A 114,256-nucleotide genomic window follows, 5' to 3' on the forward strand; every position below is an offset into this window, starting at 1 on the left:
ACGCCCCCATGGAGGGGGACGGAGATGAACATGCACCGCGCCTCGCATTGGGCCTGCTTGCTCGCGCTGCTCTGCGCGGCACCTTCCGCCGAGGGCCGGGCCCCGCCCCAGGACGACGCCCCGGCCGCCACCGCCGAGCTGCTGCCCGACGGCACGGAGCTCGTGGTGGTGCCCCAGACAGGGGTGGCCACCGCGTCCCTGCGCCTCGTGGTGCGCTCGGGCGCATCGCGCGACCCGATTGGGAAGGAGGGGCTCGCGCACCTGCTGGAGCACCTGGTGTTCCATGGCAGCCACGACCTCGTCGGCAGCGAGCTGCGTGGCCGCGTCGAGGCGGTGGGCGGCACGCTCAACGCCTTCACCTCGGCGCAGTCCACCGTCTACGCGCTCGACGCGCCCGCCAAGGACTTCCCCGCGCTCGCGCGGGACGTGCTGCGCATGGTGACCAGCCCCGAGATTCCTGGAGGCAAGCGCCTGGAACGCGAGCTGGGCATCATCCAGACGGAGAGCGTCTACCACTTCTCCCGAGCGAGCCTGTCCTCGCACGTGGAGGAAGCGCTGTTCCAGAGCGTGTCGCTGGAGAACGCCATCATCGGGACCGTCGAGTCACGGGCGCGCATCACCCGTGACGACCTCCTCGCGTTCTACACCCGGCATTACGTCACCTCGAACATCTCGCTCGTCCTCACGGGCGCGACGAACGTCGAGGAGGCGCGCCGGCTGGTGGACACGGCCTACCGCCTGCCCCCGGCCCTGCCCGAGGAAGCCGTGTCCGCCGCGACCGAGATGGCCCTCTACCCCGTCGAGCAGCACACCCGCGCGCCGAGCACCTTCATCGCGCAGGGCTACCCGATTTCCCACGAGGACCGGGGCACCTGCCGCGCGGTGGCCGACCTGATTCAGCTCCGGTTGGTGCGTGAGGTCCACCTGAAGGAGCCCATCGTCTCCAGCATGCGGGTGCTCTGCATCAACCTGAGAGGCAACGACCTGCTGCTCGCGTTCGCCTATACACGCTCCCTCGACGGTGCCCGGCTGCCCTACCTCATGCAGGAGACGTTCGACACGCTGGCTCGCCGCCCGCCGAGCGCGCCCGAGCGGAAGCTGCTGGAGCAGCGGAGCCAGCGGCTGTCGGAGCTGCTGCTGGCCGAGGGGCCGGCGCTGGCGGATACCGTGGCGGCGCTCGCGTCGGAGCCCCGCCAGGGAGGGCTCGTGGACCTGGGTGCCCTTCAGCCCACTCGCGTGCCGACGCCCGCCGTGCTGAAGAGCTTCGTGCGTCGCAACTTCCGTGAGGACCGCGCAGTCAGAATCACCAGCTCCCCCCTGGAGGGCTGACGTCCGCCGGCGCTCCCGGGCACCCCGAGGCATTCATGCGGAGACTCATCCCCCTGCTGTGTCTCGCCACCGCCTGCGCCGGACCGTCCGTGACGACGGTCCGGCCAGAGCCACCCGCGCCGGAAACGCCCACCGCGCCCGAGCCCCCGCCGGCGCCACCCGGCCCCTTCGCGCGTGAGCTGGCCCCGCTGCCCAAGCAACGGGTGAGGTCCACGGAAGGCCTCTTCACGGCCGAGGTCGAAGCCGTGGCCGCCCCCAGGCTGACGCGGCACGAAGGCTCCACGCGGCTGGAGATTCCCCTGGGCACCGAGGCGCCACTGAGCTGCTTCGTGTACGAGCGCCCCATCGACGCGGCGGGCGCGGTGCTCGCGGTGGCGAAGGCGGCGCAGGGCCACCCGGGTGTCACCGTGCGGAGCCTGGCGCCCACGGACGTCTCCGTCGTCGCGGGTGCGCCGGTGATGTTCGTGGACGTGGACTATGAGGTGGCCGCGTCCGGCGACAGCGTGAGCGCGGGCAGGCTGAAGCTGATGGTGAGCGCGAGCCCCGAGCTGCCGCTCCTGTGCGCCCATGACGAGCCCGGCTATGCGCGCACCTTCCACCGCGTCACCACCGGACTGGCGTCCTCGCTCCAGGTGCCCGGCCGAGCCCGGACACCCGCGCCCCAGGAGGCGCTCCGGGTGCTGAAGCTGGATGGACGGCTCGCGGGCTTCGACTGGCGCACCGAGCGGAGCCTGGACGGAGGTGCGCGACGCTCGGAAGTCACCACCAGCCTGCTGCTGCCAGGGGCTGCCCACGGCCCGCGCGCGGAGGACCGCACCGTGACCACGGTCACGGATGGCACCGGGCAGTTGCAGGAGCAGCGTCACGCCCATGCCGAGAACGGCCAGCTCACGCTCCAGGTGACGCTCCGGCGCGAGCCACCCCCCAAGGCCGCACCGGGTGCGAAGGCAGGCGCACCCGCCCCACCCGGTACGACGACGTACCGCGCCGAGGGGCGCCTGGGCTCCCGCCGCGTGAAGGGCACCTTCACGTCGAAGCGAGGGATTGCCACGGAGGAGACCCTCCGCGCCGCCGTGCGCGACGAACTGCTCGCGAAGAAAGGGACGGCAGAGGTGGTGCTCGACGTCTACCGCCCGGAGCAAGAGTCCCTGGCTCCCGTGGAGCTGGTGCTGCGTCGGACGCCCTCGGCCGGCCCGAGCGCCCTGACGCTCACCGTTGGAGCGACGACCGAGGAAGCACGCGCGAGCCCGAACGGCGCGCTGGAGTGGACCTCACGCGCACTTCCCGAGGGTCAGCTCACCTCCGAGCTCGCCGACACCGAGCCGCCGTCCTGACAATGCAACTGGAGAGAACTGCTCAGCCCTTGCGCGAGGGCCGCCTCACAGCCGAGGTCGTCCACGGCGTGCCTCCGCTCTGACGGTACGCCGATGGGGTCGGCGCAGCCCTTGCGCGAGGGCCGCCTCACAGCCGAGGTCATCCACGCTGCCCCACAACCCGCGCGATGCGCTGGGTCGAACGGAGCAATGGACGGCGCTCACTCCCGGATTCATCCACCCCGCCCTCTGGGGCCAGCGCAGGCGCGGGCCTCGCCTCGGCGCCCGCGTGACGCCAGCGGGCCCTCACCTCACCACAGCATGTCCTGGTCCTCGGTGACGCCGGGCACGTTGGACAGCTCCAGCGTGCGGCTGCCCACGCGCACCGTGCCGTTGAAGAAGCCCACCGGCTGCGCGAAGTGGCTCACCACGAGGCGCAGGTTGCGCTCCTCGCGGTGCACGTGGAAGGGCTGGAAGCGCAGGTCCACCGCGCCATCCACCGTCACCAGCCGCCACGGCGCCATCAGCTCCTTCGCGTCGTACTCGAAGCGCGCGCGCTCCAGCGGATACAGCTTGTCCCCCAGCCACAGCGCGTTCTCGTTGGCGTCCGCGTTGCCCTCGTTGAAGCCTTCCACGAGGTTGATGCCCACCGGCGTGCCATCCGCGAGCCGTCCCGCCGCGAAGGCCCAGCGCCACGCGGTGTGCCGCGCCAGGTAGCCTTGCGTGTAGTCCATGCCGCCCACGCCCCCGTCCAACCGGAAGCGCTTCCCACCCGCCTCCAGGCTGCCGAAGGTGAGCAGGCCATTGCTCTTCATGGTGACGTTCACCAGCCCGTCACCTTCGACCGGCGCCACCACCGTGAGCGCGGGCGGCCCGCCGGCCACCAGCAGGTCGCCCTCCCACTGGAAGGACTGGAGGCTCCCGGTGCGCAGCCGGCTGACGTCCACCGACACCCGGTAGCGCTCGTCGTCCACGCCGCGCTGCACCGCCAGCCGTCCGCCCAGGGTCCGGAACGAGGCCTTGAGACCCTGTCCCGGCTTGTCGCCCAGCTCCACCATGGGGCCGGGCGTCCCCAGGAAGCTCACGTCACACAGCGGCCGGCGCTCGCGCAGGTCCAGGGCCACCGCGAAGGCGCTCGACGTGTAGCCCAGGTCCACCACCGCGAAGAGAGCGGCGACCTCTGGCGTAGCCGCGAAGGTGTAGTGCCAGCGCTTGCGCTTCAGCAGGCGCGTGGCGCGGCCTGGAGCCCACTGCCCCTGCAGGCGAGGCAGGTCCACCTCGGGCAGCTCACCCTGGTAGGTACCGAATCGGGGCTCCCCCCCGGAGGTGGCCACGGAGGCTGGCGCGGGAGGGAACAAGGCGTCTCGCTCTGGCTTCATCTGGCCCCATTGGAAGGCAAAGGCGCGTGGCTGTCATGTCAGGCCACCGCCCAAGTGCCACCCGCCGACAGTGGCACCTGGGAGGTTGTGTGGAGCGTAACGCAACGGCGGCGCGCCGGGGGCCCCGTCAGCCCCGGCCGAAGACGATGCGCTCCTGGGTCAACAAACGGCTGGTGATGGCCAGCGACAGCACCGTGAGCAGGAGGCTGGACGCCGCGGCGATGAGGAAGGGCAGCGCCCCCAGCGGCTCTCCGCGCATCACCTCGCCCGCGAGCACCTCCTGGCCCAGCACCGGCACCGCGAACATCCACAGCTTCGGCTGGAGCGGCGACAGGGCCAGCACCATGCCCGGCATCATGGGCACCACCATCAGGAGGGACAGGTACGTCTGCGCCTCCTTGAAGGAGCGTGCATAGGTGGACACCCACAGCTGCACGGCCGAGACGGCCAGGGCCAGCGGCAGCACCGCGACGGCCATGCCCAGGGCGGCGGGCGCGTCGAAGCGGGCCTTCACGCCCAGGTCCTCCAGCGGCACGCGCCGCACCACCAGCAGGTAGGCCACCAGGGTAATCAACACCGCCGCGACGGCCATGACCACCGTGGCCAGCCACTTGCCCGTCACCACCGCGCCGCGAGGGGCCGGGTTGAGGAGCAGGGGCTCCAGCGAGCCGCGCTCGCGCTCACCGGCCATGGCGTCGCTGGCCACCTGCATGCCGCCCGCGAAGGCGGCGATGACGAGGAAGAGCGGCACCATGTTGAGCAGGCCCGCCGCGGTGCGCTCCGGCGTGGACAGGTCCGCCTCCTGCACCCGCACGGGCGTGGCCAGCTCCGGCGCGATGCCGCGCGCGTAGAGGCGCTGGTTGCCCAGGAGCTCCGCGTAGGCCTCCAGCAGCCGCCGCGCGCGCAGCACCGACTGGCGCGCGGACTGGCGCGAGGTGTCCACCACGAGCTGCACCTCGGCGGTGCGCCCGGCGGAGTACGCTTCGGCGTAGTCGTCCGGCACCACCAGCACCGCGTCCAGCGAGCCCGCCCGGATGCGCGCCTCGTAGTCCTCCGGCGCCTCTTCCAGCTGCGCCCCGTAGCGCTCCAGGAAGGCCATCAGGCTGGGGGCATGCTCGCGCCCCACCACCGGCAGCGCCAACGGCCGGTCCTGCCGGTACCAGGAGGCCAGCATGTTGAACATCACCATGAACACGACGGGGCCAATCAGCGGCCACGCCAGCGAAGTGAGCACCGAGCGCCGGTCGCGCAGGTGGTCCTTCAGCTCCTTGCGGAAGACGGAGAAGGACAGCCCCTTCATTGCATCAGCCCCTGGTCCGTGCCGATGGTGGCCACGAAGGCCTCCTCCAGGCTGTCCTTGCCGGTGCTCGCGCGCAGCGCGTCCGGCGTGCCGTCCGCCACCACCCGCCCGTTCGCCACCACGACGATGCGGTCACACAGCGCCGCCACCTCCTGCATGACGTGGCTGGAGAACACCACGCACCGGCCTTCGTCCTTCAGCCGCCGCAGCAGGGTGCGCACCGCGCGCGTGCTCATGACATCCAGCCCGTTGGTGGGCTCGTCCAGCAGCACATTGCGAGGCCCGTGCACCAGCGCCCGCGCCATGGCCACCTTCACGCGCTGGCCCTGGCTGAAGCCCTCCGTGCGGCGGTCGGCGATGTCCCGCATGTCCAGCAGGTCCAGCAGCTCGTCCACGCGCTTGTCCAGCGCGGCGCCGGACAGGCCGTGCAGCTCGCCGAAGTAGCGCGCGTGCTCGCGGGCGGTGAGGCGCGGGTAGAGGCCGCGCGCGTCCGGCAGCACGCCCAGCGCCCGCCGGGCCTCCTCGGGCCGCTGCACCACGTCCACGCCGTCCACCAGCGCGGTGCCGCGGTCCGGCTTCACCAGCGTGTAGAGCATGCGCATCGTCGTCGTCTTGCCCGCGCCATTGGGCCCCAGCAGGCCGGTGATGACGCCGTCCTCCGCGGTGAATGACACGTCCTCCACGGCCGTCACCGTCTTGCCGAAGCGCTTGTGCAGGTTCCTGGCTTCAATCATGTCGCGCGTGTCCTCAGGGAACAGGGCCAGCGAAGGAGGTGAAGAAGGGAGGACGGGTGAGCTTGCTGCCGCACGCGGGCGACAATCCCTCCACGCGCCCCTGGGTCAGCAGGTCCAGCATCAGCGTGCGCGCGCAGTCCGCGCCAATCGTGTTGTGGCCCACGCCGGGCACCACCACGTGCAGGCTGTTGGAGAGCGTGCGCTTCGCCTCCTCGGCCCAGGCCGGAGGCGTCACCGGGTCCAGCTCTCCCGAGAGCAGCAGCGTGGGCACCGACGACACCACCGGCTCCCGGTAGTCCCGAGGCAGCGTCGCGCGCGGCCAGTCCGAGCAGATGGAGAGCACTTCCTTGCCCAGGGTCGGACCGAACCAGGTGCCCTGCGACTCGCGCACCACCGCGGCCTCGTCGAAGAAGGGCGCGTCCTCCGCGCACACGACGGCGAAGTACAGCCCCTGGCTCACCGTGCGCCCCATGTTCTCCGACAGGCCCACGCTGAGCGCGACGAAGGGGGCCCAGTCTCCCTGCGTGGCCCGGTCCAGCATCAACGGCACCAGGGAGGACACCTCCGGGCTGTAGAGCTGGGCGAAGAGCTGCGCCAGGAAGACGCGGCGCGAGAGGGCGACCTCCTCCATCACCCCGGTGCGTGGGTGCGCCACCTTCGTGCGCGCGGGCTCGGCCTCCAGCGCCTTCAGCAACGCCTCCGTCCGGGCGCGCAGGTCCGGGTACGCCTTGGCGCACGCCGCGTCCGCCGCGCAGTTCGCCAGCAGCCGGTCCAGCGCCTGCTGCGCGTCGCGGGGCGCGTACAGCGGCAGGTACAGCCCCATGGGCGCCACGCCGTCCAGGATGGCGGTCCGCACGCGCTCCGGGTACTGCCGCATGTACACCAGCGCCGCGCGCGTGCCGTAGGACACGCCCCAGAGGTTGAGCTTCTCGTAGCCCAGCGCCTCGCGGACCTCGTCCAGGTCATCCATGGCGATGGGCGTGGTGTAGTGGCGCACGTCCGCGTCCCAGCCCTCGCGGCACTTGCGCAGCTCCGCCGCCGCGTCGCCTTCATCGAGGCGCGCCGACAGGCGCTCTTCCGGCGAGTCCGTCTTGCAGTTCAGCGGGTTCGAGTCCCCCGTGCCCCGCTGGTCCACCAGCACGATGTCGCGCTTGCGGCGGATGCGCTCCACCGCCATCAGCACCTGCGTCGAGCGCGACGCCGCCTGGCCCGGCCCTCCCGCCAGCAGCACCAGCGGGTCCGGCTGCGGCTGCGCCGCCAGCGCCGGCACCACCACCACGCGCAGGGGAATCTTGCGGCCCGTGCGAGCGGCCCGGTCCTCGAAGACCTCGTAGGTGCCGCACTGGGCCTGCGTGGCCAGCCCTTCGAGCCGGCAGGGCTTCAGCGACAGCGTCCGCCGCTCCGCGGGGTCCTGCCCTCCTTTCGAGCAGGACACGGACGCCGCGGCCAGGAGGGCCAGCACCAGGGCACGCCAGGGAGGAAGATGGGAGGAGATGTGTGCACGAGCCCCAGACACGGGTGCCTCCAGCCAGGTACGAGAGGCCTGCCACATACCACCCACATCCTGCCCGGGTATATCCGCCCCCCTCGGCGGAGGCGGCGGATTGAATCCCACGCCGGAAGGGGTCGTCCGGTGATACGCCCATGCCCACCATGAAACGCGCCCTTCTCGTCCTGGCCGTCCTTGGACTCTCCACCCTCAGTGGCTGCGCCACCCTTCAGAACATGCTGAAGGGGGCGTTCAAGAAGCCCACCCTCTCCTTCAAGACGGCGCGGCTCTCGGACGCCTCGCTGTCCGACGCCACCATCGACCTGGTCTACGAGCTGAACAACCCCAACGGCTTCGGGCTCAACCTGGCCGAGGTGGACTACGCCTTCTTCGTGGAGGGCAAGCAGGTGGTGGCCGGCAAGCCGCGCTCGGGCCTGTCGCTCAAGGCCAACGGCAAGAGCGAGCTCGTCTTCCCCGCCAACGTGAAGTTCGCGGACATCGTCCCCGTGCTGGAGACGTTCCTCAACAAGGACAAGGCCGCCTTCAAGGCCCAGGGCACCCTGGGCGTGAAGACGCCCATCGGCGTGCTGAGCTTCCCGCTGGAGAAGGAAGGCACCTTCGAGGTCCCCAAGATTCCGAAGGTCTCCTTCCAGGCGCCTCGCATCAAGAACATCAGCCTCTCCGGCGCCACCGTGGAGTTCCCCCTGTCGATTACGAACCGCAACAGCTTCCCGCTGCCGGTGTCAGGCATCACCGGCGCGCTCAAGGTGGCGGGCGCGGATGTGGGCACGCTGTCCACTGGCAACCTGGGCAAGCTGGACGGCAGCGGGACGAAGGAGGTCACCCTGCCGCTCACCATCAACTTCGCCCGCGCGGCGAACGCGGCCCTCGCCCTGCGCTCGGGCGGCAATGCGCAGGTTCGCCTGGATGGCAAGCTGACCTCGGAATCCCAGAGTGTTCCCCTGAGCCTCAATCAGCTCCTCAATTTCGTTAAGTGACGCCTGCCTGCACTGCGGGCGGGGGGAACTGAACACAGGGTTGTCCCAGGGCGCCCCAGACGTTACGGTGGGGCGTCCTTGCCGCTTTTCCAAGGTCCAGACACCCATGCGTCGCATCCTCTTCAAGTCCAAAATCCACCGTGCCACCGTGACCCAGGCAGACCTGGACTACGAGGGGTCCGTCACCATCGACCGCGACCTGCTGCGCGCCGCGGACATCGTGGAGAACGAGAAGGTCGCGATCTGGAACGTCACCCAGGGCACGCGCCTGGAGACCTACGCGCTGGAGGGTGAGGCCGGCAGCGGCGTCATCTGCATCAACGGCGCGGCGGCGCACCTGAACAAGCCGGGCGACCTGGTCATCCTGGCCACCTTCGCGGAAGTGGAGGAGGCGGAGGTCGCGAGCTGGAAGCCCACCGTGGTGTTCGTGGACAAGGACAACCGCATCGTCCCCGGGCAGACGACGGAGATTCCGGGCCCGCAGCGCCGTTCGGCCTGAGGCCCTGAGCGGCCGTCCCTGCGGCTGCTTTGCCCCATCGAGCGCCTTTTGCCATGCTCCCCCCTTCCTTAAAGGTTGGGGCTGTGAGCTCCGGAGGAGTCGAAACGATGAGGCAGTCGTGGTTGGGCGCCTGCGCGCTCTCGCTGGTGCTTTCGGGGTGTACGGGCACGGGGGCCTTCCGACCGGACCCGAACAACGACGACCCGCTCTACGGGGTCATCCCCGTGGTGAAGGCGCCTCCGAAGAACCGGTGCGAGGAGCTGCCCGCCTCCGTGCGCACCTCCTGCGACGAAGCCCTGTACCTGGCCACCGAGTACACCCGCCGGCTGTCGGTGGGTGACGAGGTCTGCCTCGAGGGCGGGTACGGCGAGGAGCCCGGCGCCGCGTGCAAGGCGCGCGCGGCCATCATCGACACGTCGCCCAACCAGGTGAAGCTGGAGGTGCGCGGGCCCAAGCCGGACTCGCGCTGGTTCAACGTGGAGATGCGGCACGCCTGGTACGAGGAGGGCGCGCTGGTGGACCTCTACCTGGCCGAGCGGGGTTATTGAGGAATGGGGCTCTACGACAGCGTGGCCGAGCGGCTGGCCTTCATGAAGAAGATGACTCCGGCGGAGCTGAAGAAGCTCGGCTCGGCGCGGCTGTCGGACATCGTGCTGCAGGAGGTGGCGCGCTCGCGCGTGCGCATCGCCGCCCTGGAGAAGCGCTACCCGCAGGCGCCGCCGCGGGAGCTGGCCCAGCGCATCGTCGACGAGAAGAAGAACCTCGCCAGCATGGTGGGCGGGGTCAGCGGGGTGTTCGGCCTGGTGGCGCTGCCGGCGGACCTGCTCTTCATGGCGTACCTGCAAATCATCCTGCTCACGGACGTGGCCACCCTCTACAAGGTGAACCTCAAGACAGAGCGGGCCCGCGGGGAGATGCTGGACCTGTTCGGCTATGCCAACGGCCTGGGGCCCCTGCACCGCGCGGGCCCCAAGGTGCTGGGGAAGCTGGCCGCCATGCTGCTGGAGAAGGGCGGCATGCACACGCTGGGGCGGGCCATGCCGCTGGTGGCCGCGCCCGTCACCGCCTACTTCAACAACCAGCACATCCAGATGGTGGGCGAGCAGGCCGTGCGCTTCTACGAGGGCTTCGACAAGGCACACGCCAAGGCGAAGGCCCAGCGCAAGAAGGCCAGCGGCGCCTGACGGCCGCCCGCGGCCAGGGGGTGATCCACCGCCCCCCGCGATTTCGTTCGGTGGGTCCGATATGCCTTCCGTGCCTCGACGTTGATGCTCCCAGGCGGGCGAGAGCGCCCCCTGTGATGACGGGCTGTCAGGGTTTCCTCGAGCCGGAGGAGCCGTGACGCCCGAGAGACGGAGGCAACGAGGATGTCCGAGCTCTCGGCGGAAGTGCGGGTGCAGGTGGCACGGCTGAAGAACCTGCTCATCGACGTAGCGCGCTGCGGCGCATTGAACAGCCCCCTTGGCGCGCTACCTCACTCCCATTTGGACCCGATGGAGGTCCAGGCCATCTGGTGGCTGAAGGCCGAGAGCCTCCTGCCCGTGAACATCCTGGCCGAGCGGCTCGGGGGCATCGCGCCGCCCCGGCTCAGCCGGCTGCTGGACCGGCTGGAGCATGCGCAGCTCGTCCAGCGCGAGCGCTCCGTGCGGCATGACCGGCGGCGCGTGCGGGTGCGACTCACCGAGCAGGGACGCGCGCTGGCGGAGCAGGCGGATGCCGTCGTCCAGGAGCGCATGGCGCGACTGCTGATGCCGCTGGAGGGGGAGCAGCGCAGCGCGCTGATGGACCTGCTGGAGGGCTGGGTGGAGGCGCTGGGTGGCAAGGGCCGCGCGGAGGAAGCGGCCACGTCCGAGGCGGCGGGGGACTCGGATGCCACGGATGCGAATGATGACGCGCCAGCGCCTCACCCGGCTCGCTCCAGGCCCGCTCACGCGCAGCTCGCGGCCATCACCGCCAACGCGGCGTGAGCTGAGGTCTGCGCTACGTGTTTCCAGTACGTCGCGCAGCCTGAACTGCGCCCACGCTCCGTACGTACCAGCACGGCAGGCGCAGCTGCAGCTGCGCCCTTGCACCGCACGGGGTAAGCAAGGCGGAGCGCAGCGCAGGAGTTGAGGTCCAAGCCCCCTCAGCGGCCCTGACCGCTTCGCCCCCCAAGGGTCGCTGTTTCCGTCGCGCTCCGTCCAAACACCCAAGCACCGCCTCCTGCCCCATCCATCCTGCTCCTGGGCTCCACGGGGGCGACCGTGTCTGCCGTATCCGGGCACATCGGACGGTGCGTTCCGTGGACGCCCGCGGGACGTCCGCCGTCCGAGGCCGTCTGCTCGCCTTCCGGGAAGACAGCATGGGCTCGCGCGTGCGCCTTCCACTCTGGGACCTGCGCTTTGCGCTGCGAAGCCAGAAGTCTCAAGATATATCGTAGATATGCGAGATAAATTCGGGACACATCGAGGCGGCGGACGCGGATTCGGAGGGGGCGGCGGTCGACACCACGGCCCGTTCGCCCACGAAGACGGGGGTGAGGAGCGCGGCCGAGGACGGCGAGGGCGCATGTTCGAGCCCGGTGAGCTGAGGAGCGTCCTGCTCCACCTGCTCGAGCAGAAGCCAAGGCACGGATACGAGTTCATCCGGGAGCTCGAGACGCTCACCCGAGGTGCATACGCGCCGAGCCCCGGGGTCATCTACCCCCTGCTGACGATGCTGGAGGACCTGGGACAGGTCGAGGCAAGCAGCACTGGGAGCGCGCGCAAGGTCTTCGCGCTGACCGAGGAAGGACGGACTGCGGCCAGCGAGACCAGGAAGGAAGCGGAGGCCTCGCTGAAGCGGCTGCAGCTGCTCGGAGACGAGAACGCGTGGAACGAGTCCGGGCCGGTATGGCGGGCCATGCACAACTTGAAGGCCGTCCTGCGCCAGTCGCTCTCCGCCGGACGGGACAAGGACACGTTGCTCCAGGTCGCCGACATCATCGACGAGGCAGCGAAGAAGATTGAGAGGCTGTGAGATGAACCGACACGAGTTCCAGCGGGTGAGGCATGAGCTGCGGCGACGCACCCTGACCGTCACGCAGGTGGAAGCGCTGTCTCCGCGCATGACGCGCGTGGAGTTCGCGGGCGAGGACCTGAAGGGCTTCGCGAGTCCCGCCTTCGATGACCACATCAAGCTGTTCTTCGGAGATGCGATGCGCGACTTCACGCCGCGCCGGTTCGATGCGTCGAAGGGGACGCTGACCATCGACTTCGCGATGCACGCGGACGGGCCCGCGATGCGCTGGGTCCGGAACGCGAAGCCCGGGACGCAGCTGGAGGTTGGCGGGCCGCGCGGTTCCATTGTCGTCCCAGACGACTTCGACTGGTACCTGCTCATCTGCGACGAGGCCGGGCTCCCCGCCCTGGGTCGCAAGCTCGAGGAACTGCGGGCAGGCGTCCCTGTGACGGGGCTCATCAGCGTGGCCTCAGCGGCCGAGGAGCAGGCGCTTGAGACGCAGGCGCGGTGGAGCCCTCACTGGCTCGCGCGAGATACCAAGGGTGAAGACGTGGCCGGAACGCTGCGCCAGGCCCTGCGTGACTTCGCATGGCCGAAGGGCGAGGGCTTCGTCTGGATTGCCGCGGAGAGCAGCGTGGCTCGCGCGGTCCGCGATAAAGTCGTCAGCGTGCACAAGCACCCCGCCGCGTGGGTGAAGGCCGCGTCCTACTGGAAGCGGGGCGAAGCCGATTCGCACGACCGGCTCGACTGAGCAATTCGCGGCGCCTCGACGGGTCAGCAGGGCTAGGTGAGCGTCACCCACTTCGGTGGCTCTCCCGCACTTTGTGTGGTGCCCGTCGGAGGAATGGGCAGACACGGCAAGCCGCCAATCGAGCCACGAACGCAGGGAAATCCGGATTCGGACCCTCCTTTCGCTGACTTGGGCATCAGCACTCCCTCGGAGGGGAAGCGGAAGAGCAGCCATCTCCGTGGTCCTCTATCCACGACGTGCTCCACACAAAGTGCGGGAGAGCCACGGAAGCGGGGGACGCTCACCAGCTTCTGGCCGGTGAACGCGATGTCGTTGGCGAAGGCCGTTGTCTGCGTACCCGGCACGGGTGTCGCTGCGGCCACGTTGGACTCCACCAGCGCCACCAAGCCTACCTTGCGCTGGCGCTGCATGGCGCCCAGCCGACGCGCGGCTCCTGCGCCGCCCAGAACCTGGACGCGGAGCTGGCGTAGCCGCTGGATGCCGTGCTGGCGAGTCCAGCCCTGCTTCCCGGGAAATGGGAAGCAGGGCGATGGGCTTGGCCCGATGACGTGGGGCCGGTTCACCTTACGGCATGCTGTCTTCTCCGGATTCGCAGTGGCACCAGAGATCGTTGCAGATCATGATTCCACCGCTCTCGCACGTGCCCGGCACGCCACAAATCTGAGAGGGCATGGCGCACGCCTCTCCGGCGGGGCAGGTCCCGCAGCTGTAGCTGCCCTCACATCCATCGGAGACAGTTCCGCACTCCCTACCCGCGCAGGCGGTGCTCTGGGGTGTCTTGGTGCAAACGCACACGTTGGCGGCTCCCTCACCACCACACGTCTGCCCGCTCGGACAGGTGCCACAGTCCAACGTTCCCCCGCAGCCATCGGAGACGGAGCCGCAGTTCTTGCCCAGGGAGGCGCACGTGTTGGGCGCGCAGCAGGCCCCCGCGCTCGTGCAGACCTGCCCGGCAGCGCATGTGCCGCACTCCAGACTGTTGCCACAGGTATCGGAGGTGGTGCCGCAACTGCGGCCCTGGGCCTCGCAGGTGCTGGGCGTGCAGCACTGGTTCTCGCTGGTGCACACCTTTCCTGTCTCGCAGGCGCCACAGTCGATCATGCCGAACTGGGTGCGCGGCGCCACTCCGCACTCCTTGCTCACCAGCGCACATACCTCCCGGGGCATCATGAGGTTCAGCACCGTGAGCCGCAGGGCCGGGAGCGAGGGATAGACCGTCCGTGGGACGCTGGCCGGAGGCGTCTGGATGTTGAGCCCACTGGTGGCGGTGGCGGCCAGGGCTGATTGCTGCGCCGACACCAGCGCGGTCCCCTGCAGCCGGTGGGGTAACACGTCCGAGTTCGTCATCCAGAGGGGGGCCTCCGTGTCGGCGGGGGGGGAGTGCATCAGGAGGATGGCCTTGCCGTCTACCAGGGGCTGCGCCAGGGTCACGCCAATGGTATCACCCAGGACGAACATGGGAGGGTTGCCGGCCTGGGCGAGGAAGTCACTTCCGTTCAGGCCATCCAGGCGGATCAGCAGACCGTCCTGGACGGTGAGCTGCGTCCCCTGACGCCAGACCTGGAACCCCTCCTCGATGCGCACGGGCTCGACGGAGATGAGTGTTCCGAGCCCCGAGTTGAGGGATCGGAGCGGATGGGCCGTTGCCGGGACCGTGGACGCACTATTGGAACAGGCTCCTGCGAGCAGGAGGAGGAAGAGCAGCAGCGAGCGCACCATCAGAATTCAATCTCCAAGTCGTCCACGGCCACACGGCCCTGGCTGGTTTCAGCATCCCCCAACTGGAAGCGCACCTTCGCGATCTGCGATAGATCGAGGTTGGCGGCCGTCATGCCGAAGCCCGCGAGCGGCAGCCGGTAAGTCTGGAAGGCCGCCGCCGTGGCCGTGAAAGGCCTCACCTTGGGGTTCTCCTGGCCGTTGTCCAGGTAGCGCCCGCCCGCCCCTATCCAGACTGTCGAGGGATAGATGGGAGCGATGGGCGTGAAGGCCTGGAGGGACACTGTCTCCGCTCGACCGGCGGCATCCACCAGCTGCACCCGGAAGCTCACGCCCCCCGTGCCGGTGAGGGCATGCATCGGCTGTTGAGCCACCCGGAAGTTGAGGCTGCTGGCGCTCCGCAGGTCCCTCTGGGCGGCCGCCAGGTGCTGCTCGTAGAATGAGCTCCCCGTCCAGGAGACGAGCACGCCCCGGGTGGCCTGGAAGAAGCGGTTATTCTCCTCGCCCTCACTCTCGCCCAGGGGATTTTGGATGTCGATCTCGTCATAGAGTGCCTCCTCGTTCACGTCCTCGAGCTCGAAGGCCACCAGCTGACCCGAGCTGGATTCGTCCTCGTCGGTGGCTGTCTCGAAGTCATCAAGGGTGAACCGGTTGACGCCCAGCCGCAGCTGGGCTTGCGCATACATGCGCACCCGGGCCGGAACCCCCAGCGGCGCGAGCCGCGTGGGCGGTTGGAGGAAGTACTCGCGCGCGCCGCGATCGCCGCGCTCCACCACCTCCAGGAAGGCCGTCACGTAGGCCATAGCCACGCTCCGCTGCTCGTCTCCCGTCAGCAGGGTGCTGGCGGCGCCCATGGGAACATCCAGCGCCTTGTTCTCATAGATGAACGACGTGGAGTCCACGCCCTTGAAGAGCGGCTGCTGGCTCGCATCGCTGTAGCCCCAGCTCGTGTTGAAATAGTTGTGGTTGGCCCCCTCGATGCGGATGGCGAACCGGTCGCTTAGGGCCCGGTCATAGTGGATGAACGGCTGGAGTCCGGGGAACACGCCCTTCACGTCGGCGTCCGCAGAACCATAGAGTAGAAGCAGGGGCGTCTGGGTGGGCAGAATGGCGTCTTTGTATGTGTCGAATGCCAGTGACACGGGGGCTAGGCTGATGATGCCCTTGATGCCCTCCACCGAGATACCGGACAGCGTCTCGCCCGGCGGAATCGCCCCGGGCGGCCGCGTTGGCAGCGACAGCTGCTTGAGGTGGTTCCATGCCACTACCATGGCCTCACCACCCCGCGAGTGGCCCACTAGGTAGATGCGGGAGGTGTCGATCCGGCCCGCGAGCGCCGAGGCCTGGGCGTTTTGTACCAGCAGCTCGATGTTCTTCAGGATGATCCACGCACGGGCCTGGATGGCGAAAGCGTTCTCCTTCACGCCCGGGTAGCCAAGCTGGGGACTGCCGTGCATGGAATCCAGATCGACGCTAGCCGTGATGTAGCCCCGTGAGGCAAGGTGCTGCTGTAGGTATGTATACCCCCGGTAGTTCTCATCCGAGGTCATGTCATCGCCCATCTGGAAGCGTTTGGGCGGCAAGGACCCGTCGCCCCTGGAGATGATCTGCCGGGGCATGTGCTTGCCGTGCGCGAAGACGACCAGCGGTCTCGGCACGGAAAGGTCCGTGGGATAGACGAGCCGGCCATGCAGGGTGAAGTCAAAGCCGCCCGCCTGCACGCCATCCCAGTCCCCAGGCAGGTGCGCCGAGAATCGGGGCGTCCCCAGGCCGGTCCCATACTCGATGGTCGTGGTGGGAAGCCCGCCAGCAGCCAGATAGGTCGCCTCGACCTCGACGGCGGCGCGCCCGTCGGGGCTGTCGAGGATGTCGCCCGGATCCAGCCGGCCGTTCCCCACGAACGCGTCGGCGGAGTCCGCGAAGTTTCCAAAGTCGTAGACGACGTCGTACCTGCCGTGCTCGCCCCGGGACGCGCTGGCCCAGAGCGTCAGTACATCGAGCGCAGCGCTCGCCGCCCCCACGGTGAGCTCCTTGGGCGCCCCCGTCACGTCTGTGAGGGCGGGATTCGCCGCCCACTCCGCCGCGCTCCGGTGCGCGACGAGGTAGACTTGGGCACGGCGGCCCGCGCGCTCACGGTGGCGCGTGCGGTCGAGCGCGGCCTGGATGGGACTGCCCTCATTCACGGTGCGAACGGTCCGGAAGCCGGATGTATACAGCGGCTCGGCCATGCCCACCGCCGCGGGGGACATGCCCAGGCGGTAGCGAACCCGAGCCACGCCCACCTTCGTCGAGCCCTGCATGTACGTCAGCGTGAAGACCGCGTCTCCCACGGTGCCCCGGCCATAGGCCAGCAGGCGCGCCTCCACGGAGCCCTGGTTCGCCGCCGCCCACTGCCGGGGCAGGGTAACGGGCGCGTAGGTGGAGCCGTTCTCGTAGAACTCCACCAGTCCCGCGGGACCGCTCTCCTGGGCCAGAATCACGCTTGCGCCCTCAGCCAGCGGGGTGACGCGCAGCTCCAGCGGGCTCATCTTCAGGCGCCGCTCGCCGAAGTTCGAGGCGTTGACGTCCGACGGAGGAAGGGTGCGCTCCAGATGCACCCACTCCGGGAGCGCATCCGGAGCCGCAGGGGCGGTCACGATGGGGTCCGCGCGCAAGCTGAAGACAGTGAAGGCATGCGCCGGGCTCCAGCCGAGCGAGCCCCCATTACGGATGGCCTGCGCCTCGAAGGTGTACTCTCCTGCGGGGACGACCTGGCCCTCAGAGCGTCCATCCCAGGCCACGGTCTGGCTCGCCCCCCCACTCCCGGAGAGCGTCCCCGAGGCCCGGACGGTGGCCGCCTCGTCCTTCACCCTCCACGATATGGAGTCCACCGGCGTGGAGGGCAGCAGGCCCGACAGCCGAACCTGGAAGTTCGCGCTGCCTCCCGGCTGCTCGAGGCGCTCATACTGAACGCGCCGGTCGCTCAAGGCGAGAACCTGCGTCTTGACGTCCTCCAGGACGAGCGCGCCCGAGCCCACGGCCACGCGGGGTTGGTCTCCGCTGGCGGTCTGGAGGGAGAGTACGACGTCGAACGTCCCCGCCGCGCGGCTCCCATCGGAGGTTGATCCATTCCACAAGGCGTAGAGCACCTGGCCGCGGCTCGTCTGGTCGAGCGTTGGGGTGGTCGTGCTGAAGACCGGGGTCGACGTGCCGGTCGGGATGAAGTCCACCCGCACGGACATGCCCATCGAGAAGAGCAGCGAATCATAGAACGCCGAGTCCACGTGCATCGCGACGAGCACGCCCGACGGCGCATCCTCGCGGATGCGCCTCGGGCTCGACGCGGTGGGGGTATCGAGACAGGCCAGGTCGGCGCAGTTGCCGATGGCGAAGCTGGTCGTCGCGATGCTCTGCTGGGCGGCCGGATCGTCGTCCGTGACGGTCAGCCGGACGGTCCACGTGCCCTGGCAAACCGGCGGGACGATGGAGCCCGCGGGGAAGAGGAGCACGGCGGAAACGCCCGGGCCGCTCGGCAGGGTCGGCGGAGGGCAGCCCGGCGGGCCGATGGCGAGCCATTGGTAGTTGCTGATGCCCAGGCCTGGGGAGGGGGGCTGCTCCTCAAAGGTGTTATCCAGGTCAAAACTCTGGGAGCCATCCACTCCGATGTGGACGGGCGTCACGCCCGCGAGGGAGACGGTGGGCCGTACCAGGGGGCCGGCCACGCTCGGCGAGGGGGGAGTGTCCGGGGAGACTGCACTAACGGTGAGCTGGGAGGAGGCTGGATTGCCCTCTCCATCCAAGATGCGCAACTCGAAGAGCCAGGTCCCACGCCCCAAGTCATTGGCCCCCAGGGTCACCACCGGACCGCTGTCGTTGATGTGGGGCCACAGCGTGTGAATGGGCAGGAGCGGCTGTCCCCCCACGCTCGCGTACCACGCGTAGCTCGTGATGCCTTGCGACACGGTCGCGAACCCGCCATCCCTCAGATGGCAGCGGTTCACATCCTCGGGACACGGAGAATCGGGGTCCTCGGACAGGCTCGCGTTCAGCACCAGGGGACCGGAGCCGATGACATGCTGGCTCGGCGGGTTGAAGAACGCCACGTGGGGCAGCCCATCCACCAGGACGGTGAACTCTTCCGACACGGACTCCTGCTCGTCATCCGTGGCTGTGACGCGGAAGATCCACGTCCCGGCCGGGACGGTGTAGTCGAGCGTCGCCTGGGTGGAGAGCACCGTCCCCAACGGCACGCCCGCCGCCGTCGGTGCCTGGACTACCTCCCACGTGAAGGTCAGCCACCCGCCGTCGTCATCCTCGAGGACCGACGTCTCGACATGGAGCGGACTGCCCTCGGCGACGCGCGGCGTCCCCGAGAGGGCAATCCGAGGCTTGCGATTGACCACCTCGACGGTGACCTCCTCCGAGGCCGATGCGGGCTCATCCTCGTCATCCGTGGCCGTCACTCTGAAGCGCCATGTGCCCACCTCGGCACCCGTGGTATGGATGGAGAGGCTGGGCTCGGTGGAGTAGCCCGACTGGGGCGTCCGGTTGGGCGCCTCCAGGATGTCCCAGACGAACTCAAGCTCGCCTCCATCCGGATCCGTGGTCGTCGTGACCCCGAGGGTGATGGGATTGCCCACCACGACCTGGGAGAAGCTCGTGACCTCGAAGCTGGGAGGGACGTTGGGAACGGAGAAGTTGTACGAGAACGTCTTCATCTCCCCTTCGTCGTCATCGACCTCAAGCTCCACGGACCAGTTGCCAATGTCATTGCCACTGCTCAGCTGCAGCGTCGGGTTGGCGGTCTCCTTGTTTTGCAGGTCAGTGGTGGACCTGGGCGGCCGGGTCCTGACCTTCCAGCGATGCTTTAGGGCCTTGCCAATATCTGGGTCATTGGAGTTGGCTTGAAACTGGATCAGCGACGACCAGGAAGGTTGGTTGGGGCTCGCGGAGGGGCTGGCCGTAGGCGGCAGGTTGTAGATGGTGTCGAATAAGTCAAGGACCTCCCGGCCTTCGGGAGACGCACAGACGATTCCGCATTGTCCCGCCGGGTCAGCAAAGCAGTCGTCGCCCACTTCGGAGGTGCGGACCACATCGACAACGCATTGAGTCCAGATTGTTCCGAGATCCTTCAACGATTTCGCTTCTAGGTAGCTGGTGAAATCAATCCTCCCGTCGCCGTCCGAGTCATAGAAAGGACAGTAGTCCATCGTGTAGATCTGGGGGGTCGCCGGAGGATCATAGCTATACGGCGAAATCACGACGCCCGAGGGCGGATTGGTCAGAGCCCTGCGAGTGCAGACAGCCCTAACTGGTGTCCAACCCAAGGGGTACTGAAAGCGGTTAACATAGCGCACCTTGACTTGAGCTGAGTCAGTGTAGGTTGCGGCTGGAACGCTGGGCTCCCTGGCTGCGCCATCGCCAAGCTCAAGGCGGAAAGCCCAATCCACGTCCCGGGTTCTTTCCACTCGCGTGCTGGAGCCGGGGAGGACCGGTTGCTCGGAAGCACTGACAGTCAGATAGACAATGAGCAGCGAGGCGATGTTCTTCACTGTTGGATTCCAAGCATGGCACGTCGATGACGGACGAAAGACTTCAGGCAGGGGAGCCCGGCCAGTGAAGACAGCGCTGGAGGGAGTCGAAGAGCCGCAAGAGGCTAGCGGGCGGGCACTCCGAGGCGCTTGCTCAGACGCTCTGCGAGCTCGTTCTTGATGAGAGAGCGCGCGCGAAGCTCCTTCTGGAACTCCATGCGCGATGCGCCCCGCAGCATCTGCTCCAGCTCCGCCGCCACGCGTCCCTTCATCACCTCGAAGGACTGGCGCACGACGGGGCCTCTCTCCACGAGCTTGAAGACGTGGAAGCCCTGCTGCGTCTGGACAACGGGAGAGACGCTCTGGGGCTCAAGGTCGACGAGCGCGGACCACACCTCGCCCGGGGCGCTGGTGGCCGTCAGCCGGGTGGTTCCAGGCCCCGGAGGCCGGTGAGCCTCGGAGGACGTCCTCTGCAAGGCGGCGAATTCCACGCCGGGAACCAACGCCTGCTCACGAAGGTACTGGGCCCGGACCCGCATCGCCTGGCTCTCCTCGTCCGGCATCGTGGGCGTCACCCGCAGCAACAACTCCTCGACGACGAGGAAGCCGGGCGCGCGGAAGTGCGACTCGTGGCGCTCGTAGGTCTGCCGGAGCACCTCCTCCGGAAGTGCCTTGGTGGCCCGGCGCTCCATCAGCCGCTCAAGCAACCGCTCCACGCGCCACTGCTGGCGAAGTTCGGCCAAGCCGCGTGATCGGGTGGCCACGTGCTCGTTGAACGCCTCGGGACTGGGAAAGCGCCGCCGCATGACGTCGAGGGCCTCGTCCACTTCGCGCTCCTCGACGACGAGTTGCTCCTGCTCCGCGGCACGCTCGATCAGCAATTCCTCGATGAGCTGCTCGGCGATCTGCGCCTTCTGGGCTTGCGCAATGGGCTCGGGAACACGCCCATCAACCAGGACGAGGTTCTTGCGGCTCGCCGCCCACAGCGCATTGAACCGCGACAGCGAGATCTCCTCACCGTTCACGGTGGCAATTGTCCCGGTCTCCGGGCCGTCCACGTTCCCCGGCAAGAGGGCGGGTGGACTCCCCCCTGCGTCAGCGCCCGTGGCCAGCAGAACCAGAGGGAAGAGTGCGCTCCGCAGCCACCGCGCAGTGACTCGAATCAAGGATTCAAAGCTATTCCGCACATGGTCCAGACTAACAATTAACCCGTGAACTGTCTATGGGTCATGAGAACCCTCCCGGAAAGGACGAGACATGTGAGGAGTTCATATCCCGAGGCCACCGTGCCCATGTGACGCAGAGTGGAATCGAAGCGGGCGGCAAGCCGCGGATATGACGGGAGGCCCACCGAGCTTTGGATTGCCGCGGCGCGAACAAGACCGCCGAGGTGGAGGGGGATTGGTCCATGGAGTTCATCGGCATCGACGTGCTCGAGCGGTACAGCCAAGTGCGCATCCCGGTATCGGGAGTCGAGGAGAGCCCGAGCCGGCTGTTCCAGCGCCACCAGCGGCCCGGCGCCAAGCCCTTGGCGCCCCTGGCAGTGGCCCTTCTTGGCGGGCGCATGGGCCACGGTGAGCAACCCACGGGCACTCCGCCCTCCCTCACTCCAGCGCCGGGAATAGACAGACGCCTAGCCCGTTCGGCTCGGGGGCGGGGCCGCTGGAAATCACGTGCCCGGAGGCGGCCATCCATGGCCGGAGGAGGGGCAAAGGCAATGGCATCCCAACGCGAGCGGACCGGCCCCCGGAAGACGGAGGCCGGTCCGAGACTTCCCATCAAGCTGGACCCCGTCTCTAACGGAGAATTCTTCCAGGCAGAGAAGTCACCCCAGACACGTGAAGCGATGAGTCTCGGTGAGCGGTCGGGTAGACCAGGGAGATCACCCTCCCTGGCCCCCCACAGATCCGGACGTGCGGGACTACCGCATCCGGCTCTTCAGTTCATGGTTTTGCAGCGAGCGTGCGGTAGCGGTGGAGGATGCGCACGGGCGGCAACGGGTAGCGATGCAGCAGCCGCGCGAATCCCTCCCATGACAGCGTGGCGCGCTGCGAGCGGCGTCCCAGCCACTTGCGCCATGCTTGCGCTACCCAGTACAGAAAGCGAGTGAGGCTCCGCGTGTTTCCGCTGATCTCGCCAGCGTTGCTATCCGTTGAAGTCGCGTTGAGATGGGAATGGGACTCGGTGTTCCCGCCATCTTTCCCTCCTTCGGGTCCATGTTCCGGTGCTCCCTTCCCTTCGCAGGGTCCAACCCCGGGCAGCAGCCGTTCCCCTGCCTCTGCGGTACTACGGAGCACTCCGACGCCCTGCCGCTCCTCCCGCTATCGGCTTCGTCTCCTTCGCCCTCGCGGTACCACCCTCGTCCGTCATTCGCTCCTCCGGGAGGCGGACGCATCGCCCGGAGGCCGGGGTTGTTCTGACGGGTTCCCCAACCGTGTCGTAGAGGTGGAAGAGACAGAGCCTCTCAGGTTCCTGGGGAGCCCTCATGCGTACGTGCCCCGCTCTGGCGACCCCGGTGAGGCTGAGAGTGCCTGGCCATCCTCGCGGCGCTCCCAGTGCAGCCTTCCGTCTCTTGAACGACGTCGGCCCTCACGAGACCAACTCTTTCGAGGCTCAATGACGCGGCCCGCACGCTCGCTGTCTACGCTTCGCAGTCCGGGTTACCCCGGCGCCACGCAAGACTCGCTTCCCGCTGGTGGCCAACCTTTGCCGGGCAGGGATTTCACCTGCTGGGCTCCATGTGAGGTTTCGGTTCCTGCTAAGCCATCACGTCCTCCTCACCCAGGCTTGGCCTGGCGCACACAAGGTAGTTGTCGCGTGAGAGGGTTCAGCCGCTACGCTTCATCTCCTGCACTGCCGGGGTGAGATTCGGAGAGGGGCCTGGAGTTGCCCCCGTCAAATCGGACAGCTCAAGGTTGGGAGTTAGCAGTACGGAACTCGCGGGGTGACTTCATCTTGAGGCCCTGGTGCGGGTGGCAGCGGTTGTAGTCGTCGAACCAGGCGGGCTCAGCGCTCCCACGGACGCTTCGAGCCGACGGCGAGACGGCCTTGTGGGTGGCCTCACTGCGCTCAGCGCGCTTCACTGCGCGACCCGTCGCAGAGAGACTCGTGCGGCAGGGGCTGTCACATGCCGAGAGCACTGTGCGATGCGCGGCCCTGGAGACGGGCCTCATCCTGGGGCTGCGCGAAGCGTGGCATGCGTGCCGGCGGCTGGTGCGGGAGCCTGGCGAGGATGGCCGCCTGGCGAGACTGGCACTTGCGCTCAGCGGGGAGCCCGCGGACGTGAAACTGCTTCTACACGCAACGGAGGAGTGGCGACTCCGTAAGGACGTGCTTTGGGCCCTGGGCTTCAGCGGGCAAAAGGCCGCGGCGGAAGCGCTGGTGGACGTGCTGCAGCGGGAGGAAGAAGTCTCCCGGTTGGCGGCCAAATCGCTCGCCATCATCACCGGACTCAATCTCACGGAGCACCTGCTCAGGGAAGACTCGGGCGACGAGGCCCCTTCATCAGCGGGAGAGGGCACCGACGACACTGAAGACACGGGAGCAACGGGCGCATGGCAGATTTCGTCACCGCCGGGTCGGGTGCGGGCGGCCTCGGTGTGGGACTGGTGGCAGGAGGCAAAGACATGCTTCGACGAGCGGGGGCGCTTCGTCCGGGGTGTGCCCTGGAGCCCCGTAGTCGTGGTCTCTGAGTTGACGCGGGCCCCCACGTGCCTGAGCCCGGTCTGGGCGCTGGAGCTGGCCATCCGCACCCGGGGGGCCATCCAGGTGGCGACCTCGGCGCGAGCGGCCCTCCAGTTACGGCAACTCCAGGGCTCGGCGGCGCTGCGCCTGGATTCGATTCCCCGTGGTTTCGACAGCCTGATGACCGCCTGATGGCGGAGGCGTTCTTTCCGAGAGAGGTCCCTTGGGTCCGTTGCTGATAGCGACCGGTGCGGTAACGAGCGTCGGGCACTCCGTGGATGCCGCCTGCGCGGCGATTCGCGCCGGCATTTCGCGGCCCCGGAAGCTTCGGGAGTTCCGGGTGGTGGAAGAGGAATCGCAGGAAGACATCCCAGTGTCGGGCCACCCCATCCGGGGCTACACGGATGGCTTCCAGCTCATCGGCCGGTGGTTGCGGCTGGCGCAAGGCGCCGTGGAGGACGGGCTCTCTCATCCTGGAATGTCGGGCATGCCCACTTCCTTCTGGCGGAAGACGGGGCTCATTGTCGTGACACCCCCTGCGGACGACGAGGTCTTCCTGTCGGAGCAGGGCGGAGCGCTGGAGCAGATTCGCGAGAGCTACCTCCAGCCGCTTCATCGCTCGCTCGGACTGGCCATCGCCGAACCGAACGTGGAGCTCATCGCCATCGGGCATGCAGGCACCGCCGCAGGCCTCCAGCATGGCCTGCAATGGATGGCCTCACGAGGCCTGGAGCGCGTGCTCCTGATCGCGGTGGATTCGTACATCGACGAGGTCCTTCTCCAGCAGCTCGCCAGTCACCGCCGGCTGAAGACCGAGGACCATCCGGTCGGGTTGATGCCCGGGGAGGCCGGCATGTGCCTGCTGGTGGAGTCGCAAGCAAGCGCGCGTCGCCGGGGCGTAGCGCCCGCCATCCTCATCGACACGATTGCGACGGGCCGGGAGCCCGACCACTTCGGCTCAGGGCGGCAGAACATGGGCCGCGGGCTCACCGCGTGCATCCAGGAAGTCCTATCGGGCCTGCCGTCTCCCTTCGCGGGGGATATCTACTCCGACCTCAATGGAGAGCAGTGGCGGGCTCACGAGTGGGGTTGCGTGCGCGTTCACCTCGACACGCGGCTCGGTGCGGTTCAATTGCACCTGCCCGGCACCTACGTGGGAGACGTAGGGGCGGCCAGTGGCGCGCTGGGCGTATGCCTGGCCGCGCACGACCTCTCCCGGGGCCATGGCCGGCAGGATTGCTCGCTCGTGATTTCGAGCTCCGAGCACGGTGAGGTGGGCTGCGTGTCACTTCGGAGGTGCAACGCATGAGCGCTGTCTATCTGCCCGTCTAAGTCCAGAATGCGCTCGAGGACAACCTGGAGCTCCTGCCACGCATCCGCGCTGGCACTCCCCAGCGCAAGGCTCTCGAGTTCTGCTCGAACTTCCGCATCGCGGGTATCGGGAAGCTCTTCCTGGCTGGCTCGCCCGACGCGTTCCGCTTCCACCTGCACCAGAGTGGTCGCGCTTTCGCCTTCTTCTTGGCGCACGCAGAAGTGTGGGGCCCGAGGCCCTCGTCACGGAGGGACGCTTTTGCGTCGAGGGACTCAGCTTGGTTTACATGGCCGAGCACCAGGGGCTGACGACCGAGCCGGACTACCTTCACATTCCATCGCTCGCGAGAAAGGGACATCCTCCGGCGTTTGATGCCCGCTCTTGGGAGCGCATCGACGTGGTGACCGACTGAGAGGGTATTGACTCGTTTCACCTGCTCTCAGCGGCAGTGCAGGTTGCCTGGGTTGCATGGCAGCGACATCAGAGCTGCACGTGCACTACGCCTGAGCGCCGACAAGACTCCGCAGCCTCACCGGACCATGACGTGTGGCCGGCTGCCTCGACTTCGACATGCAGCGACTGGCTCCGAACCCTCCCCAGCCGCCATCGGCCTTCCGCGTCCGTGAGCCCGCGCGCGGGCGGCAGGGAGACCACCTCGCTCCCAGCGATGACGCGCGCGCCGTACACAGGGGCACCTGCGGCCGTGACGAGCACCTCACAGGCCGGCCCCGCCGTGTCTACCTGAACAGAGACAGCGTGCTCCGCGCCGTCCTCCCCTACCTCCGCGACGGTGCTGACGTAGTGCTCGTGAGCTGAAAGAGCCACCAGCACGCGATACCTCCCGGGCGCCAGGAGAGACACCGCCACCCCGCCCTCCTCCTGAAGGAAGGCATCCGCGGCGTGCGTCCGCCATACGTCACCATCGCTCCAGCGCTGGAGCACGAACACCGGATAGGGCCTTCGCGTCCCCGCCCCCAGTTGCCCGCGCAGGAAGCCATCCACGCGGAGGACCAGCCATCGGTACGCCGTCACGCGCCATGACACCTGGGCCTCGGCCACGCCGGGCTCGGGCATGAAGTCGAATGTCTGCCGCGCCGCCGCCACCGGCCGGCCAGAAGCGGGTGCCACCACTTCGGCAATGAACTGGGACGGTGCCCACGACGGCAGTCCCGGCGCTACGAAGCTTCCATCCTGCGCGAGCGCTAGCACCCGGCCATCCGGTCCCAGCAAGGTCACGCCCTCCGGCGGCGCGGAGGTCCCCTCCAGCACAAGCCGCCCGCGCAGCGTCACCGCTCCACCCACGCCGCCGGGAAAGAGTCGGTCCACATCGAGCACCACCGACTCCACGCGGCCATCGCGAAGCGGCACCTCCACCGGACCGCCCTCCTGCCCCGCCGCGCTCCGCAGCCACAATCGCACCTGCGGGTCCGAGGGCAGCGGCAGCAGCGAGAGCGGCTCGCCCACAGGCAGCGGCAACGGCGTCCCGTCCGCCAGCGCCGAGGCGATGGCCGGCGCCACGTGCCGCACCACTGGCAGCAGCTCGCTCGCGTGCTCGGCGTCTCGTGGATCCAACGAAGCAGCGCGCTCCATCCGCACGGAGAATGGGCCATGCTCGGGCCGAGCCCCCGCCAGAGTCACGCGCACACCAGTGGGCCGTCGCGCGAACAACACGCCCCCATCCAGGAGACCCGCGATGGGCACGTCGTCCGGCGCGATGTCTCCCCACCAGAAGGTGCCATCCGGCGCCCAAGCCACGACCTGATACCGGGGCGCCGGGGGCACGGGTATCGGCCCCAGCACTCCTCCCGTCGCGGAGGGCGTCACGTCCACTGACCGCCACTCCGAGACGTTGGCCAGGTCCTCCAGCCGCCCGGGCCCAGCGCCCTCACCTCCCACGCGCTTCGATTCCTCCCAGAGGTGCCGGTCCCTCTCGGAGATGAAGGCCGCGCCCACGCGCGCCTCGCCCAGGAACGGTTGCCCCCCCTCGAGCACCACGCGCAACTGCAAGCCCTCCAGCTTCGTAGGCTCGGGAGGAGGCGCCACTCGCGCAGGCACCGTGCCCTCGGCGCGTACGACGGGCGCAGGCAAAGCGCCGGGCACGCCAGCGGGCACGGGCCACAGCCACCACGCCACCAGCCCGGCCAGCAGCAACATCAGCGCGGCGGCCCATGGCCACCGCGCGCGCTGTCCCGTGGGCCTCAATCCGTGTCGCTGTTGGAATACAGGGTCAGGTAGATGGGCGCGTGGTCCGACAGCCGGGTGACGAAGTCCCGCGTGTTCGCGATGTAGTCGCGGCCCGCCGACGAGAACTCCGTCACGTAGGTCGGCTGCATCCAGAAGTGGTCATACGCATTCACGTAGCCGCCACTGAGGTTGATGGTGGTGGCCACGTCCAGCTTGCACGCCACCGTTGGGGACAGCGACACCAGGTTCGACCAGGATGCCGAGGCACACGACATGTTGTGGTCCCCCACCAGGATGGCGTCCTGGTCGGTGCTGCTGGCGTCCTGCACCGACTTGAACACCGCTGCGAAGCGCTTCACCTCCGCGTCGCGGTCGGGAAGGTTGCCCCAGACGGTGTGCCAGTTGAGGAACGTGTAGTCCGCGCCCGTGGGCGTGTGCCGGACCCGGACGACCTGCGGCTCGCGCTCGAACACGTCTCCCGTGTCCGAGTACACGCTGGACGACAGCAGCGACACCGTGTCCGTCCGGTACAGCACCGCGTAGATTTCCTTGTACGACGAGCGCCCGATGAGCGGCGTCTGCGCGTAGTTCCACCTCACGCCGGAGACGGCGTTGAGCTCCGCCACGATGGCCGGCACCACGTTGGCGTTCATCACCTCCTGCAGGAACACCAGGTCACAGCCGTTGTTGGAGTTGCTGTTCGCCCCGTACTGCCGCCAGATCTGCTCCGCGTCCTCGCGGTACGTCTGCTCCGCGGTCCACCCCTCGTGGCGCAGGTTCCAGCTCACCACGCGGAGATACGAGCCCGCCTGAGCCAGCGTGGGAACAGCCAGGACGACCAGCACCACCGCGCGCAACCAGCAGGACGACAATCCCATCGAGTGACCTCGCCGTGAGAGAGGCGGCCATGCGGCGCGGCCGCACGCGCGAACGCAGCGCGCGCAAGTGTCCTAGTGGATGAGCTCCGCGACGGGCAACGAACTTTCCTGAAACACAAGAAATACAGAGTCAATAGAGACCCACGAGGCGGCGGGATTCGCCTCGTCCGGGTCGAACCGCGACACGCACAACAAACGCAACTTGATTGCATTTGAATCAAGATGGCAGATTATCGCGGGCGTTCCCGGAATGGGGACCTGGCGGGGACGGCGGAGCTCTGCCCAACCGCGAAGGAGGGCGCGTCATCGTGAACCGTCTCGTCTGGAGCATTGGATTCGGAGGGCTGGTGCTGGCCTGCGCCCTGGCGCTCTGGCTTCGTCGGCCCCTGGAGCGCGCGCCCCTCCTCGAGCCCGAGCCCCTCGCCGCGCGTGTCGTCCAGCCGCCGCTGCCGCCGGCGTTACCCGCCGAGCCAACGCCTCGTCCCAGGCGTCAGGCGGTCACCACGCCCCAGACGCCGCCGAAGGCGCTGCCCACCGAGGAGCCCGCTCGGGAACGTCCCACCCGTTCCCGGCGCACGCCTCCCCTCCAGCGCCTCCGCCTGGCGAACGCGCTGCGCGGCGCGCACCCCAGCCCCGACGCCCGCCGCGAAGCCGTGCTGGCGGAGCTGACGGCCTCCGGCGAGAGCCAGGCCCCGTGGACGGACCTGGCCCGCGCGGCCCTGGGGCAGTGGCGGGCCCAGGTGGAAGCCGACGTGCTGCCCGTCACGGCCGAACCGGCGCGCTGCTTCGAGGCGGGCTGTGTCGCACGCATCACCTTCCCGGACGCCGACTCGTTTCAGGAGTCCTTCCGTCGCACGCCGGACCTGCGGCTCGGCGAAGACACCGCGCACATGCAGCTCCCACCCGAGCGCCTCGCGTCGGGCGAGGTCGTGGCCTCGTGGCTCGTCCTCCCGCCCGCGGCGCCCTGAGCCCTCCCTTTCACCCCGCAGTACCCCTCCAAGGAGTCATCACCATGAAGCTGGAGTTCCCCTTCAAGCAGTCCCTGCTCGCCACCAGCGTGGCCGTCCTGCTCGCCGGCTGCGGCACCCCCGTCGAGGAGGAAGCCCCCGCGGCTCCCGAGGCCGCCGCGCTGGAGACCAGCGAGGACGCCCTGTTCAGCATGCTCCCCGCCTGCGAGGAGCCCGAGGAGCTGGAGCACGTCGTGGAGCACGCGTGCTACCACGCCGAATACGGCCCCTTCGAGCCCGTCACCGCCGCCGCCCTGGGCGCGCCCGTGCTCGTGGACGTCAGCCAGGCCCACACCGCCTACCAGGTCAGCCTGCCGCAGCGCTCGCCCTACAACTACGCTGGCCGCGTCTCGTTCCTCCCGGACGCCTCGGGTGAGTTCGCCTTCATCCTGTCGCGTCACCGCGGCCTGCGCATCTTCGAGGCCGCCACCGGCACCGAGGTGGCCCGCGAGTGCCGCTACACCGTCCCCACCGAGGTCTGCTCCAGCCTGAAGGCGACCTACATCGCCGACCTCGAGGCCGACACCGAGTACTACCTGGAGTTCCGCTCCATCCTCCCCTCCAACGCCGCGTTCACCCTCATCATCGAGGAGGCCGGTCACCACCACTGACCTGACGGCGGAGCGTTTTCCGGGCCCACGGCGGGAGCCTCCTCCTCCCACCGTGGGCCTTCTCCTGTGCGCACCAGGACATCAAATGCACTTGAGTTGCATTTGAATCCCTGAAGCATGTAGGAAGCACCTCATGCGCCCGACCTTCCGAGTCCTCCTGCTGGCCGCATGCGCCACGCTGACCGTCGCCTGTGGTGGTGGAGGCGACGATTCCAACCCCGATGGTGGACCGCCCACCGAAGGCGACCCTTGCGAGCCCAATGGCCACATCCACCGGGAGCCCACCGGTGACTGGTGCCACTGCAACAAGGGCTACATCGCCGCCGAGGATGGCCTGGCCTGCGTGCCGGACCCGAACCACGTCCCCAGCGAGGGCTTCGACTTCGGTGACGACGGCGAGCACGCTTGCTGGCACGTGACGAACGGTCCCTTCGTCACCGTCACCGCCACCGAGGCCCGCCATCCCCGCGTGGATGACTTCCACACCTACTACACGGTGAAGCTCCGTCCGGAGAACGGTCAGTACGTGGGGACGTTCAGCTACAAGTCCTTCGCCACCGGGAACTTCGTCGTCTACCTGAGCAACGCGGAGGTGCCCGTCACCCTCATCGAGACGGCCATCGAGTCGACGGTGCCCCAGGCCGGCACCCGCCCCACCGGAGGCTTCTGCGACAGCCTCACGCACATGGTCGGCTACGAGCTGACCGACCGCGTCCAGTACACCCTCCAGCTCGGGCCCACGTCCCTGCCGGAGCTCAACATGGTCATCGAGCACGTGCAGTAGCTCGCGCCGGAGGTTCCGACCTCGCGCGTTATTGCAACTAAGTTGCATATACGTCATGAGTGACGACTGCCGGTGCTTGCGGCTTTCGGCCCGGCTCACGAAAGGAAACCTCACCATGAAGCGGATGAAGCGGACTCTCTGCGGTGCGTTCCTCGGCCTCTCGCTGGCCGCCTGCGGCCCTCTCGACGAGACGGGCCAGGACTTCACCTCGGAGCAGGAGCAGCCCCTGGAGGCCACCTGCACCAGCGTGGCCGACACGAGCATGACGACGCATGCGTGCAGCCACGCGTCCAACCCCGGCGACAATGTGAACGTGAACGGCGTCACCGGCGCGCCCGACATCAGCATCCAGCACAAGCACTACACCGTGACGCTGTCCGGCAGCGGGACGGGCAAGGTGACCTACGTCCCCGTGGCGCGGAGCTCGGCGGGCTCCACCGTGGAGTCCGTCGCGTTCTACGCCACGCAGAACGTCACCATCACCGCGGTGGACAAGAGCGTCACGCCGAACGTCACGCTGACCGCGCTGGTCAGCACCGACGGCATCTCCTCGGGCAGCTGCACGCTGCACCACGCGCGGGTGTTCGACCTGCAGGTCGGCCACACCTACGAGCTGAACATCAGCGCGCCCACCAGCTCCGTCGGGGTCGTCCCCGAGTACCTGTTCGACAACCGGGGCCGCTACTACCGGGACGCGGACGGTGACGGCTACGGCGCCAACAGCCCGCTCTACCGCTTCGCGTGTGAGCCGCCCGCGGGCTACGTCACCCAGCGCTTCGACTGCGACGACACCAACCCCGCCATCTTCAACTGCTAGCCCTTCACCCCTCGGGTGAACCGGGCAACACCGCAGCCCCTCCACCGGGGTGCCCCGCTCGCACCAGGGGGCACCCCGGTTCTCCTCTCCTGCTTCCTCGCCAAGGCCCTCCGATGCGAACCGTCACCACCGCTACCCTGCTCGCCACCTGTGCCCTGCTGTCCCTGGCCGGCTGCGACAATGACGACCCCACGCCCCCCTCGCCGACGCCGGACGCGGGCACCCAGCCGGACGCGGGGACGGAACCCGATGCAGGCACTCAGCCCGATGCCGGCTCGGTCCAGGGGCCCATCGTCACCGGCTCCACGCCTGGCGAGGGCGAGCAGGACGTCGTGCCCGTGGAGATGTTCGTGGCCGATACGGCGACCATGGCGGTGCGCAAGCGCGTCAGCCTCACCTTCGACACGCCCATGGACACCACCGCGTCGCAGGTCACCCTCATCGACCAGACGACGCCGGCCAATGCTCCCCGCGCGCTGACGGGCACCTGGTCCGAGGATGGACTGACGCTTTCAGTCGACATCCCCCGGCCCGAGGCCGACCTGCCGCCGCTCGAGGAGGAGACCCGGTACACCCTGGACCTCGAGGGACTGCGAAGCAGCGAGGGCCGCCCGGTGGATGCCACGCACGCGGGGCTCGGCGATGGCCGGCTGGACTTCACCACCGGCCGGCGGGACGCGGCCATGGAGCACGCCTGTGGCCACTCGCTGCTGGAGAGCCCTCGCCCCGTCACCGCGAGCGCGTCCCCCACCATCTATCCGGCGACGGACGCGCCCCACGCCTTCTATGCGCTGACGCTCCCCGCCAGCGGCTCGTCCTTCCTGGGGTATACGGAAGTCGTGTCCGGCGAGGGCCGGGACGAGCCCGTGGTCCTGTACCTCAACCACGCCGTCCCGGTCGCGGTGCACGACATGACCGAGGGCGAGGACGCCATCGCCTCCGCGCTGGAGCCTGCCCGGCCCGTCTGCCTGCCCGCCATCACCCACACCCTGAAGTTCACCGCGCCCGGCGGCGACCGCTTCCTCCGGCTCACCTTCGGACCCACGCAGCAGGAGACGTTCAACTTCGTCTTCGAACGCTACTGAGTCAGGCCTCGGGTGCGGGGTGCGGCTCCACGCCCCGCCCCGACCGAGGCAGGAGCAACGCGAAGCCCATACCCACGACAATCACCGCGGCCACGTAGTGCGCGGGCGCCAGAGGAGACGCCTTCAGCATCAAGGTGACCACCAGTGGGGTGATGCCTCCGAAGAGGGCGTAGGCCATGTTGTACGAGAAGGAGAGCCCCGAGAAGCGCACCGCCGCCGGGAAGGCGCGCACCATGCCGGTGGGGACCACTCCCGTCACGCCCACGCTGAAGCCCGCCAGGGCGGACAGCGGCACCAGCATCCCCGGAGACACCGCCACCCCCAGGTAGAGCGCATACGTGGCCGCCAGCATCATCAGGCCGCCCAGGGCCAGGGTCTGCCTCACGCCCAGCCGGTCCGCGAGCATCCCGAACGCGACGCATCCGAACGCCAGGCTCAACGTGGCCACGCTGCTGGCCACCAGCGCCTGTGTCGCGGTGAAGCGGTGGAGGCTTTGCATCAGCGTGGGCGTCATCAGGATGACCACCACGACGCCCGCGGTGAGCACCCACGTGAGCAGCATGGACATCACCACGGCGCCGCCGTGGCCCCGCAGCACGGCCTTGAGCGGCAGCTCCCGCACCAGCGCCTTGCGCCGGCGAAGCTCCTCGAAGACGGGCGTCTCCGCCAGCCAGCGGCGGAGGAACACCGCCAGGAAGCCAAATACGCCTCCGATGACGAAGGGCACCCGCCAGCCGATGGCGTGGACCTGCTCGGGGCTCAGCAACGTGTTGACGGCCGTCGCCACCAGCGAGCCCAGCAGGATGCCGAGCGTGAGGCCCATGGTGAGAATTCCACAGGCCAACCCCACCCTTCGCGAAGGGACATGCTCCGAGACGAACACCCAGGCCCCAGGGACCTCACCGCCCACCGCCGCGCCCTGCACCATGCGCAGCAGGAGCAGCGCCAGGGCCGCCACGTGGCCCGCGGTGGCGTAGGTGGGGAGCAGGCCAATCAACAGCGTGGGCACCGACATCATGAACACGCTCAACGTGAACATGCGTTTGCGACCCGCGCGGTCTCCGAAGTGGGCCATCACGATGCCGCCCAGCGGGCGCACCAGGTAGCCCGCCGCGAACAGACCGAAGGCCTGCATCTGCCGCAGCCACTCCGGCGTGTCGGGCGGGAAGAAGAGCTCGCCGATGACCTTGGTGAAGAAGACGAAGATGATGAAGTCGTAGAACTCCAACGCGCCGCCCAGCGCCGCCAGCGCGAGCGTCCGGGCATCGTCACGAGTCAACGGCCGCTGCGGAAGGTCCTGCGAGGAGGAGGTGGCGAACATGGCGTGTGGAGCACGATGAAACCACGGTCCGGAACGCGCCGCTCACTCCGCCCGCTTGCGCCGGCGTGACACGATGCGGCTCAAGGCCACCTCGGTGATGCCCAGGTAGGCGGCGACGTCCCGCTGCGGTATCCGCCCTTGCAGGTGGGCATGCTCCTGCCAGAAGCGCTCCAGCCGCTCCTCGGCGGACAGGTCGAGGAACTCCTGCTCCCGGCGCTCCTTCAGGAGGTAGTGCCACTCCGCCACCCGCCGGGCGAGCCGGGCCCAGCAGGCATGTCCGGCCTCCAACGTCTCGAGGTCCCGGGCATGGAACACCAGCACCCGGCTCGGCTCCAGCGCTTCGATGGCCGTCATGGATGGCTGGCGCTGCAACATCTCCGCGTAGGCCCCGATGAGCTCGCCCTCGGCGCGGAAGGCCTTGATGGACTCCTCGCCCCGCGCCGACACGCGCACCGCGCGGAAGATGCCCTGGAGCACCAGCCCGAAGCGGTCCGCCGGGTCTCCGGGCCGCAGGAAGAGCGCTCGCTTCTCCAGCGGCTGCTCCCGCGCCAGCGCTTCGGCCTTGAGCCACTCGCTTTCGGGCAGCGGGGCCAGCGCGGCGATGTGCTCGAAGAGCTTCGGGTATCTCAAGCGGAGGCGCCTCGGGGCTTAACCCAGGTTAAGGCGGGCCTCGTCCAGGCGCCATACACCGGCGGCATGAGCATCAACGTCTACGCCGTGGCCACGCCCTTCGTCATCGTCCTGGCGCTGGGGGAATTCGCCTACTGCGTCATCCGGCGCAACGGGTACTACGCCTTCCAGGACTCCATCGCCAGCATGGGGACGGCGGTGCTCAACCAGTGCGTCAACGTAGCGGTGGCGCTGCTGGTGCTCCCGCTCTTCAGCCAGCTCGGGCAGTTCGCGCCCTGGAAGCTCGACGCCACCTCGCCGCTGGCGCTGGTGGCCCTCTTCCTGGGTGTGGACTTCCTCTTCTACTGGTTCCACCGCTTCGGACACCGCACCAACATCGGCTGGGCCGCGCACTCGCCCCACCACTCCACCGAGGAGCTCAACTACGCGGTCGCCCTGCGCGCCAGCGTGACGCAGCGGCTCTTCTCGTTCCTCTTCTACTGGCCACTGGTGCTGGTGGGCTTCCCACCCGAGGCCGTGCTGGCCATGGTCGCCTTCCACCTGGTGCTCCAGTTCATCCCCCACACGCGCGTCATCCCCAAGCTGCCGCGCTGGATTGAGTCCTGGCTCAACACGCCCTCGCACCACCGCGTGCACCACGCGCGCAACGACGTGTACATCGACAAGAACTACGCGGGCTTCCTCATCATCTGGGACAAGCTGTTCGGCACCTTCGAGGAGGAGAAGGAAGCCTGCTCCTACGGCCTCACCTCCCCGCCCAACACCTGGGACCCGACCGTCATCAACTTCCAGGCGTGGGGGAAGCTCATCCACGACGCGGTGGCCACGAAGAGCCACTGGGACCGGCTGCGCATCTGGGTGATGCCCACCGGCTGGCGGCCCGCGGACCTGCCGCCCCGCGTGTCACCGGGCTGGAAGAAGGACGGCGTGGAGCTGAAGTTCCAGTCCACCGAGCTGCCCGGCGTCCGCGGCTACCTCGTGTTCCAGCTCCTGGCGGCCATGCCGCTCATGCTGCTGGTGAGCCACCATGCCTCGCCGCTGTCCGGCTGGCAGAAGCTGGTGCTCAGCCTCCTCTTCTGGGCCATGGCCACCGCGTGGAGCGGCATGCTGGAGTCGCGGCGCTGGAGCCTGCCGCTGGAGCTCGCGCGGGTGCTCGCCATGGGAGGGTTGGTGACGTGGTGGCTCGCTCAGGCCACCGCGCCGCAGAGCTGGAGCGCGCTCTGCGGGGCATGGCTCGCGGTGTCCCTCGTCTGGCTGGCGGTGGTGCGCGCCGCGGGTCAGGGCGCTGCGCCCGTACCGCAGGGCTCGCGCTGAGCGCGTGGGGCGTCAGGCGGGCTCCCACGTCCCGGAGAAGGCGGTGTAGCGGCGCACATTGAGCATCAGGGCCCGGTACACCTGCGTCTCCGACGTGAGCTCCACCACGCCGCCTTCCGGGGGCACGGTCAGGCGGTCGAAGTGCGCGCCTTCGAACCAGTGATGCGGCTGCACCTCCACGACGAAGCGCCCGCCGTCGTCGAGCTCCACCGCGATGGGCACGAAGTCCACGCGCTGCAGCTCGACGGGGGGCGGGAAGTCCAGGGCCACCCGAAACGGGACCTCGGCTTCCGCGCGGGACGCGGTGCCTTCCAGGATCATCGAGCGACCGCCCAGCACCGCGCCCTCGGCGCCCAGGGCGCGGGACGGCGGCTGGAGCAGCAGCGAGAAGGAGCGCGCCAGCCCGGCGATTCCGGGAGAGCGCCCCAGCTCCCGCACCTCCCCCGCCTCCGCCAGCAGGTCGAACACCACCTCGCGGTCCCACTCGCCCAGCACGGTGCCCCCGGAGAAGAAGTGCCCGTCGTGGGCATGCGCGGTGGGCAGCAGCCACTGGCCCAGCCGCCGCAGCGCGGTGGGCTCCAGGGGGGAGGCATTCTCGAACAGGTAGATGGGCCCCAGCACCATCAACCCCGACGACAGGCGGACGCGCCAGCCGGTGTCGGTGGTGAACTCGCCGGGCGCCGCCTCACCCGGCGCCCTCGCGGTGCGCAGGCCCATGCGGAAGGTGACGCTGCGCCCGCCCGTCCCGGAGAGGCCACAGGCGGAGGCACCTGCGACGAGCGCGGTGCCCAGCATCCAGGTGAAGGCGCGGCGGGTGGGGTGCAGCGGCGAGGTCATGGCGAGTCCTCCTGAAGGTCCAGGTACAGGGTGAGCGTGCCCATGAAGGTGCGCGGCGCGCCCGCGGTGAAGTGGCGCGTCGCCATCAACGACGCGGGCGCATCCGGACCGCGGAAGTTGGAGACGTAGTTGAACTCCGACTCGCGCCAGCGCGTGTCGAGCAGGTTCTCCACCGACAGGCCCACCTCCACCGCCTTCCAGCGGGCCCGCGTGCCCACGTCGAACAGGAAGACGGGGGCGCTGTAGCGGTCCAGCGGAAGCGGCCGGGGACCGATGGCGCTGTGGCCCAGGGCCACGTTCCAGTCCAGGCGCTGTCCCGCGATGGTGGCGGCGCCCCTCACCGAGGCGTCCACCCGCCCCAGGAGCTGGGGGATGTACGGCATCACCGTCCCGTCCCACAGCTTCCACGCCGAGGCCCCCGGCACGGGCAACGTGGCGCGCGCCCACGCGAGTGAGGCCTGCACGTCCACGCGCTCCTGCCACGTACCGCGCGCGCTGACGAAGGCGCCCAGTCGCTGCGAGGCCCCAATGGGCTGGTTGCGGCCCACCGTCTCATCGAAGACGAAGTCCTGCGACACGCGCGTGGCGAAGAAGGCGCCACGGGCCTCCAGCGCGACAGGGCCCTCCAGACGCCAGCCGAGGCCCGTCTCGCCCGAGGTTACGCGGGCGTAGGGCGCCAGCTCCGCGTCGGACAGCGCGGCGGCGTCACTGGAGCGCGCGCCCAGGCCCGCGCTGGTGAGCCAGGTGAGCCGGGGCGTCAGCCGGACCTCGACGGAGGCGCGAGGACTGGCGAAGAAGCCATACGCCTCCACGGACTCGTCGGTCAGCCGGGGGCCGTCGCGGTCCTCGGCGGGCCGGTTGTGGTCGTCCACGCCGAAGAGGAAGGTGTCCAGCCGCACGCCGCCCCGGAGGGTGAGCCACGACAGCGGGGCGACGCGCAGCGACGCGTAGGCGCCCACGTTCGTCGTGCGCACCTGGTTGTCGAAGACGGTGCTGTACGGCACGCCGCCGCTGGCCCGCAGCCGGCGCGAGCGCGTGCGCACGTCGTCGTAGCGCGCGACGTAGCCCAGCTCCAGCGGCTGCGGCTGGCCCAGCAGCGTGAGCCCGGGCGTGTAACGGCCTCGCAGGCCCACCGTGGAGCCGCGGTAGTAGCCCTCGGTGTTGTCACCGCGCTGGCTCTCCCCTTCCGGCGGCGTGTCCAGTAGGAAGCCCGTGAAGTTGTCGCGGATGCGGGTCTGCCGCAGCACCACGTAGCCCTGCTGCACGAAGCGCCCGCCGCGCTTCAGCCGCGATTGGAGCTCGGCGGAGAGGATGTGGCGCTGGCCCGCGCCGCCCTGGTTGGGGTCGTAGGAGCAGAAGAACTGCGAGTCCGGGTCCGTGGCGCACGGCAGTCGGGCGTCCACCACGTCCGTCTCCCGCACCACGCCCGCCGAGGAGAACCGCGAGGCATAGCTGGTGCCGAACAGGCGCAGCCGCGACGTGTCGCCCACGCGCAGCTCCGCCTGCGCCATGACGCCCGCGTTGGCGTACGCGCGGTTGGGGCCGAAGCCATGCCCCTGGCGCAGCAGCAGCCCCACGAAGGTGGACTCGCTGGACTCGGGCGGGCCCCAGAGCAGCGACAGCCGGCGCGAGGCGTAGCTGCCGGTGGACACGGACGCGGTGAGGCCGCGCCGCGCCAGCCCGAGCTGGTACTCCACGGTGCCCGCGACGCCGAAGTCGCCCTGGGAGGGGTCATAGGGCCCTTCGGTGACGCGGAGGGATTCCACCAGCTCCGGGATGATGAAGTACGTGTCCGCGTAGCCGTGGCCGTGCGCGTGCGACACCTCGTTGAGCGGCACGCCGTTGAGGCGCAGCTCCACGTCCTTGCCCTCGCCCGCGTCGAAGCCTCGGATGTAGATGCTCTCCGCGTGGCCTTCCCCACCGTGGTTGGCCAGCATGACGCCGGGTGCCAGCAGCATCAGGTCCGACGCAGAGCGGCGCGGGACGTCCGCGAGCTGCCCCACCGGGATGTGGAAGTCCCCCACCGCCACTGGCGGGGGCGCATAGGAAGCGCTGCGCACCGTGGTGGAGAAGGAGGGCGGCTGTGGGGCCACGGGCGCATCGCCCGCGGGCAGCGAGCCCGCTCCTGATTGCGTCAGCGCGTCCGACTGGGTTGCGCCTTCCTCCGCACCCGTACCAGCAACGGCTGGCGCTCGGCTCCCGAGTGGCTGAGCCCCGTCGCCGCCGGGCTCTGGCCTCGCGGCACTCGCGTGTCCGTGCCGGACCTCCGCCTCGCCGTGCTCCGGCCCGGCGGTACTGCCCTGCCCGGACGCCACCGCCTCCAGGTGGTGGCCGTGCACCGGGGGCACGAAGGTGACGGGCACGTCCACCCGCACGGCGATGGCCTCCCCTCCCTGCCGCGCGGGCTGGAACCGCCAGCGCACCGCCGCGTTCATCGCCGCCCTGTCGAACGCGACACCGGCGGACTGCCGGACCTCCACCTGCGACACCTCGCCCGTGCGGTCGATGGTGAGCCGCAACAAGACGGTGGCCGGCACCTCGGGAGGCGGCACCTCCGCCGGCAACACGGGTCCTGGCGCCTCCAGCGGCACGGGTGGCGTCACAGGCAACTCGCCCGTGGCGCTCAGCACGCAGAGCACCAGCGTCGGAATCCACACGGGTGATGACCTCTCTTGATTCCGGAGCGCCCCACGACGAAGCGGGGGTCATGCATCCGGGTTGCATCCACACACCAGATACACCACACCTCGGATTGACTCGCAACCAGGTTGCAATTAACTACTTATTGCATGAATGCGCGACAGCGGCAGTCCCGGAAGTGGTGGTGCGTGGCCCTCGCGGCCTGGAGCCTGGCGGGCACGGCCTGCGACAACGTGGCCCCGGGGGACGTGCAGGTGACCATGAGCGGGGGGGATGGCACCCAGCGTGGACTCCCGGACACACTCTTCCAGGATGGCTGGTCCGTGCAGTTCACCCGCTACCTGGTGTCCCTGGGAGACGTCACCCTCACCTCGGCGTCCGGCGAGGTCCGCGCCAGCGACCGCCACGTCCTGGTGGACATCCAGAAGGGCGACATCCCCCTGGTGGACCTGAGCGGGGTCCCCGCGGGCCGCTGGGACGTGGGCTTCCGGGTGAGCCCGCCGGAGGCGCGCACCGAGCTGGCGGATGGGCAGGTGAGCGCCGAAGACCTCGCGATGATGCGCGAGGCCGGCTTCAGCTACTTCGTGGAGGGCCACGCGACGAAGCAGAACGAGCCCGTCCTGCGCTTCCGCATGGGCTTCCCCGTCAACGCGCTCATGCAGAACTGCATCAATGGCGCGGATGGCACCCAGGGCATCGTCGTGCCGGAAGGCTCGGTGGCCCGGCCGGAGATCACCATCCATGCCGAGCACATGTTCTACGACCGGCTGGGCACGCATCAGGGCGTGCAGCTGCGCTTCGAGGCCATCGCGGCCACCGCGAACGCCGACAACGTCATCACCCCGGAGGGCCTCGCGACGCAGCAGCTCACCGACCTGAGGGACCGCGACGGCAACGAGCTGCGTGACTCGCAGGGCCAGCCCGTCGTCTATCTGCCCGGCGCGTTCGACGTGCGAACGCTCCAGGAGTTCATCACCCAGAGCGTCGTCGACCAGGCGCACCTCAACGGCGGCGGCGTCTGCACCGTGGTGAAGTGACGCGCCGTCAGGCGGACACCGGGGCCGGGGCCGCCACCTCGGCGCCCTCTGGACAGCCCGCGGACGCCCGGGCGTCCGCGCAGCGCGGCAGGCAGATGCGGAAGGTGGTGCCATCCGCCTCCGACGAGCGCACACTCAAGCGTCCGCGGTGCGCCTCGACCACGGCCCGGGCGATGTAGAGCCCCAGCCCCAGGCTCACCTTGGCCTGCTCGTGCGAGGCCTCGCCCCGGCGGAAGGGCTCGAACAGGTGGGGCAGCAGCGACGGAGCAATGGGCGGGCCCTCGTTGTGGACCTCCAGGAAGACGGCGTCCGGCCGCTCCCAGGTGACGAGGCGGACGGCCGACTGCTCGGGGCTGTACTTCAAGGCGTTGTCCAGCAGGTTGGCCACCACCTGGGCCATGCGCTCCAGGTCCCAGACGCCGTGCAAGCTATCACGCGAGAAGTCGCACCGGATGACGCGGCCCGGCCGGGCCACGTGCAGCTCGTCCGCCACCTCGCGGCACAGTGCATTGAGGTCACCGGCCCGAGGCACGACGGGGATGCCTCCGCCCAGACGCGAGCGGGTGAAGTCCATGAGCAGGTCCACGATGTGCTGGATGCGCTCGCCGCTGCGTGCCACGCGCTCGAAGGCCCGCTGCTGCTCGGGTGCCAGTGACTGGCTGGCGAGCTGGGACTTCGCCGTGGCCATGACCACGGACAAGGGCGTGCGGATGTCATGGCCGACAATGCCAATGAGCTGCTGCTCCAGCTCCGACGCTCGCTGCGCCTCTTCTTCCGCCCGCCGCCGCTCCGCGAGCTCCACCGCCTGCCGCTTCACCAGCTCGCCGCGCCGGTGCAGGTCCACGAAGACCTGCACCTTGGTACGCAGGATGTCCGGGTCCACCGGCTTGAGCAGGTAGTCCACCGCGCCCTGCTCGTACCCGCGGGTGACGAAGGTCGCCTCGCGGCTGAGCGCGGTGATGAACAGGATGGGCAGGTAGCGCGTCCGCTCGCGCGCCCGGATGAGGCGCGCGGTCTCCAGGCCGTCCAGCCCTGGCATCTGCACATCCATGAGGATGCAGGCGAAGTCGGCGCGCAGCAGCTCGCGCAGCGCTTCCTCGCCAGACCGGGCCAGCACCAGCTCCTGGCCGAGCGGATCCAGGATGGCCTCCATGGACAGCAGATTGGCGGGCGTGTCATCCACGAGGAGGATGCGCACGCGCGGCAGGTCCTCACCCGGGGGGTCTCGAAAAGCAGAAGGCAGCATCGAATCCAGCTCTGAGGTGGACAGGAGCGACTTCGCGGGCAGACCGCTCCGGGCCTGACCCATGCGAGCCACGTCCGCTCAACACACCCCAGCGCCATCCCGTTCCGGCGTCAGCGGCGCGCCAGCCACGGGACACGGGAGGCAGCCGACAGCGGACATGCCGCCGGCCCCCCTCCCTGGCATCTGGAAGCCTCAGGCCTGCGGCGTCTCGTTCCGCCGGGCAGCGACTTCCTTGCGCACCTGCTCCATGTCCAGGGCCTTCACCTGCTTGAGAAGGTCCTCCAGCGCGGCGGCCGGCAGCGCCCCAGGCTGCTCGAACAAGAGAATCCCGTCACGGAACACCATCAGCGTGGGAATGGAGCGAATCTCGAATGCCCCGGACAGCTCCTGCTGGGCATCCGTGTCGATCTTCCCGAAGACGATGTCCGGGTGCTTGTTCGAGGTCTGCTCGAAGATGGGCGCGAAGGCACGGCACGGGCCGCACCATGATGCCCACCAGTCCAGGATGACGATGCCCTCCTTGGACACCGTTTCCTTGAAGTTGTCCTTGGTGATTTCCACCGCCGCCATGAAGGGCCTCGCTTTTAACGGACGTCCAGGAGTTCCACCTCGAACAGCAGGGTGGAGTTCGGAGGAATAACGGGGGGGAAGCCCCGCGCGCCATATCCCATCTCCGGAGGGATGGTGAGCTTGCGCACGCCGCCCACCTTCATGCCGGCCACGCCCTTGTCCCAGCCCTCGATGACCTGCCCGGCGCCCAGCCGGAAGGTGAAGCCCTGGCCCCGGTCCCGGCTGCTGTCGAACTTGGAGCCGCTGGTCAGCGTCCCCACGTAGTGCACGGTGACCGACTTGCCGGCCGTTGCCTCGGCGCCGGTGCCAACCTTCACGTCTTCCACATTCAAGCCCATCCAACGCTCCTCTGACCGCGTGAAAGGCGGCACCTTAACCCGGCCGCAGCGCAGGTGCCGCACCTGAAAACACGGCGGCGCGGGCCCGTCCGCTACCGGGCACCGCGCCACCGCTCGAGCCCGCCCGAGGGCAGGCGTCATCCGTCAGAAGGTACCGCCGATGCTGACGGTGCCCTGGTAGCTGCCGCCTCCCTGGAAGTCATCGCCAGCAGGGTCGATTCCGGGGGCGAAGTCCTTGTCGAAGAGGAAGTTGTAGTTGGCGCGCGCGTCCACGGTGAAGTGACCGACATGGCCGCGCAGGCCCACGCCCGCGGGCACGTTGCCCACGGTGTCGTCGCGGTAGCCCAGGGACTCGCCTCCCCGGAAGTTGTAGTCGTTGATGCCGATGCCGCCCAGCAGGTACGGCTGCCACGCGGTGGGAACGATGCCCAGCGTGAGGACGGCCTGACCACCGTTACGGACGAGGTCCGGTCCGCTCGTGCCCGTCTCCCTGTGACGGATGTTGTTCAGCGCGCCCGTGTAGCCCAGCTCCAGGCCCAGCACGCTCGTCGGCTTGATGGCCGCGCGCACACCCGCGGTACCACCCGGGCTGAGCTGCGGGGCCAGCGCGCCGGTGTAGCCCTCCACACCGCCGCCAATCAGCACCGAGAGGCCCTTGATCTTGTTCTTGTCCTTCTTCTTCTCCGCCCGCATCGGCTCGGCGCGCTCGGCCGAGGGCTGGAAGTCGGAGGGCGGCGGCGTGGTGGCGATGCCGCTGCCTCCGGTGGCGTCGTCAGGCGCGTAGTGGGACTCCGGCTCCGGGTACACCGGCGCCGACGGCTGCCCGCTGCCGCCCGTGCCCAGTGGAGGCGCTGGCGGAACCACGAGCTGCTCGCTGTCCTGCGTGCCCTGAGGCGCCGCGGGAGGCACGGCGGGAGCCGGCGTCATGGCCCCCTGTCCGCTGCCGCCCGTGCCCTGCTGCGACTGCCCCACCGGCTCGCAGCGGACGGGCACGTTCATGTAGACCTCGCCCTGGGCGGACGAGCCCTGCTGGCCGCTGCCGCCCATGGCCGGGTCATCCATGCCCTGCTGGCCACTGCCTCCGGTGCCCATGCTGTCCGGGAGCTGCTGGCCGGAGACGTCGGGGACGGGCTCCGTCTCCAGGATGATGGTGTCATCCTCCTGGAGGGTGTCGTCCCCCATCAGGTCATCCTCCTGCTGAGCCTGCGCCACCATCGTGCCCTGTTGGTTTTGGCTGGCGCTGGCCTGCGGGGGCGGGCAGTCGCCTTCGTCGGCAACGGCAACGCCTCCGTACATGAGCGCCGCCACGGCGCCCGCCAGAATCTTCGCTTTCATCCATGCCTCCATCGTCGAGTGGCAGACATGAAGGTTGTTTCCCGAGCGACATCCGGCAAGGCGCGGCAACGGCGCTCGTACCCGGGGGTAATTGCCCGGGGAGCGGCCCACCGGGCGTGGAGGGCAGTCCACACCCCTGCGATGCGGTCAGCGGACGGCGGCGTGCTACCCCTGGCGCATCCACTCCGTGCCCGTGACGACCGGCAGCTGCAGCGCGCGCTCGCGGTCCAGGTCCAGGTTGCCGATGTGCAGCGACAGCGGTGACTGCACCCACTTGTAGATGGACTGCTGGAAGAGGCGGACGAACTTCTCCACGTAGCCGCCCAGCCGCGCGGCCTCCACCTCCGGGAACATGGCGGTGAGCGCCTGGAGGATTTCCGCGGGCGTCAGCTTCTCGCTGCCGTACAGGTAGAAGCAGGCATCCAGGATGGGGAACGGCATCAGCTCGTCCTCGCCCACCTGGTCATGCGCCAGCTCCGGCCCCGCGGGCTTGGCGAGCACCTTGCGGATGCCCTCGTAGCCGGTGGTGTCCTGGAGGTAGTCGAGCAGGTACATCACCACCGTCTTCGGGACGTTGGCGATGACGGCGAGCGCGCCCATGAGGTCGCCACCGATGGTGGTGTAGCCCACGGACTTCTCGCTCATGTTGCCCGTCTGGAGGAACAGGCCGCCGCAGGAGTTGCTCCAGTTCCACATGCGCTGGGCGCGCAGGCGGGCCTGGATGTTCTGCTCGGTAATCGGCGTGACGTCCTTGCCGCCCAGCATCGTCTGGGCGACGGCGCGCTCGCGCTCGAAGGCCTCGTCGATGGACACCACCTGGAAGGCCACGCCGAGCTCACGCGCAATCGTCTCCGCCGCGTCGCGGGTGGCGTCGCTGGAGAAGCGGCTGGGCATGTAGAAGGCCTGGATGAGCGAGCCGGGGTTCTCCGGCCGCACCCGCTTCGCGTAGCGGTGCGCGATGAGCAGCGTCAGCAGCGAGTCGCGCCCGCCGGACAGCGCGATGCCCAGCACCTTGAAGGCGCGCGTCTTCTCGAAGTAGTCGCCCACGCCCAGCGACAGCGCGTCCAGGATGTCCTCGCACAGCGCCTCACGCGCGGTGCGCCGCTTGTCCGGGGCCGGCAGGAAGAAGCTGCGGTGGGGAGGCACCGGGTACGTCAGCGACTCGCGCCGCGTCTGTACCGCCTGGGTGCAGTCCAGCACCGGCACGGTGCGGCCACCGCCCGCCAGCCAGGACTCGCGGTCCACGCGCCACGTGGTCGCCTCGGCGCGCAGGCGCAGGGTGCGGTCCAGGTCCACCACCGCCGCCGCGTAGCCCTCCTGGAAGCGCGGCGTCTCCATGACGTGGCGGCCGTTCTGGTTGAGGAACCCGCCGCCGTCGAAGATGAGGCCGTCGTTGCTGCCCACCGCGTTGCAGTAGGCGATGGTGCACTGGTGGTCCGCCGCGCGGGTGGCGATGAGCTCGCGCCGCGTCTCCACGAAGCCCAGCCGGAAGGGCGACGCGGACAGGTTCACCACCAGCTCCGCGCCGGAGTACGTGCGCCGCCGCATGGGGCCGTCCGCGCTCCAGATGTCCTCGCACACCTCGGGCGCCACCACGCCGAAGTCGAAGCGGAACAGGTAGTCCCCCAGCGGCACGCCCCGGTGGACCTCCGCCATGCCCGGCTGGCCCCGGCCGAAGGTGCGCGCCTCGTAGAAGACGCTGTAGGTGGGCAGCTTCTCCTTGGGAACGAGCCCCAGGATGCGCCCGCCGGCGACCACGGCCGCGCAGTTGAGGCGCAGGCCCTGGTGCGCGACGCCCACGCCCACCACGAAGACGGTGGGCAAGGACGCCGTCTCCCGCGCGAAGCGCTCCAGCTCCGGCCACTGGCGGTCCATGAAGCCCTGCCACTGCACCATGTCCTCGGCGGGATAGCCGGCGATGAGCTGCTCCTGGAAGACGCCCACCGTGACGCCGTCCGCCGCCATCTTCCCCGCCAGCGCCAGCGCCTTGTCCGTGTTGCGCGTGAAGGCCCCCACGGTGGTGTTCACACTGGCAAGCCCGAGCTTCACGAGCCGCATGGTTGCTCCCATCCCTTTCGATGACGCGTCCGGGCGCAACAATGCGCGGCCCGCCGCACAAGGCAAGCGCAACTGGCGTCAGTTCAGCGGTCCCGTGGGCCGCAGGGGCTGGAGCCTGCCGATGAGCGCCCCTACGTCCTCCAGGACACCCTCCAGGCGCCGCCGCACGTCCAGCTCCGCCAGCAGCGCCTGGCGCCGCTCCGGCTCGGGAATGATGGCGGAGGCGACGACGTCCGCGAGCATGCCGCCCTGCGCCCGCGCGGCCACCGGCAGCAGGTTCTCCGCGAAGGACGGCGGCACGCGGCCGGCCAGCTCGAAGACGGCCTGCCGAAGCTGCTCCTCCTCCGGGCCCTCGTAGGGCAGGTCCGGCAGCACCTCCGCCCGCACCTCACGGTAGGACTTGTCCGCCCCCAGCTCGGACGTCATGCGGACGCGGCACACGCCCTGGAGCAGGATGTTGTAGCGCCCCTCCTCCACCTGCTCGTCCCAGACGATGACGCCCGCGCACATCAGGGGCACCATGGGCGGCCGCCCTCCGTAGTTGCCCTCCCAGCCCGGCTCGAGCTGGGACAGCGCCAGGACGCGGTCGCCCGCCAGCGCATCCTGGACGAGCGCCCGGTAGCGCGGCTCGAAGATGTGCAACGGAATGACGGTGTGCGGGAACAGCACCGCCGACGGGAGGGGGAAGACCTTCAGCGCGCTGGCGGCACGCTCGACGCGTTCTTGAGCGTTCATGGGGGGCACCTTGAAGTGATAAGCCCGGCGCCCCCCGCCTGCATTCCTAACGGGCCCTGGGATGATACGCCCGGTCCCACCGCAAATGGGGCACGTGCCTCTCCAGCCACTGGAGAGCGACGTGCGAGGACTCGTTCTCCACGGCCCCCTGCCGGATGGACGCGGCGGACAAGGCGAGCACATGCCCCGCCCGCGCGATGTCCTCCGCGCGACAGCCCTGCGCGCGCAGCCGCGAGGCCAGACGCCAGGGAGAGGGCGTGGTGCCATGGCGCCAGAAATGCAATTCGATGTCGCACCGGAGCGCGTCCACCTCGTTCCGCGCCCGGGCGGAGGATGCCGTCAGGTACGCCGCCGCGGCCGGACCGTCCTCGTCGTACTGGAGGACATGCTGATGCGCGTGCACGCACGCAACCACCTGACGCCACAGGCCCCACCCGGCGCGGCGTACCCCGACCTCGAACGGAAGGTGGAGGCAGTGCCCCACCACCGCCACATGGCGATGGGAGGCCCCCACCGGGCACGCGCCACGGAACCCTCCGTCCGGAGCGAGGGCGCGTGGCCAGTCTCCTCGCGGCGCCGAGAAATGGACGGCGTCCGTCTGGAAGCACCGCTGCATGTGCCGCCAGAAGGCCCGCACGTCCTCGGGCTGGATGTCCCCCTGCTGGAACCAACGCCCCACCCGAGGCAACGCCTGGAACAGCCCCTTGAACGAATCCATTGATTTAATCATTTGATTAAATTCTCCATGGAGTCAAGGTCTGGGCCGTAGGATGCGTGGGTGCCTCGTACCCACCTGGTGGACTTCCTCTTCGCGGGTCTGTCCCGCCGCGCCCGGCTCTTCTCGGAGGGCTGGGGCGACGAGCAATTCCTCGAGGACGTGGCGGCGGCCGCGCCCTTCCAGCATCCTCCCGCGCCCATCACGCCCGACTGGGGCGAGCCCCGGCTCCAGCGGGGCCTCCAGGTGCGGGATGGCACCTTCCCTTCCCCGCTGGCCGGGCTCGACGAGGCGGCGCGCACGGCCCACGTCCGGTGGCTGAGTGCCGGGCTCCAGCGCCCTCGCGGCGCCTGTGTCGTCCTCGCGGCGTCTCGCGAGGAGGGCTTCTCCCTGCGGGAGCGCATGTACGCGCCGCTGGCCCGGGAAGGCATCGACCTGTTCCTGCTGGAGAACCCCTATTACGGGCTGCGGCGCCCCCTGGGGCAGAAGGGCGGCGCGCTGCGCACCGTCAGCGACCACGTGTTGATGAACCTGGGCATGGTGGACGAGGCCCGCGCCCTGCTCGCGTGGCTGCGCGGCGCGGGCCACGCGCGCCTGGGCGTGGCGGGCTACAGCATGGGGGGCTACATGGCGGCGCTCACGGCGGCGGTCGTCCCCGAGCCACTCGCGGTGGCGGCGCTGGCGGCCGGCGCGTCCCCCGTCCCCGTCTTCACGCAGGGGCTGCTGTCCTGGTCCATCGCCTTCGCCCTGCTGGATGGTCCCCGGCGCGACGCGGAGCAGGCCCGGCTGCGGCTGGGGCGCATCTTCGACCTGGCGAACCTCACGCGCTTCCCGCCTCCGCGGCAGCCCGAAGCGGCCGTCCTGCTCGCGTGCAGGCGCGACGGCTTCGTTCCCGGTGAGGAGACGCTGGCGCTCCATGCGCACTGGCCCCGGAGCGAGCTGCGCTGGGTGGATGCCGGGCACGTCTCCGCCCTCTTCACCGAGCGGGCCGCGCTGTGCGCCGCCATCCGGGACGCGCTGACGCGCGTGGACGAGGCAGCGTGAGCGCTGGCGGGGCGAACGGCGCCGGGCTGAGCCCCGCGGCATGAGCGGGAGGCTTGCTCCGGCGCGGCGAGCGGCGCCGGCATGAGCGGCTTGCTCCGACGCAGCGAGCGGCGCCGGGCGCGCCGGGACGTTCCCGCGTGGCCCCTCACACCCGGGACAGGTGCTCAGTGCCGCGTGCCGCTGGCCGCCGCCACGTCCGCCGTGGGCGGCTCGGACGCCAGTGCCTCCGCGGCCGCCATCGCCGCCTTCACCGTGGCCATCAGCACCTCCGGGCGCACGGGCTTCTCCAGCACGCGCGCGGGCACGGTGTCGATGAACGCGCGTGACTCCGGCGTATAGGCCCCGCCGGAGATGAACACCACGCGCGCGGCCTGGTCCGGTGCATGGACGCACAGGTGCTGATAGACGGCGGCGCCGTCCGTCTCCGGCATCTGCAAGTCACAGAGGATGACGTCGAAGCGGTGCCCCGCGTCCACCAGCGCCAGGGCCTCGCCGCCGCGCGTGGCGGTGACGACGTCGTGAAACGGCTCCAGCAGCAGCCGCATGGACTGCGCCAGGCGTGGCTCGTCGTCCACCACCAGCACCCGGCCGCGCCGGGCCTGGGGCGCCTGGGGAATGCTGGCGTGTGGCACCGGTCGGGGCGGCGTGGGCACCTGCACGCGCGCGGGCGGCAGCAGCACGCTGAACACGGAGCCCCGGCCCGGCTCGCTGCGGACCTCCAGCTCGCCCCCGTGCGCACGGACAATCTGCTGACAGATGGCGAGCCCCAGGCCCGTGCCCTCACCGCTGGCCTTGGTGGTGTAGAAGGCCTCGAAGATGCGCGGCAGCACGTGGGCGGGAATGCCCGCGCCGCTGTCCACCACGTCCACCCGGGCCCACCCGGTGGCATCCGTGCTGGTGCGCACCCGCACCTCGTTCAGCGACGGGTTCCCTTCCGGGATGGCCTGCATCGCGTTCACCAGCAGGTTGAGCAGCACCTGCCCCAGGCGGGCCTCGTTGCCCGTCACGCGAGGCACCGGGCCGAACTCCTCCACCAGCCGGGCGCGGTGGCGCAGCGCGTGGCTGATGATGCGCACCGCGGGCGGCACCAGCGCGTTGAGGTCCACCAGCCCCTTGTCCTGGTTCCCCTGGCGGCTGAACACCTGCAGGTCCCGGACGATGAGGCGGATGCGCTCGGCGCCCTCCAGCGCGCTCCGCACGCCGGACATGGCCTCCCGCAGTCCCGTCATGCCGCCCTGGACGAGGTTGCGCTCGGCGGACTCCAGGTTCAGCACCAGGTAGGCCAGCGGGTTGTTGATTTCGTGGCCCACGCCGGCCGCGAGCGTGCCCACCGCGGCCACGCGCTCGGCCGCCACCAGCCGGGCCTGGAGCTCCTTGGTGGCGGAGATGTCGCGGTGGGTCGCCACGAAGTGGGTGACGTCCTCGCCCGTGGCTCGCACCGGGGACAGCAGCACCTCGCTGGAGACGAGCCCCCCGTCCTTGCGCAGCAACTGCACCTCCGCGAACACGGGCTCCCCGGCGAGCAGCGACTGCCGCGTGCGCTGGCGGAACTCCAGCTCCTGGGCGCCGTAGAGCGCGCACGGGTCCTCGCCCAGCAGGTCCTCCAGTGGATACCCCAGCAGGGTGCACAGGGCCTGGTTGGCGAACACGGTGCGCAGCGCGCCGCCGCCGCGCACCTCCGCGATGAGGACGCCCTCGTGCACGCCACGCACCGTGGTGCCCAGCAACTGGAGCTGCCCCACCGCGCGCTGGCGCTCGGTGCTCACCGCCGCCAGCAGCAGCCCGGTGACGGCGTTGGCGGCGACGAAGAGCTGCAGCACCAGCAGGTCCTGCGTCAGGTCCCCCGTGGAGAAGGGCCCCTGTCCCCGCGCCGTGCCCACGATGGACGCGGCGGCGATGCACAGCGTGGCCGCCGCCGCGCCCCGAGGGCCGAAGCGCAGCGCCGCCCAGGCGGACATGGGGAAGAGGAGGAACGTCGCGGCGTGCTCCGCGCTGTGCGGCAAGCCGGGGACGAAGAAGATGGTACCGCCCAGCACCGTGGTGAGGCCCGCCAGCACCAGCGCCTCGCCCCAGCGCCGCGGTCGCTCCCACCGCCGGAACAGCATCAGCGTCGGCGCCACCACCAGCACGCCCATCAGGTCTCCCACCCACCACACGCGCAGGCCACCGGCCAGCAGCTCCCAGCGGAGCTGCCCGCCCAGCACGAGGCTCGCGGCACCCACCGCGGCGCTCACGCCCAGGCACAGGGCCCCGGCGCCCGCGCAGAGCGCGACGACGTCGCGAATCCGCTCCAGCGCCTTGTCGAAGGACACCCGCCGCAGCAGCCACGCCCCGAGCACCGCCGCCAGGGTGTTCCCTGTGCCCACGCCGAGCGCGGCCGTGAGCGGCGCTTCGGCCACGAGCGCCACGCCCGTCGCGCCCACGAAGACGCCGGGCCAGCGCGACAGGCCCAGCACCACCAGCGCCGCCAGGGCCACGCCCGCGGGCGGCCAGGCCGGGCTGATGTTGCCCACCGTGGTCACCTTCAATCCCAGGCCCCCCGCCGCGAGATACACGACGGCCACGCCCAGCATCTCCAGCAGATGCCGGCCCTGGACTCCATGCGCGCTGGCTCGGAGCAGCCTGAAGATGACCCATCCCCCCGATACCCACCCGCCGACCCGGCAGGTATCCATGGCAACCATGCTACCCGGGCCCCCCCTGGTTATGCACCTGCCCCACGGTTGGCTGCCTGGCAACCGTCCAGGAACCGATAGGCGAAGTGCAATGACTCCGGAACTGGCGCGTAGGGGAAGACAAGGAGGTCACCCGAACGATGTCGCGTCCCGCAATCGCAGCCCTGCTGTCTTTTCTCATCCCCGGCGTGGGGCAGATCTACAACGGCGACCTTCTCCGGGGCCTGTTCTGGCTCATCATCACCCCCGGCTTCTGGCTTGGCACCGGAGGCTGCCTCGGCTGGGTGTGTCACATCATCGCCGCCGTCACGGCCCACAACCGGGCGGAGAACAAAGAGAAGTACCGCATCACCGTCGTGTAGGCCCGGCGCGGAGGCGTTCGCGCCTCACGCGCTCGCCAGCCACACCAGCCCGGGTCCTCGCAGGCCGAGGCCCGCGGAAGTGCCCCCACCCGGGCACGTCCGGTGGGCGTCATCCGCCGGAGACGGCGACACGCTCCCAGCCGGGCGGGTAGTTCGTCACCAGCCCGTGCTCGTCGATGTCCACCTCGGCCGTGAAACGCCCTCCGCCGCTCTCGTAGCGGTAGCGCGTGGGGGCGAGGCGCGTGTACCGCTGGGGCAGGACTTCCAGCGAGAGGTCCGGCATGCGAATCCACGCGGCGCGCACATCGGCGCTCTGCCCCACCTCCAGCGAGAGCCGGCGGATGGGCAGTGTGTTCGTGGAGGGCGTGCACGCCAGGTCGATGTCGGGGCAGCCCTGAAGGTGGGGGAGCTCGGTGTCGCCCTTCCACCAGCGGCGCTCCGAATCCACGCGCAGGTGGAGCAGCTCCTCGCCTCCCGTGCCTCGCCGCAGGACGCGCACGTCCCGGGTCCCCCAGGCCGCGTCCGCCGTGACGGTGTAGTCCACGAAGTACGGCTGGCCGTCGATGGCCAGCACCACCGAGCCCGCCAGCGTCCAGCCGTCGGCCTGCTGCCGCAGCTCGAAGTACTCACTGCCCGGAGATATCAACCGCCGCCAGACGAGCGCGCGCAGGCACCGCGAAGAGGGAGAGGAGGTCATGGACTCCCATCGTAGTCACGGACGCGCGTCGCGGAGTGCCGCCAGCAGCGCCTCCGCGGTATCCGCCACCGCACGCGCTCCGTGGGCCTTCAGCTCCTCCACGTCCCGGAAGCCCCACGCGACGCCCACGCCGTACATGCCCGCGGCGCGCGCCGTGTCCATGTCGATGGAGGTGTCGCCCACGAAGGCACACGCGGCGGGCGGCACGTGCAGTTCGCCCGCCAGCGCCAGCGCCGCCGTCGGGTCCGGCTTGCGAGGCAGCCCGGGGCGCTCCCCGTACACCGCGGCGAAGGGCACCCCTGGCAACAGCCGCGCCACCAGGCGCTTCACGAAGTCGTCCGACTTGTTGCTCAGCACCGCCAGCCGCGTGCCCTCCGAGGCCAGCGCCGTCAGCATCTCCGGGATGCCCGGGTAGTGGACGGTGCGGTCGAAGAGGTGGTCGTCATAGTAGGCCTTGTATGCGGCCAGCACCGGCTCGTGCAGCGCGTCTTCGCCAGCGGGCACGGCCCGGCGAATCAGCTCCCGGACGCCGCTGCCCACGAAGCGCAGGTAGGCGGACTCCGGATGGGTGGGCAGGCCGTGGAGGCGCAGCGCGTGGTTCGTCGCATCGGCGATGTCGCCCAGCGAGTCCACCAGCGTTCCATCGAGGTCGAAGATGACGGCGCGAAGCAGCATGAGCACGAGTCCTTCGAAAAACGAAAACGCCCTGGCCTCGAGGACCAGGGCGTCGCGGGGCCAGGGGCCCAATCACCTGGAAGCTACGGGGTGGCCTTCGCGCTGGCGTCCTTCTCCGCGTCAGCGCCACCGGCCGTCATCACCGCGAAGTTGATGTTGTTGTAGCCCGCCGTGGCGCAGCTGAACATCACCCGCTTGATGATGGAGTACTCCACGTCCTTGTGGGCCTGGATGTTGATGTCGCCCTTGAAGGTGTTGGTCGTGTCCTGCGCCATGGAGTGGAGGTCCTCGTACTGCTTCTTCATGTCCCGCAGCTTCTCCTCCAGCGCGGGGATGTTGAGGTACTCGTCCTTGGTGAAGTCCTCCACGCGGCCGATGATGGTGCCGGAGACGCTGATCTGCTCGCCGGAGACCATCACCACCGGATGCATCTCCACTTCCTGGACGTTGACCGCCTCGGGAAGCTCGATGTCCTTGGTCATCATCAGCACCTCACCCGTCGCGGAGAAGTTCGCGATGAGGAAGAGCACGATGATGATGAACATGTCGACCAGCGGGGTGATGAGCAGGTCGGAGTAGCCGCTCTTCTTCGCGTGCCCGCCGTGCCCGAACACCTTGGAGTGCTGGAGCCGCTTGCCGTACCGCTTGCCTGGAACCTGGATGGCCATGACGTGTCGTGTGCTCCGTGAGCGGCTAGCCCATCGCCGCGGCGACCGACACCTGGGGCAGCCCGGCGCCAATGCACTCGTCGATGATGCGGACCAGGTCCTCGTAGCGGACCTTGTCCTCCGGCTGGAGGGTGATGGCGGACTGGTCCGGCAGCTGCGCCTTCAGCTCCTTGAAGCGCGCCACCAGCTTGGACAGGTCCGTCTTGCCCTTCGCGTCCTTCACGAGGGGAATCGGGTCGAAGGCGCTCTGGTCCGCCGTCAGCCGCAGCTCCGTGGGGGTGATGAGCAGGTTCAGCTGGACCGTCTTGGTCTGCTCCTCCTGCTGCTGCTCCTCCTCGGTGGAGGGACCACCCGCCTGGGAGACCTGGAGCCGGCCAATCTGGGTCCAGACCGCCGTCATGATGAGGAAGCTGATGGTCACCGCCATCAGGTCGATGAAAGCCGTGAGGTTGATCGAGGTGTCGAGCGACTTCTTGCCGCCCTTCCCCGATTGACCTGTGTCCATTCCGCCGGCCATGGCGTTCTTCTCCTTCGGCCGCGCTCACTGAGCGCCGGTGAGACTGATGAGGGCGCGCCGCGCGGCCCCACGCAGGGGGCCAGGACAGCGCGCCTGGACTCCGGGTTCCCGAAGGACGTCCTACTCCTCGTCGCGGGCCGACGTGGGGACGTTCAGGTTCTTGAACTTGTCCTTGTTGGCCACGATGAGGTTGAGGACGGAGACGCTGGTCTCGTTGATGTCGTTGATGAGGCTCTGCGTGCGGCCCGTCAGCACGGAGAAGGCGATCAGCGCGGGAATGGCCGTGAGCAGACCGAAGCCGGTGCAGTTCATGGCTTCGGAGATACCGTTGGCGAGAATGGTCGCCTTGTCGGCCGGGTTCACGTTGGCCACGGCCTCGAAGCAGGCGATGAGACCGGACACCGTTCCGAGCAGACCGGCGAGCATCGCCGCGTTGCCGAGCATGGCGAGGTAGCCGGTGCGCGCTTCAATCTTCGGCGTCTCGCGGAGGCTGGCCTCGTCGAGCGCGGCCTGGACCTCGTCGTTGCCCTTCGGGACGTTCATCAGGCCGGCCTTGATGACGTTGGTCAGCGGCGTGGACTTCTGGCCGGCCACGTAGTTGATGGCCTTGTCGAGGTCACCGGCGTAGATGTGCTTCTTGAGGCCGCGCAGGAAGGCTTCCTTGTTGATGGAGGCCTTGCCGAAAAGGATGATGCTGCGCTCGACCATGATGGCGAGTGCCACGATGAGGCAGGCGGCGATGGGGTACATACCCCACTGGCCGGCCTCCCAGCGCATGGCGACTTCTTCGAAGAAGCCCCGCTGAGGGCCGCCGACATTCGCCAGCACGGTCAGGTTCGTCACAGACGCCAGGTTCATCGAGTGTTGCCTCCACAGGCAGCTTGGCCCGCTCCGGCGGACCTTCCAGACCTGACGTCCCCCCGAGCGGACGGTCCACCCGGTTGGGCGGCAGGAATGGATGTTGAAAACGGTGTGCCGACTTTAGGAATGGCCGTCAGGGGTGTCAAGGTAGGGGCAGCGGCGTTAAGTGCTGAAATCTCACAGGAATTTTGCGCTGAGCCCCCTCTTGCCAGCCCGTCTGGCAAGCAGCATTGCGGGCCCTTTTGGGGGGTATTCCCAACCGCCTCCGGATGTGACACCGCGCTTGCTTCCTGGGTTTCAGCGCGCGTGCTAAGGCCGGGCTCATGGCGAGGAAGCGCATTGGCGAGCTCCTGTTGGAGCAGCGGGCGATCAGCGTCGCCCAGCTCGAGGCGGGGCTCGCGGCTCACCGGAAATCAGGACAGCGGCTGGGGGCCACCCTCATCGCGCAGGGGGCGATCACCGAAGCGACGCTCGCGGGCGCCCTGAGCCAGGCTTTGGGCCTGCCGATGGTGGACATCGCGAGCACCACGCCCGAATGGGCCGCGGTGCACATGCTGCGCGCGCGCTTCTGCGAGCAGCACGACCTGTTCCCCATCGCGCTGGAGAGCACGGGCGGACGCAAGCAGCTCGTGGTGGCGATGAGTGATCCGCTCAACGTGACCGCGGTGGAGGAGATTGAGTTCACCACCGGCCTCAAGGTCAGCCCGCGCGTGGCGCCGTTGTCCACGGTGCGCAGCGCCATCCTGCGCTACTACCACAAGGTGCCGGTGGCGGCGCCCTCGCCGGCCCGCGCCACTCCGCCCGCGAGGCCCGCGGCGAAGCCGGTGAAGGCCGCGCCTCCCGTGGCGCCCCGTCCCGCGGCGCCACCGCCCGCCGGGGACGATGACGAGGAGGTCATCATCGGCGAGGAGCTCCCGCCCGGGGAGCTGACGCAGCGCACGTCCCTGGCAGAGCTGATTCGCGCGCGCGAGGAGCAGCGCAAGCAGCAGCGCGGACAGGCTGGCGGCGCGAAGCCCAAGGCCCCGGCGGCGGGCGCCAGCGACGTGCTGGAGGACCTGGACTATCTCTTCGGTCAGGCGCGCGAGGACCCGGACCGCGTCGAGGAGCTGGAGCGCAAGTTCTGGGCGCTGATGCGAATCATGGCGCGCAAGGGCCTGCTGACGAACGAGGAGTTCACCCGCGAGCTGGACGACGAGGACAAGGCCAGCGGGTCGTGAGGAGCCAGTCGCGCCGGGACCGCCCGCCTGCACGACTGGCGGGCCATGCGCGAAACGCGGCGAAAGTGGAAACGACCTCGAGGCCTCGCGCGTATCCACAGGAGCACCCGCCCGCGCGGGCGTTTCCGGAGACTGCGTCGATGCCCACCACCCCCGTCGCATCATCCCTGGCCCGGCGGCTCATGCCCCTGGCCCTGCTGGCCCTCGCGGTGCTGTCCGCGTGCTCCGAGGCCCGGGGCGCCGCCCCCGGCGCGCCTGCCACCAGCGCCCAGGCTCGGCCCGCCCTCCAGGACACCCGGCGCTACGAGAAGCCCTCGGACGCGGAGCTGCGCCGCAGGCTCTCGCCGCTGGCCTGGCAGGTGACGCAGGAGGGGGCCACGGAGCCCGCCTTCCGCAATCCCCTGTGGAACCACCACGCCGAGGGCCTCTACGTCGACGTGGTGAGCGGAGAGCCCCTCTTCTCCTCCCGCGACAAGTTCGACTCCGGCACCGGCTGGCCCAGCTTCACCCGCCCCGTGGACGACGCCCGCATCGTCGAGAAGCGGGACACGGCGCAGGGCATGGAGCGCGTCGAGGTCCGCTCGAAGGCCGCGGGCTCCCACCTCGGCCACGTCTTCGGTGACGGGCCCGGGCCCACGAAGCTGCGCTACTGCATCAACTCCGCGGCCCTGCGCTTCGTCCCCGTGGAGGACCTGGCCAGGGAAGGCTACGGAGCCTGGCTGCCGCTCTTCGGACGGCCCGCGCCGGCCGCCGCGTCGAAGAAAGGGGACGCGTCGCCCTTCACGGAGACAGCGCTGCTGGCGGGTGGATGCTTCTGGGGCATGGAGGACCTGCTGCGCAAGATTCCCGGCGTCCTCGAAACAGAGGTGGGCTACACGGGCGGCTCCAGCGCCTTCGCGAGCCCCACCTATCGCGACGTGAGCTCCGGCAGGACGGGCCACGCCGAGTCCGTGCGCGTCGTGTTCGACCCCACCCGGCTGACGTACGAGACGCTGCTGGAGAAGTGGTTCTTCCGCATGCATGACCCGACGACGCTCAACCGCCAGGGCAACGACGTGGGCACGCAGTACCGCTCCGCCATCTTCTACCTGTCCGATGACCAGAAGCGCGTGGCCGAGGCGGTGAAGGCCCGGGTGGATGCCTCCGGCAAGTGGCCCCGCCCCGTCGTCACCCAGATTGCGCCCGCGGGCCCCTTCACGCCCGCCGAGGACTCCCACCAGGACTACCTGGTGAAGAACCCGGGCGGCTACACCTGCCACTACCTGCGGGACTGACGGCGCCGCTCAGCCCTGCTGGAGCGGCAGCCGCACGATGAAGGTGGTGCCCACGCCCACGGTGCTCTCCACCGTGAGCCGGCCACCGTGGTTCTCCACGATGCCCTGGCAGATGGACAACCCCAGGCCGGTGCCCTTTCCTTCCGGCTTGGTGGTGAAGAAGGGCTCGAAGATGCGCTGCAGGTGCTTGGGCTCGATGCCCGTCCCGGTGTCGCGCACCTTCACCACCGCGTCCTGCCCGTCGCGGCCGGTGGCCAGGTAGACGGCGCCGCCCGGCGGCATCGCGTGGCAGGCGTTGGTGATGAGGTTGACGAAGACCTGCACCAGGTTCGCGCGCACGGCGGACAGGGGCGGCAGCTCCGAGTACTCGCGGTGCACGCTGACGCGCGCCTGCGACACCACGTGCTCGCAGAAGCCCACCGCCATGTCCACGACGGCGTTGAGCTGCACCCGCTCCGGCCGGTCCTGCGCCGGGCGCGCGTAGCTCACCAGGTCCCGCGTGAAGCGCAGGATGCGGTGGCTACTCTCCAGGATTTTGCGCAGCTTCTCCTGGTCCGCGGGATTGGCCCCGGGCGTCATGCGCGAGCGCTGGAGCAGCGCGTCCGCGTAGGTGGCCACCGCCGTCATCGGGTTGTTGATTTCGTGCACCACGCTGGCGGCGAGCTGGCCGATGGAGGCCAGCTTCTCCGCGTGGATGATGCGCTTCTCCAGCTCCTTCACCACCGTGATGTCCTGCCCGATGGCGATGACGCCCTCCACCTCTCCGTGCTGGGAGAGCTTGGACGACGTGGCGAAGGAGACGCGCACCTCCGCGCCGCTGCGAGTCAAGAGCCGCGTCTCGAAGCTGTTCACCGGCTCGCCGCGAATCGCCGCGGCGATGAGCTGGTTCAGCCGCAGGTGCTCGCTCTCCGGGATGAGCCAGAAGAAGTCCCGGCCCAGCACCTCTTCCTTCCCGAAGCCGGTGAGCGCGCTCAGCGCCTGGTTGAAGACGACGACCTGCTTGTCCCGGTTCGCCACCAGGATGAGGGCGTTGGCCTTCTCCAGCAGGTCCTCCAGGTACTTGCGGACGAACGTCAGCTCGTCGATGAGCTTCGCGTTCTTCACCGCCACCGCCACCTGGTTGGCGAGCTGGAGCAGGACGCGCTCGTCGTGCGACACCTCCGAGGCGAAGCCCTCCGGGTACTCCATGTTGATGGCGCCGAAGAGCTGCCCGCTGGCCACCAGCGGCGCGCTCACGCCGTGGGTGCTGTCCTGGAACAGCAGGGGCACCTCGTCGCGGACGACCACGCGGTCCACCGGCAGGGAGGCGCGGTCCAGGCTCGTCTTCTCCACCGCGCGCCCCATCAGCACCAGCGGCTCGTGCGCGCCTTCCTTCAGCCGGCCCTCGGCGTAGAGCGAGGTGAGGCCCCCCGTCCTCGCATCGATGATGCGGATGCAGAACGAGCGTCCGGGGAACAGCTCCTTCACGCCGCGCGCCACCGCGGCGACCAGCTCCTCCTCGCCGCCGGCCTCGGCCACGCTGCGGCCCAGGTCCAGCAGCACGCCCTCCGTGCGCGCCTGCTCCAGCAGCGCCCGCTCCGCCACCACCAGCCGGTTGCGCGACAGCTCCGGCTCGTTGCGCGCGCGCACGGCCACCACGTCGCCGCGCCGCGACAGCGTCAGCACCACGCCCGGCAGGTCCGGCAGCAGCTCCACGTCGCAGCTCGCGCCGTCCGCCGGCACGCTGGCGCCGGACAGGGTATGCGCCACCTGCTCCACGGAGGCGTGCTGCTCCACGCAGAAGCGGCGGAAGGCGTCGTTGACGGCCACCAGCCGCAGGGACGGGTCACACAGGGCCGCGGGGGCGTCGAGCGCCTCGAAGAGGACCTGGAAGGACTCGGGGGCTGGTCCGCCGGCGATTCGCACGGCTCGGGTCTCAGTCTTCATGGGAGGTGGCCTTGTCCAGGTCGAGAATCTGTTGCGCCCCCATGTAGGACTTCGTCTCGTAGCGGGTAATCTTGCCAATCTTCCGCACGATTTCCGCCATGCGCTCCGCCTCGCGGTAGATGATGTCCACCGGCTTCCACGCGAAGTCGTCTTCCTTCAGCTTGCGCTTCAGCAGCTCGGCGTAGCCCATCACCGAGGTGAGCGGCTGGTTCAGCTCGTGCGCCGCGGTGCCGGCGAGCGCGACGATGACCGCGCTCTTCTCGCTCTCCTCCAGCCGCGTCTCCACGTCGGACAGCTTGCGCTCCAGCTGCATGCGCGCGCGCATGTCCGTGAAGATGCCCACGCTGAACACCTCGCGGCCGCCCTCGTAGACGATGGAGGCCGTCATGTTCACCGGCACCCGCTCGCCGGAGCGGTGCACCAGCTCCTCCCGGATGAGGGACAGCCGGCCCTTGCCGCCGTGCTCGGGGGCGCGAATCATCGCCATCACCCGCTTCGCCACGCCCGGCGGGTAGAGCTGGTGGACGGTGAGGCCGTTCAGCGCCTCCTGCGCGGTGTAGCCGCACAGCGCCTCCGCGCCCTTGTTGAAGAGGATGATGCGCCCCTTCAGGTCGGCCGCGATGATGGCGTCCACCGACGAGTCGATGAGCCGCTCCAGGAAGTCCTTCGTCTGGAGCAGCTCGTCCTCCAGCTTCCGGGCGTCCGTGACGTCGCGGAAGGAGAGGATGGTGGCCGCCTCCTCGTCGCGCAGCGGCGCGGCGGACATGGACAGCGTCAGCCGGCGGCCCTTGCTCGTGCACACTTCCACGTCCGTGCCGGAGCGCGCCTCGCCCCGCGCGGCGGTGGTCACCAGCTCCATCAGCACGCTCTCATCCACGGGCTGGGTGACCTGGTGCAGGTGGCGGCCCCGCGCGTCCTCGGCGCTCACATCCAGCATGGCCGCGCCGGATGGGTTCAGCGACAGCACGCAGGCCTTGTCGTCCAGGATGGCCACGCCCTCGCTGACGTGCGCGAAGAAGAGCTGGTAGGGCTTGAAGGACGCCGCCTGCTCCTCCGCCGCCAGGCGGGCCGTCTTCTCCGCCTCCGTCTGCCCGCGGACGGACTCGAGCACGGACGCGTTGCGCAGGGCCACCGCGGTGGCGTGCGCCACGGTGGTGAGGAAGTCGATTTCCCGAGGCGTGAAGGTGCGCCGCCGCCCGGTGGCGCGCAGCAGCAGCACGCCGCGCACCTGCCCGCGGATGGGCAGCGGCAGCGCGGCGATGGCGTGGATGCCCCGGGCCGCCACCGCGCGGCGCTCCACGTCGCCCAGCAGCGGGTGGGTGGAGGCCTCCTGCATCACCACCGGCCTGCCCGTGCGCGTCACCTCGCGAATCTCGGGATAGCGCGACAGGTCGATGCGCAGGTTCTTCAGCGTGGGGTCGTCGCTGGTGGCGACGATGAGGCCCTCGTCCGCGCTGCGCCCGAGCATCACCAGCGTGGCGCGCGCGATGTCCAGCTTCTCCGCCAGGCGCCGGGTGACGCCGTGCAGCAGCGCCTCCACGTCCGACGTCTCCGCGTAGTCCGCCGTCAGCTCCAGCAGGAGCGCCAGGTCCTCCTGGCTGCGCGCCTGCTCCTCGCGCTCCACGTGGCGCTCGACGGCGCCCTGGAGCCGCCAGGCCAGCTCGTGCAGGGCCACCGGCGCGGTGAGGACGTCGGCGGGCTTGAGGGCCTGCGCCGCGGCGAAGGAGTCCTCGCCCTGGCCGGCCAGCGCCACCAGCGTGAGGTGGGGCGCGGCGCCGAGCAGCGCCTGCCCCGCGGCGAGGCCCCCGGGCGCGGTGAGGTCCACCAGCGCCAGCGAGGCCTCTTCGACCCCGGCCACCACGCGAAGACCCGCACGCGTGGCCGCCGCGGCCAGCGACTCCCGCGCGGGTGAGTCCGGAGGCACCAGGGTGATGCCCGATACGAATTCCAGCGAGGACGGCACGTGAGAAGTGGGGTCCAGGGCAGAAGGGGCCCCCACTCTACACGCCCTGGCGGCTCAGGGGCAGTCCGACTCGAAAGCCCCCTGGTCCGGCCCTTCCCCGCACCAGGTCAGCCCCAGCGACAGCCCCGCGTTGATGGCGGGCGACCCCGCGCCCAGGCGGAAGTCGCCGGTGTCGATATTGAGGAAGCCGGGCGACTTCTCCTGGGAGCGGTCATCGAGCCCGCTCTGCGAGCGCCACTGGGTGAAGCCCATGTCCACGCCGTTGAGCCGGAAGACGGCCGCGCCCGTCCCGCGGAAGTAGAGGTTGGCGTCCACCACCGCCCCCGAGCGCCCGGGGCCGCCGCGCACCGCCACGCCGCAGCCGGAGAAGACGTTGTTGCGCACGTCCAGGTTCGCGCTGGCGCCGGTATCCCCATGGCCGAACGTGAGACAGGGCCCGGGCATGTTCCAGACGGTGTTGTGCTGCACCTTCACGTTCGACGTCGTGTCCACGCGGATGCCGCTGCCCTCCTCGCCACCGCCCAGCCCGTCCCGCACGAGGTTGCGGCGGATGACGATGTGGGTGGGCGGGTCGCCCTGCCGTACCCCGCCGATGCTGATGGCGCGGCCATTGTTGTAGAAGACGTTGTCCTCCAGCGTGACGTCCCTGGCGGACAGGTGCACCACCACGCCCTCGCCGCGCGAGGTGGACGACGTCCTGTGTCCCCAGATGATGTTGCCGCGCAGCGTGACGCGGGTGCATGTCTTCACGTCGACGCCGTTCTCCCGGTTCTCGTGCAGCTCGTTGTCCTCCACCAGCAGGTTGTCGAACGGCGTGCCGGACACGGTGGCGCCGCCCTCGGGGCCAATGCACTGCACACCGTCGCCGGAGTTGTGGTGGATGTCGTTGCCACGCACCACCACGTTGCGCGCCGTCGTCTGGACGATGACGCCGTGGCTGTCATCCCCGTTGCGGTTGAAGTGGGAGATGGTGTTGCCCTCGATGAGGACGTCGCTGGCCTTCTCGCACACGTTGACGCCCGCGCCCGCGGTGCCGTTCTTCAGCGTGGAGCCGCGCAGCACGCCGTGGTGCGAGCCCACGCCGCGGAAGAGCACCGCGAAGGAGGCGCTGCCCGCCGCGTCGATGGTGAGCCCTTCGATGCTCCAGTACGCGCCGCGCACGTCCACCATGGCCGTGCCACTACCGGATGGCTTCAGCACTGGCGTGGCGCCTGGAGCGGCCCGGAGCGTGAGCAGCGCGGACTCGGAGCCGCCCTTCTCCTCCAGCTTGAGGCGCTCGGCGTAGTTGCCGGACTTCAGGTAGATGGCCTCGCCCGGGCGCACCAACTCCAGCGCGCGCGCCACCGTGCGCAGCGGCGCCGTCTCCGTGGCGGACGCGCTGTCACTGCCATTGGGCGCCACCCAGAGGATGCGCGAATAGCGCGGCGGCTCCGGCGTGGGTTCGGGCTCGGGAGTGGGCGCTGGCTCGGGGGACGGCTCCGGGATGTCGACGATGACGGGCGGGGGCTCCGACGTTCCAGGCGAGGGCGTGTCTTCGGATGGGGTGCCTGGAACCGTGGGGGGCTCGATGAAACCGGGGGGCGAACCCTCCTCCTGGGCGAACTCCGACTTTCCGTTGCAGGCCACGAAGGACAGCAAGGCAGCGGAGCAGAGGGCCGTGGTCCACGGCGAACGATGGCGCATCCTGGCGGACTCCTGGTGTGGGTCGCGGCGCGGGGGGCGCTCGCGAGGACGGCCGCCAATCCGGGCCCGCGCGCTGTTCATTCCCTCCGACCGCGGCAACCCCCGCCTGCCGGGACGCAGAGGGAGGAGACAGGAAACGTGGTTTCGCGGGGTTGTGGAGGATGCGCCACTTCACCGACAGGTGGGCCTTCGCGGGGAGGTGGCGTGGGATGTGCGGAACCGGGCCGCGTCGATTCCCCGGGGTGTTTTCACACGCAGCGAAGCGAGCTGTCAGGCGCCCGCGGCGCCTCGGGCGCACGGAACGAGCGCCCGCATCGGACGGGGGCCGTGTCCGGCCGTACCTTGACGTCAGGAGGAGCGCGCGAGATATGAGCCGCCTTCCACCCGCCGTCAGGAGACGCCTTGGACATCTTCAAGGAATTCACCTTCGAGGCCGCGCACCGGCTTCCCAACGTGCCGCCCGGGCACAAGTGCAGCCGGCTCCACGGCCACAGCTACCGGGTGGAAATCCACGTGCGAGGCCCCGTGGGCGCGCAGTCTGGGTGGGTGATGGACTTCTCGGACATCCGGGAGGCCTTCGAGCCTTTGCGGCTGAAGCTGGACCACTACTACCTCAACGAGGTGGAGGGCCTGGAGAACCCCACCAGCGAGAACCTGTCGCGGTGGATCTGGAAGCGCCTGCGTCCGAGCCTTCCCCTGCTCAGCCGGGTGGTCGTCCGCGAGACGTGCACCAGCGGCTGCATCTATCAGGGTGAGGATGACTGAGCCGGCCCCTCGCGGTGCTGGCTCCACGAGGGGATTGTCATGAACGTGCTGATTACCGGGGCCACGGCCGGATTCGGGCTGGCCATCGCCCGCCGCTTCATCCAGGACGGCGCCCGCGTCATCGCCACCGGGCGCCGCACCGAGCGCCTGGAGGCCCTGCGCGCGGAGCTGGGCGAGCGGCTGCTGCCGCTCACGCTCGACATCACGGACCGTGAGGCCGTGGAGCGGACCGTCCGCTCGTTGCCGGCGGGCTTCGCGGAGGTGGACGTGCTGGTCAACAACGCGGGCCTGGCGCTGGGGTTGGACCCGGCGCAGTCGGCGCGCGTGGAGGACTGGGACACGATGGTGGACACCAACGTGAAGGGGCTCCTGTACTGCACGCACGCGGTGCTGCCCGGCATGGTGGCGCGCAACCGCGGGCACGTCATCAACATGGGCTCGGTGGCGGCGGAGTGGCCCTACCCGGGTGGCAACGTGTACGGCGCCACCAAGGCCTTCGTGCACCAGTTCAGCCTCAACCTGCGCGCGGACCTGCATGGCACCGCCGTGCGCGTGACGGACATCGAGCCGGGGCTGGTGGGCGGCACGGAGTTCTCCAACGTCCGCTTCAGGGGCGACGACGCGCGCGCCGCGTCCGTCTACGCCAACACCCAGGCGCTGACGCCCGAGGACATCGCGGACGCGGTGCACTGGGTGGCCACGCGGCCCGCGCACGTGAACATCAATGTCATGTCCCTGATGCCCGTGTCGCAGTCCTTCGGGCCCCTGCCGGTGAAGCGACAGGGCTGAGCGGGCGTCCCACATCGCCCCAGGACCTCCAGGATTCTCCAGGCCGAGCCCTTCGAGGCCCGCAAGTTGAAGCTCGGTTCACTTTGGGAGCGATGAGACCGGCGCCGGTTGGGATAACCTGCGCCCATGAGTCATCCGGAACGACCGCCGCCGTCCCAGGGGCTCCTCGCCCGCGGCCTGAAGCTGCTGGGCCACCTCACCCACCCGGACACGCGCACCGGCAAGGTGTTCACCCGCGCCGAGCAGGGGCTCACCCGCGCGGCCGCGAAGGTCACCGAGAGCCCCGCCTACCTGCGCGTCAGCGGCTCGCTCATGCGCCAGGGCTTCAACGCCCGCATCCGGCGCAATGGCCTGGTGGAGGGCGCGCTGCGCACCCTGCGCCTGCCCACCACCTCCGAGGTGGAGAACCTGCGCGACCAGCTCCGCCGCATGAATGACCAGGTCGAGGCGCTCGGCACCCAGCTGGAGCTGGTGGTGGACCTGCTCCAGCGCCAGGAAGCCGCCGCGGAAGCCGAAGCCCAAGAGCCCCCTGCCCAGGAACGCGCGCCCTCCAAGCGCCGCCGCTGACATGAACGCGTCCACCCAGCGCTTCCGCTCCTTCGTCACCGGCCAGGTCGAGCTGACCCGCGCCGTCGCGCACGCGCTCAAGTCGCGGCCCTTCAACCCGTACCCGTACCTCAAGCCCTTCATCGAGCGGGCCTCCGGCGTCCGCGAGCCGCCCATCAGCGCCACGCCGCACACCGTCGTGTACACGCGCGGCAGCATGCGCCTCCTGCGCTACGCGGCCCCCCGGCGGCGCTACCGCACGCCCATCCTCTTCGTCTATTCGCTCATCAACCGCTGGTACATCCTCGACTTCCTGCCGGGGCGCAGCCTCATCGAGCACCTCACCCGCGAGGGCTACGACGTCTACGCCATCGACTGGGGCGTGCCGGGGCAGGACGAGGAGCGGCTCACCTGGGACGACCTGCTCGGCGGGCTCATCCAGACGGCGGTGCGGTGGACGCTGCGCGTGAGCAAGAGCCGGGAGCTGACGCTCTATGGCTATTGCATGGGCGGCACCATGGCGCTGGCGTACACGTCGCTGTACCCGGAGGGCGTCCGCAACCTGGTGGCCCAGGCCACGCCGGTGGACTTCAGCAAGGGGGGCCTCTACACGCTGTGGACGTCCGCCAACCACTTCGACGTGGACTCGCTGGTGGATGCCTACGGCAACGTGCCCACGCCGGTGCTGGAGAGCGGCTTCCTCATGGCCGCGCCGGTGCAGCGCCTCACCCGCTGGCTGGAGGTGTGCCGCCGCATCGACGACCCGGACTTCGTCACCACCTTCCTCGCCATGGAGCGCTGGGGCGCCGACCCCGTGCCCTTCCCGGGTGAGGTCTACCGGCAGTACATCAAGGACTGCTACCAGCAGAACCTCTTCCCCAAGGGCCTCATGGAAGTGGGCGGCGAGCGCGTGGACCTGGGCCGCATCCAGTGCGCCATCCTCAACGTCATCGCCGAGCACGACACCATCGCGCTGCCGGCCATGAGCGAGCCGCTGCCGGAGCTGGTGGGCTCGAAGGACTGTGAGACGCGGCGCTACCCCGTGGGCCACATCGGCCTGTCCGCCTCCAGCAAGGGCGCGACGCAGGTGTGGCCCTCGATTGCCGCGTGGATTGCCGCGCGCTCGAAGCCGATGGAGCCATGAACGTCTCGTCCGACACCGAAGCCAGGGGCGTGCAGGTCCGCGAGGGGAGCATCCACCTGCGGGACGGCCGGAGGCTCGCCTACGTCGAGTCCGGCGACCTCGACGGCCTGCCCGTGTTCTTCATCCACGGCAACCCGGGCTCGCGGCACATGCGCCACCCGGATGACCGCCTCACGCATGCGCTGGGCGTGCGCCTCATCGCGCCGGACAGGCCGGGCTATGGGCTGTCGGATTACCAGCCCGGACGCACGCTGCTCGACTTCCCCGATGACCTGGAGCAGCTCGCCAACGCGCTGAAGATTGGCCGCTTCGCCCTCTTCGGCGTGTCCGCGGGCGGGCCCTACGTCGCCGCCTCCGCCTGGCGGCTGGGCGAGCGCATCACCCGCGCGGCGCTCGTCTCCGGCGCGGCGCCGCTGCGTCGGCCGGGCGCCATGGAGGGCGTGAACCGCGACTACCGCACCGCGTACACCATGGCCGCCTGGCCGGAGTGGCTGCTGCATCCGCTGATGGCCATGCATGACCGGCAGGTGCGCGCCAATCCCGCGCGAGCGCTGGCCGGCCTGCGCTCCCAGGCGTCCAAGGATGACCGGGAGGTGCTCGCGGATCCGCGCATCGCCGCGCAGGTGCAGGGCTGGCGCTACGAGGCCACGCGCAAGGGCGTGGCGGGCATGCGGCGCGAGGCCCACATCCTCGCCGCGCCGTGGAACGTCCCGCTGGAGGAGATTCGGACCGAGGTGGACCTCTGGTACTGGGAGGGCGACAGCATTGTCCCGCCGCAGATGGGGCAGTACCTCGCCTCCCGGATTCCTCGGGCCGTGCCGCACTTCCTCCCGGGTGGCGGGCACTTCTCCATCTACTCGCACTGGACGGACATCCTCACGCCGCTGGTGCGGCAGGGCGGCTGAGGCGCAGGTCCGTGCGGCGGGCGGTATGCGAGGACGGCGTGGGCGCGGCGTCCGGCTGAAGCTGAGGCGAACATCCCGCGCGTCAGGCGGCGTGCGGGTGCGCCACAGGACAACCGAGGCGCCCCTGCCGCGCCCTCAAGCCGCGCGTGCAGGAGCTTCCGGCGCGACGGGCGGAGCAATGGGCTCGCCATTCTCGCCGAGCACCACCGGGGAGATGCCCAGCTTGCGCTCCACGAAGGCGTGGCCCAGGTAGATGAAGGGCGTCAGGCCCACCGCGACCAGCAGCTTCACCACGTAGGACGTGGAGATGATGTTCACGATGGTGGAGCTGGGCAGCACGTTCGTCCACGCCACGGACTGCATCACCACCGTGTCGATGAGCTGCGACACCAGTGTAGAGCCCGTCGCCCGCACCCACAGCAGCCGGTTGCGCGTCACGCGCTTGAGCCCGTTGAAGATGGCGATGTCGCAGAACTGGCCCACCAGGTACGCCAGCATCGACGCGACGAGGATGCGCTGCGAGCCGCCGAAGACGTTGTTGAACGAATCCTCCACCGTGCCCGTGTAGCCCTCCGCGCGCGTCAGCGGCGCCCACGGCACCTGCACGGCAATGGCAATCACCACGAAGGCGAAGATGGCCATGAAGAAGCCCACCCACGTCACGAAGCGGGCCGCCTTCTTCCCGTAGAACTCGTTGAGGATGTCGGTGAGGAGGAACGTCACCGGAAAGGGCACGATGCCAATGGACATCGTCGCCACCACCGGCCCCACGTGCGCCTCGAACAGCTTCACGCCGATGATGTCGCCCACCACCAGGGACGTGACGAACACCGCCGCCAACACCACGAAGAGCTGAAGCCGTTTGTCGAGGAGCATCCCGTCGCCCTTGTGAACCGAGGCCGCGACATACCGCGCCTTACTCCCGCAGCAGGAGCCCCCCATCCAGCACCAGCTCGGAACCCGAAATCCAGGAGGCGCCCAGCAGGTAGCGCACTGCCTCGGCCACGTCCTCGGGGCGCCCCAGCCGCCCGAGCGGGTGCAGCGCCCGCAGGCCCGCCAGCTGCGCCTCCTGGCGCCGCGCATGCTCCGTCCCGGACAAGGGGCCTTCCCCTGGCGCCAGGCGCACCTCGCGCACCATGTCCGTCTCCACCACGCCCGGGAGGACGGCGCTCGCCCGCACGCCACGCGCCGCGCCGGCCAGCGCGAGCACCTTCATGACCTGGAGCAGCCCCGCCTTCGCCGCGCTGTACACGGCGCTGGTGAGGACGGGCCGCGTGGCCAGCGTGGAGGCGATGAACACCTGCGCGCCACCCGGCTCCAGCACCTCCAGGGCCTGCTCGCCCAGCCGCAGCGGCGCGACGAGGTTGACCTCGAGCTGCGCTCGCAGCGCGTCCTCCCCGATGTGCCCTGGCGGCTGGTGCACCACCTGCCCCGCGCTGTGGACGAACCCGTCCAGGCCCCCCAGCAGCTCGGCGGCGCGGCGCAGCAGACCCTCCCGGGCTTCCGGTGCGGTCAGGTCGCACGGCAGCGCGAAGGCCCGTCCCGGCCACGCGCTCACCAGCGACGCCAGCACCTCCGCGCGGCGGCCCGCCACCACCACCTGCCCCCCTGCACGCAGCAGGGCCTCCGCCACCGCCCGGCCAATGCCCGTCCCACCACCGGTGACGAGCACCTTTCGTGTGCCCACCTCGTTCACGGGTGGTGCTCCGCCAGGGAGCCCGGTGCGGCGGGCTCATCATGCGGGTAGTAGGAACGGCCGGTGATGGGCATCAGCCCCGCGGCCGGCGGCTCCGTCTCCACCTCATCCGACGGAATGAAGCTGGGCCGGTTCACGCACAGCACCGTCTGCTCCGTGGCCGAAGGGTTGTCGTAGCGGTGCACGAAGCCATGCGGCCACTCGAAGGCCATGCCCCGGGCCACCGGCTGGCCCTGGAGCAGCATCCCCGAGCCCAGCACCAGCTCGCTCTCCTCCATCCGCTGATGCACGTGTGACGGGATGCAGTGACCCGGCTTCACCCGCAGCCGGTAGACGCCGTAACCCGTCCCCTCGTGGATGATGTCCACGCGGCCGAAGGGCTTCTCCTCGCGGCCGTACACCATCTCCTCCGCGGTCCGGTGAATCTGGAGCGACGGCACCGCGAGCCCGCCGATTGCCAGCGGCTTGGTGACCCGCACCGTGGCCGCGTGGACCTGCGCGCGCGGGACGTCGTCGGTGGGCGGCGCCAGCACGTAGCGGCACACCGTCTCCACGGCGGACTCCAGGAGCTCGAAGCGACACGCCTCCAGCAGGAAGCGCAGCTCGCCCGCCAGCCGGCCATAGTTCACCGTGTGCGCCAGCCTGCCGCCCACCGCGGCGGCGCGGGTGTCCAGGAACAGGGCCACGTCCAGCCGCAGCGGCTGCGCCGCGATGCGCTCCCGGTTGAAGATGCCCACGATGCAGTCCACCGTGAGGCCGCGCAGCTCGATGACGTCCAGCGGCCGGCCCTCCGGCGTGGTGACGACGGGGGGATGAAAAGCGTGCTCCGCGCTCATAGCAGTGCGCTCCTGCCGCCATCGACGGCGATGACCTGCCCGGTGATGTACGGCGCCTCGCGGGCGAGGAACACGACGGTGCGGGCGACGTCCTCGACGCTGCCCTCGCGCCCCATGGGGATGCGGCGCAGCACCGCCTCGCGGGCCTCCGCGTCGAAGTCCTCGGGGAAGGCCACCGTGCCGGGCGACACGGCGTTGACGCGGATGTGCGGGGCCAGCTCCACCGCCAGCGCGCGGGTGAGCATGATGAGCCCCGCCTTGCTCACCGAGTAGTGCGCGTAGTGGCGCTCCGGCCGCTCACCGCCGATGTCGGTGAGGTGCACCACCAGCGGGGCCGTGCCGGCGCGCAGCGCGGGGAGCAAGGCCTGGGTGAGGAAGAAGGGCGCGTCCAGGTTCACCGCGAGCATGGCGCGGTACTGGTCGCGGGAGATGGCGGCGAAGTCGGAGCGCTCGTAGAGGCCCGCGTTGTGGACCACCACGTCCAGCGCGGGCCAGGCCTCACGCACCTGCGCGGCCAGGGCATCCACCGCGTCCGGGCGGCTCAGGTCGGCGGCGTGGAGGGTGACGCGACGGCCCAGCGCTCGGAGCTCCTCCGCCAGGGAGGCCAGCGGCTCGAGCGAGCGGTTCGCGTGGAGCGCCAGGTCATAACCCGCGCGGCCAAGCGCCCGGGCCACCGCGCCGCCAATGCGGATGCCAGCCCCGGTGATGAATGCGGTCGCCATGCGGCGCATTCACTAACAGGCCCGGCGGGGAAAGGCACTGCGGACCTGCTGCCGCGGAGCGCACCGGGTTACCCCCGTAGCCCGGCGCGCCCCACGGCGCGGTCCCCCTCTAAGTCGAAGCGTTACCGGCGGCCGGCGCTGGCGACGTGATAGCGGCCCGGCGAGAAGGGCACCCAGACCCACTCCTGGACCGGCTCGTAGCGGGCCGGCACCCAGCGTTGCTCGTAGAAGCCTCCCGTGCACCGGGTCACCCGCGCGCGGCGGTTGTTGCGCTCGCGGCAGACCTCGGGGACCCACACGCGCTCGTAGCGGCCCTCCACCCAGCGGTTCACCGTCTGCAGCTCGTAGCGGCCCCGGGCGTGGGGCGGCGGCAGCGGCGCCGGCCCCGGGTGGCGGCGGAAGCCGACGTCGACGTGGACACCGAAGTTGCCACCGCGGCCGTCATGCCGGTGCTGCTGGGAGAACCGCGACTTCTCGTGGTCGTCCTTCGCGTGCGCGGCCGTGGAGCCGAGGAACAGCATTCCGAAAGCCAGCACCGCGATACCCGTCTTGAGCGCCATGTCGTCCTCCTCCGTCGTCCTGCTTGAACCTTCTGACGGGGCACCCGCCGGAACATTCAATGGCCGATACCCGGCGCATTTCCGAGGGAGGGGCCGGTGTGGGTGCGATACACCCGGGGACACCATGTTCCACTGCAAGGGCCCCACCCTCCTGGAGCTGGCCACGCAGGCCCTCTCCTCCGTCGAGCACGGCTACGACCTGCTCGCGCCCAAGTTCGAGTACACGCCCTTCCGCACGCCGGACCCGGTGCTGAAGGCCGCCATCGCGCAGGTGGGCGCCCCGGGCTCCATCGGGAGCGCGCTCGATTTGTGCTGCGGCACGGGCGCGGCGATGCGCCTGCTCCGGCCGCTCGCGAGAGAGCGCGTGGTGGGCTTCGACCTCAGCCAGGGCATGCTCGACGAGGCCCGGCAGCGGCTCGCGGACGCGCCCGGCACCGCGGCCCTGGAGTTCATCCAGGGCGACGCCCTGGCGCTCCCCTTCGACGCGGCGTTCGACGTCGTCACCAGCTTCGGCGCCTTCGGCCACATCCTCGAGGAGGACGAGCCCCGGCTGGTGCGCGGCATCGCCCGGGCGCTGCGCCCCGGGGGCCGCTTCGTCTTCGTCACCGCGCACGCGCCGTCGAAGCTCCACCCGGGCTACTGGGTGGCCAAGGGCTTCAACGCGGCCATGCGCGTGCGCAACGCGCTGTGGAAGCCGCCCTTCGTCATGTACTACCTGACGTTCCTGGTGCCCCGCGCCCGCGCGCTGCTCGAAGCGGAGGGCTTCCACGTCGAGGTGCGTGACGGGCTCATGCCCGAGCCCTTCTCCGCGTTGAGCACCGTCATCGCCACCCGGCGCTGAGCGCGCGTCACCGCGCCGCGTAATCCACCGACGTCACCGTGTACTCCACGGTGCCGCGCGGGCGCTCCACCACCACGGACTCGCCCACTTCCTTTCCCAGCAGGGCCCGGGCCAGCGGCGACTCCACGCTCAGCCGTCCCGCCTTCACGTCCGACTCGTCCGGCCCGACGATGCGGTAGCGCACCTGGCCGCCGTCCTCGTCCTCCAGCTCCACCCAGGCGCCGAAGAAGACACGCCCCGCCTGCGAGGCCTCGGGCGCCACCACGCGCACCTCCTCCAGCACCGCGGCGAGCTCCTGCGCGCGCCGCTCACGCTCCTTGCGGCGCACGCCCACCTCCAGCTCCGAGAGCCCGCCCGCCAGGGGGTCCGGCCCCTGCGTCGCCGCCAGCTCCTCCTGGAGCGCCCGGTAGCCCTCGGGGGTGATGTAGCGCTTCTCGCCCGAGAACGCGCGCGGACGGACGGGCAGCACGCCCTCGTCTCCCGCGTCCTCCTTGGTGAATGCCTTCGACATGCCGGTCCTCTGTCTCCAAGCGGGCACGGCGGCGGGTTCGTGTGCGCGTCCGCGGAGTCCGCCGTTAAGCTGCGCCCCCTTCCATTTCCTCGCAAGGGTGAAGCCATGACAGGACAGACGCAGCTCATCGGCACGCAGGGTCAGGCACTGGCGGGTTATCTGAGCGAAGCCCCCAAGGGCGATGCGCCCGGGGCGGTGGTGCTCATCCACGAGTACTGGGGCCTCAACGCGCACACGCGCGACGTCGCGGACCGGCTGGCGCGAGAGGGCTTCACCGTCTTCGCGGTGGACCTCTATGACGGCCGCGTGACGAAGGACGCCACCGAGGCCAACGCGATGCTGAAGGCCATGGACTGGGGCAAGGCCGCGGCGGACCTGCGCGCCGCCGTCGAGGCGCTGCGCGCGCGCAAGCCCGGCACGAAGGTGGCCATCATGGGCTTCTGCATGGGTGGCGCGCTCACGCTGCTGGGCGCCGCGAACGACCCGGGGCTCGACGCCGCCGTGCCCTTCTACGGCATCCCGCCGGAGCAGGCCGCGGACGTGTCGCGCATCCGCGCGCCGGTGCTCGGCCACTACGCCCAGAACGACGAGTGGTGCTCGCCGGACCGGGTGGATGCGCTGGAGAAGAAGATGAAGGCGGGCGGCGTCCCGGTGGAGATTCACCGCTACGACGCCCAGCACGCCTTCTTCAACGACACGCGCCCGGAGGTGTACTCGCCGGACAACGCCTCGAAGGCGTGGCAGCGCACCATCGACTTCCTCCACGCGAAGCTCGGCTGAGCCTCGCGCGGACGGCGCCGGCTCAGTTGCCGGTCGAGGTCTCCGGCGCCTGGGCCGGGGCCTCCGTCGCCGGCGTCTCGGGCGCGGCGGGGGCCTCGGGGGCAGCGGGCGCCTCCGAAGCCTCGGGCGCCATCTCGGACGCGGCGGCCTCGCCCGCCGGCACCAACTGCAGGCGGTAGCCGCGCACGCCGGCGGGCAGCACGACCTCCACCAGCGGGTTCTCCTTCAGCAGCTCCGGCGTCACCGCGAAGGCCACCCGGCCGTCGTCGCCCGTCACGTAGGACTCGCGCCACCGGTAGTCCTCGCCCCAGAGGACCCGGGCGCCCTTCACGGGCTGGTTCGTCTCCGCGTCCAGCACCACCAGCTCCACCGGGGAGCCTGCGGCGACCGACGAGCCCGCGGGCTGCACGACGTCACGGTAGAACGGGCGCTGCTGCACACAGGCGGCCAGCAGGGAAGAGGTGGCGAGGACGACGGTCAGCAGTTTGCGGCGAAAGCTCATGGAAGATTCCGTACGGGCAGGGATGGGGGTGCAGCCGGGCGCGGCAGCATAGCCGGAGCCCACCAGCCGCCAAGTCCGGGGCGCATCTTCGGGGCGTCCCACGCCGGTATCCAGGGACTCCGCGAGTATTCCGGGCGGGGAAATCCAGGGCCCGACAGGTGGCCCGCCCCCCGGTGCGCCCGGCGGCCCTTCCGCACACCCGCTGGCGTCACAAAGTCATGACCATCAGGCACCCGTTGACTTGCCCTCGTGGGAGGTATCCAGACATGTCCGAACACATCCTGACGCAGGACCCGCAGAAGGCCCTCGCCGGCCCCAAGCTGCGCTACGAGTACGTCCGCAGGGAGATTCCAGCAGGCCTGACCTTCAAGCCGGACCGCATCAACCCCGTCCACAACCGCCTCATCGTGAGCACGCTGGTGATGGCCATCACCAGCCTGGTCCTCGCCTTCGTGCCCATGTTCAACGGGCTGCTGGCGGGCACCTTCGGCGGCTTCCACGCCCGGGAACCGAAACGCGCGTTCGCCGCAGCCGCCCTCTCCGCCGTGGCGGTGCCCACGTTCATCGCCTTCTTGCTCTTCATCGGCTCGGCCACCCAGTCGCACCTCTTCTGGGGCCTGGGCTTCTGGGGGTACACGGCCCTCTACGTCATCGGCCTCTTCATCGGCGCGGCCACGGGCGCCATCAGCCACCCGTTCTGGCACACGCGCGTCCTTGGCGAGCCCACCCCTGTCAGCGCACCTCGAGTCCGAGGGCCAGACGCCGCTCCGCCGAGCCGTCCAGCCACGCCGTAGAGGAAGCGGGTGCCACCCACCCTTCCCAGCGGACCTGGGCGCGCGGCGTGAGCAGGATGCCGAATGGCCCCGCGCGCCCCAGCCACACCTCCACCTGGAGCGTGGCGCCCGCTTCGTGGGTGAGGTGTGAATCTCCCACGCGCCACGTGGGCGCATAGGCCGCCTCCAGGCGCACGGCATTGGCTCCCGAGCCAGGGAGCCCCGTGCGGTGGGCCACGGAGAGGCGCGGCCCCGCGGCCGGCGTGAGCATGTCCCGGTTCCAATGCACCAGGGCCAGGCCCCCCAGCCCCACGGCGGTGTAGCGGGAGAAGCGCGCGTTCTCATCCAGCACCACCAGCGCCTCCGCCTGGACGGACGCCCGGTAGGGCAACACGCGCGCGTCGCTCGAGGCCACGCGCGCCTCCGCCCCCCAGCCCAGCGAGTCCCAGGCGGAGTCCCGGAACTGTGGAAGCTCCCGCAGCAGGGTGCGGTAGCCCACCAGCGTGAACTCCGACGCCACCACCTTCGGCACACCCCAGCGAGGCGCCAGCAGCAGCTCGCCATCGAGCACCCTCAGCTCGCTGCTCGGCCTGAAGCCGTGAAGCCGCGCGTCGCCCAGTGCCTCCGCGAGCCCCGCGGTGCGCAGGCCGACCAGGGGTCTGGCGTCTCCCACTTCGGGGAAGTCCACCCCCATGGTCAGCACCAGGCGCCCCGCCCCGGAGTCCCGCAGCGCCCCTTCGGCCCACGCGGCCTCCGCGGCCACCTTGCGGCGGCGGTCCTCGCCCAGGAAGGCCACCGGGTCCACGTCCGCCAGCGGCCCCTCGTTGAGCGCGCCCTGCACCTCCGTGGCCCGCGTGAAGGCGGCCTCGGTACGCTGGGCCCACACGAGCGTCCGCAGCTCCTCCGGCGTGGGCGGGCGCCGGGGCGCGGAGGCCAGCGCGTCCTTCAGCATCGTGGCGCGGTCCAGCACCGCGAGCCGCCGCTGGAGGGCATCCTCGGACTCGAAGATGCGCTGGCGCTCGCGCGTGCCGGCCTTCGCCGAGCCCGTCATGGGCACCTTCACCGCGAGCAGCCGCTCGCGCTCGATTCGCAGGCGCTCCCCTTCCGCCCGGTCCACCGCCGCACGCTCCACCCGCACCGCATGCGCCACGTAGGCGTGCAGATACTGGCGGACCGTGTCTCGCGAGATCGTGGGCGCCGAGTGCAGCAGCGCCGTCACCACGTCAGGCAGGTCGTCGTAGGCCCGCTGGCGCGTCTGCGGCTCCGGCGACTGCAACCGGGCGTGCACGTCCCGCAGCCGCGCGAGCGCGTTCGCGCCGACGTGGCCGGCCAGTGCCTCCAGGGCCTCCTGCCGCGCCGCGTGCGCGCGCACCGCGCGGTCTCCCGTGGACTCGAAGGCGTCCGGGATGTGCTCCAGCAGGGGCACGGCTTCGCCCCCGGGCCCTTCCACCTCCACCCGGGCCAGCCTGTCCAGCGTGGCGGTGGGCAACACCCAGAGCATCCCTGGAGGACGCACCTGCCGGCCTCCTTCCAGGGTGCCATTGAGCAGGAAGAGGAGCGCGCTCGCGCAGTTGTCCGTGAAGAAGTAGTAGCCCATGTAGCCGCGGCGCTCGAGCTCCCACACGCGCTCCAGCATCCGAGCTTCTTCGCCGGGGTTGAGCCGCAGCCGGAAGCGGCGGATGGAGCGCTGCTCCAGCTCCAGCGCTTCATGGGCCAGGTCGCCCATCGTCCCCGTGAGGAACACGGTGTCGTAGGCCCCCGTCATGCCCTTCACCACGTAGAGCAGGCCCTTGGACTCGAGTCCCGTCAGCGCCACCAGCTGCACCACCCGCTCGAAGGTGGGGCCGCGTGGCACGTCGCCCTCGCGCCACACCGGACGCAGCAGCAGGTGCCCGAAGAGGGACTCCGGTTGGCGGCCCGTGGAGGCCACCAGGAGCACCTCGAAGTGCGAGAGGGCGTCCCGCTCCGCCCACGCGTCGAAGGCGGGACAGTCGCCACGTGGCGGCAAAGTGCCCAGACCGGACGCGGCCACCAACGCCGTGAGCGCGCGGGCCTTGGAGAACTCCTGGCAGCGCACCTGGTCGTCCACGGGCAGCGCGTCCGCGCGCAGGGACTCCACGGGGACCAGGTACTCCTCCGCGAAGGTGACGAGGTCCAGCGAGGCACTTCGCTGCCCCATGGCACGGCTGAAGGCGCCCGCGTAGTTGATGCGGACCTCCTCCTTCCACACCAGCGGGCGCTCGAAGGGCTTCAGCCAGCCCGACAGCCTGCGCCAGTCCTGGGTGCCGCTCCAGCCGCGCGCGTCATCCCACCGCTGCATCACCGCGTGCACCACCGCGCGGCGGCGCCACAGGCGCTCTGACTCATCGTCCGTCAGTCGGGACAGGCGCAGCGTGGCCCGGCGCTCGTCCGACGGTGCGTAACGATAGAGGTGGAAGCGCGCACGGCCCTCCGTCCAGTCCGGGCGCGCGGGGGAACCATCACCGAGGCCCAGGGGCGCGCTCTCGGTGTGGAGCACCAGCTCCAACGGGCCGCCGGGTGGACGGCGCATCGCTGGTGGCAGCGCGCCCAGGCCCGCCTCGACTTCCGTGACGAGGCGCGCATCGGCCGCGGCGGCGCCGCGCAGCACCACGCCGGACTCCGCGAGTGCCTGCACGCGCTCGGGGAGGGGGCGTGCGTACAAGGCGATGTCCGGGGTGGGCAGGGACGCAACGGGCGCAGCATGGGTATGCGGAGCCGTGTCTCGCTCCGGATTGGCCGGATCGCCATCCTGAGGCGTGGACGTGCGAGACGACGGGCCCCCTGCACTGCCAGCCGGCGCCTCCTCGACCACGCCGGCCACGCCGCCTCCAGCCGACGCCGCGACATCGGACCGCGCCTGGCTGCGCTCCAGGTCAGGCGGCGTCGTTGCCTCCACGGCCACGCCGCGTCCAGCCAACGCCGCGACATCGACCCGCGCGTGGCTGCGCTCCAGGTCAGGCAGCGCAGCAGCCTCCATGCCCAGCGTGAGAGCGAGGCTCAGCAGCCCCAGCCAGCGCATCAATGCGCCACCGCTGCAGTGCCCTCCGGGGGCGGTGCCGCCAGGAACGTGCGACGGTCCTCCTCCAGACGCGGGTCGGCCCGCGCCAGCTCGCCCACGCGCTCCAGCCAGGCGAGCGCCCGCTCCGGCGTGAGCGTGCTCGACTCCGCCAGCGCGAGCAGCTCCTTCCGGTTCGCGCGCAGCACCCGCCCGAAGATGCCCAGGTGTTCCCGGCGGATGCGCGCCGCCGCCGCCAGGTCCTCCACCGTCGGTCCAGCCCCCAGGGCGAGGTCCTCACGAAGCTGGTGGGTGCGTGCTCGGAGGTACACCTGGGCCGCCCGGCCCGCCTCACGAGGTGACACGCCCCGGCGCCGCTCCGCCGCGGCGTATGCCTGCCAGATGACCACGCCGAGCCCCACCACCAGCACCGCCACCGTCACCGCCGACGCCACGTCGTTGTTGCCGGATTTGCTGCTGTTCTCGCTGCGCGAACGCGAGGCCTCCCCTTCCGCTTGCTCCGTTCCGCTGGAGCCCTCACTGCTCCCGCCCTCCTCGGAGCTGTGGGACGTCTCCTCGCTGGCGGCGTTTTCGGTCGACTCGGCGTTGCTCGAACCTTCCTCACTGGAGCCGCTCGACTCCGACTGGCTCGAACCTTCCTCACTGGAGCCGCTCGACTCCGACTGGCTCGACTCCCCGGAGCCGTCCGAGGACGCCCCCGAATCGGAGCCTTCCGAGGATGCTCCCGATTCGGAACCTTCGGACGACGCCTCCGAGGCGCTCATGCCATCAGACCCCAGAACTCCTCCGGGCGTCCTGCATCCCGAAACCGTCATCACCACTGCCATGCACAGCGCTCGCTTCGCGGAGCTCTTCGTCTTCATCGAATGCATCCCGGGGTGTCCATCCGCTCTCCACGTGGGCCGGCCGTCGCACGGGGGGCCATCCAGTCGGCAGCCTAGCCAGCGGCGTGCCGGGTCGAAGGATGGCGCGATTCCGCGCCTTTGAGCACGACACCATGCGGCATACCGCGAAGCCCATGAACCGTCGGTGCGTTACGCGCTACGCGCCCGGTGAGCACCTTTCCAGCGAACGTCCACACGGAGTGCGGTCATGACGACCCTGGGGCTCGCGATACTCGGACTCGCAACTGTACTGCTATCACTTGCAGCCATCTTTCCCGTCCAGGAGCCGGAATGGTTCGGCTTTGGCGTCCTGGCCATCGCGCTCTGCGCACTGGGCGGCGCCTTCAGCGGCCCGCATCTGCGCACCGCCATGCCCTGGGGCGTGGGCACCGCGCTCTCCATCTGGGCCCTGGTGGCCCTGGGCACGGGAGGCGTCAGTGCCTGGCTTGGCTGGGCGGCGCTGGCGTTGGGGTTGGCCTATCTCGCGCTGGGAATGCTTCACTTCATCCGCAGGGTGGTGCCTGCCCATCGGCTGCCGCGCTTCCTGCATGCCCCATGAGGTCAGGTCGCTCCACAATGGCAACCATCCTCGTGGGTTGGGACGGGCGTCCGGTGTGTCGAAAGGAGCGGCGCACCGGGCACCCGAAACCGAGCGCCCGGCGCGCGCTCACAGTTCACCGCGGCGGCCCTCCCCCCCGGGGGCCAGGGTGAGAGTGTTCCGCCTCTCCCCCCTCTCCTGCTATTGAGGAAACCCCCGGGTCATCAAAAACCCACCTTTCATGGAAAGGTGAGAAGCCCTGGTGAGGAAAATTCTGAACGTTCTAGACATCGGTGAAAGGTGGACGAGGACTGGGCGCAATCCCTAACAGGCGTATACTTCACTGACCGTGATTCGTTTGAATTCCGAGGAGCAGGGCCTGCTGATGGACCTGGAGGCGTTGCTCGTGGAGGCCGAGCCCGGGGCGGAGTCCTTGCCCCAGGTGCTGACAGCCCTACGAGACGCTTTGCGGGCCGAGCGCGCCGTGGCCTACGGAGTGGACGTGGGCCCGGAGCGCTACCACGCGAGCTACTCCTATTGCGCGGGCTTCCCATTCCCTGCCGCGACGGTGCAGTCGGCCATTGAGACCCAGGTGTCTGCCTGGAGCGAACCTTGGGGCTGGTTCAACCCCGCACGGCCGGAGCCCGCCCAGCGCAACCGCGCGCTGCATTTCCGCTCGTTGCTGGAGACCGAGACGCCACGCCAGATGCCCCTCCATGACCTGTCGGCCGCCGAGGTGAGCCGGCGGCTGGGCATGAGCGAGGACTCGCTGGAGAGCACCCGCGAGCGCATCAGCGCCCGCGCTGGCGCGATGTTCCGGCAGCTCGGCCTGGAGCACATGCAATGGCTTCGCACGCTCGTCTGCGACGGCCCCGTGCTCCTGGGCTGGGTGGGGCTAGCCCGCGCCGAGCCCTTCACCGAGCGCGAGCAGCGGCTGCTCCAGGCCCTGACACCGGCGCTGCAGCGGCGGCTGACCATGGAGACGCGGCTGCGCGAATCCGGCCTGCTGTCCACGGCCCTGGCGGTCGCGATGGAGGCGCTCGGGCGCGCCGCCTGGGTGGTCAGCTCCAGCGGCCGCGTGGTGCACGCCAACAACGCCGGGCGCGCCCGGCTGGAGCGGCATGACCCGGAGCTGATGGAGTCCTTGCGCCGCGGCGCCCAGGGCATCCCCTGCTCCGGACCGCTCACCATGACGCCGCTGGTCACCACCGGCCTGCCGCCCCACTACCTGGCCATCGACACCGGCACCGCCTCCAGCGCCGCCGCGCGCGTGCAGGCGCTGTCGGCCCGCTGGTCGCTCACGGCGCGCGAGTCCGAGGTGCTGACCCACATCATCCAGGGCGAGACGAACAAGTCCATCGCGGGACGGCTGGGCTGCGCCGAGCGCACCGTGGAGGTCCACGTCACGCACCTCCTGAGCAAGGCGCAGGTGGAGAGTCGCTCGGCGCTCATCGCCCGCTTCTTCCAGAGCTCGTGAGCCAGGCTTCACCCATCCAGGCCGCGCTCGCTCGCGCCGCCGAGGCCGCGGCGGGCGCACCGCGCTCCGTTCCGGCGGCGGGCCCTGTCTGGCGGCGGCGGCTCGTCATCGGGGACCCGCAGGCTGACCTGGACCAGGTCCTGGCCATCCTGGCGCATCACGGGTTGCTGGCCGACGACGGCTGGCTTTGCGCCGACGTGCAGCTCATCTCGGTGGGAGACCACTTCGACTGGGGCAAGCCGCCCGAGCGTGAGCCCGTCGCCGCCAGTGGACTGGCGCTGGTGGCGTGGCTGGCCGCCCACCCGGCGAACCAGGCGGTGATGCTGCTGGGCAACCATGACCTGGGGCGCGTGGGCGAGCTGGCCGGCTTCACGGACGCGCGCTTCGCCGAGGCCCAGGCCGACGCGGACCGCATCTACCAGGGCGGGGCGACGGACGAAGCCGCGGAGCAGGCGTTCCTCGCGCGCTGGCCGCAGGTCCCTTCCGCGGAGCTGGTGGCGCGCGACTTCGGCAACTTCCGCGAGGTGCAGCGCACCTGGGTGGAGCACCTGCTGCGGGTGAAGCGCTTCCGCGTGGCCCATGCCGCGGCCCCCGACCTGCTGGTGCTGCATGCGGGCGTCACGCAGGAGGACCTGGATGTGACGGGCCTGGCTCCCGCCCACCGCGCGGACGCAGACCGGGTGGCGGCGGCGCTGAACGCGGCCCTCGATGCCGCGGTGGCGGGATGGACTCGAGGCCCGCTCGTCATTCCGGGGCTGCACCACCCGGGTGACGCGGCTCATGGCGAGGGCACGGGCATCTTCTACCAGCGCCCCAGCCTGCTGCCCGAGGACGCCGAGCGGGTGCGCGGCACGCCTCGCCGCCGCTTCGACCCGAGGCGACTGCCCCCCGGCCTGACGCAGGTGGTGGGCCACACGCGTGACAAGCGGAGCCGCGCGATGCTGGGACTGCCGCCCACCGGCGCCCGAGACGGCGTCCTGCGGCACCTCGTCACGGATGGAACGCGCGTGGACTACGCCCACGGCGCGCCGCCTCCGCCAGCACCCGGCGCCGCGATGCTGGTGTTCACCGACGGCGCCATGCGCGAGTGCCAGGCCCCGGACTACGAGCTGTTCGACCTGGACACCCGCGCGGCGGCTACCGCGCCGAGGCCTGGAGACCGCTGAGCTTCTTCTCCAGCCCGGCCACCATGCGCGGCGACACCTGGGAGGCGGGCAGCGTCTTCGCGAAGGCGATGGCCTCCTCCAGCGTCTTCACCGCGGACGCGGTGTCCTTGCGCGCGACGAAGATGTCCGCGCGGCCCGACAGCACCGACAGACGCCGCGCGCCCTGGACGCGCTCCAGCGCGCGGTCACTGGCGGCGAGCGCGTCATCGAGCCGCCCCTCCAGCCGGTACAGCGTCGCCAGCCGCGCGGGCGGGTTGTAGTCCTGGGGCAGGTCCTTCTCGCTCTGCTCGATGGCGGGAATCGCCCGCCCCGGCGTCTCCAGCTTCATCGCCGCGAGCATGCGGTGCGAGTCGAACACCGTGCGCGCCTGGGGATGGGGCGCCTTCGCCGCCTCCGCCTCCAGGAACGTCAGCCACTCCGCGGCCAGGGCCTTCACGCCCGCGGTGTCCTTCGCCGCCTCGCGGGCCTGCACCCACACCTCGTACAGGCCGGAGCGGTCATCCGCCGACATGTCGATGGCCGGAGGCGCCAGGGCCTCCGCCACCTTCGCCTCCAGGCCGCCGCGCAGCTCCGCGCCCGCGGCGTGGTCCTCCGGCAGCGACAGCACGCAGTACATGCCCAGCAGGGCGCCGTTGGCCCAGGACAGCGAGCGCGGCGTCTTCGGGAGCTCCTCCAGCGCCTTGCGCGCGCACGCCTCGTGCTGCTTCGCGCCGTACATCGCCGTCAGCAGCGACTCCACCGCGCGGCCCCGGCGGGACCAGTCCGCGGGCGCCTCGGCCAGGGCCTCCGCGAGCGTCTCGGCCGCCTCGTCCGAGCGGCCCTCCGCGTAGAGCGCGTCGCCGCGCGCCAGCAGGGCCTCGGCGCCGGTGATGCCGCCCTTGTACGCGCGCTCGCCGTCCTCGAAGAGCTTCTCCAGCTGCGCCACCGTGGCGCTGCCGGCGAAGCGCAGCAGGGCCTTCTCCTGGCGCGGGTCGATGACGTACAGCGTGGGCCAGAACTCCACCGGGTACTTCTCCTGGAACGCCGCGTTCGACGTCAGGTCGGTGTTCACCTCCAGCCACACGAAGCGGTCCGCGTGCCGGGCCAGCGAGGCGTCCGACAGCACGTAGGCCTTCATCGAGCGGCACGTGTGACACCAGGGCGCCCAGACGTCGACGAAGAGGGGGAGGCCCTTCGCCTTCGCCTCGGCGAGCGCGCGGGCGTAGTCATCCTGGATGAAGGGCAGCGGGGCCCCGGCGTGAGCGGTGTCCCCCGCGGGGGTATTCGTGTTCGCGGCGGTGCAGGCGACGAGCCCCGACAGGAGCAGGCAGGCGGCGAAGAGGCGCATGGGAACACCCTACCGCGCTCCTCCGGCTCTGTCCCCGGCGGACACCTGGAGGGACAAGTGCCTGGGCATGGAGGCCCCCGCGTGCTGAGGTGCATGGACTTCTGGTGATGAGAGACCCGTACACCCTGCGCACCTGCCTCGCGTCCGCCCTGGACGCCCTGCCCGCCCCCGAGCGCTTCCCGGACGCCGCGGACGCCGAGCTCGCCCGCCGTCTGGCCGAGCGCCTGCGACGGGACCTGCTGCCCCGCCTGGGCTCGGCCGACGCGCCCCTGCTGCTGGTGGCCATCGCCGGCCCCAACAACGTGGGCAAGTCCACGCTCTTCAACGCGCTGGTGGGCGCGGCGCTGTCCCCCGCACGCCCCGAGGGCGGCCTCACCAAGCAGTGCCTGGCGGCGGCCCACCCCGATTCGTGGAGCGGCCCGCTGAAGGACTACCTGACGCGGCGCTATGACACGGTGCCGGTGGCCTCCGGAGACGTGGCGCCGGTGGACCAGCCGGGGCCCCCGGGGCGGTTGTACCTGGTGCTGTCGGACGCGGTGCCTCGCGGGCTGCTCGTCATGGACACGCCGGACTTCGACAGCGTGTACCGCGACAACCGGGAGCGCGCCGAGGCGCTGCTCGTCACCGTGGACGTGCTCGTCTTCGTGGTGAGCCGGCAGACGTACCAGAACGCCGCGCTGGTGGACTTCCTGCGCGCCGCGGTGGGACACGGGCGGCCGTACCTGCTCGTCTACAACGAGGCCACGCGCGAGGAGGTGGCCCGCGGGCACCTGGACAAGCTCGCCGCGGACGTGGGCCACCCCGCCCTCGCGCGCTACCTGGCGCCGCACCAGCCCGACGTGGAGGCGGGGCTCGAGCCGCTGGCCACGGAGCCCCTGGATGGGAAGCCCGCCCTGGGCGCGCTGCTGGGACAGGCCGAGCACGCGCGCGAGCTGAAGGCGCGGGCGCTGGAGGCGTCGCTCGCCGACGCGCGCGCGGAGATGGAGGCCGTGTCTCGCGCGGCGTCCCACGCGGCCCAGGAGCCCGACCGGCTCCGCAAGCGCCTGCGGCACGAGCTGAGCGTCATCGGGGCCCACGCGGCGCTGAAGGCCGTCCCCGCGGACGTGCTCATCGACGCCTTCCGCGACGAGCTGGACGCACGCAGCCACTTCCACAAGTGGGTGCGCCTGCCCTTCCGGGGGCTGGCCACGGCGCTCACCTTCGTCACGCGCAAGGTGCGCGAGTCGTTCACCGCGCCCGAGGCGCCGGGCACCGACACGCCGACCCACGCGGTGGACGAGTCGCTGAAGGACGGCGTCCGCCGCCTGGTGGACGCCTTCGCGCCCGAGGTGGCCACCTGGCGCGCCGACGCGCAGACGCGGGCGAAGCTGGAGGAGGCCTTCGGCCCCGTGACGCTGACGAAGCTGGAGGAGCCCCTGGGCTTCGAGCCCTTGCATGCACACGCGGCGGACCGGGCCACGCTGTACGCGTACTGCCGGGAGCTGGTGGCCGCGGAGCTCCAGGGCGGCATGCGCGAGGAGATACTCCAGGCCCTGACGACGCTGGTGTACTCCGTGCCGTCCGGCGCGGCGGCGGTGGTGACGGTGGCCACCGGCGGCCTCGGCCATGACGCGGTGGTCTGGGCCGGCACCTTGCTGTCCACGCCGCTGATGGAGCGCTTCGTGGACCTGCTGGGCGCCCAGGTCCGGGCCCGCGTCACCCGGAAGTGGGCGGATGCCCATGGCGCCACCCTGGCGAAGGCCCTGGAGGAACGGTACTTCTCCGACGTGCTGAAGCAGCTCGACGGGCTGGCAGGCGACTGGACCCGCACGGCGGCCCAGCTGGATGAGGCCCGCGCGGAGCTGGTCTGACGGGCCGTATGTCCCGGCCGCACCCAGCGCCGCTGACACCCTGCATCACCGGACGGGGCTCGGGCCGGCCTCGTCGCGCCGGCGGCCCCGCTGTCATGGGCTCGTGACACCTCGGTGAGGAGACAGGCCCTGGTGGCCGCGGCAACTCCATCCGTGCGTGCCCGGCGGCAATACGCCATGCTGGGTGTCTCATGAACGGCTCGGACCCAGCCGACCCGGGCTCGCCACCGCCCGTCCTTTCCTTCCGCCACCTGCTGACCGACGCCGTCAGCACGTTCCTGGACGAAGCTCGAATGTCCTGCGAGCTGACGGCGGACGCCATTGGCGAGCTCATCGTCACCCTGTCCCGCTACCGCGAGGAGGGCGCCGCGCTCTTTCCCATGGCCTTCGTGGGGGACGACCTGGGGCGGATGCTCGAGCAGCTGGGCGGGCATGACCCGATTGCCATTGGTATCGGTCCCCGCTCGCGCGCCACCATCCAGCGCGCGCTCAAGCAGTGCGCGCCGCTGGGCCAGGGGCGCTGGTGGGCGCTCTACCTGCTGCGCGTCCCGGAGGGCTTCGCCTACGGCGTCTTCCGGACGGACCCCTTCCCCCTGGCGGAGACTCCGCTGGAACGCCTGCGCCGCGTGAAGGACACCGACACGGGTGTCATCGGCGTGCTCCAGCTCGCGGACAACATCCTGGAGCTGCGCTCGGGGGGCGGGCTGTGCCGCCACGTGTACCTGTCCGGCGCGAGGGTGGACTCAGCCTCTCCGCCCGAGGTGATGGCCGAGCTGGCGGATGCCCTCACGGACGGAGTCGCCACCTCCAGCCGGGAGCGCGCGCGGGGGTTCTTCCGCCGCGTGCTCTTCGAGGTGATGCAGGGCTCGCATGGAGCGCTCGTGGCGGTGCTGCCACGGGAGCGTGCGGGCTCGTCGCTGTTCGTGGATGGCATCATCCTTCCCCGGCCCCTGGACATCGTGGCGCTGCTGGAGCGCTACCACGCGGACCCGACGGACAGCGCCGGCACCGCCGTGCGCGCCGCCGCGCAGCTGCTGCGGGGCATGATGGCCACCGATGGCATCACCGTGCTCCGCGCGGATGGCTGCATCGTCGGCTACAACATCTTCGTGCGGCACCCCGAGACGTTGGCCAGCCACCCCTCCGTTGTCGGAGGCGCGCGCCGGCGCACGTACGACGTGCTGTGCGCGGCCCTGGGCACCGAGCTCACCGCCGCGTTCATCCGCTCCCAGGATGGGGACGTGAGCTGCAGGCGGGCCTGAGCGCCGTCCGGCGCACACGGGCGGACTGGCTGGTGGACAGCCTTGGCCATGAGGAGGGGCTGCTGCTCGCCCTGCCCCGGCTGACGGGCACGCGCGTGGCGTTGTTCCGGCACCTCGATAGCGAGCTCAAGCCCTCCGAGGCTGGGCGCGAGATTTGCGGCCGCTCCATGCCGCCATGGATGCCGTGGCCATTCTCTCGCAACATGGCGTGACGCGTTGGTCACCTTGTGCGACCTGCCCCCCGCCGGCGCGAGGCCATGGGCCTTTCCGGAACCCGGTTCGTCCGGGAGCACTTCTCCGCCGAGCGCGTCGCGTCGGAGCGCATCGCGATGCTGACCACCCCGGTAGGTGTGCCACGGCGGTTGAAGGCAGGCACCGACATCGGCGCGTGATTTCCTCGTTCTTCTGATTTCATTCGCGGCATTGGAGGGCCAACGTAGGACGTCACAGGGAGGACCTGGGACGTTGAGACCTAGAGGAAATCCGCACGCTGCCGAATCGTTGCCTATGTCGGAGATATTGGAGATGCTCGCGGGGCCTTGAAATCGCCATTGTCCCGCATCGCGCGCGCCGCGCTCGTCGTGCTGTCCGTGTGCCTCGCGGCGTCGCCCGCCCTGGGCCAGCAGAAGCTCCCCGATGTCATCATCCAAGGCCCTCCGATCGCGCCCGCGATTACCGGTGATGGGCAAGGCCTGTGCGTGGCGTCCAACGTCTGGACGCGCCCCACAAACGAGTTCCCGCAGACGCGCGGCACGTACATCGACACCATCAACGGCTTCATCGAGGAGCTCGCCAGCCAGGAGACCCGTGTCACGACGGTGCTGCGGACCGAGTTCGATCTGTCCAACAACCTCGATGATGGACGCACGCTGAGCTACGGCGACTTCGTCAGTCAGGTCGTGGCACCGGGCTGTTCCGTGGGCGGCTGCACCTTCAACATCATCGAGGACAACGACGCCTTCACACCATTCGTGTCCCGGTTCCGTGGGTACATCAACGTCACCGCCGACCTCGCGGAGCGGCCCATCCATTTCGGCTTCTACGCGGACGATGGCATCAGCCTCGTCATCTACGACCGGAGCCAGGGCTATCAAGTCATCAACCGCCCCCCAGTGCTTGGTGCCGCGACCTGGCGGACGACGAACAGCGTCACCTTCCCCCAGCCCGGCCTCTATGCCGTGGAGATGCTCTACTCGCAGGTGACCGAGCACGCCGCGCTGGAGCTGTCCATGGAGACGGGCCCCTTCACGGACTTCGAGCGCGCAGCGAACCAGCCTCCTGTCATCAACCTGTTCACCTCCGGGTTCGAGTTGCTCAAGCCCGCGCAGTTCTTCCACACGGAGAACGGCCTGCCGTCCTTCCCCGGGCAGCCCGACCGCTGTGAGCAGTGCAACCGTGGCAATGCGGCCCCCCAGGGCAACGGCGGCTGCGGCCCCTTCTACCACTGCAACGCCGCCGCCCTCTGTGCGCCCTGCGACTCCTCGCTCTTCTGCGGCGAAGCCTGCTCCCCCTGCGGCGAGTCCACACCCCACTGCGCCAACATCAACGGCCGCACCCAGTGCGTCCAGTGCGTGGAGGACGGGCAGTGCCCGAACGGCCGCTGCGACCTCGAGACGAATCAGTGCACAGGCTGCAACGAGGACAGCGACTGCCCCACCGGTGCGTGCGACCTCACCACGAACACCTGCGTCGAGTGCAACGACGACAGCCACTGCAGCAACGGCGAGGTCTGCGCCACCGACGTCCACGAGTGCCGTGAATGCACGCAAGACTCCCACTGCCCGCAGGGCGAGTCCTGCTCCAACAACGAGTGCTCCCCCTGCGCGACCAATGACTCCTGCGCGGGCAGCTCCTGCAACTGCTGCCCCAATGGCACCCAGTGCGCGGCGCTTGCGCCCGGCGCGCCTCCGACCTGCGTCGAGTGCACCACCAGCAGCCAGTGCGGCGAAGGCCAGCAGTGCGACACCCTCAACGGTCGCTGCGTGGACAGCGTGCCTTCATGCAACACCGCGGACAGCTGCGGCCCCGGCTGCGTGAAGTGCCCGGGCGAGCGCCCCTACTGCCTGGACGGACAGGTGTGCGTGGAGTGCCGGAACGATCTGGAGTGCGGAGACGGCGAGTTCTGCCTCAGCGGTGAATGCGCCTCCTGCACCACGAACCGGCACTGTGGCCCGCGCTGCGGCGCCTGCGAGGGCGACACGCCCTTCTGCCTCTCCAACGGCACCGTGCAGGGCAGCACCTGCGTGGGCTGCCGCGATGACGCGGACTGCGGCAGTGGCGTGTGCAATCCCACCACCCGCACCTGCGAGAACAGCGGCGCCTGCGCCGTGACGTGCGACGAGGGCACCGTCTGCAACGGCACCGCCTGCGTGGAGTGCTTCGCGGACGCCCACTGCCCTTGCGGCGGCACCTGTGACGTGGCCACCAACACCTGCTCCACCTCCTGCGCCGACAGCGGCGACTGCCTCGGCGTGGAGCACTGCTCCGCGAAGACGCTGGAGTGCGAGCGGGGCCGCCGCAAGCCCGGCACCGAGCCCCAAGGTGGCGCCCTGTGCTGCGGCACCACCGCCGACGCCACGCCCGCCGGCAGCACCACCATCCTGCTGCTGCTCACCGCGGCCCTCATGTTCCTTCGCAACCGCCGCCCTGCTCGATGAAGCCCTCGCACCTGCTCTTCCTCCTGGCGCTGGGGCTGTCCACCACCGCCGCCGCCCAGCCAGATGCGCGCTTCAACGTGCAGCTCTTCCGGCCCTCCGGCGCGCCCCAGGACCTGGTGGTGGTGACGCAGTCCCGCCCGCTGTCGCACCTGTCCGTCTCGGCCGGGCCGTACTTCAGCTACTCGCTGAACCCGCTGTCGCTGATTCCCGAGGGCGGCGACCTGAGCAAGATCAGCCTGGTCGGCAACCGGCTCCAGCTGGACGTCATGGCCTCTGTCGGCCTCTTCGACTGGGCCGAGGTGGGCGTGGACATGCCGCTCATCCTCGCGCAGGGCGGAGACAACCTGGAGGTCATCGGCACCGAGGGCAGCGTCGAGAGCTTCGTCTTCGGTGACCTGCGCCTCACGGGCAAGGTGGCCATCCCCGGCCTGCGCCGGCCCGCCGAGGGCAAGGGCTGGGGCGGCGCGGTGACGCTCAACGTGAGCTTCCCCACCGGTGTCCAGGAGGCGTTCGCCGGTGACGGTGAGCTGACGTGGGCGCCCAGCCTGGTGCTGGACTACCGCTTCGAGAACGGCATCCTCCTGGCGCTCAACGGCGGCTTCTGGAAGCGCCCAGACCGCGTCTTCAGCAACGTGTCCGTGGGCGACATGATGCCGTTCGGCGTGGGCGCCGAGGTCCCCATCCTCCGGGGCAGCGGCGTCACCGCGGTGGGCATGGTGCATGGCGCGGTGGCGCTGACGAAGCTGCCCGATGAGCCCCGGCAGGTGCCCGCGGAGCTGCTCATCGGCCTGCGCTGGTACAGCTCCACCGGCCTCAACTTCACGTTCGGCGGCGGCATGGGATGCGGCTGCTCCATCTCCTCGCCCACGCTGAGCTTCTTCACGTCCATCCTGTGGATTCCGGCGAAGACGCGGGAGTGGGAGGCCCTGGAGCGCTTCAAGGAGCCGCCCGAGCCCCTGCCGCCCCCTGTCGACCCGGATGGCGACAGCGTCATCGGCGAGGCGGACGCGTGCCCCGACGTGCCCGGTCCCGTGGCCAACATGGGCTGCCCGGACACGGACCAGGACAGCGACGGCGTCGTTGACCGGCTCGACAAGTGCCCGGACCAGCCCGCGGGCAGCCGCGGCAAGGACGGGTGCCCGCTGGCGCGGCGTGACGGGAACCGGATTGTCATCCTGGAGCAGCTCAACTTCGCCACCGACCAGGACATCATCCTCTCCGAGTCCTTCCCCATCCTGGAGGAGGTCGCTCGGGTGATGAACGAGAACCCCGAGGTCGACCGGGTGCTCGTGGAGGGTCACACCGACTCGCGCGCGAGCGACGCGTACAACCTGGACCTGTCGCGTCGGCGCGCGGCCAGCGTGGTTCGCTTCCTGGTGGAGAGCGGCGTGGCCGCCGAGCGCCTGTGCTCGCAGGGCTTCGGCCGCTCCCGACCGCTGGCCGACAACTCGACGGAAGAGGGCATGGCGCTCAACCGCCGCGTCGACTTCACCATCCAGCCGCCGAGCGACGGGCCGCGTCCGCCCTGCCCGGAGGACGCGGACGAGAAGAAGCGCAAGCGTCCCACCCGGAAGGCCCCGGCCACGCCCAAGGCGAAGTCGAAGGCGCCCGCCACGCCCAAGCCGTAGGAGCGCTGAGGGCAGGCGCGGCCGCTACCCTGGGCGGCCGCGTTCCGCGGAACGGCGCTACGGAACAACGAGTTCAGTCGCCATCCAGCACCGCGGCAAGACGCCACTACGGAACGACGAGCTCAGTCGCCATCCGGCACCGCGGCAGGACGCCACTACGGAACAACGAACTCCGCCGCCGTCCGGCGACGCCCGGCGACGACGGACACCACGGCCCGCCCGGACCCCACCGCCGTCACGCGCCCTTCGGGCGACACGGACACCACGGCGGGGTCCGACGTGAAGTACTCCAGCGGCACCGTGTCCAGCACCGCGCCGCTGCGGTTGAAGGCTCGCGCCTGGAGCTGCACGGACTGCCCTCGCCGCTGGAAGGCATGGTGCGTGAGGTTGAGCCCCAGGCGCGCGAAGTCCGCGGGCACCACCTGCACCGCGATATGACGGCTGAGGTGCCCCAGCGTGGCGCTCAGCGTGGCCTTCCCCGGGCGCACCGCGATGAGCTGCCCGTCCTCCACGCGCGCCACCGTCTCGTCGGACGTGGTGAACGTGGGCATCGCGTCCGACAGCGACGCGCCCTGCTCGTTCCTGGCCACCACGCGCAGCTTGATGACGCGGCCCACCTCGAGGAAGTCCGAGCCCGGCGCGCGCACGTCGAGCGAGTTGAGGATGGTCAGCTCCAGCGGCAGCGCCGCGCGCACCTTCCCGCCCGTGGCGCCGATGGTCGTCTTCCCCGACTTGCGCACCGTCAGGATGCCGTCCTGGACCTGCGCCACGTCCGGCGCGGAGCTCGTCCACCGCAGCTTCGGCTCGGACATGCGCTGGCCATCGGCGTCGTAGACCTCGTACTCCAGCTTCACCGTCTGCCCCGGAGTACGGAGGTACTTCGTCTCCAGCGGCTCCAGCTTCATGGTGGTGGGCGTGGGCCCGCAGGCGCTCAGCAGCCCGATGACAGCGACAAGGAGGGGGCAAAAAGGAGTGCGCAGCGTCTTCACGGCTTCACGACGGCGAAATGGGGTGGGGAACCGCCATACTAGCGCCACACCGTGGCGGGGGTGGGAAAAGGGGGCGCGAGCGTTCGAGGCCGCACGCCCGCTCCCTCCTGCCCGTCTCAGGCCTCACCGGACCACTGCAAGGACGGAGCGCGCCCCAGCGAGCGCGGACCAGGAGCCAGGGACAGGGGCGGTACATAGAGCCCCAACCGCTCGCGCTTCCACCACACCCCCGTGCGTCGTCGCTCGTCCAGGTCCGTCATCCGGTAGTCGTAGAGCACCGCGCGCACGTGCTTCGGCGGCCGCCCCGGGAAGGGGTTGCCTGCCAGCAGGCCCAGCAGCTCCGGCGAGCCCTCCAGCAGCCGGGCCAGGAACGCGATGAACCACGCCGGCGGCGAGCCCAGCGCCGCGAACCACATCTGCCAGTCCAGGCGCGGCTGGTGGGGAGCCACCTGCCGGGGCGGCCGGTCCAGGGCCCCCACCTTGTAGCGGAACCGGTATTCCTTCCAGTGCTCCCCGTCCTCGGAGCCCTCCACGAGGATTTCCGGCCGCTGCACCGTCATCACGCTGAAGAGGCCGTAGGGGTTCACCGAGCGCAGCGGGCGCGCCTGGGACTCCAGCCACGCCATCCACGTCCCGACTCGCTCGGGCTGGTACCGCTGCCACCTCTCGAAGCGTTGGAGGACCTCGGACGCGCCCAGCACCAGCAACGGCGCGGACAACCCCGTGCGCCACCACGGCCTCGGCTGGGCGGGAGGACCTTCTCGCAGCGGCAGCACGCGCCGCAGCGACGCATCGTCCAGCAACCACAGCCCCAGCACCCACGCCTGGACGTTGAAGAACCCGTAGTTGCCCGTGGCGACGATGGCGGCCTGCAGTCCGCCCAGGCTCCAGAAGGCGACCTGTCGCAACCGCCGGGGCCCGAATGCCAGGAAGGGCACGGCCGTCTCCAGGCCGAGCACCGCCGCCGTGGAGGCGCGCTGGAGCCGCCGCGGCAGGTGATGGGCGTACCAGCCGCCTCGCGTGGGCAGGGGCGCCGTCTCGTAGTAATGCTGGCACGCGGTCAACTCGCGCCAGGTGCGGTCCCCCGACTGGAGCTTGCTGATGCCCGAGCCGAAGTAGAGGCGGAACACCAACAGCCGGAAGAGGAACACGTCCAGCGCGGAGGGCGCATCGCGCCCGATGCCAGGACGCAGGCCTCCGGGCGCGGTGAGCGCCGCCAGCAGTCCCATCTCCAGCAGCAGCACATCCCACTGGAAGGAGAGGAACTCACGCCCCACGGTCACATAGGAAAGGTACAGCGACCACAGCAGCGCCACGCTGAGCCGAGGCGCCACGTTGAAGAGCAGCGCCAGGGACAACACCTGCCCCGCCCGGCATCCGCGCACCAGCGCGGCGTCCGATGCGTCCAGCCACAACAGGGTGGGGATGCGGCGCCAGCGCGCCAGCGCGGAGGGCTCCTCGCCGCGCTCCGCGTCCAGTCGCTCCGCGACGGGTCGGAGACCTCGCGAGCCGTACAGCCCCAGCACCTGCCGCCCCAGGGAGCTGAAGGCAATCAGGAACGTGCCACCCAGCAGTCTCAGGAAGGCCCAGCGCACGACGCGGTACTCGTGCGGCACCACCGCGCGGCCGAAGACCCAGCGGTCCACCCGCGCCGCGTGGCGGCGATTTCGGGCCACCACCGCGTAGACGCCCTGAGACAGCTGCAACACGCCGGGGAGCAATCCCAGCCTCGCGGCCACACGGGTTCCACGACGCGGCGAGGCCGAGAGGGCGCGAAAGAGCGCTTCCGCCCCACGCGACACCCGGCCGGAGGGCTCCACGAGTTGCATGGCCTTCTGCATGTCCGCCTTGGGAATGCCCAGCAGCCAGCGGCGCCACCACCTGCCCGCCCGGTAGCGGACGCGGCCCTCGGTCCGCCAGCGCCAGCGAGCCGCCCAGCGCCGGCAGAACGCACAGTCACCGTCATAGAGCACCAGGGGCTTGGACATCACGCCACGGGGGATTCGCGCCATCATGCGAGTACGTTGTGCCGTCGCCCTGGCGCCGCCCCCTCCCGCTCGGGCGCCCGCCGTGGAAGCAGAGGGGCATGCGGGCCGTGGCCTCTCTCCCTGCCCCATGACGCCGCCTGGGGGTGCCTAGCTTTCTCCGCATGAGCGAGCCCAAGGGGAAGGCGAAGCGGACGAGCGAGGTGGTGCCCGGCGTCCACCATTGGACCCTCTCGGACGACCGCATCGGCGGTGCGCGCAGCGACGCGTACGCCGTGGTGGACTCGGACGGGGCCGTCGTCCTCGTCGACCCGCTCCCCATCGACGAAGCGGCGCTGCGCAAGCTGGGGAACATCTCCGCCATCGTCCTGACGGCCGGCAACCACCAGCGCTCCGCCTGGCGGCTGCGCAAGGCCTTCAAGGTCCCCGTGTGGGCCCCCGAAGGCGCGCTGACGCTGGAGGAGCAGCCGGACTTCTTCTACGTCGCGGGCGACACGCTGCCCGCGGGGCTCATGCCATTCCACACGCCGGGGCCCACCGAAGCCATGTACACGCTGTGGATGCAGCAGCACCCGCGAGGCGTCGCCTTCATCTCCGACCTGCTCACGCACGAGGACGGGGGCACGCCGGAGTTCGTCCCCAGCGAGTACCAGGACGAACCGCTGCGCACCCGTCACAGCGTCCAACGCATCCTGGACCACCTCCCCGTGGAGACGCTGTGCTTCGCCCACGGGGAGCCCATCGTCCGCGATGGCGCCAGCGCGCTACGGCGAGCACTCGAAGAGGACATGGAGTCTCCCGCGGCGCCCGCCCCCTGACCTCTCGTCAGTCGAGCGACCCTTCCCGCACCAGCACCTGTCCCGCCGCCAGGCCCGGAGGGACCAGGTGCAGCACCTCGCCCGCCTCCGCGCGGTCGAGCAGCGCGCTCAGCGCGGGCAGGTCGGTCGCGGGGACGCGAAGCGTGGGCGTCAACGACAGCCGCCGCGCCATGGCGTTCCCCAGGCGCGAGACGTCCGTCAGCTCCGACTCGTAGACGAAGGAGCGCTCGCCATACTCATGCCCACCGGGCACGCGCCCCACCAGGCGCAGCGGCCCCAGGCGCGAGTGGACGCGGAGGCTGGGGTTGTCCCACTGGGCCACGCCCCGCAGGCGCCGCGCGCGCAGCATGCGCAGCGTGAGCGCCTTCACCCACGCCGAGGCGCCCGTGCCGGGCAGCACGCTCAACAACGACACGCCGATGAACAGCCCCGGCGTCACCGAGGGCGCCGCGTAGTAGGCCGCGCCAATCGCGGGGTCCTCGCCAGCCAGTCCCAGCCGCTCCTGGACAGGCGCTGGCAACAGCCGCGCCGGACAGCGCAGCAGGCCGATGGCCCCCGGCAGCAGGTACAGGTCGGACATCACCCAGCGCGGCACGCCGATGCCCCCGAAGGCCAGCTGGTTCAACCTCAGGTACTGCATCGCCAGGTCCGCGTTCCGCTCCGCGGGCAGGAGCGTCACCGGCACGCCCAGGGGACACAGGTCCAACGCGCCCGCGTGCTCGCCGGAGCCCAGCGCCACCAGGGACACGCCGGGGTTCGCCGAGAGGAACGCCTCCGCCTGGCGCGACAGCGTGTCCGCGTCACCCATCGGCATCGATGTCCCTCGCGACCGCGGACAACCGGAACGCCTCCGGAATCGTCACGGCCGACGCGTCCACCTCGGCGCGCGACACGAGGCAGCGCGAGGAACCGCCGCCCTTCTCACACAGCTCCCGCATGGTGAGCGGCACCACGCGCAGGCCCAGCGCCTCCAGCCGCTCGCGCACCGGCCGCGGCACCACCGAGGGCGCCAGCACGTCGCGCCCCACCGGGAGGCCGTTGGTGGCGTAGCGGCGAATCTCCTCCTCCGTGACGATGAGCAGGCGCTGCTCGCCGAAGCGCTCGCGCAGCAGCGCATGGGACTCCGCGGACATCACCTCCGGGCACACCATCAGCCGGTCCACGGCAGGCAATGGGAGCACGGCCATGTTGCCGTGGAAGGCGGGCTCGCGAACCTGCACGCGCAGCACCTCGCCCGGGAAGTAGCGCGCGGCGGCCTCCAGGCCATCGAGCGTCGTGCGCCCGCCCCAGAACAGCAGCGTGACGCCGTCGAAGGTGGCCACGTCGCCGTGCGCCTCCCAGATGCCGACTCCCGGGTCCACCACCTCCATGCCCATCGCCCGGGCCAGGGGCGCCCAGTGCTCACGCTCCGTCTGCCGGTGCGCGCTCATCATCCGGGGCAGGATGAACAGCGGAGCGGCGCCCGGCCGCGGCACCACCTGACCACATTCGGCGGCATAGGGCATTCCCGTCAGCAGCTCGGAGGGAGACGGCAGCGCGACCACCGTGCCGCCGCGCGCCTCGATTTCCCGGGCCAGCGCCAGCCATTCCCGCCGGGCCTGACGCGCGTCCACGGGAGGGGCCTCGCGACTTCGGAAGTTGCTCCGCCCGCGCAGGGCCCACGCGCGCCCCGGAGGCGACATGAGGAAGAGGTCCATCGTGCTCCCGCTTCTACTCCCCCGGGCACCTGTGCCGCCAATCGGCCCGCGCCGCATTCCCGGACGCCGCCGTACCTTCCCGGTAGGGCACCGATGGCTCCAGCGCACGCCTGCCGAAGGAACTTTCCGTCGGCATCCAACCTGACGCAGCAGGCCGTTCCTCTCTCGCGTGTAGTCGCTACATTCACGGCTCCGTTCCGCGGCGATGTCGGGGCACCCGCTGAACGATTCCCCCCTGCCCCACACGGAGAGCACCATGAACACCAAGACGAAGGTCCACCAGGTGAAGGAGCTGTTCGTGCAGGACCTGGCCCGCGGCCAGGGCGGTCCCTCGAAGCCGGCTTCCGCGAGCGCGGTGCTGACCACGACGGCCTGTGGTGAAGAAGTCGGCGGCGGCTGCTAGCGGCCCGCCATGCAGTGCCCCGGCGGGAGCCACATGCACGGCTCCCGCCGGGAAGTGCACGCTGGCGCACCCTCCCCGCATCTTCTTCGTGGCCACCCGGGCGAAGCCGGGACAGGCTGTCCCCACACGTGGACGAGACGAGCCTCCCCGAACCCGAAGCCCTGCGTTCCCTGCTGAAGACCGCCCTGGCGCTGCCCGCGCTGCGGCCACATGCCGCGCGCCTGGAGCGGCTCGTGGATGACTATGCCCGGGGCGTGGCACGCAAGGACGCACCGCTGACCGTGGCCCTGGTGGGCGCCACCGGCGCGGGCAAGTCCACCCTCCTCAACGCGCTGGCGGGGCAGGCCCTGTCGCGCGAAGGCGTCAACCGGCCCACCAGCACCGCCTCCACCGTGTTCGCGCCCGAGGGCACACCCACCGATGCGCTGGCGGGCTCCGGCGCGCGGGTGGTGACCTACGCGCCCGGCCCCCAGGGCCTGTGGGGCGGACAGGTCTTCATCGACACGCCGGACCTCAACAGCGTGGCCACCACCCACCGCGACGTGGCCCGCGCGGCGCTGGAGCGCGCGGACGTCGCGCTCGTCGTCATGCACCGCGGCAGCGTGGCGGAAGCCTCCCAGGTGGAGTTCCTGACGGAGTTCGCCCGCCGGCGCGCGCTCGTCTTCATCCTCAACTTCGCGGACGAGCTGTCCGCCGGCTCGCGCGACACGCTCAAGGCGCAGGTGCGCCAGGTGGCGTCCGAGCAGTACGGCCTGGCCCAGGAGGATGTGCCCGTCTTCGCCATCAGCGCGCTGGCGGCGAAGGACGGCCGCGACGTGTCCGGTGAGTTCGGCGCGCTCCTCTTCCACCTGCGCGGGCTGGCCACCCAGGCCGTGGCCACGCGCGTGCGCAAGACGAACGCGCTGGGCGCGCTGGAAGAGGTGCACACGCGCGTGGAAGGCGCCCTGAAGGAGACGGAGGCCCTGCTGTCGCGCACGCGCACCGCGCTGGACTCGGGCCTGGAGAAGGCCGCGGAAGGGCTGCGCGCGGACTTCGATACGCGGCTGAGATTGGCGCACGGCCACCTCGCGGCGGAGGTGCGCCGGCAGGCCGGAGGCCGCTTCTGGGGCCCCGCGGCGTGGGGACTGCGGCTGTCCCTCTGGGGCGCGAGCGGGCTGGGCGCGGCGGCGCTGGTGGGGCGGCGCAGCCTGCCCGCGGGGCTGGCGGTGGCGGCGGCCTCCACCGTGGTGGACGCGGTGCGCGGACATACGCGCGCGCGGGCCGCCGAGTCCGCGGTGGTGGAGCCCTTCGAGGACGACTTCAGCGCCGAGTCCGCGGCGCGCACCGCGCTGGCGGAGGCGCGCAGCGTGGCGCGCGCGGGTGGACTGGACCCCGCGCTGCTGGGCGTGCCCGACGTGGACTCGCTGCTGGAGGAGGTGCGCGTGGCGCGCGCGGGAGCGTGGCGCTACACGGCCACCACGGGCGTCGCGGAGGCGGTGGCGGGATGGTGGCGCACCGCGCGCTGGCTGGTGCTGCCGCTCATCAACCTGCCGCTGCTGGCCCTGCTGGGACACGTGGGCTACCGCGTGGTGCGGGCCTACGTGGAAGGCCCCCTGTTGCCGCTGGACTACTTCGTCAACGCGGGGGCCCTCTTCGCGCTGCTCGCCGGAGCGGGCGCGCTGCTGGCCTCAGCGAGTCTCGCTGGGGCCGCTCGCCGTGCGGGTACCGCCGGACGTGCGCGCTTCGTTGAGGCCCTGGCCACCCTGGGCGGGCGGCTGGGAGAGGCCGTCGAGGATGCTCTGCGCCCCGGGCGGGAGGCCGCGCAGCGCCTGCTGGACCTCCGGTGACATGGACACCACCGGCTGGCCCGGCGTGTGGGTGCCGCCGTTGCTGGCCATGAGCGCCTGCATGCCGTTGTCCTTGCAGAGGGGCGCGGCCACGCGGGTGTCGCGCACCGGGTCGCCGTAGCCGGCGATGCGCGCGGGGACGGACGGGTTGTTCCAACCCTTGCCGCCTTCACGCGCCACCTTGAAGTGCAGGTGCGCGCCACAGGCCCAGCCCGTGGAGCCGGAGAAGCCGATGAGCTGCCCTTCCTTCACGACGTCGCCCGGCTTCACCACCACCGCGCTGAAGTGGAGGTACTGCGTCTCCAGCCCGTCGCCATGCGAGATGACGACGTAGTTGGCGTGCTTCGCGTACTGCTCGCCGCAGCCGCCCTGGGTGCTGTCACCCCGCGCCAGGCGCACCGTGCCGTCGCGCGCGGCGACGATGGGCGTGCCATCCGGCATGCGGAAGTCCCAGGCATGGGTGTCGTTGTGCTGGTGGCTTCCCGTGTCGTGCCCCTGGCTCACCGTGTAGATGCGGCCACAGGCGAAGGGGACGCCCACCTCGGGCACGTCGCCCTCAGCGGGGGTGGACGGGGAAGGAGTCGCGGGGGCCGAAGCCAGGAGAGAACCGAGAAGAAGGGCTGAAAGGTTCATATCGGGGCGGGGCGGAAACGGAGGCAAGTGGCGCGGGTATTTCCCTGCGCATTTTTCCGGTGACTGCCTGCTGGACGACGCGGAGGGCCTCGGCACGCCCACCCTCCTGATGGGCTTCATACCCGAGTCCCAGAGGAAAACCGCGTGCGCGCCAGCCAGGCCCCTGTCCCCTCGCCCGCTGCGCAGCCGGACTTCAGAAGATTTTCGGGGCCCCACTTCCGCCGGAGCGTCTCCGTGTACGTGCACAGGGGACGCCCCGCGCCCTTGTGCGGATCATCCACCCCTGAATCCAACAAAGTGACTGGTCACTCACTAAGTTCAGGATTATCCTCCGGGGTGAATGGCCGCGAAGAACACCCCATCCGACGGGCCGGCCCGCCCTGCCCGCCGCACGCAGCAGGAGCGCCGGGAGACGACGCGCCGCAAGCTGCTGGACGCCACCATCGAAACGCTGGTGGAGCAGGGCTACGCCCGCCTGACGACGGTGGAGGTGTCGAAGCGGGCGGGCCTGTCACAGGGCGCGCTCTTCACGCACTTCGATACGAAGGAGGAGCTGCTCGCCGCGGCGGTGGAGCACCTCTTCCCGCGGCTCATCCAGGACTACCTGGCCGGCGTGGGCGCCCGGCCGTCGGGCAGGGACCGCATCGCGGCCGCCGTGGACATGTTGTGGGCCGTCTTCCAGCGTCCGGAGCTGCAGGCCGCCATCGAGCTCTACGTCGCGGCGCGCACGGACGCGGAGCTGCGCGTCGCCCTGGCAGCGGTGGACGGGCCGCACCGGGAGAACCTGCACCGCGTGGCGCGTGAGCTGTTCCCCGAGGCCGCCGAGCACCCGGACTTCGACTCCGTCGTCGAGCTGGCGCTGGACGCGGTGCAGGGCGCCGCGGTGGGAGGCAGCGCCCGTCCGAACGACCCGGCGCACCGGCGCATGCTGGATGCGCTCACCCATTTCATGCGCAACGCCTTCCTTCCCTCGCTGGGGAGGCCTCGCCGCCGCACACGTGCATGAGCCCCTAGCCACGGAGGTCCCACCATGGACGCACCCCACATCCCCGACCTCATCACCCTCGCCATTCCCGTGTTCGTCATCACGGTGATTGCCGAGGCGCTCTGGGTGAAGAAGCTGCGGGACGAGGGCCGTCCCCTGGTGGGCCACACCTGGAAGGACACGGCGGCCAGCCTCTCCATGGGGCTGGGCAACGTGGCCATCAACGTCGTGTGGAAGGGCGTGGCCTTCGCCGGCTACCTGGCGCTCTACCACCTCACGCCGCTGCGCATGGGCACCGGCGTGCTGGCCTGGGTGCTGCTCTTCTTCGCCGAGGACCTCTGCTACTACGCCTTCCACCGCGTCCACCACGAGAGCCGCTTCTTCTGGGCGTCCCACGTGGTGCACCACTCCAGCCAGCACTACAACCTCTCCACGGCGCTTCGGCAGACGTGGACGCCGCCCACCAGCTTCCTCTTCTGGGCACCGCTGGCGCTGCTCGGCTTCCACCCGGTGATGATTGTCGCGCAGCAGTCCATCAGCCTGCTCTACCAGTACTGGATTCACACCGAGACCATCGGTCGGCTGCCGCGCCCGCTGGAGTGGGTGCTGAACACGCCGTCACACCACCGGGTGCACCATGCATCCAACCCGCGCTACCTCGACAAGAACTACGCGGGCATCCTCATCATCTGGGACCGGCTCTTCGGCACCTTCGAGCCGGAGGGCGAGCGCCCCGTGTACGGGCTGACGAAGAACCTGGACACGTTCAATCCCGTGCGCATCGCCTTCCACGAGTTCGCGGCCATCGCGCGCGACGCCGCCAGGCCCGGACCGCTGAAGCAGCGCCTGAGCTACATCTTCCGCAACCCGGCCTGGAAGCCCGCGCCTCCGGCGGAACCCCGGCCCTCGGGGGCGCAGCCGCCTGCCGAAGCGGCCCGTCCTTCCGTGTGAGGTGTTGAGCACCCGGCGGCCCGCGGCGGCGTGGACGCGCATCGACACTCGCGTCCGGCTTCCCACCCGCGCACGGAGGCGCTAAGCCACCCGGCACTTCGTCCCCGAGAGACATCTGCCAGGAGGAGCCATGACCGAGCGAGAACTGTGGGAGCGGTACCAGCGTTATCTGTGCGTCGTCCCGGGCCTGGACTTCACGCTCGACGTCTCGCGCATGCGATTCCCCGCGGACTACCTGGAGCGGATGCGCCCCCGGATGGAGGAGGCCTTCGACTCGATGGAGGCCCTGGAGAAGGGCGCCATCTCCAACCCGGACGAGAAGCGCAAGGTGGGCCACTACTGGCTGCGCGCGCCGGAGCTGGCGCCCGAGCCCGCGCTCCAGAAGGACATCACCGACACGGTGGCCGCCATCCACGCGTTCTCGAAGGACGTGCATGACGGCCGGGTGAAGCCGCAGAAGGCGCCGCGCTTCACGCACGTGCTGCTGGTGGGCATCGGCGGCTCGGCGCTGGGGCCGCAGCTGGTCGCGGACGCGCTGGGCACGGCGAAGGACCCGATGCAGGTGTCCTTCTTCGACAACACGGACCCGGACGGCTTCGACCGGGTGCTGGCGCAGCTCGGAGAGCGGCTGTCCGAGACGCTCACCGTGGTCATCAGCAAGTCCGGCGGCACCAAGGAGACGCGCAACGGCATGCTGGAGGCCGAGCGCGGCTACACGGCGCGGGGCCTGGACTTCAGCAAGCACGCGGTGGCCGTCACCGGCGAGGGCAGCGAGCTCGACAACCACGCGAAGAAGCAGGGCTGGCTGCGCACCTTCCCCATGTGGGACTGGGTTGGCGGGCGCACGTCGGTGACGTCGGCGGTGGGCCTGCTGCCCGCGCGGCTGCAGGGCCTGGACATCGACGCGCTGCTGCGCGGCGCGCGGGAGATGGACGCGGCGACGCGGCAGCGGGACGCGCTGAAGAACCCGGCCGCGCTGCTGGCGCTGATGTGGCACTACGCCGGTGACGGCCGGGGCCACAAGGACATGGTCATCCTGCCGTACAAGGACCGGCTGCTGCTGATGTCGCGCTACCTCCAGCAGCTCGTCATGGAGTCGCTGGGCAAGGAGACGGACCTGGACGGCCAGGTGGTGAACCAGGGCATCGCCGTCTATGGCAACAAGGGCTCCACGGACCAGCACGCCTACGTGCAGCAGCTGCGCGAGGGGGTGCTCAACTTCTTCGTCACCTTCATCGAGGTGCTGAAGGACCGGGACGGCGGCTCGCTGGAGGTCGAGCCCGGCGTCACCAGCGGGGACTACCTGCTGGGCTTCCTGCTGGGGACGCGGCGCGCGCTCTACGAGAAGGACCGCGAGTCGCTCACCCTCACCGTGCCGGACGTGAGCGCGCGCACGCTGGGCGCGCTGATTGCCCTGTACGAGCGGGCGGTGGGCTTCTACGCCACGCTGGTGCACATCAACGCGTACCACCAGCCGGGCGTGGAGGCGGGCAAGAAGGCCGCGGGCGCGGTGCTGGAGCTCCAGCGCAAGCTGACCGCGCGCCTGCGAGAGGCCCGTGCGGAGGCACGCACCGCCGAGCAGCTCGCCGCGGACATCGGCCTGCCGGACGAGGTGGAGACGGTGTTCAAAGTGCTGCAGCATCTGGCCGCCAATCCAGACCGTGGCGTGGAGCGCACCGAGGCGGCCAACCCGGCGCAGGCGCGCTTCCGGGCGAAGTAGGCGCCTGTCACCGGGGCCCGCGGCCACGACACCGGGCCGCGGCGCCTCGGCTCCGTAAACACCGAGGCCAGGGGGACCTGTGGAGAGCGGAGGGCCACGCCTCGTGGCCAGCCCTCCGCACAGGACTCAACGCCCGGGCCTCATGAGATGCCCGGGGCGTGCGCGGACGCTGTAGAACGTCCACCCATGGACCTGGAGCTCAAGGGAAAGGCGGCCCTCGTCACCGGCAGCAGCCAGGGCATTGGCCGGGCCATCGCGACGACGCTGGCCCGTGAGGGCGTGCGGGTGTGCCTCAGCGCGCGCGGCGAGGAGGCCCTGGAGGCCACCGCCGCGCAGCTTCGCGCCGAGGGCGCCCAGGTCGCCACCGTGGTGGCGGACGTGGCCACCCAGGCCGGCGCGGTGGCCGCGGTCGACGCCGCCGTGCGCGCCTTCGGCACGCTGGACATCCTGGTCAACAACGTGGGCGGCAGCGGCGGCGCGGGCGCCTTCCACTCGGCCACGGCCGAGCAGTGGACCCGCGTCCTGGACCGCAACCTCCTGTCCGCGGTGTGGTGCAGCCAGCGCGCCGTGGAGGTCATGCGCGAGAGGGGCGGCGGCTGCATCGTCCACCTCAACTCCATCTACGGCCGCGAGTACGCCACCAGCGCGCCCTACACCACCGCCAAGGCGGGCATCACCGCGCTCACCAAGGAGATGGCGGTGGACCTCGCGCAGTACCGCATCCGCGTCAACGGCGTGGCCCCCGGCTCCATCCTCTTTCCCGGCGGGAGCTGGGACAAACGCCAGAAGGCGGACCCGGAGAAGGTGGCGAAGCTGGTGCGTGACGAGCTGCCCTGGGGCCGCTTCGGCACCCCCGAGGAAGTGGCGGACGTGGTCGTCTTCCTCTGCTCCGAGCGCGCACGCTGGGTGACAGGCGCCACCCTGCCCGTGGACGGGGGCCAGGGCCGTGCCTTCTGAGCCGAACGGCCTCCGCGCTCCGTGCTATGCAGGGGCCCTCCGCATGAGACTCGACGCGTGCTGAAGCTCTACAAGAAGGAAGGCGACCGGCTCCGCTACTGGGAGGCGTGGGTGCACGACGGCGCCGTCACCGTGCACCAGGGCCTCGTGGGCGAGACGGGCGAGGACCACCAGCTCCCCCTCCCCCCGGACGAAGACCCGGACATGGTCATCGCCGAGGCGGCCGGCCCGCTGGTGGAGCAGGGCTACGACGAGCCCGACCCCGCCGAGATGATGACGCTCATCGTCCAGTACGCCATCGAGGGCAAGGGCTCCGGCCACGACGTGGAGAAGCGCGTCGCGGTGGAGGAGCTGCTCACGGACGCGCTCGGCTGGACGGGCAACGGCGAGGTCGAAGGCGGCGAGCTCCAGGCGCCTTGGCTCCGCGTCTATTGCCGGGTGATGGACGCCCACGCGGGCGTGCGCACCGCCGTGGAGGCGCTGGACTCCGAGGACCTGCTCGAGGGCGCCACCCTCCTGCTCGCCAAGGACGACGAAGCGCCCCGCGCCGTCTGGCCCACCCCGAGCTGATTCACCCGTTTCCGGCGCATCCGCCGTGAAGGCGACTTCTACGCCACGTGTAGAAGATTACGCCTTCCGCGCGTTGACAGAGACACGGGCCACGACGAAAGTGCCGCGCCATTGAGACTGATTAGCAAAGTCACAACTGACACCCAGTGAGTCCTCGAGCGTGCGGAGCGCTCAGGAGTCCCGGGAGCCAGACCTGCCTTGCTAGCGGATGTCCCCGCCGTCGCGCTTCGCGGCGATGGCGGAGCCTTGCTCGATTCACGACCCGCGGACGCCTCGAGCGGCAGCGGGAGGGGGGAGCTCCGAAGTTCAGACACGCACATGAGGAGAAGGACCTTGCGCGCCGTTCATCGTGATGACGTTTCCCCCTCGCCTTCCCGTGGCCCCCGGCTCTCCGTGAGCTGGAAGTGGATGGGCTCGGCCCTGCTGCTGACCATGACGCCCGCCTGGGCGCAGGACGCGGCCACGCCGCCGCCTCCACCGGGCTCGGAGGCCGCCGCTCAGCAGGGTGAGCAGGCCGAGGCGACGGCAGCGGAGGGGGAGGACACGACGCTCGGGGACGACGTCTTCCAGATGGCCCCCGTCGTGGTGACGGCGACCCGCACCGAGCAGGACGCGGCGTCCGCGCCCGCCTCCGTCACGGTGGTGACGCAGGAGGACCTGAAGCGGGCGCCCGTGGGTGACTTGACGGACGCCATCCGCCTGGCGCCCGGCATCAGCCTGACAGCCGGCAGCCAGGGCCGCCGCGGCATCAGCATCCGCGGCATGGATTCGAGCTACACGCTCATCCTGATCGACGGCAAGCGCGTGAACTCGATGGAGGCGGTCTTCCGCCACAACGACTTCGACATCGGCCTCATCCCCACCGAAGGCATCGAGCGCATCGAGGTGGTCCGCGGCGCCATGTCCTCGCTCTACGGCTCCGAGGCGCTGGGCGGCGTCATCAACATCATCACCAAGCCGATTGCCCCCAAGTGGACGGGCGGCATCGACCTGAAGGCGCAGACGCCCACCGTGGGCGCCAACGGCGAGGAGCTCCGCTCCAGCGTCTTCCTGAGCGGTCCGCTCATCAAGGACACGCTCTCCATGAAGATTACGGGCGGCTTCAACCACCGCCAGGCGTGGAACGGCGCGACGAACCCGGGCTCGCCCGTGCTCAACGCGGACGGTGTGCCGCTCACGCGCGACGACGGCAGCGTCGTCAACTACGGCGACCTGGCCACCATCGAGGGCCGCAACGACCACAACGGCCGCCTGTCGCTGAACTGGACGCCCACCTCGCAGCAGACGATTACCGCCGAGTACGGCCGCGCGTACCAGAACCGCATCGGCGAGTACTACATCGGCGGCTCCTACGGCGACGCGGACGCGGTGGTCCACCGCAACGACGCGGTGCTCGGCCACAAGGGCAAGTGGGACTGGGGTAACTCCGAGGTCCGCGGCTACTGGGAAGGACTGGACACCGGCGTCGACGGCCTCACCCAGAACAACATCGTCGCGGAGGCCAACGCCACCGCGTACCTGGGCATCAACACGCTGACGGTGGGCGGCGAGGCGCGCTGGATTGACCTCGAGTCGGACGAGTTCACCAGCGGCGGCGCCAGCGTGCACCAGCAGGCGGTCTACGCGCAGGACGAGCTGTCCCTCCTGGACAACCTCACCCTGCTGCTGGGCGCGCGCCTGGACAACCACGAGAACTTCGGGCTCAACCTCACGCCGCGCGCCTACGCCGTCTACTCGCCGATTCAGCACCTGACGCTGAAGGCGGGTGTCGGCACGGGCTTCAAGGCGCCCACCCTGCGCCAGCTCAGCACGGAGTCCCTGGTGACGAGCTGCCGTGGTCGCTGCGGCATCATCGGCAACCCGGACCTGGACCCGGAGAAGAGCACCAACTTCGAGGTGTCCGCCAACTGGACCATGTCCTCGTGGGGCCTGTCGGCGACCGTCTTCCAGAACAACATCCGCAACCTCATCGACACGCCGCGTGGCACGGGCGTGGAGCCGGTGGGCACCGACCCGGAGACGGGCCTGCCCCTGTACGTGCCGCGCAACGTCAACCGCGCGCGCTTGCGGGGCGTCGAGGCGACGGCGAGCAAGTCCTTCAGCAACGTGGTGCGCCTCAGCGCGAACTACACCTTCCTGGAGAGCCGCGACCTGGACAACGACGTGCAGCTCCCCAACCGGCCCAAGCACACCCTCAACGGTCAGGTCGACGTGATGCCCCTCACCGGGCTCAAGGCCTTCGTGCGCGGCCAGTACGTCGGCACGCAGCTCGGCGGCACCGAAGAGGTGGAGGCCTACGCCCTCTTCGACGCGGGCGCCAGCTACGACATCAGCAAGAACTTCGGCGTCAACGCGGGCGTGCTCAACATCGCCAACACCCGCACCGAGGACGAGGAAGGCTACGTGTTCCAGGAGCGCGGCCGCACCCTCTACGCGGGCGTGAACGCGCGGTTCTAATCCTCTGACCGGGTGAATTCTGGCGGGTCGTAGCCGAACCTTGCCCGGGCCTTTGGGACAGTGAATCGCCAGCGGATTCGCAGCCGCTGGCGGTTGGCCCACCCCTCCCATGCGTCAGTTTCCCGGTCGAGCTTGTCGAGGGTGGGGATTCGACGCTTGCCCAGGCACTGACGAGAAAGTAGAGAAATCTCTACCTCTGCCTGATTGAGCCAACTGCCATGCACGGGCGTGAAATGCACCGTGAAGCGGCGCCAGAGTCGACGACCTGCTCGCCTCCCATATCGTACCTCCAGGGCGCGGCAGGAGTGGGTGCTGAGGTTGTCGATCACCGGTGAGCGTCAAGGTAGTTGTCGCGTGAGAGAGTTCAACCGATGCGCTTCAACTCCTGCACGGCCGGGGTGGGGGTTCGGGGAGGGGTTGAGGCGCACAGGGCCTGCCGGTGTCCAGTCTCGCGTGTGGCGGCTCCATCGCTCAGGATGACGGTAAGCGTCCGGCCAACGCCGTGCTGAGAGGCGTTGAGTGAGGCGTCGACGCCGTGGACCCTGGCGAGCATGTCGAAGCCGGAATGGTTGCGGATGGCAGAAGCCTTCGAAGGTGTTGGTGGTCATCGCGGAGCGCGGAAATCTGGTCATCGGAAGCAGCGCGGCCCCGCCCCCGGACCGCCGGGAGGCGGAGCGGGAGAGCGGGGCCTGGTGGTCTGTGGGTAACTGAGGCGTTCAGCTCTTCTTGGCCTTACGCTCGGCGCGAGACTCCTCGGCCACGCGTCGACGGTAGCTGTCACCCTCAATGCTAATGATGCTCGCGTGGTGGATGACGCGGTCAATGAGCGCGATGGCGCACGCGGCATTGGGGAAGATGGTGGTCCACTCCGAGAACGGGAGGTTCGTCGTCAGGACAATCGGCTTCTTCTCATACCTGCGTGACACCACCTGGAAGAGCAGGTCCGCGTTCCTGTGTGACGGGCCGGGGTAATGGATCGCGGTCGGGTCACCCAAGCTGTTCGTAGCAGGGGCGGCCAAGCGGATCTTCCCGGGGGCGGCCAAGCGGATCGCGTACCGGGGAAGATGAGGCGGCGGTCAGTTCACCCAAGCAACGGTTGGAAGAAACTCGGTCAGTAGGTGAGTTGAGCACCTACCCGGCCAGTCATCCCGTGCATCCTCGCGTGTTCACGGTAACCGTCCGGCCAGTGACGTGGCGCGAGGGGTTGCGGGCGGACGCGGACCGTGTTCGGCGGCGCCGCGATGAGCGGGCTGTTCAGGCGTGGGACTGGACGAGTGAGTCGGGCGGGTCGGCGGCGCGTCGCCGTTTCCACTCGTGGGGCAGCAGCTCACTGATGCGCGAGTTGGGGTGCGACTGCACGCGGAGCAAGACGTCCGCGAGGTACGCCTCGGGGTTGACGCCATTGGCCTCGCAGGTGGCCACCAGCGCGTAGAGGCCCGCGAGGTTTTCGCCCGCGGTTTCGTGGCCGACAAAAAGAAAGTTCTTACGGCCCAGGGCCGCCTTTCTTAGCGCCGCCTCCGAGCGGTTGTTGTCGAGGGGCAGGCGCTCATTCTCGATGAAGCGGGTGAGGGCCTCCCACTGCTTCAGCGCGTAGGAAATGGCTTGGCCCAGTGGACTCTTGGGCGGGTGACGCGGCGCCTGGACTTCGAGCCAGGTGCGCAGCCTGGCGAGGACGGGGGCGCTGTGTAACTGGCGCAGTTCGCGATGGGCCGCGGTGCGCACCACGTCAGCCTCACGCACCTGGGCTTCCACCCGGTAGAGCTCGAGGATGAAGTCCAGGGCCTCACGCGCCTCGGGGGCGGTGGCCAGCGCGTCGAAGAAGCGGCGACGCACGTGGGCCCAGCACCCGACACGGACTCGGCCCTGGGGCAGCGTTACCGCGTTGTAGCCGGTGTATGCGTCCACCACGAGGGCGCCCGCGGTGCCGCCCAGGACTTCCTTCGGCGTCTTGCTGGCGCGCCCCATGCTGAAGCGGTAGCCGATGAGCCACTGGCCTTCCTCATTCTGGGTGAGGAAAGTCCAGAGGTAGCCCAGCCGCGTCTTCTTCACGTCCAGCACGCGCAGCGGCGTCTCGTCCGCCCACACCACGTCCGCGGACGCAATGCATTGCAAGAGGTGCTGGGAGAGAGGCAGCAGCACCGAGGCGGCCTGGTGGAAGAGGTCCGTCAGGGTGCTGCGGCTCATGGGTACGCCGCTTCTCTCGACTCTTTGGGCCAGCCGGTGCAGCGGCATGGCATCGGCGCACTTCGACGTCACCACGTGCGCCAGGAAGCCGGGGCCGTACTCGCCCCTGTCCACCACCCGGGCCGGAGGCGGCGCGGTGACGACGCCCCGGCCGCACGTGCACGCCAGCACCTCCTGCACGTGCACCTGCTTCTCGAAACGCGCGGGCACATACTCGTACAGCACCGAGGCACGCCCCTTGCCCAGCGGCTTCAGGTCCTCGCCGCCGCAAGCAGGGCAGTGGCGCTCCTCGGCTGGCACCGCGTGACGAATCTCCCGCGCAGGCGCCTGCTCGGCTTTCCGGGCCGCCCTCTCCTGGCGCTTCTTCATCGCGGCCTCGGCCCGCGCCGCCGTCGAGTCCGCGTCCCCTCGCAGCTCAGCGGCTACCGTGGGCAATTTCTCCGCCCTGCGGCCGAAGACGTGGCGCTGCAGGGCCGCTAGCTGCCCCTTGAGCGCGTCTACCTCTCCGCCGATGCGGCTCACCTCGGCCTTGAGCTCCTCGGCTTCCTCGCGCCAGGGGCAGAAGTGGTCTTGAGGGAGCTCGCGCGGCACGCAGCCTCAACACGCTGCCGCCGCGCTGCGTCCCGAGCCGGGCCCGTCAGGTGCCCGTGCGCCCGGGAGGCGTCCAGGCGGGCTGGCGCCGCACCTGGGCCACGTCAATGCCGTCCAGCAGCATGGCCAACTGCGTGGCGTCCAGGTGCACCACCTGAGCGCCCGCGTCCACTGGCGGCAGCCGGAAGCGCCCCGTCTCCAACCGCTTGTACAGCAGCACGAAGCCGCCCCGGCTCCACGTCAGCACTTTGACTCTGTCGCCCTTGCGCGAGACGAAGGCGAAGAGGTGCCCTGAGTAGACGTCCTCGCCCCACTCAGCGCGCACCAGCGCCATGAGGCCGTCTATCGACTTGCGCATGTCCACTGGCGCCGTGGCCAGCACTACGCGCACCGAGGCTGGGAGGGCGAACACGCCTCACCGCCCCAGCGCAGTGACGAGCCGGGCCACGTAGTCGACGTCGGTGCCCGAGGCGAATCGCAGGCGCGCTCCGCTGGCCAGCGCCACCTCGAGCAGCGCCGTGCGCGGCTGTGCCACGCCAGCTACCTCCACCGGCAGCAGGCGCACCGGCTCCGTCTTCTTAGCCAGCTGGCGCCTCCGCCGGTACACCCACGACTGAAGCGTGCTCAGCCGCAGCCCTCGCTGCGACGCGAACTCCTGCTGCGTCAGCCCGCTCGCCTCGAAGGCTTCAGCGACCCGGAACCACTCCTGCTTCTCCACCGGCTTCGACATGCACGCCAGCGTCCACGGCGCCGACTCCTCACTCAACGTCCCTCACCACGTCGTTGGCCGGACGCTTACACTCCTGGCGACCCATGACCAGGAATCCGCGCTTCCTGGTGACCATCAACACTCCTGGCGCAGGGTGACGCTGGCAGTGGCCAGCCACCGTCCATACCTCTCGCAGAAGCGGCTGTACTGGTAGCCGCCCGGGTGCGCCTGCAGGTACTCCTGCCAGAGCAGCTGCTTGGTGACGCCCTTCTTCTTCAGCTCCGCGTGCACGTGCGCCCAGTCCGGTTCCGGCCGCTCCGCCAGCGCCTTCGCGTCCTCGGGGAACAGCAGCGCCGTCAGCGCCTCGTCATCGTCCAGCTCCGGAGGCAGCGGCCACGTCAGCTTCGCGGCCCGAGCCCGCCCCAGGTAGTCGCACACCGTGCCGTTGCCGATGCCCAGGCTGGTAGCAATCGACCGCGTCGTCAGCTTCGCCTCGTACCTCAACCGGAACAACTCTCTGAGCTTCCGCATGGACAGCCTCTGTGCCGCCATCTCCACCTCCAAAAGGGAGGGCGGAGTGGCCCGCTGCTGCCCAGCGCCGTCAACGCTCCTGTCCGCCTCGCACCCCGCTCACCTCGGGTGCTCGGCATCACCGGAACCGGTGCTCGCCTTGCCCGGAATGCCTGCTCGGCATCCCCGGAATCGCTGCTCGGCATGCCCGGAACGGCTGCTCACCTTGGTCCGGAATCGCTGCTCGGCTTGGCCCGGAATCGGTGCTCGGCATGCCCCGGAACACGCATCAACCCCGAGGCGTACCTCACGGACGTCTTGCTCCGCGTGCAGTCGCACCCCAACTCGCGCATCAGTGAGTTGCTGCCCCACGAGTGGAAACGGCGACGCGCCGCCGACCCGCCTGACTCACTCCTCCAGTCCCACTCCTGAACAGCTCGCTCATCGCGGCGCCGCCGAACACGGTCCGCGTCCGCCTGCAACCCCTCACGTCACTGGCCGGACGGTTACCTTGATTCCGTGCGTGCGTCCTCATGCCTGGGGAACACGCACGGACCGCTCGTTAATCTTCCCCCGGTCAAAGGATTAGCACCCCTGGCCCAACGAGCGACTCAACGTTATTACCCGAGGCAAGAGCCCAGTGCGGTAGAGCCGCACGCTGGGATCTGTGCGGGGGGGCGGGCCGCAAGGCCCGTCCCTACCGCGACCACCCGAACCACGTTGCGGCACCGCACAACAGATGCGGGAGCGGCGCCCATGTGATTCCAGAGCAGTACGACGCTGACGCAACATCACGGGGCCCTAGGGATGTATTCCCAGGGCCCCGTTTCACTCATACGAGCGAGGCCTCATTCGCGGCTGCGTTCGCCGGGACTGCGCCTCGCGCTTCCGCAATGCTCGAAAACCACAGATCCAAATTCCTATCCTTCGTGGCTATGCCTCAACCGCATCCAGGTAAGTATTCAGTGGGCCGATGATCGGGCGACGGCTGCACCACCAACCGCTGTTCGCTTCCGGCATGAGAAATCTCGACAGGCTTCGGCCTCCATCATCCCGAGTCGCCTTGCGAAACGCCTCATCGGCTTCGTTGACCAACCTCCGCAGCAGTTCGCTGTGATGTCCTGGGAGGCTTTCGATGGTGGCCTCGAGTGCATCCCGCGAATACAGAGAATAGATATAGTCGTCAATTCCACCCGTGTATTCGCCAAGGGTGTATGCCAGATCCTGCCAAAGAGCGAGGCTGTACTCGACTGGATGGCCGGAACCCACCCAAACGTGAGCCCGCATGTACGCGGTCATCTCCTTCAGGACTGCAAGTTCGGCTTCGGAACATCGCGGCTGGATTTTCATGATTACACATGAATTACAACATCTTTGCGGCATGGACAAATTCCGGACGCGTCCAGCTATCTTGATTCTTCTCGAAGTTTCCTGACGTATCGCTTGTAAGTGGATTCGCCGGTGCGCGGGTTCTTCGGCCTCATGGCGGTGCCTAGATCAGGATGTTTTGGATCGTGGATCACAACAGTTTCTGTCGCAGGGTCAAGGTATGCAGTTCGATCATCCGGCAAGTGAATGACTCTCCCCTCGGTCACCTTGGCTGCTTCAACTATGTCGTCAATGAACCGAGGAAGGTCCTCCCTTGCGATATCAATCTCCTCAAATTCCTGCTCGTGTTTGTCTTGAGCATGCCCGTTTCCGATCGACTCTCCCAAGGTGGGAGTTGCCCCCTCTTCACCGCCTTCGGACAAGTAGGGCATGACCTTGGCTGCGATATAGGCAGTGGCGATGGTCGCCCCAACCGCAGCTGCCGCGACGGCCGCCTCGCAACCACCGCCGACGCATGCGAGGCCTAGGAGGAGCGGGACTGCTTTGCCAGAAGAGTCTGTGTAGTACGTCGGATTGTTGTGCGCATAGGCATAGGCCGGAACGCTCATGCCTTGTTGCGCCGCATTCAGCGCATAGGCTGGGTCCTGAAGCATTGGATCCGGGCCGAAGTACCGTCCTATAGCTGCGTCGTAGTACCGGTTCCAGTTCTCGAAGAGGTCCGTCTCTGCATCGTGATACTGCCCAGGAAACCTAAGTGGCGTCCAGACGGGCGAGGCACCAGTCTGAAACCGACGATACTCGAAGCCATCCAGGCTCACGCCCCAAGCAGTCTCGTCAATAGGTCCGCCTGGCCTAACGTTTTGCTCACCATAGTGAACGCGAACCTTCGAGATGCCAGCCAAATCCACCCAAGGCGTCACCGCACCTAGACCTGCGTCGCCGTCGAGACTGGAGTTTTGAATCCTGACATTCGAGTCATCAGTGAGATACACCGCCCCCCGGTCTCCAACCCGAACCACACCAACTCTGGCACGAACATTTACATTAAGCCCAGGTTTGGGGGCAGGCAACCCCACCGACTCAGCCAATTGAACGTGCTCACCATCAAGCACTACGGGATGGCTGCTCTCGGCCAGTTGAGCAATGCGGTTCACATGACCAAAAGCATCATAGTCACCCACTCCAGTCACCAACCCCGCGCCATCCAACATGAGCACCGGCTTTCCGATCTCATCGAAGATCGGATAGTACACGCCGCAATTTGGCGCGATGTCGTCTCCATGACGGCCGCATTCTCCGGAGAAATCAGCCACGCGCCCCCCTCCGTGAATGACACGTGTCTTGAAGAGCGCGACTGGACGGCCCCCCAGCCACAGATACTCGTCACGAATAGAGTCAGCCGAAGATGACACCAGACTCGTGACGCTCCAGTCCTCCAAGAGGATGGTGCCGTCGTAGAAATACTCCTCGGCAACTCCAGAGGCATGCAACTTGAGGCGCCGCCGCCCCATTGCATCATAGAAATACTCCCACGTACGGGCACCATCGGAGACACTGCGATAAACGGCCCCCAAGGCAGGATTCGGCACGTCCAACGCAGTTCCAAACGTCCATTCGCCCAGGCCCACAAAATTCTTAAGGTCGGCCCATTGCTTTTTCACAACACGCCCGTCCGCGTCATACTGGTAGCTCTCCACGGGCCCATTTAGTGACACGATAGTCGAACAGGCAGTCCCCCCTGCGCATGCGTAGCGCCTCCTGACCCGCAGCAAACCCTTACGGTCACCCGGGTAATCCAACAGGAAGACAAAGTCACCTTGACGCTCACGCGTCCGATTCCCATCAACATCATATGTATACTGGCGCATGTCTCGAGGCCGCCCGGAAACATGCCTCAACTGGCCACGAGCATCGAAGCCAGCCTCACCCTGCGCTCCAGCGTACTGAGTCGTCTCCGGGGCGACGTCACTCGTCTCAAGGATACAAGTATCCTCGCGCACGAGATGATCCGCCTTCCACGTGTAGACTCGTTTGAAGATATCTCCGTAGCGACCAGCATCACGCTCGGCCTCCGTGGAAACGGCCAGGGCCTTCAGGCGTCCTGTGAAGTCACTGCCAGCTACGATGTTCGTCTCATTGCACCGCGACATCGGAACCGAAGCAGGTGCCGTTCTCAGATAATCCACATAGCGCCAGGAAGAGGAACCGGAGCTCGAATCAAGGTGGGTATTCAGCGCATAGGACCGAAGGCCGCCATAAGGCTCCCACTGAGCGTCTTTCAGCACAGTCATCGTGCTCCCCCACCGTTCCCCATCCCACGACACAGCGCGTACCTCCGCCACGCGGTGAGGCATGCCCGAGCTCTGGCTATGATAAATGTAGGTTAGTGGCCTCCCACCTGGGAGGACTTCGTTGATCAGCCGCCCACTCGCATCATAATAGAACAGCCGATTAGGGTGATTCACGTCGTTTTTCCGACCACAATCAAGCGTACGTGATGGCTGGTTTGGCTGGGCTCTCACCCTCCAGTGTGTCCTGGGCCTCCCATGAACATCATAAGCATACCAGGTGTCGCCGAACGAATCCGTTAGCACCTGGGGACGCCCCTTGACGTTTGGAGGACCGTCTGGATTGACAGTTCCTCCAGGACAATAGGGCGGCGGCACGACCTGATCATCGTACCCAAAAGAATACAATGTTTGAGGCGCATTGGGGCTGTCGGCTCGAACTACATCAACTCTCAGCACGCGACCCAGTGCATCATGATAAGTTCGCTCCCACTTGACTGGCGACTCTTGCGTCATGGCTGGCGTCTGCTTGAACATCAAGTTGCCAGCAGTATCATAGCCATACCGATATACGCCGGGATCACCGCCGGCACCTGTCCCCCAGGGTGCCGTTACTCGGATGAGCCGTCCAAAATCATCATACGCGTAACGAATGGAGTGCTGCGCAGCAGGCAGGCACGCACCGCTTGCATCTGCGCGGCCCACACTGGCAAGGTTTCCCTGTGCGTCATATGACATGCATGTAACACTCGCTTCGCTCT

At 69.8% G+C, this 114,256-nt stretch carries 100 protein-coding genes and 2 pseudogenes (2 of these 102 running past the window's edge); 50 read left to right on the forward strand and 52 right to left on the reverse strand.

The genetic code is table 11. The features are described from left to right. The 3 genes in view from VZL07_RS10865 to VZL07_RS10875 are tightly spaced (at most 35 nt apart) and all read left to right on the forward strand, a layout consistent with a single transcriptional unit that may run on beyond the window. Positions 1-28 carry the final stretch of a hypothetical protein gene (locus tag VZL07_RS10865; protein WP_426755426.1) on the forward strand. Its footprint begins 1,283 nt before the window's first position, so only the last 28 of its 1,311 coding nucleotides appear in the window; the start codon falls outside the window, past its left edge; its stop codon occupies positions 26-28. Next, entirely contained in the window at positions 25-1,329 is a 1,305-nt protein-coding gene (locus tag VZL07_RS10870) for a M16 family metallopeptidase (RefSeq protein WP_426755427.1), read from the forward strand. The genes VZL07_RS10865 and VZL07_RS10870 overlap by 4 nt, the downstream gene beginning before the upstream one ends. Before the next feature lie 35 nt (positions 1,330-1,364). Continuing rightward, positions 1,365-2,663 (forward strand): hypothetical protein, encoded by a 1,299-nt coding sequence (locus VZL07_RS10875; RefSeq protein WP_426755428.1) that lies wholly within the window; start codon positions 1,365-1,367, stop codon positions 2,661-2,663. Between the two features lie 290 nt (positions 2,664-2,953). Here the strand turns inward: VZL07_RS10875 and VZL07_RS10880 are convergent, their stop codons facing one another. The 4 genes from VZL07_RS10880 to VZL07_RS10895 form a co-directional block, all read right to left on the reverse strand. Beyond that, positions 2,954-4,021 (reverse strand): DUF2804 domain-containing protein, encoded by a 1,068-nt coding sequence (locus VZL07_RS10880; RefSeq protein ID WP_426755429.1) that lies wholly within the window; start codon positions 4,019-4,021, stop codon positions 2,954-2,956. A 127-nt stretch (positions 4,022-4,148) separates the two neighbouring features. Next, positions 4,149-5,321 carry an ABC transporter permease gene (locus VZL07_RS10885; protein ID WP_426755430.1) on the reverse strand — a complete coding sequence of 391 codons (1,173 nt, stop codon included), beginning with the start codon at positions 5,319-5,321 and terminating at the stop codon, positions 4,149-4,151. After that, positions 5,318-6,055: an ATP-binding cassette domain-containing protein gene (locus tag VZL07_RS10890; protein ID WP_426755431.1), complete on the reverse strand. Its 738-nt coding sequence runs from the start codon at positions 6,053-6,055 to the stop codon at positions 5,318-5,320. The genes VZL07_RS10885 and VZL07_RS10890 overlap by 4 nt, the downstream gene beginning before the upstream one ends. A 13-nt stretch (positions 6,056-6,068) precedes the next feature. Then, positions 6,069-7,607 (reverse strand): alpha/beta hydrolase, encoded by a 1,539-nt coding sequence (locus VZL07_RS10895; RefSeq protein ID WP_426755432.1) that lies wholly within the window; start codon positions 7,605-7,607, stop codon positions 6,069-6,071. A 92-nt stretch (positions 7,608-7,699) separates the two neighbouring features. Between VZL07_RS10895 and VZL07_RS10900 the strand changes: the two genes are divergently transcribed. The 7 genes from VZL07_RS10900 to VZL07_RS10930 all read left to right on the forward strand — a co-directional run bounded on the left by VZL07_RS10900 (position 7,700) and on the right by VZL07_RS10930 (position 12,771). After that, the gene (locus tag VZL07_RS10900; RefSeq protein WP_426755433.1) at positions 7,700-8,542 is read left to right on the forward strand and encodes an LEA type 2 family protein; all 843 of its coding nucleotides are present in this window, start codon (positions 7,700-7,702) and stop codon (positions 8,540-8,542) included. Positions 8,543-8,648: 106 nt separating this feature from the next. Beyond that, the gene (gene panD / locus VZL07_RS10905; protein WP_426755434.1) at positions 8,649-9,041 is read left to right on the forward strand and encodes an aspartate 1-decarboxylase; all 393 of its coding nucleotides are present in this window, start codon (positions 8,649-8,651) and stop codon (positions 9,039-9,041) included. A 107-nt stretch (positions 9,042-9,148) separates the two neighbouring features. Beyond that, positions 9,149-9,589, forward strand: coding sequence for a hypothetical protein (locus tag VZL07_RS10910; protein WP_426755435.1), 441 nt, complete (start codon positions 9,149-9,151; stop codon positions 9,587-9,589). A 3-nt stretch (positions 9,590-9,592) separates the two neighbouring features. Beyond that, entirely contained in the window at positions 9,593-10,225 is a 633-nt protein-coding gene (locus tag VZL07_RS10915) for an EcsC family protein (protein ID WP_426755436.1), read from the forward strand. A 183-nt stretch (positions 10,226-10,408) separates the two neighbouring features. Then, positions 10,409-11,008, forward strand: coding sequence for a MarR family winged helix-turn-helix transcriptional regulator (locus VZL07_RS10920; RefSeq protein ID WP_426755437.1), 600 nt, complete (start codon positions 10,409-10,411; stop codon positions 11,006-11,008). 580 nt (positions 11,009-11,588) lie between these two features. After that, positions 11,589-12,038 (forward strand): PadR family transcriptional regulator, encoded by a 450-nt coding sequence (locus VZL07_RS10925; RefSeq protein WP_426755438.1) that lies wholly within the window; start codon positions 11,589-11,591, stop codon positions 12,036-12,038. Position 12,039: 1 nt separating this feature from the next. Further along, positions 12,040-12,771 (forward strand): siderophore-interacting protein, encoded by a 732-nt coding sequence (locus VZL07_RS10930; protein WP_426755439.1) that lies wholly within the window; start codon positions 12,040-12,042, stop codon positions 12,769-12,771. A gap of 564 nt (positions 12,772-13,335) precedes the next feature. Here VZL07_RS10930 and VZL07_RS10935 read toward each other — a convergent pair. The 3 genes from VZL07_RS10935 to VZL07_RS10945 all read right to left on the reverse strand — a co-directional run bounded on the left by VZL07_RS10935 (position 13,336) and on the right by VZL07_RS10945 (position 21,184). Then, on the reverse strand, positions 13,336-14,490 hold the full coding sequence (locus VZL07_RS10935; RefSeq protein WP_426755440.1) for a hypothetical protein: 1,155 nt from the start codon (positions 14,488-14,490) through the stop codon (positions 13,336-13,338). Further along, on the reverse strand, positions 14,490-19,217 hold the full coding sequence (locus VZL07_RS10940; protein WP_426755441.1) for a hypothetical protein: 4,728 nt from the start codon (positions 19,215-19,217) through the stop codon (positions 14,490-14,492). Before VZL07_RS10940 ends, VZL07_RS10935 begins: the two co-directional genes overlap by 1 nt. 905 nt (positions 19,218-20,122) lie before the next feature. Further along, on the reverse strand, positions 20,123-21,184 hold the full coding sequence (locus VZL07_RS10945; RefSeq protein ID WP_426755442.1) for a peptidylprolyl isomerase: 1,062 nt from the start codon (positions 21,182-21,184) through the stop codon (positions 20,123-20,125). A gap of 2,095 nt (positions 21,185-23,279) precedes the next feature. Here VZL07_RS10945 and VZL07_RS10950 point away from each other — a divergent pair. After that, positions 23,280-23,873 carry a hypothetical protein gene (locus VZL07_RS10950; RefSeq protein ID WP_426755443.1) on the forward strand — a complete coding sequence of 198 codons (594 nt, stop codon included), beginning with the start codon at positions 23,280-23,282 and terminating at the stop codon, positions 23,871-23,873. 148 nt (positions 23,874-24,021) lie between these two features. After that, positions 24,022-24,990, forward strand: a complete 969-nt coding sequence (locus tag VZL07_RS10955; protein ID WP_426755444.1) for a hypothetical protein — start codon at positions 24,022-24,024, stop codon at positions 24,988-24,990. A 483-nt stretch (positions 24,991-25,473) separates the two neighbouring features. Here VZL07_RS10955 and VZL07_RS10960 read toward each other — a convergent pair whose 3' ends face one another. Both VZL07_RS10960 and VZL07_RS10965 read right to left on the reverse strand, forming a co-directional pair. Next, on the reverse strand, positions 25,474-27,195 hold the full coding sequence (locus VZL07_RS10960; protein WP_426755445.1) for a carboxypeptidase regulatory-like domain-containing protein: 1,722 nt from the start codon (positions 27,193-27,195) through the stop codon (positions 25,474-25,476). Then, positions 27,192-28,055 carry a deoxyribonuclease I gene (locus VZL07_RS10965; RefSeq protein ID WP_426755446.1) on the reverse strand — a complete coding sequence of 288 codons (864 nt, stop codon included), beginning with the start codon at positions 28,053-28,055 and terminating at the stop codon, positions 27,192-27,194. Before VZL07_RS10965 ends, VZL07_RS10960 begins: the two co-directional genes overlap by 4 nt. Before the next feature lie 308 nt (positions 28,056-28,363). Between VZL07_RS10965 and VZL07_RS10970 the strand changes: the two genes are divergently transcribed. From VZL07_RS10970 to VZL07_RS10990, 5 genes are all read left to right on the forward strand, one after another. Further along, positions 28,364-29,023: a hypothetical protein gene (locus tag VZL07_RS10970; RefSeq protein WP_426755447.1), complete on the forward strand. Its 660-nt coding sequence runs from the start codon at positions 28,364-28,366 to the stop codon at positions 29,021-29,023. Between the two features lie 44 nt (positions 29,024-29,067). Then, positions 29,068-29,673: a hypothetical protein gene (locus VZL07_RS10975; protein WP_426755448.1), complete on the forward strand. Its 606-nt coding sequence runs from the start codon at positions 29,068-29,070 to the stop codon at positions 29,671-29,673. A 133-nt stretch (positions 29,674-29,806) separates the two neighbouring features. Then, a complete protein-coding gene (locus tag VZL07_RS10980) occupies positions 29,807-30,457 on the forward strand; it encodes a hypothetical protein (RefSeq protein ID WP_426755449.1) in 651 nt (216 codons plus the stop codon). Between the two features lie 115 nt (positions 30,458-30,572). After that, on the forward strand, positions 30,573-31,274 hold the full coding sequence (locus tag VZL07_RS10985) for a hypothetical protein (protein WP_426755450.1): 702 nt from the start codon (positions 30,573-30,575) through the stop codon (positions 31,272-31,274). 113 nt (positions 31,275-31,387) lie between these two features. Continuing rightward, positions 31,388-32,359 carry an Ig-like domain-containing protein gene (locus VZL07_RS10990; RefSeq protein ID WP_426755451.1) on the forward strand — a complete coding sequence of 324 codons (972 nt, stop codon included), beginning with the start codon at positions 31,388-31,390 and terminating at the stop codon, positions 32,357-32,359. 1 nt (position 32,360) lies between these two features. Here VZL07_RS10990 and VZL07_RS10995 read toward each other — a convergent pair whose 3' ends face one another. Together VZL07_RS10995 and VZL07_RS11000 are read right to left on the reverse strand one after the other, a co-directional pair. Next, entirely contained in the window at positions 32,361-33,680 is a 1,320-nt protein-coding gene (locus tag VZL07_RS10995) for an MFS transporter (protein WP_426755452.1), read from the reverse strand. 42 nt (positions 33,681-33,722) lie between these two features. After that, entirely contained in the window at positions 33,723-34,310 is a 588-nt protein-coding gene (locus VZL07_RS11000) for a Crp/Fnr family transcriptional regulator (protein WP_426755453.1), read from the reverse strand. A gap of 66 nt (positions 34,311-34,376) precedes the next feature. Here VZL07_RS11000 and VZL07_RS11005 point away from each other — a divergent pair, with 66 nt between their 5' ends. Continuing rightward, the gene (locus VZL07_RS11005; protein WP_426755454.1) at positions 34,377-35,624 is read left to right on the forward strand and encodes a sterol desaturase family protein; all 1,248 of its coding nucleotides are present in this window, start codon (positions 34,377-34,379) and stop codon (positions 35,622-35,624) included. 12 nt (positions 35,625-35,636) lie between these two features. On the opposite strand, the gene VZL07_RS11010 is transcribed toward VZL07_RS11005, so the two are convergent. Beyond that, positions 35,637-36,461 carry a hypothetical protein gene (locus tag VZL07_RS11010; RefSeq protein WP_426755455.1) on the reverse strand — a complete coding sequence of 275 codons (825 nt, stop codon included), beginning with the start codon at positions 36,459-36,461 and terminating at the stop codon, positions 35,637-35,639. Continuing rightward, positions 36,458-39,118 (reverse strand): TonB family protein, encoded by a 2,661-nt coding sequence (locus VZL07_RS11015; protein WP_426755456.1) that lies wholly within the window; start codon positions 39,116-39,118, stop codon positions 36,458-36,460. Before VZL07_RS11015 ends, VZL07_RS11010 begins: the two co-directional genes overlap by 4 nt. 132 nt (positions 39,119-39,250) lie before the next feature. Between VZL07_RS11015 and VZL07_RS11020 the strand changes: the two genes are divergently transcribed. Then, positions 39,251-40,138, forward strand: coding sequence for a hypothetical protein (locus VZL07_RS11020; protein WP_426755457.1), 888 nt, complete (start codon positions 39,251-39,253; stop codon positions 40,136-40,138). A gap of 7 nt (positions 40,139-40,145) precedes the next feature. On the opposite strand, the gene VZL07_RS11025 is transcribed toward VZL07_RS11020, so the two are convergent. The 7 genes from VZL07_RS11025 to VZL07_RS11055 form a co-directional block, all read right to left on the reverse strand. Beyond that, on the reverse strand, positions 40,146-41,447 hold the full coding sequence (locus VZL07_RS11025; RefSeq protein WP_426757281.1) for a hybrid sensor histidine kinase/response regulator: 1,302 nt from the start codon (positions 41,445-41,447) through the stop codon (positions 40,146-40,148). A gap of 129 nt (positions 41,448-41,576) precedes the next feature. Continuing rightward, the gene (gene trxA, locus VZL07_RS11030) at positions 41,577-41,954 is read right to left on the reverse strand and encodes a thioredoxin (RefSeq protein ID WP_426755458.1); all 378 of its coding nucleotides are present in this window, start codon (positions 41,952-41,954) and stop codon (positions 41,577-41,579) included. A gap of 14 nt (positions 41,955-41,968) precedes the next feature. After that, positions 41,969-42,292 carry an FKBP-type peptidyl-prolyl cis-trans isomerase gene (locus VZL07_RS11035; protein ID WP_426755459.1) on the reverse strand — a complete coding sequence of 108 codons (324 nt, stop codon included), beginning with the start codon at positions 42,290-42,292 and terminating at the stop codon, positions 41,969-41,971. 144 nt (positions 42,293-42,436) lie between these two features. Further along, on the reverse strand, positions 42,437-43,627 hold the full coding sequence (locus VZL07_RS11040; RefSeq protein WP_426755460.1) for a hypothetical protein: 1,191 nt from the start codon (positions 43,625-43,627) through the stop codon (positions 42,437-42,439). A gap of 165 nt (positions 43,628-43,792) precedes the next feature. Then, complete coding sequence (gene nadE / locus VZL07_RS11045; protein WP_426755461.1) at positions 43,793-45,685, reverse strand: NAD(+) synthase; 1,893 nt, start codon at positions 45,683-45,685, stop codon at positions 43,793-43,795. Between the two features lie 78 nt (positions 45,686-45,763). Then, positions 45,764-46,420: an LON peptidase substrate-binding domain-containing protein gene (locus VZL07_RS11050; protein WP_426755462.1), complete on the reverse strand. Its 657-nt coding sequence runs from the start codon at positions 46,418-46,420 to the stop codon at positions 45,764-45,766. A 46-nt stretch (positions 46,421-46,466) separates the two neighbouring features. Beyond that, positions 46,467-47,138 (reverse strand): hypothetical protein, encoded by a 672-nt coding sequence (locus VZL07_RS11055; protein WP_426755463.1) that lies wholly within the window; start codon positions 47,136-47,138, stop codon positions 46,467-46,469. Positions 47,139-47,198: 60 nt separating this feature from the next. Here VZL07_RS11055 and VZL07_RS11060 point away from each other — a divergent pair, with 60 nt between their 5' ends. Beyond that, on the forward strand, positions 47,199-48,179 hold the full coding sequence (locus tag VZL07_RS11060) for an alpha/beta hydrolase family protein (protein WP_426755464.1): 981 nt from the start codon (positions 47,199-47,201) through the stop codon (positions 48,177-48,179). 164 nt (positions 48,180-48,343) lie between these two features. On the opposite strand, the gene VZL07_RS11065 is transcribed toward VZL07_RS11060, so the two are convergent. Continuing rightward, complete coding sequence (locus VZL07_RS11065; RefSeq protein WP_426755465.1) at positions 48,344-50,863, reverse strand: MASE1 domain-containing protein; 2,520 nt, start codon at positions 50,861-50,863, stop codon at positions 48,344-48,346. Positions 50,864-50,994: 131 nt separating this feature from the next. Between VZL07_RS11065 and VZL07_RS11070 the strand changes: the two genes are divergently transcribed. Continuing rightward, positions 50,995-51,216, forward strand: coding sequence for a hypothetical protein (locus VZL07_RS11070; RefSeq protein WP_426755466.1), 222 nt, complete (start codon positions 50,995-50,997; stop codon positions 51,214-51,216). A gap of 109 nt (positions 51,217-51,325) precedes the next feature. Here the strand turns inward: VZL07_RS11070 and VZL07_RS11075 are convergent, their stop codons facing one another. The 5 genes from VZL07_RS11075 to VZL07_RS11095 all read right to left on the reverse strand — a co-directional run bounded on the left by VZL07_RS11075 (position 51,326) and on the right by VZL07_RS11095 (position 54,631). Then, positions 51,326-51,913 carry a putative glycolipid-binding domain-containing protein gene (locus tag VZL07_RS11075; protein WP_426755467.1) on the reverse strand — a complete coding sequence of 196 codons (588 nt, stop codon included), beginning with the start codon at positions 51,911-51,913 and terminating at the stop codon, positions 51,326-51,328. Positions 51,914-51,928: 15 nt separating this feature from the next. Then, positions 51,929-52,588: an HAD family hydrolase gene (locus VZL07_RS11080; RefSeq protein ID WP_426755468.1), complete on the reverse strand. Its 660-nt coding sequence runs from the start codon at positions 52,586-52,588 to the stop codon at positions 51,929-51,931. An 83-nt stretch (positions 52,589-52,671) separates the two neighbouring features. Then, the gene (locus VZL07_RS11085) at positions 52,672-53,256 is read right to left on the reverse strand and encodes an ExbD/TolR family protein (RefSeq protein ID WP_426755469.1); all 585 of its coding nucleotides are present in this window, start codon (positions 53,254-53,256) and stop codon (positions 52,672-52,674) included. Positions 53,257-53,281: 25 nt separating this feature from the next. Then, positions 53,282-53,773: an ExbD/TolR family protein gene (locus VZL07_RS11090; protein ID WP_426755470.1), complete on the reverse strand. Its 492-nt coding sequence runs from the start codon at positions 53,771-53,773 to the stop codon at positions 53,282-53,284. A 120-nt stretch (positions 53,774-53,893) separates the two neighbouring features. Beyond that, entirely contained in the window at positions 53,894-54,631 is a 738-nt protein-coding gene (locus VZL07_RS11095; RefSeq protein WP_426755471.1) for a MotA/TolQ/ExbB proton channel family protein, read from the reverse strand. Positions 54,632-54,957: 326 nt separating this feature from the next. On the opposite strand from VZL07_RS11095, the gene VZL07_RS11100 reads away from it, so the two are divergent. Beyond that, positions 54,958-55,851 (forward strand): hypothetical protein, encoded by an 894-nt coding sequence (locus tag VZL07_RS11100; RefSeq protein ID WP_426755472.1) that lies wholly within the window; start codon positions 54,958-54,960, stop codon positions 55,849-55,851. A gap of 140 nt (positions 55,852-55,991) precedes the next feature. Further along, positions 55,992-57,125, forward strand: a complete 1,134-nt coding sequence (locus tag VZL07_RS11105) for a bifunctional methionine sulfoxide reductase B/A protein (RefSeq protein ID WP_426755473.1) — start codon at positions 55,992-55,994, stop codon at positions 57,123-57,125. A 9-nt stretch (positions 57,126-57,134) separates the two neighbouring features. On the opposite strand, the gene VZL07_RS11110 is transcribed toward VZL07_RS11105, so the two are convergent. Genes VZL07_RS11110 through VZL07_RS11120 form a run of 3 tightly spaced genes read right to left on the reverse strand, consistent with a single transcriptional unit; the run spans position 57,135 to position 62,697 of the window. Beyond that, positions 57,135-59,051: an ATP-binding protein gene (locus VZL07_RS11110; protein WP_426755474.1), complete on the reverse strand. Its 1,917-nt coding sequence runs from the start codon at positions 59,049-59,051 to the stop codon at positions 57,135-57,137. Then, a complete protein-coding gene (locus VZL07_RS11115; RefSeq protein WP_426755475.1) occupies positions 59,041-61,014 on the reverse strand; it encodes a PAS domain S-box protein in 1,974 nt (657 codons plus the stop codon). Before VZL07_RS11115 ends, VZL07_RS11110 begins: the two co-directional genes overlap by 11 nt. A gap of 54 nt (positions 61,015-61,068) precedes the next feature. Then, on the reverse strand, positions 61,069-62,697 hold the full coding sequence (locus VZL07_RS11120) for a right-handed parallel beta-helix repeat-containing protein (protein WP_426755476.1): 1,629 nt from the start codon (positions 62,695-62,697) through the stop codon (positions 61,069-61,071). Between the two features lie 402 nt (positions 62,698-63,099). On the opposite strand from VZL07_RS11120, the gene queD reads away from it, so the two are divergent. From queD to VZL07_RS11145, 5 genes are all read left to right on the forward strand, one after another. Next, complete coding sequence (gene queD, locus VZL07_RS11125) at positions 63,100-63,462, forward strand: 6-carboxytetrahydropterin synthase QueD (RefSeq protein WP_426755477.1); 363 nt, start codon at positions 63,100-63,102, stop codon at positions 63,460-63,462. Positions 63,463-63,501: 39 nt separating this feature from the next. Beyond that, positions 63,502-64,251, forward strand: coding sequence for a bifunctional NADP-dependent 3-hydroxy acid dehydrogenase/3-hydroxypropionate dehydrogenase YdfG (ydfG, locus tag VZL07_RS11130; protein ID WP_426755478.1), 750 nt, complete (start codon positions 63,502-63,504; stop codon positions 64,249-64,251). Positions 64,252-64,377: 126 nt separating this feature from the next. Continuing rightward, complete coding sequence (locus VZL07_RS11135; RefSeq protein ID WP_426755479.1) at positions 64,378-64,818, forward strand: hypothetical protein; 441 nt, start codon at positions 64,378-64,380, stop codon at positions 64,816-64,818. Position 64,819: 1 nt separating this feature from the next. Continuing rightward, positions 64,820-65,941: an alpha/beta fold hydrolase gene (locus VZL07_RS11140; RefSeq protein WP_426755480.1), complete on the forward strand. Its 1,122-nt coding sequence runs from the start codon at positions 64,820-64,822 to the stop codon at positions 65,939-65,941. Next, positions 65,938-66,846 (forward strand): alpha/beta fold hydrolase, encoded by a 909-nt coding sequence (locus tag VZL07_RS11145; protein ID WP_426755481.1) that lies wholly within the window; start codon positions 65,938-65,940, stop codon positions 66,844-66,846. Before VZL07_RS11140 ends, VZL07_RS11145 begins: the two co-directional genes overlap by 4 nt. Positions 66,847-66,981: 135 nt before the next feature. On the opposite strand, the gene VZL07_RS11150 is transcribed toward VZL07_RS11145, so the two are convergent. The 5 genes from VZL07_RS11150 to VZL07_RS11170 all read right to left on the reverse strand — a co-directional run bounded on the left by VZL07_RS11150 (position 66,982) and on the right by VZL07_RS11170 (position 70,660). After that, a complete protein-coding gene (locus VZL07_RS11150; protein WP_426755482.1) occupies positions 66,982-67,722 on the reverse strand; it encodes a queuosine precursor transporter in 741 nt (246 codons plus the stop codon). A gap of 40 nt (positions 67,723-67,762) precedes the next feature. Then, a complete protein-coding gene (locus VZL07_RS11155; protein ID WP_426755483.1) occupies positions 67,763-68,542 on the reverse strand; it encodes an SDR family NAD(P)-dependent oxidoreductase in 780 nt (259 codons plus the stop codon). Continuing rightward, positions 68,539-69,378 carry a dihydroneopterin aldolase gene (locus tag VZL07_RS11160; RefSeq protein WP_426755484.1) on the reverse strand — a complete coding sequence of 280 codons (840 nt, stop codon included), beginning with the start codon at positions 69,376-69,378 and terminating at the stop codon, positions 68,539-68,541. The genes VZL07_RS11155 and VZL07_RS11160 overlap by 4 nt, the downstream gene beginning before the upstream one ends. After that, positions 69,375-70,100 (reverse strand): SDR family oxidoreductase, encoded by a 726-nt coding sequence (locus tag VZL07_RS11165; protein ID WP_426755485.1) that lies wholly within the window; start codon positions 70,098-70,100, stop codon positions 69,375-69,377. The genes VZL07_RS11160 and VZL07_RS11165 overlap by 4 nt, the downstream gene beginning before the upstream one ends. 122 nt (positions 70,101-70,222) lie before the next feature. Next, positions 70,223-70,660: a hypothetical protein gene (locus VZL07_RS11170; protein ID WP_426755486.1), complete on the reverse strand. Its 438-nt coding sequence runs from the start codon at positions 70,658-70,660 to the stop codon at positions 70,223-70,225. Between the two features lie 124 nt (positions 70,661-70,784). On the opposite strand from VZL07_RS11170, the gene VZL07_RS11175 reads away from it, so the two are divergent. After that, a complete protein-coding gene (locus tag VZL07_RS11175; protein WP_426755487.1) occupies positions 70,785-71,501 on the forward strand; it encodes a class I SAM-dependent methyltransferase in 717 nt (238 codons plus the stop codon). Positions 71,502-71,508: 7 nt separating this feature from the next. Here VZL07_RS11175 and VZL07_RS11180 read toward each other — a convergent pair whose 3' ends face one another. Further along, on the reverse strand, positions 71,509-72,012 hold the full coding sequence (locus tag VZL07_RS11180) for a GreA/GreB family elongation factor (RefSeq protein ID WP_426755488.1): 504 nt from the start codon (positions 72,010-72,012) through the stop codon (positions 71,509-71,511). A gap of 105 nt (positions 72,013-72,117) precedes the next feature. On the opposite strand from VZL07_RS11180, the gene VZL07_RS11185 reads away from it, so the two are divergent. After that, positions 72,118-72,792, forward strand: a complete 675-nt coding sequence (locus VZL07_RS11185; RefSeq protein WP_426755489.1) for a dienelactone hydrolase family protein — start codon at positions 72,118-72,120, stop codon at positions 72,790-72,792. Between the two features lie 22 nt (positions 72,793-72,814). On the opposite strand, the gene VZL07_RS11190 is transcribed toward VZL07_RS11185, so the two are convergent. Continuing rightward, the gene (locus VZL07_RS11190; RefSeq protein WP_426755490.1) at positions 72,815-73,294 is read right to left on the reverse strand and encodes a hypothetical protein; all 480 of its coding nucleotides are present in this window, start codon (positions 73,292-73,294) and stop codon (positions 72,815-72,817) included. 266 nt (positions 73,295-73,560) lie between these two features. Between VZL07_RS11190 and VZL07_RS11195 the strand changes: the two genes are divergently transcribed. Continuing rightward, positions 73,561-74,088 (forward strand): hypothetical protein, encoded by a 528-nt coding sequence (locus tag VZL07_RS11195; RefSeq protein WP_426755491.1) that lies wholly within the window; start codon positions 73,561-73,563, stop codon positions 74,086-74,088. On the opposite strand, the gene VZL07_RS11200 is transcribed toward VZL07_RS11195, so the two are convergent. Both VZL07_RS11200 and VZL07_RS11205 read right to left on the reverse strand, forming a co-directional pair. Next, a complete protein-coding gene (locus VZL07_RS11200; RefSeq protein WP_426755492.1) occupies positions 74,027-77,107 on the reverse strand; it encodes a DUF4105 domain-containing protein in 3,081 nt (1,026 codons plus the stop codon). The genes VZL07_RS11195 and VZL07_RS11200 overlap by 62 nt on opposite strands. Further along, complete coding sequence (locus tag VZL07_RS11205; protein WP_426755493.1) at positions 77,107-77,868, reverse strand: hypothetical protein; 762 nt, start codon at positions 77,866-77,868, stop codon at positions 77,107-77,109. The genes VZL07_RS11200 and VZL07_RS11205 overlap by 1 nt, the downstream gene beginning before the upstream one ends. A 328-nt stretch (positions 77,869-78,196) precedes the next feature. Between VZL07_RS11205 and VZL07_RS11210 the strand changes: the two genes are divergently transcribed. The 3 genes from VZL07_RS11210 to VZL07_RS11220 all read left to right on the forward strand — a co-directional run bounded on the left by VZL07_RS11210 (position 78,197) and on the right by VZL07_RS11220 (position 81,169). Beyond that, entirely contained in the window at positions 78,197-78,547 is a 351-nt protein-coding gene (locus VZL07_RS11210; protein WP_426755494.1) for a hypothetical protein, read from the forward strand. A gap of 328 nt (positions 78,548-78,875) precedes the next feature. Then, entirely contained in the window at positions 78,876-80,003 is a 1,128-nt protein-coding gene (locus VZL07_RS11215) for a LuxR C-terminal-related transcriptional regulator (protein ID WP_426755495.1), read from the forward strand. Continuing rightward, the gene (locus VZL07_RS11220; protein WP_426755496.1) at positions 80,000-81,169 is read left to right on the forward strand and encodes a metallophosphoesterase; all 1,170 of its coding nucleotides are present in this window, start codon (positions 80,000-80,002) and stop codon (positions 81,167-81,169) included. The genes VZL07_RS11215 and VZL07_RS11220 overlap by 4 nt, the downstream gene beginning before the upstream one ends. On the opposite strand, the gene VZL07_RS11225 is transcribed toward VZL07_RS11220, so the two are convergent. Next, positions 81,141-82,496 (reverse strand): thioredoxin family protein, encoded by a 1,356-nt coding sequence (locus VZL07_RS11225; protein ID WP_426755497.1) that lies wholly within the window; start codon positions 82,494-82,496, stop codon positions 81,141-81,143. The genes VZL07_RS11220 and VZL07_RS11225 overlap by 29 nt on opposite strands. A gap of 107 nt (positions 82,497-82,603) precedes the next feature. Between VZL07_RS11225 and VZL07_RS11230 the strand changes: the two genes are divergently transcribed. The 6 genes from VZL07_RS11230 (at position 82,604) to traB (ending at position 89,893) form a co-directional block, all read left to right on the forward strand. After that, positions 82,604-84,346 carry a GTPase gene (locus VZL07_RS11230; protein WP_426755498.1) on the forward strand — a complete coding sequence of 581 codons (1,743 nt, stop codon included), beginning with the start codon at positions 82,604-82,606 and terminating at the stop codon, positions 84,344-84,346. A gap of 191 nt (positions 84,347-84,537) precedes the next feature. Continuing rightward, entirely contained in the window at positions 84,538-85,608 is a 1,071-nt protein-coding gene (locus VZL07_RS11235) for a hypothetical protein (protein ID WP_426755499.1), read from the forward strand. A gap of 32 nt (positions 85,609-85,640) precedes the next feature. Then, positions 85,641-85,820 (forward strand): hypothetical protein, encoded by a 180-nt coding sequence (locus VZL07_RS11240; RefSeq protein WP_426755500.1) that lies wholly within the window; start codon positions 85,641-85,643, stop codon positions 85,818-85,820. Positions 85,821-85,865: 45 nt separating this feature from the next. Next, on the forward strand, positions 85,866-86,000 hold the full coding sequence (locus VZL07_RS11245) for a hypothetical protein (protein ID WP_426755501.1): 135 nt from the start codon (positions 85,866-85,868) through the stop codon (positions 85,998-86,000). A gap of 147 nt (positions 86,001-86,147) precedes the next feature. After that, on the forward strand, positions 86,148-88,265 hold the full coding sequence (gene traA, locus VZL07_RS11250) for an outer membrane exchange protein TraA (RefSeq protein WP_426755502.1): 2,118 nt from the start codon (positions 86,148-86,150) through the stop codon (positions 88,263-88,265). Further along, complete coding sequence (gene traB, locus VZL07_RS11255; RefSeq protein ID WP_426755503.1) at positions 88,262-89,893, forward strand: outer membrane exchange protein TraB; 1,632 nt, start codon at positions 88,262-88,264, stop codon at positions 89,891-89,893. The genes traA and traB overlap by 4 nt, the downstream gene beginning before the upstream one ends. Positions 89,894-90,048: 155 nt before the next feature. On the opposite strand, the gene VZL07_RS11260 is transcribed toward traB, so the two are convergent. Continuing rightward, a complete protein-coding gene (locus VZL07_RS11260) occupies positions 90,049-90,798 on the reverse strand; it encodes an Ig-like domain-containing protein (RefSeq protein ID WP_426755504.1) in 750 nt (249 codons plus the stop codon). A gap of 200 nt (positions 90,799-90,998) precedes the next feature. After that, positions 90,999-92,870 carry a lipase maturation factor family protein gene (locus VZL07_RS11265; RefSeq protein WP_426755505.1) on the reverse strand — a complete coding sequence of 624 codons (1,872 nt, stop codon included), beginning with the start codon at positions 92,868-92,870 and terminating at the stop codon, positions 90,999-91,001. A gap of 161 nt (positions 92,871-93,031) precedes the next feature. On the opposite strand from VZL07_RS11265, the gene VZL07_RS11270 reads away from it, so the two are divergent. Continuing rightward, positions 93,032-93,685: an MBL fold metallo-hydrolase gene (locus VZL07_RS11270; protein ID WP_426755506.1), complete on the forward strand. Its 654-nt coding sequence runs from the start codon at positions 93,032-93,034 to the stop codon at positions 93,683-93,685. A 7-nt stretch (positions 93,686-93,692) separates the two neighbouring features. Here the strand turns inward: VZL07_RS11270 and VZL07_RS11275 are convergent, their stop codons facing one another. Together VZL07_RS11275 and VZL07_RS11280 are read right to left on the reverse strand one after the other, a co-directional pair. Beyond that, complete coding sequence (locus VZL07_RS11275; protein ID WP_426755507.1) at positions 93,693-94,499, reverse strand: hypothetical protein; 807 nt, start codon at positions 94,497-94,499, stop codon at positions 93,693-93,695. After that, positions 94,486-95,382, reverse strand: a complete 897-nt coding sequence (locus VZL07_RS11280) for a dimethylarginine dimethylaminohydrolase family protein (protein ID WP_426755508.1) — start codon at positions 95,380-95,382, stop codon at positions 94,486-94,488. Before VZL07_RS11280 ends, VZL07_RS11275 begins: the two co-directional genes overlap by 14 nt. Positions 95,383-95,638: 256 nt before the next feature. Between VZL07_RS11280 and VZL07_RS11285 the strand changes: the two genes are divergently transcribed. Further along, a complete protein-coding gene (locus VZL07_RS11285) occupies positions 95,639-95,785 on the forward strand; it encodes a hypothetical protein (RefSeq protein WP_426755509.1) in 147 nt (48 codons plus the stop codon). Between the two features lie 128 nt (positions 95,786-95,913). Next, a complete protein-coding gene (locus VZL07_RS11290) occupies positions 95,914-97,611 on the forward strand; it encodes a GTPase (RefSeq protein WP_426755510.1) in 1,698 nt (565 codons plus the stop codon). Positions 97,612-97,788: 177 nt separating this feature from the next. On the opposite strand, the pseudogene VZL07_RS11295 reads toward VZL07_RS11290, so the two are convergent. Further along, positions 97,789-98,364 (reverse strand): annotated as a pseudogene (locus VZL07_RS11295) (M23 family metallopeptidase); the annotation flags it as partial. 220 nt (positions 98,365-98,584) lie between these two features. On the opposite strand from VZL07_RS11295, the gene VZL07_RS11300 reads away from it, so the two are divergent. The 6 genes from VZL07_RS11300 (at position 98,585) to VZL07_RS11325 (ending at position 105,884) form a co-directional block, all read left to right on the forward strand. Further along, entirely contained in the window at positions 98,585-99,250 is a 666-nt protein-coding gene (locus VZL07_RS11300) for a TetR/AcrR family transcriptional regulator (RefSeq protein WP_426755511.1), read from the forward strand. 24 nt (positions 99,251-99,274) lie between these two features. Then, positions 99,275-100,180 (forward strand): sterol desaturase family protein, encoded by a 906-nt coding sequence (locus VZL07_RS11305; RefSeq protein ID WP_426755512.1) that lies wholly within the window; start codon positions 99,275-99,277, stop codon positions 100,178-100,180. 130 nt (positions 100,181-100,310) lie between these two features. Then, positions 100,311-101,900: a glucose-6-phosphate isomerase gene (locus VZL07_RS11310; RefSeq protein ID WP_426755513.1), complete on the forward strand. Its 1,590-nt coding sequence runs from the start codon at positions 100,311-100,313 to the stop codon at positions 101,898-101,900. 186 nt (positions 101,901-102,086) lie between these two features. Continuing rightward, positions 102,087-102,857, forward strand: a complete 771-nt coding sequence (locus VZL07_RS11315) for an SDR family NAD(P)-dependent oxidoreductase (protein ID WP_426755514.1) — start codon at positions 102,087-102,089, stop codon at positions 102,855-102,857. A gap of 57 nt (positions 102,858-102,914) precedes the next feature. Continuing rightward, positions 102,915-103,427, forward strand: a complete 513-nt coding sequence (locus VZL07_RS11320) for a hypothetical protein (protein ID WP_426755515.1) — start codon at positions 102,915-102,917, stop codon at positions 103,425-103,427. A 333-nt stretch (positions 103,428-103,760) separates the two neighbouring features. Continuing rightward, positions 103,761-105,884, forward strand: coding sequence for a TonB-dependent receptor domain-containing protein (locus VZL07_RS11325; RefSeq protein WP_426755516.1), 2,124 nt, complete (start codon positions 103,761-103,763; stop codon positions 105,882-105,884). Here VZL07_RS11325 and VZL07_RS11330 read toward each other — a convergent pair. The 6 genes from VZL07_RS11330 to VZL07_RS11355 all read right to left on the reverse strand — a co-directional run bounded on the left by VZL07_RS11330 (position 105,881) and on the right by VZL07_RS11355 (position 109,899). Continuing rightward, positions 105,881-106,213 carry a transposase gene (locus VZL07_RS11330; protein WP_426755517.1) on the reverse strand — a complete coding sequence of 111 codons (333 nt, stop codon included), beginning with the start codon at positions 106,211-106,213 and terminating at the stop codon, positions 105,881-105,883. The two genes, VZL07_RS11325 and VZL07_RS11330, sit on opposite strands and share 4 nt — an antisense overlap. A gap of 387 nt (positions 106,214-106,600) precedes the next feature. Further along, a complete protein-coding gene (locus tag VZL07_RS11335) occupies positions 106,601-106,879 on the reverse strand; it encodes an ATP-binding protein (RefSeq protein WP_426755518.1) in 279 nt (92 codons plus the stop codon). Positions 106,880-107,138: 259 nt separating this feature from the next. Beyond that, positions 107,139-108,659, reverse strand: coding sequence for an IS66 family transposase (gene tnpC, locus VZL07_RS11340; protein ID WP_426749854.1), 1,521 nt, complete (start codon positions 108,657-108,659; stop codon positions 107,139-107,141). A gap of 46 nt (positions 108,660-108,705) precedes the next feature. Next, entirely contained in the window at positions 108,706-109,071 is a 366-nt protein-coding gene (tnpB, locus tag VZL07_RS11345; RefSeq protein WP_176416745.1) for an IS66 family insertion sequence element accessory protein TnpB, read from the reverse strand. A gap of 3 nt (positions 109,072-109,074) precedes the next feature. Next, positions 109,075-109,425 (reverse strand): IS66 family insertion sequence element accessory protein TnpA, encoded by a 351-nt coding sequence (tnpA, locus tag VZL07_RS11350; RefSeq protein WP_426749855.1) that lies wholly within the window; start codon positions 109,423-109,425, stop codon positions 109,075-109,077. A gap of 78 nt (positions 109,426-109,503) precedes the next feature. Then, positions 109,504-109,899 (reverse strand): hypothetical protein, encoded by a 396-nt coding sequence (locus tag VZL07_RS11355; RefSeq protein ID WP_426755519.1) that lies wholly within the window; start codon positions 109,897-109,899, stop codon positions 109,504-109,506. A gap of 270 nt (positions 109,900-110,169) precedes the next feature. On the opposite strand from VZL07_RS11355, the pseudogene VZL07_RS11360 reads away from it, so the two are divergent. Beyond that, positions 110,170-110,310 (forward strand): annotated as a pseudogene (locus tag VZL07_RS11360) (transposase domain-containing protein); the annotation flags it as partial. 501 nt (positions 110,311-110,811) lie between these two features. Here VZL07_RS11360 and VZL07_RS11365 read toward each other — a convergent pair. Continuing rightward, positions 110,812-111,228 (reverse strand): hypothetical protein, encoded by a 417-nt coding sequence (locus tag VZL07_RS11365; protein ID WP_426755520.1) that lies wholly within the window; start codon positions 111,226-111,228, stop codon positions 110,812-110,814. 56 nt (positions 111,229-111,284) lie between these two features. Then, a protein-coding gene (locus VZL07_RS11370; RefSeq protein ID WP_426755521.1) for an RHS repeat-associated core domain-containing protein crosses the window boundary here: on the reverse strand, positions 111,285-114,256 show its end. 3,217 nt of this gene lie beyond the right edge of the window; only the last 2,972 of its 6,189 coding nucleotides appear in the window; its start codon lies off the right edge, out of view; its stop codon occupies positions 111,285-111,287.

The sequence above is a fragment of the Pseudomyxococcus flavus genome (genome assembly GCF_050038885.1).
In the GTDB taxonomy this organism is placed as follows: Bacteria; Myxococcota; Myxococcia; order Myxococcales; family Myxococcaceae; genus Myxococcus; species Myxococcus flavus.

Coding starts and splice junctions, on each gene's coding strand:
- VZL07_RS11120 (WP_426755476.1), bottom strand. CDS start 62,697: ATGCGCCATCGTTCGCCGTGGACCACGGCCCTCTGCTCCGCTGCCTTG.
- VZL07_RS10870 (WP_426755427.1), top strand. CDS start 25: ATGAACATGCACCGCGCCTCGCATTGGGCCTGCTTGCTCGCGCTGCTC.
- VZL07_RS11170 (WP_426755486.1), bottom strand. CDS start 70,660: ATGGCGCTCAAGACGGGTATCGCGGTGCTGGCTTTCGGAATGCTGTTC.
- VZL07_RS11225 (WP_426755497.1), bottom strand. CDS start 82,496: ATGCGCCTCTTCGCCGCCTGCCTGCTCCTGTCGGGGCTCGTCGCCTGC.
- VZL07_RS10915 (WP_426755436.1), top strand. CDS start 9,593: ATGGGGCTCTACGACAGCGTGGCCGAGCGGCTGGCCTTCATGAAGAAG.
- VZL07_RS11280 (WP_426755508.1), bottom strand. CDS start 95,382: ATGGACCTCTTCCTCATGTCGCCTCCGGGGCGCGCGTGGGCCCTGCGC.
- VZL07_RS11365 (WP_426755520.1), bottom strand. CDS start 111,228: ATGAAAATCCAGCCGCGATGTTCCGAAGCCGAACTTGCAGTCCTGAAG.
- VZL07_RS11270 (WP_426755506.1), top strand. CDS start 93,032: ATGAGCGAGCCCAAGGGGAAGGCGAAGCGGACGAGCGAGGTGGTGCCC.
- VZL07_RS10985 (WP_426755450.1), top strand. CDS start 30,573: ATGAAGCGGATGAAGCGGACTCTCTGCGGTGCGTTCCTCGGCCTCTCG.
- VZL07_RS11065 (WP_426755465.1), bottom strand. CDS start 50,863: ATGGTTGCCATGGATACCTGCCGGGTCGGCGGGTGGGTATCGGGGGGA.
- VZL07_RS11260 (WP_426755504.1), bottom strand. CDS start 90,798: ATGAAGCTGGAGCCGCTGGAGACGAAGTACCTCCGTACTCCGGGGCAG.
- VZL07_RS11070 (WP_426755466.1), top strand. CDS start 50,995: ATGTCGCGTCCCGCAATCGCAGCCCTGCTGTCTTTTCTCATCCCCGGC.
- traB (WP_426755503.1), top strand. CDS start 88,262: ATGAAGCCCTCGCACCTGCTCTTCCTCCTGGCGCTGGGGCTGTCCACC.
- VZL07_RS11175 (WP_426755487.1), top strand. CDS start 70,785: ATGTTCCACTGCAAGGGCCCCACCCTCCTGGAGCTGGCCACGCAGGCC.
- VZL07_RS11205 (WP_426755493.1), bottom strand. CDS start 77,868: ATGAGCGCCTCGGAGGCGTCGTCCGAAGGTTCCGAATCGGGAGCATCC.
- trxA (WP_426755458.1), bottom strand. CDS start 41,954: ATGGCGGCGGTGGAAATCACCAAGGACAACTTCAAGGAAACGGTGTCC.
- VZL07_RS10895 (WP_426755432.1), bottom strand. CDS start 7,607: ATGTGGCAGGCCTCTCGTACCTGGCTGGAGGCACCCGTGTCTGGGGCT.
- VZL07_RS11245 (WP_426755501.1), top strand. CDS start 85,866: ATGGGCCTTTCCGGAACCCGGTTCGTCCGGGAGCACTTCTCCGCCGAG.
- VZL07_RS10935 (WP_426755440.1), bottom strand. CDS start 14,490: ATGGTGCGCTCGCTGCTGCTCTTCCTCCTCCTGCTCGCAGGAGCCTGT.
- VZL07_RS11300 (WP_426755511.1), top strand. CDS start 98,585: ATGGCCGCGAAGAACACCCCATCCGACGGGCCGGCCCGCCCTGCCCGC.
- VZL07_RS11230 (WP_426755498.1), top strand. CDS start 82,604: ATGAGAGACCCGTACACCCTGCGCACCTGCCTCGCGTCCGCCCTGGAC.
- VZL07_RS10880 (WP_426755429.1), bottom strand. CDS start 4,021: ATGAAGCCAGAGCGAGACGCCTTGTTCCCTCCCGCGCCAGCCTCCGTG.
- nadE (WP_426755461.1), bottom strand. CDS start 45,685: ATGCGGCTCGTGAAGCTCGGGCTTGCCAGTGTGAACACCACCGTGGGG.
- VZL07_RS11165 (WP_426755485.1), bottom strand. CDS start 70,100: ATGGCGACCGCATTCATCACCGGGGCTGGCATCCGCATTGGCGGCGCG.
- VZL07_RS11100 (WP_426755472.1), top strand. CDS start 54,958: ATGGCGAGGAAGCGCATTGGCGAGCTCCTGTTGGAGCAGCGGGCGATC.
- VZL07_RS11285 (WP_426755509.1), top strand. CDS start 95,639: ATGAACACCAAGACGAAGGTCCACCAGGTGAAGGAGCTGTTCGTGCAG.
- VZL07_RS10995 (WP_426755452.1), bottom strand. CDS start 33,680: ATGTTCGCCACCTCCTCCTCGCAGGACCTTCCGCAGCGGCCGTTGACT.
- VZL07_RS11160 (WP_426755484.1), bottom strand. CDS start 69,378: ATGAGCGCGGAGCACGCTTTTCATCCCCCCGTCGTCACCACGCCGGAG.
- ydfG (WP_426755478.1), top strand. CDS start 63,502: ATGAACGTGCTGATTACCGGGGCCACGGCCGGATTCGGGCTGGCCATC.
- VZL07_RS11025 (WP_426757281.1), bottom strand. CDS start 41,447: ATGGGTCAGGCCCGGAGCGGTCTGCCCGCGAAGTCGCTCCTGTCCACC.
- VZL07_RS11275 (WP_426755507.1), bottom strand. CDS start 94,499: ATGCCGATGGGTGACGCGGACACGCTGTCGCGCCAGGCGGAGGCGTTC.
- VZL07_RS11305 (WP_426755512.1), top strand. CDS start 99,275: ATGGACGCACCCCACATCCCCGACCTCATCACCCTCGCCATTCCCGTG.
- VZL07_RS10920 (WP_426755437.1), top strand. CDS start 10,409: ATGTCCGAGCTCTCGGCGGAAGTGCGGGTGCAGGTGGCACGGCTGAAG.
- VZL07_RS11105 (WP_426755473.1), top strand. CDS start 55,992: ATGCCCACCACCCCCGTCGCATCATCCCTGGCCCGGCGGCTCATGCCC.
- VZL07_RS11195 (WP_426755491.1), top strand. CDS start 73,561: ATGTCCGAACACATCCTGACGCAGGACCCGCAGAAGGCCCTCGCCGGC.
- VZL07_RS11200 (WP_426755492.1), bottom strand. CDS start 77,107: ATGCGCTGGCTGGGGCTGCTGAGCCTCGCTCTCACGCTGGGCATGGAG.
- VZL07_RS10965 (WP_426755446.1), bottom strand. CDS start 28,055: ATGGGATTGTCGTCCTGCTGGTTGCGCGCGGTGGTGCTGGTCGTCCTG.
- VZL07_RS11110 (WP_426755474.1), bottom strand. CDS start 59,051: ATGAAGACTGAGACCCGAGCCGTGCGAATCGCCGGCGGACCAGCCCCC.
- VZL07_RS11135 (WP_426755479.1), top strand. CDS start 64,378: ATGAGTCATCCGGAACGACCGCCGCCGTCCCAGGGGCTCCTCGCCCGC.
- VZL07_RS10875 (WP_426755428.1), top strand. CDS start 1,365: ATGCGGAGACTCATCCCCCTGCTGTGTCTCGCCACCGCCTGCGCCGGA.
- VZL07_RS10890 (WP_426755431.1), bottom strand. CDS start 6,055: ATGATTGAAGCCAGGAACCTGCACAAGCGCTTCGGCAAGACGGTGACG.
- VZL07_RS11145 (WP_426755481.1), top strand. CDS start 65,938: ATGAACGTCTCGTCCGACACCGAAGCCAGGGGCGTGCAGGTCCGCGAG.
- VZL07_RS11315 (WP_426755514.1), top strand. CDS start 102,087: ATGGACCTGGAGCTCAAGGGAAAGGCGGCCCTCGTCACCGGCAGCAGC.
- VZL07_RS10975 (WP_426755448.1), top strand. CDS start 29,068: ATGAAGCTGGAGTTCCCCTTCAAGCAGTCCCTGCTCGCCACCAGCGTG.
- VZL07_RS11040 (WP_426755460.1), bottom strand. CDS start 43,627: ATGAAAGCGAAGATTCTGGCGGGCGCCGTGGCGGCGCTCATGTACGGA.
- VZL07_RS11140 (WP_426755480.1), top strand. CDS start 64,820: ATGAACGCGTCCACCCAGCGCTTCCGCTCCTTCGTCACCGGCCAGGTC.
- VZL07_RS11085 (WP_426755469.1), bottom strand. CDS start 53,256: ATGGCCATCCAGGTTCCAGGCAAGCGGTACGGCAAGCGGCTCCAGCAC.
- VZL07_RS11010 (WP_426755455.1), bottom strand. CDS start 36,461: ATGACCTCGCCGCTGCACCCCACCCGCCGCGCCTTCACCTGGATGCTG.
- panD (WP_426755434.1), top strand. CDS start 8,649: ATGCGTCGCATCCTCTTCAAGTCCAAAATCCACCGTGCCACCGTGACC.
- VZL07_RS11050 (WP_426755462.1), bottom strand. CDS start 46,420: ATGAACGCTCAAGAACGCGTCGAGCGTGCCGCCAGCGCGCTGAAGGTC.
- VZL07_RS10990 (WP_426755451.1), top strand. CDS start 31,388: ATGCGAACCGTCACCACCGCTACCCTGCTCGCCACCTGTGCCCTGCTG.
- VZL07_RS10900 (WP_426755433.1), top strand. CDS start 7,700: ATGCCCACCATGAAACGCGCCCTTCTCGTCCTGGCCGTCCTTGGACTC.
- VZL07_RS10925 (WP_426755438.1), top strand. CDS start 11,589: ATGTTCGAGCCCGGTGAGCTGAGGAGCGTCCTGCTCCACCTGCTCGAG.
- VZL07_RS11190 (WP_426755490.1), bottom strand. CDS start 73,294: ATGAGCTTTCGCCGCAAACTGCTGACCGTCGTCCTCGCCACCTCTTCC.
- VZL07_RS11090 (WP_426755470.1), bottom strand. CDS start 53,773: ATGGCCGGCGGAATGGACACAGGTCAATCGGGGAAGGGCGGCAAGAAG.
- VZL07_RS11095 (WP_426755471.1), bottom strand. CDS start 54,631: ATGAACCTGGCGTCTGTGACGAACCTGACCGTGCTGGCGAATGTCGGC.
- VZL07_RS11150 (WP_426755482.1), bottom strand. CDS start 67,722: ATGCTCCTCGACAAACGGCTTCAGCTCTTCGTGGTGTTGGCGGCGGTG.
- VZL07_RS11355 (WP_426755519.1), bottom strand. CDS start 109,899: ATGCGGAAGCTCAGAGAGTTGTTCCGGTTGAGGTACGAGGCGAAGCTG.
- VZL07_RS11055 (WP_426755463.1), bottom strand. CDS start 47,138: ATGGATTCGTTCAAGGGGCTGTTCCAGGCGTTGCCTCGGGTGGGGCGT.
- VZL07_RS11080 (WP_426755468.1), bottom strand. CDS start 52,588: ATGCTGCTTCGCGCCGTCATCTTCGACCTCGATGGAACGCTGGTGGAC.
- VZL07_RS10910 (WP_426755435.1), top strand. CDS start 9,149: ATGAGGCAGTCGTGGTTGGGCGCCTGCGCGCTCTCGCTGGTGCTTTCG.
- VZL07_RS11180 (WP_426755488.1), bottom strand. CDS start 72,012: ATGTCGAAGGCATTCACCAAGGAGGACGCGGGAGACGAGGGCGTGCTG.
- VZL07_RS11075 (WP_426755467.1), bottom strand. CDS start 51,913: ATGACCTCCTCTCCCTCTTCGCGGTGCCTGCGCGCGCTCGTCTGGCGG.
- VZL07_RS11005 (WP_426755454.1), top strand. CDS start 34,377: ATGAGCATCAACGTCTACGCCGTGGCCACGCCCTTCGTCATCGTCCTG.
- VZL07_RS11265 (WP_426755505.1), bottom strand. CDS start 92,870: ATGTCCAAGCCCCTGGTGCTCTATGACGGTGACTGTGCGTTCTGCCGG.
- VZL07_RS11035 (WP_426755459.1), bottom strand. CDS start 42,292: ATGGGCTTGAATGTGGAAGACGTGAAGGTTGGCACCGGCGCCGAGGCA.
- VZL07_RS11020 (WP_426755457.1), top strand. CDS start 39,251: ATGAATGCGCGACAGCGGCAGTCCCGGAAGTGGTGGTGCGTGGCCCTC.
- VZL07_RS11310 (WP_426755513.1), top strand. CDS start 100,311: ATGACCGAGCGAGAACTGTGGGAGCGGTACCAGCGTTATCTGTGCGTC.
- VZL07_RS11235 (WP_426755499.1), top strand. CDS start 84,538: ATGAACGGCTCGGACCCAGCCGACCCGGGCTCGCCACCGCCCGTCCTT.
- VZL07_RS11185 (WP_426755489.1), top strand. CDS start 72,118: ATGACAGGACAGACGCAGCTCATCGGCACGCAGGGTCAGGCACTGGCG.
- VZL07_RS11210 (WP_426755494.1), top strand. CDS start 78,197: ATGACGACCCTGGGGCTCGCGATACTCGGACTCGCAACTGTACTGCTA.
- VZL07_RS10885 (WP_426755430.1), bottom strand. CDS start 5,321: ATGAAGGGGCTGTCCTTCTCCGTCTTCCGCAAGGAGCTGAAGGACCAC.
- VZL07_RS10980 (WP_426755449.1), top strand. CDS start 29,807: ATGCGCCCGACCTTCCGAGTCCTCCTGCTGGCCGCATGCGCCACGCTG.
- VZL07_RS10930 (WP_426755439.1), top strand. CDS start 12,040: ATGAACCGACACGAGTTCCAGCGGGTGAGGCATGAGCTGCGGCGACGC.